This is a genomic window from Roseateles sp. L2-2, from assembly GCF_050613215.1.
Classification (GTDB): domain Bacteria; phylum Pseudomonadota; class Gammaproteobacteria; order Burkholderiales; family Burkholderiaceae_C; genus Roseateles; species Roseateles noduli.
Genome location: NZ_CP192509.1, coordinates 4734140 through 4845006, shown reverse-complemented (window position 1 = coordinate 4845006; position 110867 = coordinate 4734140). Strand labels below are relative to the sequence as shown.

106 protein-coding genes and 1 tRNA gene (1 of these 107 cut by a window edge) are annotated in these 110867 nt (G+C 68.0%); 69 read left to right on the top strand and 38 right to left on the bottom strand.

What is annotated here, in order from left to right; genetic code table 11:
- Positions 1–242, top strand: partial view of an exodeoxyribonuclease VII large subunit gene (gene xseA, locus ACQZ13_RS21575; protein ID WP_431048011.1) — the final stretch only. The gene continues 1123 nt to the left of window position 1, outside the view; the window shows 242 of its 1365 coding nt (coding positions 1124–1365); its start codon lies off the left edge, out of view; it ends in the stop codon at positions 240–242.
- A gap of 115 nt (positions 243–357) precedes the next feature.
- On the top strand, positions 358–942 hold the full coding sequence (locus ACQZ13_RS21570; protein ID WP_431048008.1) for a superoxide dismutase: 585 nt from the start codon (positions 358–360) through the stop codon (positions 940–942).
- A gap of 132 nt (positions 943–1074) precedes the next feature.
- Here ACQZ13_RS21570 and ACQZ13_RS21565 read toward each other — a convergent pair whose 3' ends face one another.
- A complete protein-coding gene (locus ACQZ13_RS21565) occupies positions 1075–1551 on the bottom strand; it encodes a DUF192 domain-containing protein (protein ID WP_431048006.1) in 477 nt (158 codons plus the stop codon).
- Between the two features lie 35 nt (positions 1552–1586).
- Here ACQZ13_RS21565 and ACQZ13_RS21560 point away from each other — a divergent pair, with 35 nt between their 5' ends.
- The 8 genes from ACQZ13_RS21560 to ACQZ13_RS21525 all read left to right on the top strand — a co-directional run bounded on the left by ACQZ13_RS21560 (position 1587) and on the right by ACQZ13_RS21525 (position 9174).
- The gene (locus ACQZ13_RS21560) at positions 1587–3917 is read left to right on the top strand and encodes a heavy metal translocating P-type ATPase (protein ID WP_431048004.1); all 2331 of its coding nucleotides are present in this window, start codon (positions 1587–1589) and stop codon (positions 3915–3917) included.
- Between the two features lie 13 nt (positions 3918–3930).
- Positions 3931–4077 carry a cbb3-type cytochrome oxidase assembly protein CcoS gene (ccoS, locus tag ACQZ13_RS21555; RefSeq protein ID WP_067269376.1) on the top strand — a complete coding sequence of 49 codons (147 nt, stop codon included), beginning with the start codon at positions 3931–3933 and terminating at the stop codon, positions 4075–4077.
- 76 nt (positions 4078–4153) lie between these two features.
- Positions 4154–5638: a cytochrome-c oxidase, cbb3-type subunit I gene (gene ccoN, locus ACQZ13_RS21550; protein WP_431048002.1), complete on the top strand. Its 1485-nt coding sequence runs from the start codon at positions 4154–4156 to the stop codon at positions 5636–5638.
- Positions 5639–5660: 22 nt separating this feature from the next.
- On the top strand, positions 5661–6287 hold the full coding sequence (gene ccoO, locus ACQZ13_RS21545) for a cytochrome-c oxidase, cbb3-type subunit II (protein WP_431047999.1): 627 nt from the start codon (positions 5661–5663) through the stop codon (positions 6285–6287).
- Between the two features lie 20 nt (positions 6288–6307).
- A complete protein-coding gene (locus ACQZ13_RS21540) occupies positions 6308–6481 on the top strand; it encodes a cbb3-type cytochrome oxidase subunit 3 (protein WP_431047997.1) in 174 nt (57 codons plus the stop codon).
- Positions 6474–7376: a cytochrome-c oxidase, cbb3-type subunit III gene (gene ccoP / locus ACQZ13_RS21535; RefSeq protein WP_431047995.1), complete on the top strand. Its 903-nt coding sequence runs from the start codon at positions 6474–6476 to the stop codon at positions 7374–7376. Before ACQZ13_RS21540 ends, ccoP begins: the two co-directional genes overlap by 8 nt.
- Positions 7377–7379: 3 nt before the next feature.
- Positions 7380–8807 carry a cytochrome c oxidase accessory protein CcoG gene (gene ccoG / locus ACQZ13_RS21530; protein WP_431047993.1) on the top strand — a complete coding sequence of 476 codons (1428 nt, stop codon included), beginning with the start codon at positions 7380–7382 and terminating at the stop codon, positions 8805–8807.
- Positions 8808–8901: 94 nt separating this feature from the next.
- On the top strand, positions 8902–9174 hold the full coding sequence (locus ACQZ13_RS21525; RefSeq protein ID WP_431047991.1) for a hypothetical protein: 273 nt from the start codon (positions 8902–8904) through the stop codon (positions 9172–9174).
- Between the two features lie 57 nt (positions 9175–9231).
- On the opposite strand, the gene ACQZ13_RS21520 is transcribed toward ACQZ13_RS21525, so the two are convergent.
- On the bottom strand, positions 9232–10035 hold the full coding sequence (locus tag ACQZ13_RS21520) for a cyclic nucleotide-binding domain-containing protein (RefSeq protein WP_431047989.1): 804 nt from the start codon (positions 10033–10035) through the stop codon (positions 9232–9234).
- 92 nt (positions 10036–10127) lie between these two features.
- On the opposite strand from ACQZ13_RS21520, the gene hemN reads away from it, so the two are divergent.
- From hemN to ACQZ13_RS21490, 6 genes are all read left to right on the top strand, one after another.
- Positions 10128–11573 carry an oxygen-independent coproporphyrinogen III oxidase gene (gene hemN / locus ACQZ13_RS21515; RefSeq protein WP_431047987.1) on the top strand — a complete coding sequence of 482 codons (1446 nt, stop codon included), beginning with the start codon at positions 10128–10130 and terminating at the stop codon, positions 11571–11573.
- Positions 11574–11592: 19 nt separating this feature from the next.
- Entirely contained in the window at positions 11593–12357 is a 765-nt protein-coding gene (locus ACQZ13_RS21510) for a sulfite exporter TauE/SafE family protein (protein ID WP_431047985.1), read from the top strand.
- A gap of 110 nt (positions 12358–12467) precedes the next feature.
- The gene (gene icd, locus ACQZ13_RS21505; protein WP_431047983.1) at positions 12468–13721 is read left to right on the top strand and encodes an NADP-dependent isocitrate dehydrogenase; all 1254 of its coding nucleotides are present in this window, start codon (positions 12468–12470) and stop codon (positions 13719–13721) included.
- A 185-nt stretch (positions 13722–13906) separates the two neighbouring features.
- Positions 13907–14440 carry a hypothetical protein gene (locus ACQZ13_RS21500; RefSeq protein ID WP_431047981.1) on the top strand — a complete coding sequence of 178 codons (534 nt, stop codon included), beginning with the start codon at positions 13907–13909 and terminating at the stop codon, positions 14438–14440.
- A 95-nt stretch (positions 14441–14535) separates the two neighbouring features.
- Positions 14536–14934, top strand: a complete 399-nt coding sequence (locus tag ACQZ13_RS21495) for a hypothetical protein (RefSeq protein ID WP_431047979.1) — start codon at positions 14536–14538, stop codon at positions 14932–14934.
- Positions 14935–14966: 32 nt separating this feature from the next.
- Positions 14967–15836 carry an OmpA family protein gene (locus ACQZ13_RS21490; RefSeq protein ID WP_431047977.1) on the top strand — a complete coding sequence of 290 codons (870 nt, stop codon included), beginning with the start codon at positions 14967–14969 and terminating at the stop codon, positions 15834–15836.
- Positions 15837–16018: 182 nt separating this feature from the next.
- On the opposite strand, the gene ACQZ13_RS21485 is transcribed toward ACQZ13_RS21490, so the two are convergent.
- Positions 16019–16336, bottom strand: coding sequence for a cold-shock protein (locus ACQZ13_RS21485; RefSeq protein ID WP_431047975.1), 318 nt, complete (start codon positions 16334–16336; stop codon positions 16019–16021).
- Positions 16337–16501: 165 nt separating this feature from the next.
- On the opposite strand from ACQZ13_RS21485, the gene clpS reads away from it, so the two are divergent.
- Positions 16502–16870 carry an ATP-dependent Clp protease adapter ClpS gene (clpS, locus tag ACQZ13_RS21480; RefSeq protein ID WP_088405224.1) on the top strand — a complete coding sequence of 123 codons (369 nt, stop codon included), beginning with the start codon at positions 16502–16504 and terminating at the stop codon, positions 16868–16870.
- Entirely contained in the window at positions 16867–19191 is a 2325-nt protein-coding gene (clpA, locus tag ACQZ13_RS21475) for an ATP-dependent Clp protease ATP-binding subunit ClpA (protein WP_088405225.1), read from the top strand. Before clpS ends, clpA begins: the two co-directional genes overlap by 4 nt.
- A 45-nt stretch (positions 19192–19236) precedes the next feature.
- Here clpA and ACQZ13_RS21470 read toward each other — a convergent pair whose 3' ends face one another.
- From ACQZ13_RS21470 to ACQZ13_RS21450, 5 genes are all read right to left on the bottom strand, one after another.
- Positions 19237–20031, bottom strand: a complete 795-nt coding sequence (locus ACQZ13_RS21470) for a zinc-dependent peptidase (protein WP_431047972.1) — start codon at positions 20029–20031, stop codon at positions 19237–19239.
- Positions 20028–20816, bottom strand: a complete 789-nt coding sequence (locus ACQZ13_RS21465; protein ID WP_431047970.1) for a UDP-2,3-diacylglucosamine diphosphatase — start codon at positions 20814–20816, stop codon at positions 20028–20030. Before ACQZ13_RS21465 ends, ACQZ13_RS21470 begins: the two co-directional genes overlap by 4 nt.
- A 38-nt stretch (positions 20817–20854) precedes the next feature.
- Positions 20855–21358 carry a peptidylprolyl isomerase gene (locus ACQZ13_RS21460; RefSeq protein ID WP_088405228.1) on the bottom strand — a complete coding sequence of 168 codons (504 nt, stop codon included), beginning with the start codon at positions 21356–21358 and terminating at the stop codon, positions 20855–20857.
- Positions 21359–21370: 12 nt separating this feature from the next.
- Positions 21371–21946 (bottom strand): peptidylprolyl isomerase, encoded by a 576-nt coding sequence (locus tag ACQZ13_RS21455; RefSeq protein ID WP_431047967.1) that lies wholly within the window; start codon positions 21944–21946, stop codon positions 21371–21373.
- Between the two features lie 89 nt (positions 21947–22035).
- Entirely contained in the window at positions 22036–22569 is a 534-nt protein-coding gene (locus ACQZ13_RS21450; protein WP_431047965.1) for a tetratricopeptide repeat protein, read from the bottom strand.
- Positions 22570–22736: 167 nt separating this feature from the next.
- On the opposite strand from ACQZ13_RS21450, the gene cysS reads away from it, so the two are divergent.
- The 7 genes from cysS (at position 22737) to ACQZ13_RS21415 (ending at position 29501) form a co-directional block, all read left to right on the top strand.
- On the top strand, positions 22737–24134 hold the full coding sequence (gene cysS / locus ACQZ13_RS21445; RefSeq protein ID WP_431047963.1) for a cysteine--tRNA ligase: 1398 nt from the start codon (positions 22737–22739) through the stop codon (positions 24132–24134).
- Entirely contained in the window at positions 24134–24787 is a 654-nt protein-coding gene (locus tag ACQZ13_RS21440) for a DNA-3-methyladenine glycosylase family protein (RefSeq protein ID WP_431047961.1), read from the top strand. Before cysS ends, ACQZ13_RS21440 begins: the two co-directional genes overlap by 1 nt.
- A gap of 2 nt (positions 24788–24789) precedes the next feature.
- Complete coding sequence (locus ACQZ13_RS21435) at positions 24790–25761, top strand: acetyl-CoA carboxylase carboxyltransferase subunit alpha (RefSeq protein ID WP_431047959.1); 972 nt, start codon at positions 24790–24792, stop codon at positions 25759–25761.
- Positions 25762–25825: 64 nt separating this feature from the next.
- On the top strand, positions 25826–27214 hold the full coding sequence (tilS, locus tag ACQZ13_RS21430; protein ID WP_431047957.1) for a tRNA lysidine(34) synthetase TilS: 1389 nt from the start codon (positions 25826–25828) through the stop codon (positions 27212–27214).
- A 37-nt stretch (positions 27215–27251) separates the two neighbouring features.
- Positions 27252–28523, top strand: coding sequence for an aspartate kinase (locus ACQZ13_RS21425; RefSeq protein WP_088405235.1), 1272 nt, complete (start codon positions 27252–27254; stop codon positions 28521–28523).
- A 109-nt stretch (positions 28524–28632) separates the two neighbouring features.
- Positions 28633–28725, top strand: a tRNA-Ser gene (locus ACQZ13_RS21420).
- 134 nt (positions 28726–28859) lie between these two features.
- On the top strand, positions 28860–29501 hold the full coding sequence (locus ACQZ13_RS21415; protein WP_431047955.1) for an FMN-binding negative transcriptional regulator: 642 nt from the start codon (positions 28860–28862) through the stop codon (positions 29499–29501).
- Between the two features lie 137 nt (positions 29502–29638).
- Here ACQZ13_RS21415 and ACQZ13_RS21410 read toward each other — a convergent pair whose 3' ends face one another.
- Complete coding sequence (locus tag ACQZ13_RS21410) at positions 29639–31321, bottom strand: 4Fe-4S dicluster domain-containing protein (protein WP_431053326.1); 1683 nt, start codon at positions 31319–31321, stop codon at positions 29639–29641.
- 267 nt (positions 31322–31588) lie between these two features.
- Here ACQZ13_RS21410 and ACQZ13_RS21405 point away from each other — a divergent pair, with 267 nt between their 5' ends.
- The 3 genes from ACQZ13_RS21405 (at position 31589) to ACQZ13_RS21395 (ending at position 33559) form a co-directional block, all read left to right on the top strand.
- On the top strand, positions 31589–31990 hold the full coding sequence (locus ACQZ13_RS21405; RefSeq protein ID WP_431047953.1) for an OsmC family protein: 402 nt from the start codon (positions 31589–31591) through the stop codon (positions 31988–31990).
- A 119-nt stretch (positions 31991–32109) separates the two neighbouring features.
- Positions 32110–32892 (top strand): SDR family oxidoreductase, encoded by a 783-nt coding sequence (locus ACQZ13_RS21400; protein ID WP_088405239.1) that lies wholly within the window; start codon positions 32110–32112, stop codon positions 32890–32892.
- Between the two features lie 16 nt (positions 32893–32908).
- Positions 32909–33559 carry a YceH family protein gene (locus tag ACQZ13_RS21395; RefSeq protein ID WP_431047950.1) on the top strand — a complete coding sequence of 217 codons (651 nt, stop codon included), beginning with the start codon at positions 32909–32911 and terminating at the stop codon, positions 33557–33559.
- Between the two features lie 214 nt (positions 33560–33773).
- Here ACQZ13_RS21395 and ACQZ13_RS21390 read toward each other — a convergent pair whose 3' ends face one another.
- The 6 genes from ACQZ13_RS21390 to ACQZ13_RS21365 form a co-directional block, all read right to left on the bottom strand.
- On the bottom strand, positions 33774–34598 hold the full coding sequence (locus ACQZ13_RS21390) for an enoyl-CoA hydratase/isomerase family protein (RefSeq protein WP_431047948.1): 825 nt from the start codon (positions 34596–34598) through the stop codon (positions 33774–33776).
- Entirely contained in the window at positions 34595–35860 is a 1266-nt protein-coding gene (locus ACQZ13_RS21385; RefSeq protein WP_431047946.1) for a CaiB/BaiF CoA transferase family protein, read from the bottom strand. Before ACQZ13_RS21385 ends, ACQZ13_RS21390 begins: the two co-directional genes overlap by 4 nt.
- An 11-nt stretch (positions 35861–35871) precedes the next feature.
- Positions 35872–36861, bottom strand: a complete 990-nt coding sequence (locus ACQZ13_RS21380; protein WP_431047944.1) for a Bug family tripartite tricarboxylate transporter substrate binding protein — start codon at positions 36859–36861, stop codon at positions 35872–35874.
- A gap of 68 nt (positions 36862–36929) precedes the next feature.
- The gene (locus tag ACQZ13_RS21375; protein ID WP_431047942.1) at positions 36930–37865 is read right to left on the bottom strand and encodes a LysR family transcriptional regulator; all 936 of its coding nucleotides are present in this window, start codon (positions 37863–37865) and stop codon (positions 36930–36932) included.
- Positions 37862–39277 carry a M20/M25/M40 family metallo-hydrolase gene (locus tag ACQZ13_RS21370; RefSeq protein WP_431047940.1) on the bottom strand — a complete coding sequence of 472 codons (1416 nt, stop codon included), beginning with the start codon at positions 39275–39277 and terminating at the stop codon, positions 37862–37864. The genes ACQZ13_RS21375 and ACQZ13_RS21370 overlap by 4 nt, the downstream gene beginning before the upstream one ends.
- A gap of 80 nt (positions 39278–39357) precedes the next feature.
- Positions 39358–42411 carry an FAD-binding and (Fe-S)-binding domain-containing protein gene (locus tag ACQZ13_RS21365; protein ID WP_431047938.1) on the bottom strand — a complete coding sequence of 1018 codons (3054 nt, stop codon included), beginning with the start codon at positions 42409–42411 and terminating at the stop codon, positions 39358–39360.
- A gap of 146 nt (positions 42412–42557) precedes the next feature.
- Here ACQZ13_RS21365 and ACQZ13_RS21360 point away from each other — a divergent pair, with 146 nt between their 5' ends.
- The 4 genes from ACQZ13_RS21360 to ACQZ13_RS21345 all read left to right on the top strand — a co-directional run bounded on the left by ACQZ13_RS21360 (position 42558) and on the right by ACQZ13_RS21345 (position 47002).
- Positions 42558–43808 carry a pyridoxal-phosphate-dependent aminotransferase family protein gene (locus ACQZ13_RS21360; protein ID WP_431047936.1) on the top strand — a complete coding sequence of 417 codons (1251 nt, stop codon included), beginning with the start codon at positions 42558–42560 and terminating at the stop codon, positions 43806–43808.
- A 122-nt stretch (positions 43809–43930) separates the two neighbouring features.
- On the top strand, positions 43931–44941 hold the full coding sequence (locus tag ACQZ13_RS21355; protein WP_431047934.1) for a Bug family tripartite tricarboxylate transporter substrate binding protein: 1011 nt from the start codon (positions 43931–43933) through the stop codon (positions 44939–44941).
- A complete protein-coding gene (locus ACQZ13_RS21350; protein ID WP_431047932.1) occupies positions 44938–45432 on the top strand; it encodes a tripartite tricarboxylate transporter TctB family protein in 495 nt (164 codons plus the stop codon). Before ACQZ13_RS21355 ends, ACQZ13_RS21350 begins: the two co-directional genes overlap by 4 nt.
- A 55-nt stretch (positions 45433–45487) precedes the next feature.
- Positions 45488–47002 (top strand): tripartite tricarboxylate transporter permease, encoded by a 1515-nt coding sequence (locus ACQZ13_RS21345; RefSeq protein ID WP_431047930.1) that lies wholly within the window; start codon positions 45488–45490, stop codon positions 47000–47002.
- 65 nt (positions 47003–47067) lie between these two features.
- Here the strand turns inward: ACQZ13_RS21345 and ACQZ13_RS21340 are convergent, their stop codons facing one another.
- On the bottom strand, positions 47068–47796 hold the full coding sequence (locus tag ACQZ13_RS21340; RefSeq protein ID WP_431047928.1) for a GntR family transcriptional regulator: 729 nt from the start codon (positions 47794–47796) through the stop codon (positions 47068–47070).
- 133 nt (positions 47797–47929) lie between these two features.
- Here ACQZ13_RS21340 and ACQZ13_RS21335 point away from each other — a divergent pair, with 133 nt between their 5' ends.
- The 3 genes from ACQZ13_RS21335 to ACQZ13_RS21325 are packed head-to-tail and all read left to right on the top strand — an operon-like array spanning position 47930 to position 50100.
- Positions 47930–49114: an epoxide hydrolase family protein gene (locus tag ACQZ13_RS21335; protein ID WP_431047926.1), complete on the top strand. Its 1185-nt coding sequence runs from the start codon at positions 47930–47932 to the stop codon at positions 49112–49114.
- Positions 49111–49668 carry an isochorismatase family protein gene (locus ACQZ13_RS21330; protein WP_431047924.1) on the top strand — a complete coding sequence of 186 codons (558 nt, stop codon included), beginning with the start codon at positions 49111–49113 and terminating at the stop codon, positions 49666–49668. Before ACQZ13_RS21335 ends, ACQZ13_RS21330 begins: the two co-directional genes overlap by 4 nt.
- Positions 49669–49680: 12 nt before the next feature.
- On the top strand, positions 49681–50100 hold the full coding sequence (locus ACQZ13_RS21325) for an acyl-CoA thioesterase (protein ID WP_431047922.1): 420 nt from the start codon (positions 49681–49683) through the stop codon (positions 50098–50100).
- A 307-nt stretch (positions 50101–50407) separates the two neighbouring features.
- Here the strand turns inward: ACQZ13_RS21325 and ACQZ13_RS21320 are convergent, their stop codons facing one another.
- A complete protein-coding gene (locus ACQZ13_RS21320; RefSeq protein WP_431047920.1) occupies positions 50408–51214 on the bottom strand; it encodes an exodeoxyribonuclease III in 807 nt (268 codons plus the stop codon).
- A gap of 40 nt (positions 51215–51254) precedes the next feature.
- Complete coding sequence (locus ACQZ13_RS21315; RefSeq protein ID WP_431047918.1) at positions 51255–51881, bottom strand: Dps family protein; 627 nt, start codon at positions 51879–51881, stop codon at positions 51255–51257.
- Positions 51882–52045: 164 nt separating this feature from the next.
- Between ACQZ13_RS21315 and ACQZ13_RS21310 the strand changes: the two genes are divergently transcribed.
- From ACQZ13_RS21310 to ACQZ13_RS21295, 4 genes are all read left to right on the top strand, one after another.
- Positions 52046–52693, top strand: a complete 648-nt coding sequence (locus tag ACQZ13_RS21310) for a TetR/AcrR family transcriptional regulator (RefSeq protein WP_431047916.1) — start codon at positions 52046–52048, stop codon at positions 52691–52693.
- Positions 52694–52701: 8 nt separating this feature from the next.
- Positions 52702–53379, top strand: coding sequence for an epimerase (locus ACQZ13_RS21305; protein WP_431047914.1), 678 nt, complete (start codon positions 52702–52704; stop codon positions 53377–53379).
- Complete coding sequence (locus tag ACQZ13_RS21300) at positions 53364–54569, top strand: MBL fold metallo-hydrolase (protein ID WP_431047912.1); 1206 nt, start codon at positions 53364–53366, stop codon at positions 54567–54569. Before ACQZ13_RS21305 ends, ACQZ13_RS21300 begins: the two co-directional genes overlap by 16 nt.
- A 301-nt stretch (positions 54570–54870) precedes the next feature.
- Positions 54871–58638, top strand: coding sequence for a hypothetical protein (locus tag ACQZ13_RS21295; protein ID WP_431047910.1), 3768 nt, complete (start codon positions 54871–54873; stop codon positions 58636–58638).
- Between the two features lie 167 nt (positions 58639–58805).
- Here ACQZ13_RS21295 and ACQZ13_RS21290 read toward each other — a convergent pair whose 3' ends face one another.
- Complete coding sequence (locus ACQZ13_RS21290) at positions 58806–59465, bottom strand: TetR/AcrR family transcriptional regulator (RefSeq protein WP_431047908.1); 660 nt, start codon at positions 59463–59465, stop codon at positions 58806–58808.
- A 341-nt stretch (positions 59466–59806) separates the two neighbouring features.
- Between ACQZ13_RS21290 and ACQZ13_RS21285 the strand changes: the two genes are divergently transcribed.
- The gene (locus ACQZ13_RS21285; protein WP_431047906.1) at positions 59807–63166 is read left to right on the top strand and encodes a di-heme oxidoredictase family protein; all 3360 of its coding nucleotides are present in this window, start codon (positions 59807–59809) and stop codon (positions 63164–63166) included.
- Between the two features lie 161 nt (positions 63167–63327).
- Positions 63328–63903, top strand: a complete 576-nt coding sequence (locus ACQZ13_RS21280) for a hypothetical protein (RefSeq protein ID WP_431047904.1) — start codon at positions 63328–63330, stop codon at positions 63901–63903.
- Positions 63904–63957: 54 nt separating this feature from the next.
- On the opposite strand, the gene ACQZ13_RS21275 is transcribed toward ACQZ13_RS21280, so the two are convergent.
- The gene (locus ACQZ13_RS21275; protein ID WP_431047902.1) at positions 63958–65118 is read right to left on the bottom strand and encodes a GGDEF domain-containing protein; all 1161 of its coding nucleotides are present in this window, start codon (positions 65116–65118) and stop codon (positions 63958–63960) included.
- Between the two features lie 154 nt (positions 65119–65272).
- Here ACQZ13_RS21275 and ACQZ13_RS21270 point away from each other — a divergent pair, with 154 nt between their 5' ends.
- Positions 65273–65596, top strand: a complete 324-nt coding sequence (locus ACQZ13_RS21270; protein WP_431047900.1) for a hypothetical protein — start codon at positions 65273–65275, stop codon at positions 65594–65596.
- Positions 65597–65685: 89 nt separating this feature from the next.
- On the opposite strand, the gene ACQZ13_RS21265 is transcribed toward ACQZ13_RS21270, so the two are convergent.
- The 13 genes from ACQZ13_RS21265 to ACQZ13_RS21205 all read right to left on the bottom strand — a co-directional run bounded on the left by ACQZ13_RS21265 (position 65686) and on the right by ACQZ13_RS21205 (position 77096).
- On the bottom strand, positions 65686–66099 hold the full coding sequence (locus tag ACQZ13_RS21265) for an energy transducer TonB (protein WP_431047898.1): 414 nt from the start codon (positions 66097–66099) through the stop codon (positions 65686–65688).
- The gene (locus ACQZ13_RS21260; protein ID WP_431047896.1) at positions 66096–66608 is read right to left on the bottom strand and encodes a cytochrome b/b6 domain-containing protein; all 513 of its coding nucleotides are present in this window, start codon (positions 66606–66608) and stop codon (positions 66096–66098) included. Before ACQZ13_RS21260 ends, ACQZ13_RS21265 begins: the two co-directional genes overlap by 4 nt.
- 47 nt (positions 66609–66655) lie before the next feature.
- Complete coding sequence (locus ACQZ13_RS21255) at positions 66656–66964, bottom strand: PepSY domain-containing protein (RefSeq protein ID WP_431047894.1); 309 nt, start codon at positions 66962–66964, stop codon at positions 66656–66658.
- A gap of 20 nt (positions 66965–66984) precedes the next feature.
- Entirely contained in the window at positions 66985–67671 is a 687-nt protein-coding gene (locus ACQZ13_RS21250; RefSeq protein ID WP_431047892.1) for a Fe2+-dependent dioxygenase, read from the bottom strand.
- 22 nt (positions 67672–67693) lie between these two features.
- The gene (locus ACQZ13_RS21245; protein WP_431047890.1) at positions 67694–70012 is read right to left on the bottom strand and encodes a TonB-dependent receptor; all 2319 of its coding nucleotides are present in this window, start codon (positions 70010–70012) and stop codon (positions 67694–67696) included.
- 63 nt (positions 70013–70075) lie between these two features.
- Complete coding sequence (locus ACQZ13_RS21240; protein ID WP_431047888.1) at positions 70076–70495, bottom strand: ExbD/TolR family protein; 420 nt, start codon at positions 70493–70495, stop codon at positions 70076–70078.
- 13 nt (positions 70496–70508) lie between these two features.
- On the bottom strand, positions 70509–71285 hold the full coding sequence (locus ACQZ13_RS21235) for a MotA/TolQ/ExbB proton channel family protein (protein ID WP_431047886.1): 777 nt from the start codon (positions 71283–71285) through the stop codon (positions 70509–70511).
- Between the two features lie 2 nt (positions 71286–71287).
- Positions 71288–71974, bottom strand: a complete 687-nt coding sequence (locus ACQZ13_RS21230; protein ID WP_431047884.1) for an energy transducer TonB — start codon at positions 71972–71974, stop codon at positions 71288–71290.
- Positions 71975–71979: 5 nt separating this feature from the next.
- On the bottom strand, positions 71980–72558 hold the full coding sequence (locus tag ACQZ13_RS21225; RefSeq protein WP_431047882.1) for a Fur family transcriptional regulator: 579 nt from the start codon (positions 72556–72558) through the stop codon (positions 71980–71982).
- 69 nt (positions 72559–72627) lie between these two features.
- Positions 72628–73035, bottom strand: coding sequence for a GtrA family protein (locus tag ACQZ13_RS21220; protein WP_431047880.1), 408 nt, complete (start codon positions 73033–73035; stop codon positions 72628–72630).
- Positions 73036–73070: 35 nt separating this feature from the next.
- The gene (locus ACQZ13_RS21215; protein ID WP_431047878.1) at positions 73071–75542 is read right to left on the bottom strand and encodes a TonB-dependent siderophore receptor; all 2472 of its coding nucleotides are present in this window, start codon (positions 75540–75542) and stop codon (positions 73071–73073) included.
- Positions 75543–75589: 47 nt separating this feature from the next.
- The gene (locus ACQZ13_RS21210; protein WP_431047876.1) at positions 75590–76606 is read right to left on the bottom strand and encodes a FecR domain-containing protein; all 1017 of its coding nucleotides are present in this window, start codon (positions 76604–76606) and stop codon (positions 75590–75592) included.
- Complete coding sequence (locus tag ACQZ13_RS21205; protein WP_431047874.1) at positions 76599–77096, bottom strand: sigma-70 family RNA polymerase sigma factor; 498 nt, start codon at positions 77094–77096, stop codon at positions 76599–76601. Before ACQZ13_RS21205 ends, ACQZ13_RS21210 begins: the two co-directional genes overlap by 8 nt.
- Before the next feature lie 176 nt (positions 77097–77272).
- Between ACQZ13_RS21205 and ACQZ13_RS21200 the strand changes: the two genes are divergently transcribed.
- The 9 genes from ACQZ13_RS21200 (at position 77273) to ACQZ13_RS21160 (ending at position 85914) form a co-directional block, all read left to right on the top strand.
- On the top strand, positions 77273–77830 hold the full coding sequence (locus ACQZ13_RS21200) for a hypothetical protein (protein ID WP_431047872.1): 558 nt from the start codon (positions 77273–77275) through the stop codon (positions 77828–77830).
- Positions 77827–78489, top strand: coding sequence for a response regulator (locus tag ACQZ13_RS21195; RefSeq protein WP_431047870.1), 663 nt, complete (start codon positions 77827–77829; stop codon positions 78487–78489). Before ACQZ13_RS21200 ends, ACQZ13_RS21195 begins: the two co-directional genes overlap by 4 nt.
- Positions 78486–79889: an ATP-binding protein gene (locus ACQZ13_RS21190; RefSeq protein ID WP_431047868.1), complete on the top strand. Its 1404-nt coding sequence runs from the start codon at positions 78486–78488 to the stop codon at positions 79887–79889. Before ACQZ13_RS21195 ends, ACQZ13_RS21190 begins: the two co-directional genes overlap by 4 nt.
- A 36-nt stretch (positions 79890–79925) precedes the next feature.
- The gene (locus ACQZ13_RS21185; RefSeq protein WP_431047866.1) at positions 79926–81005 is read left to right on the top strand and encodes a glycosyltransferase family 2 protein; all 1080 of its coding nucleotides are present in this window, start codon (positions 79926–79928) and stop codon (positions 81003–81005) included.
- On the top strand, positions 81002–82600 hold the full coding sequence (locus ACQZ13_RS21180; protein ID WP_431047864.1) for an ArnT family glycosyltransferase: 1599 nt from the start codon (positions 81002–81004) through the stop codon (positions 82598–82600). The genes ACQZ13_RS21185 and ACQZ13_RS21180 overlap by 4 nt, the downstream gene beginning before the upstream one ends.
- Before the next feature lie 9 nt (positions 82601–82609).
- On the top strand, positions 82610–83446 hold the full coding sequence (locus tag ACQZ13_RS21175; protein ID WP_431047862.1) for a ChbG/HpnK family deacetylase: 837 nt from the start codon (positions 82610–82612) through the stop codon (positions 83444–83446).
- A 28-nt stretch (positions 83447–83474) separates the two neighbouring features.
- Positions 83475–84248 (top strand): COG4280 domain-containing protein, encoded by a 774-nt coding sequence (locus ACQZ13_RS21170; protein WP_431047860.1) that lies wholly within the window; start codon positions 83475–83477, stop codon positions 84246–84248.
- On the top strand, positions 84245–84457 hold the full coding sequence (locus ACQZ13_RS21165; RefSeq protein ID WP_431047858.1) for a hypothetical protein: 213 nt from the start codon (positions 84245–84247) through the stop codon (positions 84455–84457). The genes ACQZ13_RS21170 and ACQZ13_RS21165 overlap by 4 nt, the downstream gene beginning before the upstream one ends.
- 83 nt (positions 84458–84540) lie before the next feature.
- Positions 84541–85914, top strand: a complete 1374-nt coding sequence (locus ACQZ13_RS21160) for a sensor histidine kinase (protein ID WP_431047856.1) — start codon at positions 84541–84543, stop codon at positions 85912–85914.
- A gap of 62 nt (positions 85915–85976) precedes the next feature.
- Here the strand turns inward: ACQZ13_RS21160 and ACQZ13_RS21155 are convergent, their stop codons facing one another.
- Complete coding sequence (locus ACQZ13_RS21155) at positions 85977–86558, bottom strand: hypothetical protein (protein ID WP_431047854.1); 582 nt, start codon at positions 86556–86558, stop codon at positions 85977–85979.
- 206 nt (positions 86559–86764) lie between these two features.
- Here ACQZ13_RS21155 and ACQZ13_RS21150 point away from each other — a divergent pair, with 206 nt between their 5' ends.
- The 14 genes from ACQZ13_RS21150 (at position 86765) to ACQZ13_RS21085 (ending at position 101513) form a co-directional block, all read left to right on the top strand.
- The gene (locus ACQZ13_RS21150; RefSeq protein WP_431047852.1) at positions 86765–87277 is read left to right on the top strand and encodes a sigma-70 family RNA polymerase sigma factor; all 513 of its coding nucleotides are present in this window, start codon (positions 86765–86767) and stop codon (positions 87275–87277) included.
- A 31-nt stretch (positions 87278–87308) separates the two neighbouring features.
- A complete protein-coding gene (locus tag ACQZ13_RS21145; RefSeq protein WP_431047850.1) occupies positions 87309–88286 on the top strand; it encodes a FecR domain-containing protein in 978 nt (325 codons plus the stop codon).
- Positions 88287–88445: 159 nt separating this feature from the next.
- Positions 88446–91007: a TonB-dependent siderophore receptor gene (locus ACQZ13_RS21140; RefSeq protein ID WP_431047848.1), complete on the top strand. Its 2562-nt coding sequence runs from the start codon at positions 88446–88448 to the stop codon at positions 91005–91007.
- A 1-nt stretch (position 91008) separates the two neighbouring features.
- Positions 91009–91716: a hypothetical protein gene (locus ACQZ13_RS21135; protein WP_431047846.1), complete on the top strand. Its 708-nt coding sequence runs from the start codon at positions 91009–91011 to the stop codon at positions 91714–91716.
- Positions 91717–91729: 13 nt separating this feature from the next.
- A complete protein-coding gene (locus ACQZ13_RS21130) occupies positions 91730–92941 on the top strand; it encodes a PepSY-associated TM helix domain-containing protein (RefSeq protein ID WP_431047844.1) in 1212 nt (403 codons plus the stop codon).
- 266 nt (positions 92942–93207) lie between these two features.
- Complete coding sequence (locus tag ACQZ13_RS21125) at positions 93208–93528, top strand: c-type cytochrome (RefSeq protein ID WP_431047842.1); 321 nt, start codon at positions 93208–93210, stop codon at positions 93526–93528.
- 2 nt (positions 93529–93530) lie between these two features.
- Positions 93531–94004 (top strand): (2Fe-2S)-binding protein, encoded by a 474-nt coding sequence (locus ACQZ13_RS21120; RefSeq protein ID WP_431053324.1) that lies wholly within the window; start codon positions 93531–93533, stop codon positions 94002–94004.
- Positions 94001–96259, top strand: a complete 2259-nt coding sequence (locus tag ACQZ13_RS21115) for a molybdopterin cofactor-binding domain-containing protein (protein ID WP_431047840.1) — start codon at positions 94001–94003, stop codon at positions 96257–96259. Before ACQZ13_RS21120 ends, ACQZ13_RS21115 begins: the two co-directional genes overlap by 4 nt.
- Positions 96260–96340: 81 nt before the next feature.
- The gene (locus ACQZ13_RS21110) at positions 96341–96925 is read left to right on the top strand and encodes a TetR/AcrR family transcriptional regulator (protein ID WP_431047838.1); all 585 of its coding nucleotides are present in this window, start codon (positions 96341–96343) and stop codon (positions 96923–96925) included.
- 143 nt (positions 96926–97068) lie between these two features.
- Positions 97069–97818 (top strand): SDR family NAD(P)-dependent oxidoreductase, encoded by a 750-nt coding sequence (locus ACQZ13_RS21105; protein ID WP_431047836.1) that lies wholly within the window; start codon positions 97069–97071, stop codon positions 97816–97818.
- A gap of 175 nt (positions 97819–97993) precedes the next feature.
- Positions 97994–98536, top strand: coding sequence for a hypothetical protein (locus ACQZ13_RS21100; protein WP_431047834.1), 543 nt, complete (start codon positions 97994–97996; stop codon positions 98534–98536).
- 82 nt (positions 98537–98618) lie between these two features.
- Positions 98619–99716 carry a threonine aldolase family protein gene (locus ACQZ13_RS21095; RefSeq protein ID WP_431047832.1) on the top strand — a complete coding sequence of 366 codons (1098 nt, stop codon included), beginning with the start codon at positions 98619–98621 and terminating at the stop codon, positions 99714–99716.
- A gap of 57 nt (positions 99717–99773) precedes the next feature.
- Positions 99774–100016, top strand: a complete 243-nt coding sequence (locus tag ACQZ13_RS21090) for a hypothetical protein (protein ID WP_431047830.1) — start codon at positions 99774–99776, stop codon at positions 100014–100016.
- Positions 100017–100205: 189 nt separating this feature from the next.
- Positions 100206–101513 (top strand): cyanophycinase, encoded by a 1308-nt coding sequence (locus ACQZ13_RS21085; RefSeq protein ID WP_431047828.1) that lies wholly within the window; start codon positions 100206–100208, stop codon positions 101511–101513.
- Between the two features lie 267 nt (positions 101514–101780).
- On the opposite strand, the gene ACQZ13_RS21080 is transcribed toward ACQZ13_RS21085, so the two are convergent.
- The 4 genes from ACQZ13_RS21080 to ACQZ13_RS21065 all read right to left on the bottom strand — a co-directional run bounded on the left by ACQZ13_RS21080 (position 101781) and on the right by ACQZ13_RS21065 (position 105498).
- Entirely contained in the window at positions 101781–103655 is a 1875-nt protein-coding gene (locus ACQZ13_RS21080; RefSeq protein WP_431053322.1) for a B12-binding domain-containing radical SAM protein, read from the bottom strand.
- Positions 103656–103857: 202 nt separating this feature from the next.
- The gene (locus tag ACQZ13_RS21075) at positions 103858–104220 is read right to left on the bottom strand and encodes an HU family DNA-binding protein (protein WP_067269564.1); all 363 of its coding nucleotides are present in this window, start codon (positions 104218–104220) and stop codon (positions 103858–103860) included.
- Between the two features lie 268 nt (positions 104221–104488).
- Positions 104489–105043, bottom strand: a complete 555-nt coding sequence (locus ACQZ13_RS21070) for a PAS and helix-turn-helix domain-containing protein (RefSeq protein ID WP_088405274.1) — start codon at positions 105041–105043, stop codon at positions 104489–104491.
- A 17-nt stretch (positions 105044–105060) separates the two neighbouring features.
- Positions 105061–105498 carry a PaaI family thioesterase gene (locus ACQZ13_RS21065; RefSeq protein ID WP_431047825.1) on the bottom strand — a complete coding sequence of 146 codons (438 nt, stop codon included), beginning with the start codon at positions 105496–105498 and terminating at the stop codon, positions 105061–105063.
- A 153-nt stretch (positions 105499–105651) separates the two neighbouring features.
- Between ACQZ13_RS21065 and ACQZ13_RS21060 the strand changes: the two genes are divergently transcribed.
- The 4 genes from ACQZ13_RS21060 (at position 105652) to ACQZ13_RS21045 (ending at position 110497) form a co-directional block, all read left to right on the top strand.
- Entirely contained in the window at positions 105652–106353 is a 702-nt protein-coding gene (locus ACQZ13_RS21060; protein ID WP_431047823.1) for a CoA transferase subunit A, read from the top strand.
- A 10-nt stretch (positions 106354–106363) separates the two neighbouring features.
- Positions 106364–107002 (top strand): CoA transferase subunit B, encoded by a 639-nt coding sequence (locus ACQZ13_RS21055; RefSeq protein WP_431047821.1) that lies wholly within the window; start codon positions 106364–106366, stop codon positions 107000–107002.
- 358 nt (positions 107003–107360) lie between these two features.
- Entirely contained in the window at positions 107361–109082 is a 1722-nt protein-coding gene (locus ACQZ13_RS21050) for a DUF1800 domain-containing protein (protein WP_431047819.1), read from the top strand.
- Positions 109083–109102: 20 nt separating this feature from the next.
- Positions 109103–110497, top strand: a complete 1395-nt coding sequence (locus ACQZ13_RS21045) for a DUF1501 domain-containing protein (RefSeq protein WP_431047817.1) — start codon at positions 109103–109105, stop codon at positions 110495–110497.
- Positions 110498–110867 lie beyond the last annotated feature (370 nt).

Here is a 110867-nt window from a genome sequence, read left to right as displayed (position 1 = left end):
TCGACCGCGCGCTGCCTCAGCAGGCGCAGCGCGGCGCGCACCGGCTGGACGCGCTGGAAGCCCGCCTGCAGGCGCTCGATCCGCGTCAGGTGCTGGCCCGCGGCTACGCCTGGCTGGACGACGGCCAGGGGCAGGCGCTGAGTTCGGTGGACCAACTGCGCGAGGGTCAGGACTTGCGCGCCGTCCTTGCCGACGGTGAAGCTGAAATGAAGGTCGGGCGCGTCGTTCGCCGGGACGTCTGAAGGGCGCCCTGCGCCTCCCCTGGCGCGGTATGCGTGCTCGTGACAAGGGCATGGATCCGCTGCCTACAATCCCTCGCGACATCCCGTCCCATCAACCACCGATTAGGAGTCCCTCATGGAACACGTCCTGCCCGAGCTGCCGTACGACAAGAAGGCGCTGGAGCCGCACATCAGCGCCGAGACGCTGGAGTACCACCACGGCAAGCACCACAAGGCCTACGTGGACAACCTGAACAACCTGCAGAAGGGCACCGAGTTCGAGAACAAGACGCTGGAAGAGATCGTCAAGACCTCCAGCGGCGGCATCTACAACAACGCCGCGCAGATCTGGAACCACACCTTCTTCTGGTCCTGCATGAAGCCCAACGGCGGCGGCGCGCCGACCGGCAAGCTGGCCGACGCCATCAACGCCAAGTGGGGCAGCGTCGACGCCTTCAAGGAAGCCTTCCAGAAGAGCGCCGTGGGCAACTTCGGTTCCGGCTGGACCTGGCTGGTGAAGAAGGCCGACGGCACCGTCGACATCGTCAACATGGGCGCCGCCGGCACCCCGCTGACGACCGGCGACACCGCGCTGCTGACCATCGACGTGTGGGAACACGCCTATTACATCGACTACCGCAACGCGCGTCCGAAGTTCGTGGAGACCTTCCTGAAGAGCCTGCTGAACTGGGACTTCGCCCAGGCCAACTTCGGCAACTGATCCACCGGTGCCCGCGTCAGCGGGTGCCGATGAAGGAACGGCCCGGGAATCGCTTCCCGGGCCGTTGTCATTTCAGCGGTCGACTCTCTGCAGTGTCGGTCGCGGAAGCCGGCCCGCAGGCCGGCCGCGCGATCACTTGGGCCAGGGTCCACCGCGCAGCTTCGCGCCGGCCTTCAGGCCGCGCTTGTCGAACCAGCCCTTGTTCATCTCGAGCACGTAGCGCACCGGCTTGGTCGAGCAGTGCGAGACGTCGGACAGCGGCTGCATCTCGACGATGTTGACGATGGTGCCGTCGTCGCCGACGAAGGCCGCCGACAGCGGGATCAGCGTGTTGCGCATCCAGAAGCATTGCTGCGACGGCTGCTCGAAGATGAAGATCATCCCGGCGTTCTGGGCCATCTCCTTGCGGGCCATCAGGCCGATGGCGCGCTGCTCGTCGGTGCGGGCGACCTCGGCGTGGATCAGGTGCATGCCGGCGCCGAGCTCGACGACCGGCAGGCCGGTCTGGGGAATCTGCTGCGCCGCCGCCGGGCCGGCCGCCGTCAGGGTGGCGATCGAGAGGACGGTCGAAAGAACGACGGAGGATGCCGCGTGTTTGATATTGAGCATGTTGTCACCTCAAGGTTTGGCGGATTATCACGGCCATGTTGCCCGCCCCAGCCGCCACGGTGTCCGCCGGTGCCCTGGGCGCCGATGCCCGACGCGCCAATCGCCCCGCTCCCGACGGTGCGCTGACGCGTGCGCGGTTCCGGTTGTCCGGGCTGCACTGCGCGACCTGCGCCGGTCTGGTCGAGTCCCTGCTGCACGCGCAACGGGGCGTGAAGTCGGCCGACGTCCATCCGTCGACCCAGACGCTGGTGCTGGACTGGTGGCCGGAGCGCGTGACGCTCGACGAGCTGCGGCAGGCGCTCGCGCCGGCGGGCTACGACTTCGTTCCCGACCTCGCAGGGCCGGCTCGCGACCTGCGCCGGCGCGAGCATCGTCAGGCGCTCTGGCGGCTGTTCGTCGCCGGCTTCCTGATGATGCAGGTGATGATGCTGGCGTGGCCGTCCTACGTGGCCGAACCGGGCGAACTGGCGCCTGATCAGGCTGCGTTGCTGCGCTGGGGCCAGTGGGTGCTGACGCTGCCGGTGATGCTGCTGGCTGCGGGGCCGTTCTTCCGCGCAGCGTTCACGCAATTGCGCGGGCGGCGCCTCGGCATGGACGTGCCGGTGGCGCTCGGACTCGGCGTGGCCTTCGTGGCCGGGAGCGGCGCGACGCTGGATCCCGGCGGACCGTTCGGGCACGAGGTCTATTTCGACTCGATCACGATGTTCGTGACCTTCCTGCTCGGCGCGCGGTATCTGGAGCTGCGCTCGCGGCATCGGGCCGCGGCGGCGGTCGAGCAGGCCGCGGAGGCGCTGCCCGACGAGGTCGAACGGGTGCGCGCGGATGGCGCCGTCGAACGCGTCGCGATCGAGGCGTTGGCGATCGGCGATCGGGTGCGCGTCGCGGCGGGGCAGCGCATGCCGGCCGATGCGATCGTCGAGTCCGGCGTCGGCGCCGCCGACGAGTCGCTGTTGACCGGCGAATCGCGACCGGTCTGGAAAGCGCCGGGCGATGTCGTGCTCGCGGGCAGCCTCAATCTCTCCGGTGTGCTCACGCTGTGCGTGCGACAGGTCGGCGAACAGACCCGCCTCGCGGGCATCCGGCAGTTGATGGCCCAGGCGTTCCAGGATCGGCCGACGACGCTGCGCACGGCGGACCGCGTGGCCGGCTGGTTCCTCGCCGGGGTCCTCGTGCTGGCCGGTGCGGCCGCGCTTGCCTGGCAGTTCGTCGATCCGTCGCGGGCCGTGGCCGTGGCCGTGTCGGTGCTGATCGTGACCTGCCCCTGCGCGTTGTCGCTGGCGGCGCCGGCGGCCTGGGTGGCCGCGGCGGGCGCGCTCGCGCGGCGCGGGCTGTTGCTGTCCCGGCTCGACGCGATCGAATCGCTGGCCGATGTCGACCGGATCGTCATGGACAAGACCGGCACGCTGACCGATCCCGCGCCGCGACTGCGCCCCGTGCGAGTCGACGCGCCGCAAGCGGGTGCCGATCCCTGGGATGAGGACGCGATGGCGGCGGCAGCGGTGCTGGCTGCCGGCTCGCTTCATCCATTGTCGAGAGCCCTCGCAGCGGCGTTGCCCGCCCCGCCCGGCGCCAAGGACGGGTGGACGATCGAGGAGTTCAGCGGTCGGGGCCTGGAAGGCCGCGATGCTCACGGGCGGCATTGGCGCCTCGGGTCGTCGTCTTGGGCCGCCGATTCAGGCCGCGCGACGGGCCTCGCGACGGGCCTCGCGACGGGCCGAATGAAAGGCCGCTTGGCGGGCGCGCCGCCGGACTCGTCCGACGCCCAGATCGTCCTGACTTGCGAAGGCGTCGTCCGCATTGCCTGGCACGTCGACGAGCACCTCCGCGAGGGCGCGCCTGCGGCGATCGCCGCATGGCGCGCCATGGACCTCGCCGTCGAATTGCTCTCGGGCGACGCACTCGCACGTGTCGAAGCCGCCGCGAAGGCAGCCGGCATCGCGCACTGGCACGGCGGCGCCCGACCGGAGGACAAGCTCCAGCACGTGACTGCGCTGCAGGCGCGCGGCCATCACGTGCTGATGATCGGCGACGGCATCAACGATGCGCCTGTGCTCGCGCGGGCGCAGGTGTCGGTCGCGATGGGGCAGGGCGCCGATCTCGCGAAGGCGCGCGCCGACGCGGTGCTGACCTCGGACCGCCTCGACGCGATCACGGCCGCACTGCGTCTGGCCAGACGCACACGCCGCGTCGTGCGCCAGAACCTGGCGTGGTCGGCGCTCTACAACGCCGTGTGCGTGCCGATGGCGCTGGTCGGCTGGCTGCCGCCGTGGGCCGCCGGGCTGGGCATGGCGACGAGTTCGCTGCTTGTCGTCGCCAACGCCGCGCGGCTCGGTCGTGAGGCGGTCGCGCGACCGTCGGACGCTTGAAGGACGCCGACCCATGGACATCCTCTATCTGCTGATCCCGCTGTCGGTCGTGCTGGTCCTGCTGGTGCTGGCCGTCTTCGGCTGGGCGGTGCAGGACGGCCAACTGGAGTCGCTGGACCGGGAAGGTCAACGAATCCTCGAGGACGACGCGCAAGCTTGACTTGCGTCAACACGCGCTTCGAGAGGGCGCCGAACAATTGCCGGCATCCGCGCAACAAGCGCCTCGAGGAGCCAGCATGGCAAGCCAATCAGAGTCGGAGGGAGGACGCGCCGTCACGTCCAGGGATGCGCCCCGTGATGCGCCCAGCTATGAGGACGGCGTGGTCCGCGCCTTCTCGCTGGCCGCGGTGCTGTGGGGCGTGGTGGGGATGCTGGTCGGCGTGATCATCGCCGCGCAGCTCGCCTGGCCGGAGTTGAACTTCGGCATCCCCTGGCTGAGCTACGGCCGCCTGCGGCCGCTGCACACCAACGCGGTGATCTTCGCCTTCGGCGGCTGCGTGCTGATGGCCACGGCCTTCCACGTCGTGCAGCGTACCAGCCATGTCCGGCTCTTCGCGCCGGGCCTCGCGTGGTTCACCTTCTGGGGTTGGCAGCTGGTAATCGTGCTGGCCGCGATCACGCTGCCGCTGGGCCTGACCACCGGCAAGGAATACGCCGAGCTCGAATGGCCGATCGACGTGCTCATCGCCGTCGTCTGGGTCTCCTACGCCATCGTCTTCTTCGGCACGATCGGCGTGCGGCGCGTGCGCCACATCTACGTGGCCAACTGGTTCTTCGGCGCCTTCATCATCGCCGTCGCGCTGCTGCACATCGTCAACAGCGCCGAGATCCCGGTGTCGCTGACCAAGAGCTACTCCGCCTACGCCGGCGTGCAGGACGCGATGGTCCAGTGGTGGTACGGCCACAACGCGGTCGGCTTCTTCCTGACGGCCGGATTCCTCGGGCTGATGTACTACTACATCCCCAAGCAGGCCAACCGGCCCGTCTACAGCTACCGGCTGTCCATCGTCCACTTCTGGGCTCTGATCTTCACCTACATGTGGGCGGGGCCCCATCACCTGCACTACACGGCGCTGCCCGACTGGGCGCAGAGCGTGGGCATGCTGTTCTCGCTGGTGCTGCTGGCGCCGAGCTGGGGCGGGATGATCAACGGCGTGATGACGCTGAGCGGCGCCTGGCACAAGCTGCGCGACGACCCGATCCTGAAGTTCCTGATCGTCGCGCTGTCCTTCTACGGCATGTCGACCTTCGAGGGGCCGATGATGTCGATCAAGACCGTCAACGCGCTCTCGCACTACACCGACTGGACCGTCGGCCACGTGCACAGCGGCGCGCTGGGCTGGGTGGGCTTCATCTCGATGGGCGCGCTGTACCACCTGATCCCGCGCATGTACGGCCGCGTCGAGATGTATTCGAAGCGCGCCATCGAGCTGCACTTCTGGATCGCCACGCTGGGCATCGTGCTCTACATCGCCGCGATGTGGATCGCCGGCGTGATGCAGGGCCTGATGTGGCGCGCGGTGAATCCGGACGGCACGCTCACCTGGACCTTCGCCGAGGGCGTCAAGGCGACCTATCCGTTCTACGTGGTGCGCCTGCTCGGCGGCCTGCTGTACCTGGGCGGCATGTGCCTGATGGCCTGGAACGTCGTGATGACGGTCCGCGTCGGCCGGCCCGTCCGCCATCCCATCCCCGGCGCCGCGCTCGCGGCCGCCGCCTGATCGTCCGCGAAAGGAGCACGCCATGGCCAATACCCATGCCACCGCCAGCGGCCACGAACGCATCGAGACCAGCAACTTCCTGATGATCGTGCTGGTGCTGCTGACGGTGATCGTCGGCGGCATCGTCGAGATCGTCCCGCTGTTCTTCCAGCGCTCGACCACGCAGCCGGTCGAACACCTCAAGCCCTACACCCCGCTGCAGCTCGCCGGCCGCGACGTCTACATCCGCGAAGGTTGCTACAACTGCCACTCGCAGATGATCCGGCCGCTGCGCGCGGAGACGCTGCGCTACGGGCACTACTCGGTCGCCGGCGAGTTCGTCTACGACCACCCCTTCCAGTGGGGCAGCAAGCGCACCGGGCCGGACCTGGCGCGCGTCGGCGGCAAATACAGCGACGAGTGGCACCGCCTGCACCTGAACAACCCGCGCGACCTGGTGCCGGAATCCAACATGCCCGCCTACGCGTGGCTGGCGGGCGCCGCGCTCGATCCGAACGAGCTGGCGCCCAAGATGCGCGGGTTGCGGACCGTCGGCGTGCCCTACACCGACGAGCAGATCGCCCAGGCGGGCGACGAGGTGAAGGGCCGCACCGAGATGGATGCGGTCGTGGCCTACCTGCAGGTGCTGGGCACCGCGCTGAAGCGCTGAAGCGCAGAACGGAGGCTCCCATGCCCGACATGGATCTCAATGCGCTGCGGTCCGCGGTGACCGTGGTGTCGCTGCTGGTGTTCGTCGGCATCGTCGTCTGGGCCTACGCCCGTCACAACCGCGAACGTTTCGAAGACCTGGCCGCGCTCGTCCTGACGGACGACGACGCGCCCCGAGGAGGTCGTCATGAGTGATTTCGTTTCGGACGGCTGGTCGCTGTTCGTGGCCGCGGCGACGGTGCTCGGCCTGGCGCTGTGCCTGGCGCTGCTGATCATCGCCAGCCGTCGCAAGGTGATGGCGGAGGACAACTCCACCGGCCACGTGTGGGACGAGGACATCCGCGAGCTCAACAACCCGCTGCCGCGCTGGTGGATGGTGCTGTTCGTGCTGACGGTGGTGTTCTCGGGGCTGTATCTCGCGCTGTACCCCGGCCTCGGCGCGTATGCAGGCTCGCTGAGCTGGTCCAGCACCGGCCAGTACGAGGCCGAACAGGCCCAGGCGCGCGCGGAGATGCACACGATCTACGCCCGGTTCGACGGCAAGCCGGTGGAATCGCTGGCGGCGGATCCGCAGGCCAGGGCGATCGGTGAACGGCTCTTCGCCAACAACTGCGCGACCTGCCACGGGTCGGACGCGAAGGGCTCGAAGGGATTTCCCAACCTGACGGACAACGACTGGCTGTACGGCGGCAGCGGCGACACCATCGTCCAGACCATCACGCAAGGGCGCGAGGGCACGATGCCGCCCATGGCCGCGGCGGTGGGCAGCGGCGAGGACGTGCGCAACCTCGCGCACTACGTGCTGAGCCTGTCGGGCAGCCCGCACAACTCGGTGGCGGCGGCGCTCGGCAAGTCGAAGTTCAGCGCCTGCGCGGCCTGCCACGGCATGGACGGCAGGGGCAACCAGGCGCTGGGCGCGCCCAACCTCACTGACAAGGTCTGGCTGCACGGCTGGGGCGAGTCCGCCATCGTCGCCATGGTCAACAACGGCAAGCACAGCCACATGCCCGAGCACGGCTCGCGCCTGAGCCCGGAGCAGATCCGTGTGCTGGCGGGCTACGTCTGGGGACTCTCCCACGAGCAGCCTTGAGCCATGAGCCATCCTGAAGTCCGGGCGGTCTCGCTCTACGAAGCGGAGGCCAAGATCTATCCCCGCGCCGTGCACGGCTGGTTCGCCGTGTGGCGCTGGGTGCTGGTGTGGGCCACGCAGCTGCTGTTCTACGGATTGCCGTGGTTGCAGTGGAACGGGCGTCAGGCGGTGCTCTTCGACCTGGAGGCGCGCCGTTTCCTGATCTTCGACCTGATCCTGTACCCGCAGGACTTCATCTACCTGACGGCGCTGCTGGTCGTATCGGCCTTCGGGCTGTTCTTCTTCACGGCGGTGGCGGGGCGCCTGTGGTGCGGCTACGCCTGCCCGCAGACGGTCTACACGGAGATCTTCCTCTGGATCGAGCGGCACACCGAGGGCGACCGCGCTGCGCGCATCCGGCTCGACCGGTCCGGCTGGACGGCGGAGAAGCTGCTGCGCAAGGGCGGCAAGCATGCGGCGTGGCTGGCGGTGTCGCTGTGGACCGGCTTCACCTTCGTCGGCTACTTCGAGCCCATCCGCGCGCTGGGCGCCGACGCGACCGCGTTGGCGCTCGGTGGGTGGACGCTCTTCTGGATCCTGTTCTACGGCCTGGCGACCTACGGCAACGCCGGCTACCTGCGCGAGCAGGTCTGCAAGTACATGTGCCCGTACGCGCGCTTCCAGAGCGCCATGCTCGATCGCGACACGCTGATCATCAGCTACGACACCGCGCGCGGGGACCCGCGCGGGCCGCGCTCGAAGAAGGCGGACCTGTCGACGATCGGCCTGGGGGCCTGCGTCGACTGCCACCAATGCGTCCACGTCTGCCCGACGGGCATCGACATCCGCAAGGGGCTGCAGTACGAGTGCATCGGCTGCGCCGCCTGCATCGACGTCTGCAACGACGTGATGGACAAGTTCGGCTACGAACGCGGCCTGATCCGCTACGCGACGCAGAACGGCATGACGCATCGATGGACGGCGGCGCAGCAGTGGCGTCGCGTGTTCAGACCTCGCGTGCTGGTGTACGGCGCGATCCTGATGCTGGTGTCGGGCGGCCTGGTCTGGAGTCTGGTCGTCCGGATGCCGTTCAAGGTCGACGTCGTGCGCGACCGGGCGACGTTGGCGCGCGAGGTCGAGGACGGTGTCGTCGAGAACCTCTACCGACTCCAGTTGATGAACGCCGCGGAGTCGACGCAGCGCTTCATCCTCGACGTGCAGGGCATCGAGGGCTTGCGCGTGGCATCGCCGTCGGGCGAGTTGACGCTCGGTCCTGCCGAGGCTCGTTGGGTCACGGTGGCGCTGCGTCTGCCTCCGGAGGCCGCGCGCGCGCTGGGCGCCGGCGCGCATCCGATGCACTTCGCCATCCGGCGCGTGGCGTCGTCCGTTGCGCCCGCCGGGACTGTCGAACGCGCGCTGCTCGAGAAATCCACCTTCGTCGTGCCGCGATGAGCGCGGCCGGGTCGACGCTTCAAACCTTCCTTCTCCACCAGGAGCGGACATGACGACAACGCGAATGACTGCAACGCGAACGACCGCGACGCGAATGACCGCAGCGCACTTGAGCGACGCGGATCTGCCGACCAGCGGACCCTGGTGGCGCCATCCGATGATGTGGCTGGTGATCGGCGGTCCTACCGTCGTGGTGGTGGCGTCGATGGCCACGCTGACGCTGGCGATCACGCACCCCGACCCGGTGGTGCAGTCGACCAGCGCGGTGGATCGCAGCGGTGTCGCCGCCGACGAGGTCGAGGACGCCGCGAAGACGCCCGCGATGAAGGCCCGCAACCACGCGGCGACCGGTGGTCAGGTGCGCTGACCGCGTCGGCGCGGGGGGACGGCGCCGATGTCGATGTCGATGCCGGTGTCGGTGTGGTCAAGCGGTGCGGCGGACCAGCTGCAGCAGTTGTCGCGGCTTGAGCACGCGCACTTCCCGCGCGCGCACCTCGAGCAGCCCGTCCTCCTGCATCCGCGAGAAGGTGCGGCTGACGGTCTCCAGGCTCAGGCCGAGGTAGCTGCCGATCTCGTCGCGGGTCATGCGCAGCACGACGCTCGACGACGAGAAGCCGCGCGCCCGCAGCCGTCTCATCAGGTGGATCAGGAAGGTCGCGACGCGCTGCTCGGCGCGCACCGACCCGAGCAGCGTCATCACGCCCTGATCGCGGACGATCTCGCGGCTCATCAGGCGATGGAACTGTCGGCGCAGGCGGTCGACCTCGCGGGTCATGTCCTCGATGCGCCCGTAGGGCACGACGCAGATCTGCGAGTCCTCCAGCGCCACCGCCTGGCTCGTGTACGCGCCGCTGAAGAGGCCGTCCAGGCCGAGCATCTCGCCGGCCATGTGGAACCCGATCACCTGGTCGCGGCCGTCCTCCGCCGATGCCGAGGTCTTGAAGAAGCCGGTGCGCACGAGGTAGACGGCCTCGAACGGATCGCCGGGTTTGAACAGCACGGTGTTGCGAGGGACCTGTCGTCGGTCCGAGATCATCCGTTCGAGCTGATGCACGTCGGCCACGGGCAGGCCCGCCGGCAGACAGACCTGACGCACCGAGCAGGTCGCGCAGGTGATCGGGGAGGCGTCCGGCACGACGGGCATGGCCTGCACGGCGGCGGCGAGCGAAGGCGTCGGGGGGAGAGGGGCGGTCAGGGTGGTGGCGCTCGGCATGGATTCATCGGGCATGCGAGGAAGCGGCGAATTCTTTGTCCGGCCATCGACGCCGGCAATGACATCAATCAATGACGCTTTGCCAACAAAGGGTGAGGATCCTGTCCATGAGCCCTGACCCGACCCCGTGGGATTGCAGCTTCCCCGATGCCGATCTGCTGCGCCGCTTCGACATCGCCGGACCGCGGTACACCTCGTACCCGACCGCGGACCGTTTCCATGTCGGCGTGGACGCGGAGCGCCACGGCGAACTGCTCGCGCTGCGCGCCTTCGGCCCGGCGGCGCGGCAGCCGATGTCGCTCTACGTGCACATCCCGTTCTGCGAATCGGTCTGCTACTACTGCGCCTGCAACAAGGTGGTCACGCGGCACCATGAGCGCGCAGCGGCCTATGTCGACGCGCTCGAGACCGAAATCGGGCTGGTGCATCGTCGGCTCGGCGACCGGGCGCTCGTGTCGCAGCTGCACTTCGGTGGCGGCACGCCGACCTTTCTCGCCGATCGCGAGTTGTCGATGCTGATGGCGCTGCTGCATCGCCATTTCCGGCTGACCGCGGATGCCGAGATCTCGATCGAGGTCGATCCGCGCACCATCGATGTCGCGCGCCTGCGCCACCTGCGCACGCTGGGCTTCAACCGCCTGAGCTTCGGCGTGCAGGACTTCGATCCCGACGTGCAGCGTGCCGTGCACCGCGAGCAGAGCCTGGAGAGCGTCGCGGCGCTGATCGGTGCCTCGCGCGATCTCGGCTTCAGGTCGATCAACGTCGACCTGATCTACGGCCTGCCGCTGCAGACGCCGGCGTCCTTCGCGCGCACGGTCGAGCAGGTCGCGACGCTGCGGCCGGACCGCATCGCGCTCTACGGCTATGCGCACCTGCCGCACCGCTTCAAGCCGCAGCGCCGCATCGAGCCCGCCGCACTGCCACCGACCGGCGACAAGCTGCGCATGCTGTCCGGCGCGATCGCCGGCTTCATCGCGCGCGGCTACAGCTACATCGGCATGGACCACTTCGCGCTCGCGGACGATCCGCTGGCCGTCGCGAAGCGGGAAGGGCGGCTGCATCGCAACTTCCAGGGCTACAGCTCGCAGCCTGACTGCGACCTCGTGGCGCTGGGCGTGTCGGCGATCTCCAAGCTCGGGGCTTCGTTCGCGCAGAACGTGAAGACGCTGCCCGAGTACTACGCCGCCCTGCACGAGGGCCGCCTGCCGGTCGAGCGCGGCCTGGCGCTCGACCAGGACGACCTGGTACGGCGCGATGCGATCATGGCGCTGATGTGCCAGGGGCGGCTCGACTTCGAGCCGATCGAGCGCTCCCACGGCATCGTCGTCGGCGAGTACTTCGCGGCGGAGCTCGAGCGCCTGCGTCAGATGGCGGCGGACGGGCTCGTCACGATCGAGCCGGGCGCGGTGCAGGTGACGTCGATGGGTTGGTTCTTCGTCCGGGCGGTGGCGATGGTGTTCGACCGGTACCTGAAGTCAGGCGGTGCTGCGGGCGCAACGGGCGCGACGGGCGCGACGGGCGAATCGCCTCTGCGCTTCTCGCGCGTCCTCTGACGCGACCGCGGGACGGCAGATGCTTGCGCTTGCGCTCACCGGCACGGCGTTCGTCATGGGCGCGGCCGGCAGCCTGCACTGTGCGGCGATGTGCGTCGCGCCCTGCGCGGCGGTGACGGCCGGCCGACGGCGCGGCATCGCGGCCTTCCAGATCGGAAGGATGCTGGGCTACGCGGCGGGTGGCGCGGTCGTCGCGGCCAGCGTCGGCGGTCTGCTGCGCTGGGAGTCGACCACCGGCGCCTTGCGACCGCTGTGGCTGATGGTGCATCTCGCGGCGCTGGCGATGGGGGCGTTCCTCCTCTGGCGCGCGGCGCCGCCGCGATGGGTGCTGCGGCTGTGGACGACGCGTGCGCCGGCGGCCATCGGGATTCCGGTCGCGGCGCTCGCCGCAGGCCAGGGCGCTGTCGCGCTGTCGCCGGCTCGCACGGCCGGCGCCGGCCTTGCGGGGCTGGCGTGGCTCGCCTGGCCCTGCGGGCTGCTGCAGTCCGCGTTGACGGTGGCGGCGCTCGCGGAAGGCCCGTGGCAAGGCGCGGGCGTGATGGCGGCCTTCGCGCTCGGCTCCTCCCCGGGGCTCCTCGCGGGCCCCTGGCTGCTCGCCCGTCTGGGCAGGGTGGGCAGACGAGGGAACCCCGGTGGCCCGGGCGGCGCGGGCGACGGTAGAGGCCCTGCGGGCGCTTCGGGTGTGCGAATCGCGACCCGTCTGTCGGGAGCGATGCTGGCGGCGGGGTCGCTCTGGGCGCTCGGTCACGGCCTGTGGGCGCAGATCCGCGCGTTCTGCGGCTGACGCGTCCCAGGGTCATGGCCCGGGCATCAGCCGATTGAAAGTTTCGCTGTCATAGAATCAGCGCTTCCGGTTTACCCCAAACCACCCACGCGACTCGCGGAGACGACTCCATGTACCAGCACATCAAGGTGCCCGAGGGCGGCCAGAAGATCACGGTCAACACCGACTTCTCGCTCAACGTTCCGAACAACCCGATCATTCCTTACATCGAGGGTGACGGCACCGGCTTCGACATCACCCCGGTGATGATCAAGGTGGTGGACGCGGCCGTGGCGAAGGCTTACGGCGGCGCCAAGAAGATCCACTGGATGGAGATCTACGCCGGCGAGAAGTCGACGAAGGTCTACGGCCCCGACGTGTGGCTGCCCGAAGAGACGCTGCAGGTCCTGAAGGACTACGTGGTCTCGATCAAGGGCCCGCTGACGACGCCGGTCGGCGGCGGCATCCGCTCGCTGAACGTCGCGCTGCGTCAGGAACTGGACCTGTACGTCTGCTTGCGCCCGGTGCGCTGGTTCGAAGGCGTGCCGTCGCCGGTCAAGGAACCGCACAAGACGGACATGGTCATCTTCCGCGAGAACTCGGAAGACATCTACGCCGGCATCGAATTCGAAGCCCAGAGCGACAAGGCCAAGAAGCTGATCAAGTTCCTGCAAGAGGAATTCGGCGTCAAGAAGATCCGTTTCCCGGAAACCTCGGGCATCGGCGTGAAGCCGGTGTCGAAGGAAGGCACGGAGCGTCTGGTCCGCAAGGCGATCCAGTACGCGATCGACAACGACAAGCCGAGCGTCACGATCGTCCACAAGGGCAACATCATGAAGTTCACCGAAGGTGGCTTCCGTGACTGGGCGTACGCCCTGGCCCAGAAGGAATTCGGCGCCGAGCTGATCGACGGCGGCCCGTGGTGCAAGTTCAAGAACCCGAAGACCGGCAAGGACATCGTGGTCAAGGACAGCATCGCTGATGCGTTCCTGCAGCAGATCCTGCTGCGTCCGGCCGAGTACTCGGTCGTGGCGACGCTGAACCTGAACGGCGACTACATCTCCGACGCGCTGGCGGCGCAGGTCGGCGGCATCGGCATCGCCCCGGGCGCGAACCTGAGCGACTCCGTCGCCATGTTCGAAGCCACGCACGGCACGGCGCCGAAGTACGCGGGCAAGGACTACGTGAACCCCGGTTCCGAGATCCTGTCGGCTGAAATGATGCTGCGTCACATGGGCTGGACCGAAGCGGCCGACCTGATCATCTCGTCGATCGAGAAGTCGATCCTGTCGAAGAAGGTCACGTACGACTTCGCCCGCCTGCTGGACGGCGCGACCCAAGTGTCGTGCTCGGGCTTCGGTCAGGTGATGATCGAGAACATGTGATCGACGACAGCCCGGGCTTGAACCGGGCTGCGATCAAGAACCCCAGTGCGCGAAAGCGCCCTGGGGTTTTTTCATCTTGCCCGCCAGTCTAGGGAACCCACCGTTGCGGCGGCTTGGCCTCGCGGCGAGAGTCGGCGTCGCGGCGCGCAGGGTGTGCTGCCACGTCGATTCCCAGGAGCCCGCCCTTGTCTTCTCAACCGACCCCGACGATCCCCACCACCGCCATGAAGGTCAAGGGCGTTCTGGCGTCCGTGGTCGGCGGCGTGACGGGCATCTACGCGGGCCTCGTCATCCTGGCGCCGCTCGCGTTCACCGGTGTGGCGTGGTTCATCGGCAGCAAGCTGCTGAAGCCGCGCGTTCCCACGTATCTGCCAGCGATCGCCATCCAGATCGGGCACCTGTGCTGGCTCGCGCTCGGCATGGCAATACTTGGCACCCTCGGCGCCAACTTCCTCGATGTCGTCATGCTCGGCATCGGTGTGACGTGGCTGTGGCTCCGGCCCGGGCTCTGGCCCGTGGTGCTGCTGACGGCCTTCCAGGTGCTCGGCCTGGTCGTGAACGTCATGGCGATCGCGCCCCATGCGGTCGGAAGCCTCATGCACAAGGCGCTGGTCGTCCACATCGCATGGCGACTCGCGGCGATGTCCTACATGTGGTGGGCGTACCTCGGCGCGCGCCGTCAATCCGTGCCCTCCATCGAGGAAGCTCCGGCGTCCTGACGACGCGCCAACGACGCGCTGACGATCGCCTCAGGTCCGGCGCGGGTATCGCGCTTGCCACCGCATGACCATCCATCCATTGAGAAGGAATGTTCATGCGACACCAACTCTTCCCCCGGAGTGCCCTCGTCGCGGCAGGCGTTCTCGCTGTCGCCGCGATGACCGGCTGCTCGACCAACAAGGTCGAGACCGCCTCCCAGCTCGGCGAAAGCCGCGGCGCCCTCGAAGCCGCGCAGACCAGCATCGGCACCGGCGATTCACCCGACCTCGTCGTCGCCCGCGCGCGTCTGGCTGAGGCCCAGGAAGCCCAGAAGAAGGGCGACCACGCGCTCGCACGCCGCAAGGCGGACGAGGCCGAAGCGGCCGCTGCATTGGCCCGCTCCAAGGCCGCGCGCGATCGGTCGGAGAAGGCCTCCATGGAGCTCGATCGCAGCCTCTCGACCCTGCGCGAGGAACTCAACCGAGGCCCGGCTCCTGCCGCGCCCGCCCGTTGATCCGTCAGCGACAGCCACTCTGAGGAGACACCATGAATCGATACTGGAATATCGCTGGCGGACTCACGGCCCTGGCGCTGGCCGCCTGCTCGTCGGTCCCCCTTCCGAATGCCGGCCTGGATGCCGCCAAGCGCGACTACGCGCAGGCCACCAGCGATCCGAACACCAGCCGCTACGCCTCCGCTGAACTCTCGAAGGCCAAGGAATCGCTGGACCGCGCCGACTTCGCCTGGCGGGAACGCAAGGACCCGTCCGAAGTGGACAGCGCCGCGACGGTCGCGTCGCAGCGCGCCCAGACGGCGATGAACCTGGGCGCGGCGCGCGCTGCCGACGCAAAGGTCGAGCAGGCCGGGCTGGAACGCGAGCGCCTGCGCGCGGAGGTCCGTACCCGTCAGGCCCAGGTCGCACAGGGCCAGGCGCAGACCGCTCAAGGCCAGGCCGCCGCTGCAGAAGCTGCCGCGATCGCTGCCTCCGAGCGCGCCAACCGCCTGCAGCGCGAGCTTGCGGAGATCCAGGCCAAGCCGACGCCGCAGGGCCTGGTCGTCATGCTGCAGGACGTCCTGTTCGACACCGGCAAGGCCACGCTGAAGGAGGGCGCCTTCAGCCGCCTGGACACCTTGTCCTCGGCACTGCGCAACCATCCGGAGCGCCGCATCCTGATCGAAGGCTTCACCGACAGCACCGGCGGCGCGCAGCTCAACCTCGAGTTGTCCCGCGCCCGCGCGGAGTCGGTCAGGGACGCGCTGGTGAAGCGCGGTGTCGACGCCGGCCGGATCGACGTCCGCGGCAACGGGGAAGCGCGCCCCGTGGCCTCCAACGACAACGCCGCCGGGCGCCAGCAGAACCGTCGGGTGGAGATCGTGTTCTCCGACGAACGCGGTGCCTTCCCTGGCGCACGTTGAAATCGGTAGGCGCACTGGCGGGATCGGGCGCTCCGGCGCCTGATTCCCGAAGCGAATCCTTGACCGTTTCGCGGTCAATGTTTCCTTCTGACCACAGCGCCCGAAAACAGATGCAGAAGCAGAAAGCAGAAAGCCCGCTTGCGCGGGCTTTCCTGCGTGCGAGGCAGATCAGCGGAGGGGGGTCAAGCCGCAGCCGCCTGCTGTCCCGCGTGGGTGTCCGCCAGCAGCGGCATGCCCAGCGGGGCCGTCAGGGGCGCCTCCGAGGCGTCGCTGCCGTCGCCGCCGTCCAGCGGACGGATGTTCTGCGCCAGTTGCCCCTTGGGGCCCTGCACCAGCTCGTAGCTCACCTTGCCGCCCTGCTTGAGCGTCCGGAAGCCGTCCATCTGAATGGCTGAGAAGTGCGCGAAAACGTCGCCTCCGCCTTGTTCGGGTTCAATAAAGCCAAACCCTTTGGCATCGTTGAACCACTTGACCGTGCCTGTTGCCATGTTCTTCTCCATCCCGGTGTCTTTCTCGCACCGGGGCGGATTCTCAAATCCGTGTCAAGTCAGTGTCAATTGAGGAACTCCCCGGGGTAGGAAGGCGCGAAGGTGACAAACTCGGGGCATTGACAGGCGTAAGCCTGTCCCCATGTAGGGTGCTCCCGCTGTTTATAGAATCGGTTCATGCCATTGTTTGCCCAACAGCCCCCACCCGCGGGACCACCGCCCGGCCCTCAGCCGCCGGGTCCGGAGGACGGTGGGAATTCCACCACGCTGGAGCGAGTCGCTCAGAAGACGGAGCCGCCGCGCCTCTACCAGGTGCTGATGCTCAACGATGACTTCACACCGATGGAGTTTGTGGTGATGGTCTTGCAGGAGTACTTCCGCCATGACCTGGATACGGCCACCCAGATCATGTTGAAGATCCATCACGACGGTCGCGGGGTCTGCGGTGTTTTCACCAAGGACGTCGCGGCCACCAAGGTCGAAATGGTGCTGGCGGCCGCACGGCGCGCCGGACACCCCCTGCAGTGCATTATGGAGGCCGCATGATTGCGCAAGAGCTTGAAGTCAGCCTGCACATGGCGTTTGTCGAAGCGCGCCAGCAGCGCCACGAGTTCATCACCGTGGAACACCTGCTGATGGCGCTGCTGGACAACCCGTCCGCGGCGGAGGTGCTGCGCGCATGCGCAGCGAATATCGAGGACCTGCGCAAGTCGCTTGCGCAGTTCATCAAGGAGAACACGCCGACCGTGGGGGGCACCGACGAGGTGGACACCCAGCCCACGCTCGGCTTCCAGCGCGTGATCCAGCGCGCGATCATGCACGTCCAGTCGACCGGCAACGGCAAGAAGGAAGTGACCGGCGCCAACGTGCTGGTCGCGATCTTCGGCGAGAAGGACTCCCACGCCGTCTACTACCTGCACCAGCAGGGCGTGACGCGTCTGGACGTCGTCAACTTCATCGCCCACGGCATCAAGAAGAGCGAGCCGCCCGAGCCCCCGAAGGGCCCGGAAGGCAACGGTGCCGAATCCGAGCGTGAAGAGGGCGAAGGCGGCCAGGGCCAGGGCGGCGGCAAGGGCAGCCCGCTCGAGCAGTTCACCCAGAACCTCAACCAGCTCGCCCGCGACGGCAAGATCGATCCGCTGATCGGCCGCGAGCTCGAAGTTGAGCGCGTGGTGCAGATCCTGTGCCGCCGCCGCAAGAACAACCCGCTGCTGGTCGGCGAGGCCGGCGTGGGCAAGACCGCCATCGCCGAGGGCCTGGCCTGGCGCATCACCGAAGGCCAGGTGCCCGACGTGCTGGCCGAGGCGGTGGTCTATTCGCTGGACATGGGCGCGCTGCTGGCGGGCACCAAGTACCGCGGCGACTTCGAGCAGCGCCTCAAGGCGGTGATCAAGCAGCTGAAGGACCAGCCCGGCGCGATCCTCTTCATCGACGAGATCCACACCCTGATCGGCGCCGGCGCGGCGTCGGGAGGCACGCTGGACGCGAGCAACCTGCTGAAGCCGGCCTTGTCGTCGGGTCAGCTGAAGTGCATCGGCGCGACCACCTTCAGCGAGTACCGCGGCATCTTCGAGAAGGACGCGGCCCTGTCGCGGCGCTTCCAGAAGGTGGATGTGGTCGAGCCGACCGTCGACCAGACCGTTGAGATCCTCAAGGGCCTGAAGTCGCGCTTCGAGGAGCACCACAGCGTCAAGTACGCGCTGACCGCGCTGCAGGCGGCGGCGGAGCTCTCGGCCAAGTACATCAATGACCGTCACCTGCCCGACAAGGCGATCGACGTCATCGACGAAGCGGGCGCGGCCCAGCGCGTGCTCCCCAAGAGCAAGCAGAAGAAGACCATCACCCGCGCGGAAGTCGAGGACATCGTCGCCAAGATCGCGCGCATTCCGCCCGCCTCGGTGTCGTCGGACGATCGCGGCAAGCTCAAGAGCCTGGACCGTGACCTGAAGAGCGTGGTCTTCGGCCAGGATCCGTCCATCGATGCGCTCGCTGCGGCGATCAAGATGGCGCGTTCGGGCCTGGGCAAGCCGGACAAGCCGATCGGCTCCTTCCTGTTCAGCGGCCCGACGGGCGTGGGCAAGACGGAAGTCGCCAAGCAGCTGGCCTACATCCTGGGCATCGAGCTGATCCGTTTCGACATGTCCGAGTACATGGAGCGTCATGCGGTCAGCCGCCTGATCGGCGCGCCTCCGGGCTACGTCGGTTTCGACCAGGGTGGTCTGCTGACCGAGGCGATCACGAAGAAGCCGCACGCGGTGCTGCTGCTCGACGAGATCGAGAAGGCGCATCCGGACGTCTTCAACGTGCTGCTGCAGGTCATGGACCACGGCACCTTGACGGACAACAACGGACGCAAGGCCGACTTCCGCAACGTGATCATCATCATGACCACGAACGCGGGTGCGGAGGCGATGAACAAGTCGACGATCGGTTTCACGACCAAGCGCGAGCAGGGCGACGAGATGGCCGACATCAAGCGCCTGTTCACGCCGGAGTTCCGCAACCGTCTGGACGCGATCGTCAACTTCGGTGCGCTGAACGAGGACATCATCCTGCGGGTGGTGGACAAGTTCCTGCTGCAGCTCGAAAGCCAGCTGGCCGAGAAGAAGGTCGAGGTCACCTTCAGCGACGCGCTGCGCAAGCATCTGGCCGCCAAGGGCTTCGATCCGCAGATGGGGGCGCGCCCGATGCAGCGCCTCATCCAGGACACCATCCGTCGTGCCCTGGCCGACGAACTCCTGTTCGGTCGCCTGATCGATGGGGGTCGCCTCAGCGTGGATGTCGACGACAAGGGCGAGGTTCAGTTGGACATCACGCCCAACAAGAAGGACAACAAGCCCAAGTCCGAGCCGGCGACGGCTGATTGAGCCTGGTCAACGCCTGACCCCATAAGCCCGCTGACGCGGGCTTTTTTATTGGTCGCGTGCCGGGTCTTGCCTGAAGAACCCTGCGAGCAGGCGGTACAGCCGCGGTTGCTCGGCGAGCAGCTCGCGCGGTGCGACGAAGAAGGCTTCGACGGCGACGGCGAAGAACTCTTCCGGCGCTTCCGCGCCGTAGGGATCGATGAGCGTGGCGACGCCTGCGTCGACCTGGTCGCAGAACCAGTGCCACTCGGCTTCCATCGTCGCGCCCCATTGCTGGCGCAGGGTGAGATCGTCGATGGACGGTGCGCCGTCGGGATCGCCGTTGCGCATGTCCAGCACATGCGCGAACTCGTGGATCACCACGTTGTAGACGGAGTCGTGGCCCTCGACGCGATCGACGGCTTCCGGGGCGATCTCGCTCCAGGCGAGCATCAGCGGTCCGCCTTCCATCGCTTCGCCGGCGAGCGTCTCGTCGTACTCGTGGACGATGCCGTCCTCGTCCATCGTCTCGCGCGCGGCGACGACTTCGCCCTCGTGCATGACGATGCCGACGAAGCCGTCGTACCAGTCGAGGCCGAGGCGCAGCACCGGCAGGCAGGCTTGTGCGGCGACCGCCACCGCGACCTCGTCGGTGACCTCGAAGCCGTTGACGCCGTGGAACTCCTTGGCCGACAGGAACAGCGAACACAGCCGGCGCAGCTCGGTGCGATCGGCCTCGCTGCGGCGGGCGATGAAGGGGTACTGCGTGAGCGTAAGTTCCCAGATCGGATCGGGGATCGCGAACTGGTCGAGCAGCTTGCGCTCGCGATGCGCGCGCCAGCGCTGGAGCAGGCCGCCGATCATGCGACGAGGGCGACCTCGGTCGCCGAGGTCATCGGGGCGATGCGTCGCAGGCCGTCCGCATCGAGCACCAGCACGTCGCCGCGGCCCGGGCCATGGTCGTAGTCCCAGTCGGACAGCACGGCGCGCGTGAGCCCGTTGCCGAGATCATGCATCGCCGGCCGGTGCGTGTGGCCGTGGATCAGCGTGTCGCAGCCCGACGCGCCCAGCCAGGAGCGCGCCGCGTCGTCGTCGACGTCCGCCCACGTGGACGGATCGGTCTGATGCAGGCGGCTCTTCGCGCGCAGGTGGCGCGCCAGAGCCCGTCGCGCGAACAGCGGCATCGCCCGCAATGCGGCGAGCACCTCAGGCCGGCGCACGATCGCGCGCGCCTTCAGGTAGCCCACATCGCCGAGGCAGAGTTGATCGCCATGGCTCAGCAGCCATGAACGTCCGAAGGCATCGAGCCGTGTCGGATCGTCGAGCAGCCGCATGCCGGCGTCCGCCGCCATTGCCTCGCCGAGTGCGAAGTCGCGGTTGCCGTGCATGAAGAAGAGGGGCTTGCGCGAGGCGGTCTCGCGCAGCACGTCGAGCGCGAACTGCTCGAAGGTGCCGGCCTGCCAACGCGCGTCGTCGCCGATCCAGGCCTCGAAGATGTCGCCGAGCAGGAAGACCGCGTCGGCCGGCGTTGCCGCCAGGTGGGCGCGGAACCGCGCCAGCGTCGCCGGCATGTCCGGCGACAGGTGCAGGTCGGAGAGCAGATCGATCCGCCGCCAGCCTGCCTCCGCCCGCAGCGGTGCCAGGGGCACCACCGCACGGGGCAATGGAAAGGCGGCGGACCCGGGACTCACTCGACCGCGACAGCGCGCTCGATGATGACCGGATCGACCGGCACGTCGTCATGGAAGCCCGAGCGGCTGGTCTTGACCTTCTCGATCTTGTCCACGACGTCCTGGCCGCCCACGACCTTGCCGAACACCGCGTAGCCCCAGCCCGACGGGCTTTCGCTCTTGAAGTTCAGGAAGTCGTTGTCGACCGTGTTGATGAAGAACTGCGCGCTGGCCGAATGCGGCGCGTTCGTGCGCGCCATCGCCAGCGTGTACTTGTCGTTCTTCAGGCCGTTGTTGGCCTCGTTCTGGATCGGCGCGTCGGCCGGCTTCTGCTTCATGCCTTCCTCGAAGCCGCCGCCCTGGGCCATGAAGCCCTTGATCACGCGGTGGAAGATGGTGCCGTCGTAGTGGCCCTTGGCGACGTAGGCGAGGAAGTTCTCGACGCTCTTGGGGGCCTTCGCGTCATCCAGCTCCACGGTGATCAGGCCGTGGTTGGTGTGCAGTTCAACTTTCTTGGTCATGTCTGGGACTCCTTATTTCTCGACGGTGGCCTTGTTGATCAAGACCGGGGTGTTGGGCAGGTTCTGGAACGCCGGATTCTTCGGCGACGGCGCGGTCGGCACCGCGCGGATCTTGTCGACCACTTCCATGCCCTCGCTCACATAGCCGAACACCGCGTAGCCGCGGCCGTCGGACGCGTAGCCCGGATCCAGCGCCGCGTTGTCCACGGTGTTGATGAAGAACTGCGAGGTCGCCGAATTCGGATCGTTGGTCCGCGCCATCGCGATCGAGCCGCGGATGTTCATCAGGCCGTTGCCGGCTTCCAGCGGGATGGGCGGGCGCGTCGGGCGCTGCTTCAGGTCGGCGGTATAGCCGCCGGTCTGGATCATGAAGTCGCCGATGACGCGATGGAAGATCACGCCGTTGTAGTGGCCGGCCTTCACGTAGGTCAGGAAGTTGGCGACCGTCTTGGGCGCCTTCTCGGCGTCCAGCTTGATCACGATGTCGCCGGCGGTGGTGTTCAGCCGGACCGTCTGGGCCTGGACGAACGAGGCCGCGAGGCCCAGCACGGCGGCGCCGGCGGCGAGCAGGAGTTTGGAGGTCCGCATGGTCGGGAGGTCTGTGTGGAGCGTTGGGGGAGGGCGGGACGCTGTTGACGGCGTTGCACGGCGACGCGCCGGCGGCGCGTCGACCATGATCATCGCGCCTGGACGCCCTTGGCGTTGTTGAACGCTGTGACGCGTTGCAACTTGACCTTCAGCGCGGTGTCGTCGCCGAGCGCCTGCTTGAGTGCCCGTTCGTAGGACTGCTGGGCCAGGCGCATCAGCACGTCGCCCATGTTCTCCTGGGCCTGCGCGTGGTCGGGCTGCAGGTCCAGGGCGCGGGTCAGCGACTGGCGCGCGGCTTCATATTCACCGCGCGCGGCGTGGATGACGGCCAGGTTGTTGTACGGATCGGCCAGGTCGGGGAAGTCCTCGGTCAGGCCGGTGAAGAGGGTGCGGGCGCGTTCGAGCTGCTGCTGTTCGAGCAGCATCGTGCCCAGCGCGAAGCGCAGGCGCGGATCGTCCGGCGTGGCCTTGAGGCCGGTCTCTGCGACCTGGATCGCCTGGTCGCGTTTGCCGGCGGCCCACAGCGCCTGCGCGTCTTCGAGCGGCGCGGCGTGCGTCAGGGTCGCGCCGATCATCGCCAAGGCGACGCAGCAGTGGCGGATCAGGGTGGGAAGTCTTGGCATGGGGTCGGACCGCTATACTGCCGGGCATTCTAGAGCGAGCTTTCGTGTCTCGCTCACTGTCCACTCAGCGTCCACTCGCCTCCCGGCCGGCTCCCCCGGCCCACCCGCACCGCACCGTCGAATGCGCCGATACTCGCGACCCGTCGCCGGTGCGGCGCGAGTACCGTATGTCCTCCTTGCGCATCTACAACACGCTGGACCGCCAGCTCCAGGATTTCCAACCGATCGAGCCGGGCAAGGTCCGCATGTACGTCTGCGGCATCACGGTCTACGACCTGTGCCACATGGGCCATGCGCGCATGAACATCGCGTTCGACGTCGTCTACCGGTGGCTGAAGGCCAGCGGGTTCGACGTGACCTACGTGCGCAACATCACCGACATCGACGACAAGATCATCCGTCGTGCGCTGGAGCGCGGCATCACCATCGGCCAGCTCACCAGCGACACCATCGCCGCGATGCACCGCGACTTCGACGCGCTGGGCATCGCCAAGCCGACGCATGAGCCGCGCGCCACCGAGTACGTCCCGCAGATGCTGGACATCATCGGCAAGCTCGAGACCAAGGGCCTGGCCTACCAGGCCGACGGTGGCGGCGACGTGAACTACGCGGTGCGCAAGTTCGACGGCTACGGCAAGCTCAGCGGCAAGTCCCCGGACCAGCTGCGCGCCGGCGAGCGCGTCGCGGTCGACGACGGCAAGCGCGATCCGCTGGACTTCGTGCTGTGGAAGTCGGCCAAGGCCGACGAGCCGGTCGAGGCCAAGTGGGCCAGCCCCTGGGGCGAAGGCCGCCCGGGCTGGCACATCGAGTGCTCGGCCATGAGCTGCGCGCTGCTGGGCGAACGCTTCGACATCCACGGCGGCGGCATGGACCTGCAGTTCCCGCACCACGAGAACGAGATCGCGCAGAGCGAAGGCGCCTTCGGCCACTTCGTCAACTACTGGCTGCACAACGGTTTCCTGAACATCGACGGCGAGAAGATGTCCAAGAGCCTGGGCAACTTCTTCACCATCCAGGAAGTGCTGGAGAAGTTCGACGGTGAGTCGATCCGCTTCTTCATGCTGCGCACGCAGTACCGCAGCCCGTTCAACTTCAGCGACGTCAGCCTGGACGATGCGCGTACCGCGCTGCGCCGGCTCTATACGGCGCTGGACGCGGTCGCGCCGGCGGACGTGACGATCGATTGGGCGCAAGGCCCGGCCGCCGCGTTCAAGGCCGCGATGGACGACGACTTCAACACGCCGGGGGCGCTGGCCGTGCTGTTCGAACTCGCGAACCAGGTCAACCGCGACCGGTCCGCGCAGGACGCCGGCCTGCTGAAGGCGCTGGGCGGCGTGCTGGGCGTGCTGCAGCAGGCGCCCAAGTCCTTCCTGCAAGCGGGCGCGGGTCTGGACGAGGCCGCGATCGAGGCCCAGATCGCCGCGCGCGCCGCCGCCAAGGCCGGCCGCGATTTCGCCGAGGCCGACCGCATCCGCAAGTCGCTCGCCGAACAGGGCATCGAGCTGAAGGATTCGCCGACCGGCACGACCTGGGTCCGCACCGCCAAGCTGGGAGAGCAGGCCTGATGGCGCGTGTGGCGACCGCCGGGGTGACCCCGGACTATTGGGACGAGGCTTGCAGACATCTGGTCAAACGCGACCGGGTGATGAAGAAGCTGATCCCGCAATTCGGCGAGGCGCGGCTGCAGAGCCGCGGCGACGCGTTCACCACGCTGGCGCGTTCGATCGTCGGACAGCAGATCTCGGTGAAGGCGGCGCAGAGCGTGTGGGACAAGTTCGCCGAGCTCACCTCGGGGCCGTCCAACCGCATCAAGCCGACCGAGGTGCTGAGCCTGGACAAGACCGCGCTGCGGGCCGTGGGCCTGTCGCTGCGCAAGGTCGAGTACCTCAGCGACCTGGCGCAGCATTTTGAAACCGGTCAGGTCCATGTGCGCCAATGGGCGCAGATGGAAGACGAAGCCATCATCGACGAGCTGGTCGCCATCCGCGGCATCGCCCGCTGGACGGCGGAGATGTTCCTGATCTTCCACCTGATGCGGCCCAACGTGCTGCCGCTGGATGATGCGGGACTGCTGAAAGGCATCAGCCAGCATTACTTCAGCGACGAGCCGGTGTCGCGCGCGGAGGCCCGAGAGCTGGGCGAGGGCTGGGCCCCGTATCGCTCGGTGGCCACATGGTACATTTGGCGGAGCCTCGATCCGCTACCCGTGGATTACTGAGAATGAGCAAGAAACACTTCCTCGAATTCGAGCAGCCGATCGCCGAGCTCGAAACCAAGATCGACGAGCTCCGCTACGTGCAGAGCGAGTCCGCGGTGGACATCTCGGAAGAGATCGACCGCCTCGGCAAGAAGAGCCTGCAGCTCACGAAGGACATCTATTCGAATGTCCTGCCGTGGCAGGTCTATCAGGTCGCGCGCCATCCGCAACGTCCGCAGACGCTGGACTACTGCGCCGAAGTCTTCACCGAGTTCGAAGAACTGCACGGCGACCGCCACTTCGCGGACGACGCCGCGATCGTCGGCGGCCTCGCGCGCTTCAACGGCCAGGCCTGCATGGTCATCGGCCATCAGCGCGGTTCGGACGCGAAGGAGCGCACGCTGCGCAACTTCGGCATGCCGCGCCCCGAGGGCTACCGCAAGGCGCTGCGCCTGCTGAAGCTGGCCGAGAAGTTCGGCCTGCCGGTGTTCACCTTCATCGACACGATGGGCGCGTACCCCGGCATCGGCGCCGAGGAGCGCAGCCAGTCGGAAGCCATCGGCCGCAACATCTTCGAGATGGCGCAGCTGGAAGTGCCCATCATCGCGACGGTGATCGGCGAAGGCGGCTCCGGCGGCGCGCTGGCCATCGGCGTGGCCGACCAGGTGCTGATGCTGCAGTTCTCGGCCTATTCGGTGATCTCGCCGGAAGGCTGCGCCTCCATCCTGTGGAAGACGGCGGCCCGTGCGCCCGAAGCCGCCGAGGCGCTGGGCATCACCGCGCATCGCCTGAAGGCGCTGGGCCTGATCGACAAGATCGTCAGCGAGCCCGTGGGCGGCGCGCATCGCGATCCGAAGCAGATGGCGTCCAGCCTGAAGCGCGCGCTCGGCGACGCGCTCCGCCAGGTCTCCGACCTGAAGACCAAGGAACTGCTGGACCGCCGCTATGAGCGTCTCCAGGCCTATGGTCGATTCGGCGACACCAAGAGCCGCTGATCTGCGCTCCGACACCGGCGCCGATGCCGGTGCGCCAACCGGCTCTGACGACTCCCTCCGCCGCGTGATTGCGGTCGCCACCAGTGGCGGCCGCGATTCGACGGCGCTCCTCCACGCCACCGCGGTTGCCGCCCGTCCGCTCGGGCTGCACGTCGTGGCGTTGCACATCCATCATGGACTGAGCGAGCACGCCGACGCGTGGCTGGCGCACCTGCAGACGCAGATGGCAGGCTGGGCGGCGGAAGGCCTGCCGGTGTCGCTCGTGCATGAGCGCCTGGACGGCGCGCCCGGCCCGGGCGACAGCATCGAGGCCTGGGCCCGCGCCGGACGACACAAGGCCCTGCAACGCCTGACCCTTGCCGCTGGCGCCGACCTGCTGCTGCTGGCGCACCACCGGCGCGATCAGGCGGAGACCTTCCTGCTGCAGGCCCTGCGCGGCGCCGGCGTGGCGGGCCTGTCCGCGATGCCGCGCACGCAATGGCGCGACGGCGTGTGCTGGTCGCGTCCGTGGCTGGATCGTCGACGCGAGTCCATCGAGGCCTATGTCGCCGAACACGGCTTGAGCTTCATCGACGACGACAGCAACGGCAACGCGCGTTTCGCGCGCAACCGGCTTCGCCTGGAGGCGTGGCCCGCTCTGACCGCGGAGGCCCCTGGCGCGGAAGCCGCGCTGGCGCAGGCCGCCGCGTGGGCGCAGGAGGCTGCGGAACTTCAACGCGAGATCGCCGAGGAAGACCTCGCTCGCTGGTCCGATGACGACGGCTTGTCGCAGGCGATGCTGGGAGAACTCAGCGCGGCGCGCGCGTCGAACGCGCTGCGTGCGTGGCTGAACCGCGCGACGGGCCGGACCGCGCCGGCGACGCTGATCCGGCGCGTCATGGCGGAAGGACCCGCCGCGACCGTGGCGCGCTGGCCGCTGGGCGATATCGAGTTGCACCTCTATCGCGGCCGGTTCTTCGTGCAGGCGCCGCCGCTGGTGCGACGTGCCGCGCCATCGGAAGTGCTGCCCGCTTCGCTGCTGGGGCTCGGCATCGCCGCAGCGTCTTCCGGCGCCGAGTCGACGCTCCGGATCGATCTCTCGCGACCCGGACGCCACCCGGTGGCCGCCTGGGGTGGTGCTTTCCATGTCGAACCCGTGACCACGGGGGGCGTTGCGCTTTCTGCGCTCAGCAATGTCGAGTTGCGCCCGCGCGAAGGCGGCGAGCAGTTCCAGGCGCACGCCAAAGGCATGGCGCGCGCGCTCCGCAAATGCTGGCAGACGGCCGGAATCCCCGCTGTCCAGAGGGAAGGCCCGCTGATCCACGTCGACGGACGGCTGCTGTTCGCGCCCGGTCTGGGCATCGACGCGCGCTGGATCGCACCGGAAGGTGAAGCACAAATGGCGCTGCGATGGGTGTCGGATGCATGCGGATCCCGCATGGGCAGCGACGTTGCGGGCAAGGGCGCGTCTTAGAATCGCCGATCCACCCGCAGCCCCCTCTGACATTCCCATGGCATTGATCGTTCACAAGTACGGCGGCACCTCGATGGGGTCGACCGACCGCATCCGCAACGTGGCCAAGCGTGTCGCCAAATGGGCGCGGGCGGGTCACCAGATGGTGGTGGTCCCCTCGGCGATGAGCGGCGAGACCAACCGTCTGCTCGGCCTGGCCAAGGAGCTGTCGCCCGGCAGCTCGTCGCCGTCGCTGATGCGCGAGCTCGACATGATCGCCTCCACCGGCGAGCAGGTCTCCGTCGGCCTGCTGGCGATCGCGCTGCAGGCCGAGGGCATGGACGCCGTCAGCTACACCGGCTGGCAGGTCGGCGTGTCGACCGACAACTCCTACACCAAGGCCCGCATCGAGAGCATCGACGATGCCAAGGTCAAGGCCGACCTCGACGCCGGCCGCGTGGTCGTCATCACCGGTTTCCAGGGCGTGGACGAGGACCGCAACATCACCACGCTGGGACGCGGCGGCTCGGACACCTCGGCGGTGGCGATCGCCGCGGCGATCAAGGCCGACGAGTGCCTGATCTACACCGACGTCGACGGCGTCTACACGACCGATCCGCGCGTCGTGCCCGAGGCGCGCCGCATGAGCACCATCAGCTTCGAGGAGATGCTGGAGATGGCCTCGCTCGGCTCCAAGGTGCTGCAGATCCGCTCGGTGGAATTCGCGGGCAAGTACCGCGTCCCGATGCGCGTGCTGAGCAGCTTCACGCCCTGGGACATCGACATCGACGAAGAAGCCAAGTCCGGCACCCTGATCACTTTTGAAGAGGACGAACAAATGGAACAAGCCGTCGTCTCCGGCATTGCCTTCAACCGCGACGAGGCCAAGGTGACGCTGCTCGGCGTGCCGGACAAGCCGGGCATCGCGTTCCAGATCCTGGGACCGGTGGCGGACGCCAACATCGACGTCGACGTGATCATCCAGAACGTGTCGCAGGACGGGAAGACCGACTTCTCGTTCACGGTGCACCGCAACGACTACCAGCGCGCGATGGAGCTGCTGGAGAAGGTCGTGGGACCGGCGGTGCAGGCCGCCAAGGTGAGCGGCGACCAGCGCATCTGCAAGGTGTCCATCGTGGGCATCGGCATGCGCTCGCACGTGGGCGTGGCGTCGAAGATGTTCCGCTCGCTGTCGGAAGAGGGCATCAACATCCAGATGATCACGACCAGCGAGATCAAGACCTCCGTCGTCATCGACGAGAAGTACATGGAGCTGGCGGTGCGCGCGCTGCATCGCGCGTTCGATCTGGACCAGGACATCGAGGCCTGAGCTTCGGAGAGCAATCCGGAGCGCGACTGTCGCGCGGCGAGAGATCGAATCGACGGGAGTTTTGGTCGAGGGGTCAAAAAGCCATGCTATAGTCGCTGCTTCTCCGGTTGGAGACGTGACCGAGTGGCCGAAGGTGCTCCCCTGCTAAGGGAGTATGTGGGCAAAACCTGCATCGAGGGTTCGAATCCCTCCGTCTCCGCCAACCAGATGTGAAACCCCCGCAGCGCAAGTTGCGGGGGTTTTTGCATTTCCGGGTCAGGAGATGCATTCCAGACTGCTGCAGTGGGTCAGGAAAACTTTCAGCGGCCTCTCGGCGATGTGTCCTAAAGTCATCGCATGTACACGCCCAAGCATTTCGATCTGCCGGACCTGTCGCATGCCCGGCTGATGATCCAGGAGCATCCGCTGGCCACGCTGATGCTGATCGATCCGACGCATGGCCTGTCGGCGACGCCGGTGCCGATGATCTGGGGTGCGCCGACCGATGCGGCGGACGGCTCGGGCTGGTGGCTCGAAGGCCACCTGGCGCGCGCGAACCCGCATGTGGCCGCGTTGAAGTCGGAGGAACTGGGCGAGGTGCTCGTGCAGTTCAACGGTCCGGGCGCCTACATCTCGCCGAGCCACTACGACACGCCGTTGTCGGTGCCGACGTGGAACTACCTGACCCTGCAGGTGCATGGCCGCGTGCAGATCATCGACGAGGAACACGCGAAGGACGCGCTGCTCAAGCGCCTGATCGCGACGCAGGAACCCGACTACGCTGCGACGTGGCGTGGTTTGCCGGAAGACTTCCAACGCAAGATGCTGGGCGCGATCGTCGGCTTCCGCGTGCCGGTCGAGCGCTGGACCATGAAGGCCAAGATTAGCCAGAACCGCAGCCCCGCGGAGCGTGAACGCATCCTGGCGCATCAGGAGCATCACGGCTCGCTGGAGGAGCAGATCCTCGCGAGATGGGTGCGCGAACTCGCGCCGCGCTGAGCGGCCGACCTCGCCAGGGGGCAGGTCTTGCCGCTCCCTGACACGACGTCGACCAGAACGTCGACCACAAGCAAGAAGGCCCGCTGCAAGCGGGCCTTTTCTTTGTGGGGCGAGGGCGGCGTTGCAGCCGCCGCTGATCACATGCTCACGTAGTTCGGACCGCCGCCGCCTTCCGGCGTGACCCAGACGATGTTCTGCGTCGGGTCCTTGATGTCGCAGGTCTTGCAGTGCACGCAGTTCTGCGCGTTGATCTGCAGCCGCTGCGATCCCGCATCGCCGACGAACTCGTAGACGCCGGCCGGGCAGTAGCGGGCCTCGGGACCCGCGTACTTCGCCAGGTTGACCTGCACCGGCACGCCGTCGTTCTTCAGCGTCAGGTGGGCCGGCTGGTTCTCTTCATGGTTCGTGTTGGACACGAACACCGACGAGAGCCGGTCGAAGGTCAGCTTGCCGTCGGGCTTCGGATATTCGATCTTGGGCATCTCCGACGCGGGACGCAGGAAGACGTGATCGGGCTTGTCGCGGTGCAGCGTCCACGGCGGCGTCTTGAGGCCGAGCTTGGGCAGCAGCCACTGCTCGATGCCCGTCATCAGCGAGCCGACGATCGTGCCCTTCTTGAACCAGGCCTTGAAGTTGCGCGATTGATCCAGCTCCTCGCGCAGCCAGCTCTTCTCGAAGGCCGCCGGGTAGGCGCTCAGCTCGTCGTGCGAGCGGCCCGCGGCCAGCGCCTCGGCGATCGCGTCGGCGCACATCATCCCGGACTTGATCGCGGCATGGCTGCCCTTGATGCGCGCGGCGTTCAGGTAGCCGGCGTCGTCGCCGACCAGCGCGCCGCCCGGGAAGACCTGCTTGGGCAGGCTCAGCAGCCCGCCGGCGGTGATCGCGCGCGCGCCGTAGCCCAGGCGCTTGCCGCCCTCGATGTGCTTGCGGATCGAGGGATGCGTCTTCCAGCGCTGCATTTCCTCGAACGGCGACATCCACGGGTTCTGATAGTCGAGGCCGACCACGAAGCCCAGCGTCACCTTGTTGCCTTCCAGGTGGTACAGGAAGCCGCCGCCGTAGGTCGCGTTGTCCAGCGGCCAGCCGGCGGTGTGCACCACCAGGCCGGGCTTGGCCTTGTCGGCCGGCACTTCCCACAGCTCCTTGATGCCGATGCCGTAGGTCTGCGGATCCTTGCCGGCGTCGAGCTGGAACTTCGCGATCAGCTGCTTGCCCAGGTGGCCGCGCGCGCCTTCCGCGAAGATCGTGTACTTGCCGTGCAGCTCCATGCCGAGCTGGAAGCCCTCATGCGGCTCGCCGTCCTTGCCCACGCCCACGTTACCCGTGGCGACGCCCTTCACGCGGCCTTGCTCGTCGTAGACGATCTCGGCGGCGGCGAAGCCGGCGAAGATCTCCACGCCCAGCGCCTCGGCCTGCTGCGCCAGCCACTTCGTGACGTTGCCCAGCGAGATCACGTAGTTGCCGTGGTTGTGGAAGCAGCGCGGGATCAGCGCCTGCGGCGTGTCGGTCTGGCCGGACTCGCTCAGGAACAGCACCTGGTCCGCGGTCACGGCCTGGCTCAGCGGCGCGCCGAGTTCCTTCCAGTTCGGGAACAGCTCCGTGATCGCGCGCGGATCCATGACCGCGCCGGACAGGATGTGCGCGCCGGCCTCCGAGCCCTTCTCGAGCACCACCACCGAGATCTCCTGGCCCTTCTCCGCGGCGATCTGCTTGAGGCGGATCGCGGTCGACAGGCCGGCGGGACCGCCGCCGACGACGACCACGTCGTAGTCCATGCTGTCGCGCGGACCGTACTGGGCGATGAGTTCTTCGGAGGTCATGGTCATCCTTGCTCGTTCTAGTCGGAGTCCTGGCCGTGCACCGGCGAGGCGGCGGGGCCGGCTCGCTGTCTGGCTGGGGCGGTTTGCGGCGCATTCTAGCCGCGTGATCGGAAAAAAGAACGGTCGTGCTATTTATGAAATAGAGAGGGGTGTCGATAGCGCGAGCTTCATCCGGGACGACCCGAATGGGGCTCCTTCGCCAGGGGCACGCGCCGTACCATGGCCGCGAAGCGATTCATCATTCAAGCCTTAGAACCGAGGACCCTCATGAGCATTCACGTTCAACGCGACAAGACCGGGCCGATGCGCCAGACGGTGAGCATCCGCCAGCACGTGCTGACGGCCGACCAGCCGGTCGACGGCGGCGGCGAGGACGCCGGCCCCGACGCGCACGAGCTCTACGACGCCGCGCTGGCGTCGTGCAAGGCGCTGACGGTGCTCTGGTACGCGCGCCGCAAGGGCATGGCGCTGGAGGACGTGCTGGTGGACGTCGAGAGCGACCGCTCGCAGGAGCGCCAGGGGCTCTATAAGCTGAAGGCGTCGCTGACCTTCGTGGGCACGCTGAGCGACGAGGAACGCCAGCAGCTGCTGGCGGTGGCGGACAAGTGTCCGGTGCACAAGCTGATGACGCAGGTGAAGATGGAGATCGAGACGGTGATGGCCGGGTGATGGCCGGGTGATGGGCGGCTGACGCCGGCTGACGTCGGCGTCATCGCGGGGCGGGTCTTGCGTGCTATCGTGACCGGCACCTGTCCGGTCACACGAGAAGTTTTGCGAGAGACCTTGCCATGAGCTACAGCATCGATCTGGAGGGCCGCGTGGCCCTCGTCACGGGCGCGTCCAGCGGATTGGGCGCGCAGTTCGCCAGGACATTGGCGAAGTCGGGCGCCTGCGTGGTGCTGGCGGCCAGACGCGTGGACCGCCTGAAGGACCTGCGTGCGGAGATCGAGGCCGGCGGCGGCGACGCGCACGTGGTGCAGATGGACGTCACCGACCTCGAGAGCATCGCCGCGGCGGTGGCGCGGGCGGAGACGGAAGTCGGCACGCTGGACATCCTGATCAACAACTCCGGCGTCAGCACGACGCAGCGTCTGGTGGACGTGTCGCCGGAGGATTTCGACTACGTGATGGACACGAACGTGCGCGGCGCGTTCTTCGTCGCGCAGGAAGTGGGCAAGCGCATGCTGGCGCGGGCGCGCGGCGCGGCGCCGGGCACGTACACGGGCGGCCGCATCGTCAACATCGCGTCGATGGCGGGGTTGCGGGTGCTGTCGCAGATCGGCGTCTATGCGATGAGCAAGGCGGCGGTCATCCACATGACCAAGGCGATGGCGCTGGAGTGGGGCAAGTTCGACATCAACGTCAACGCGATCTGCCCCGGCTACATCGACACGGAGATCAACCACCACCACTGGCAGACCGATCAGGGACGCAAGTTGGTGGAGCTGCTGCCGCGCAAGCGCGTGGGCACGCCGCAGGACCTGGACACGACCTTGCTGATGCTGTGCGCGAAGGAAAGCCGCTTCATCAACGGCGCGATCATCCAGGCGGACGACGGATTCGGAGTTTGAGGAAAAAAGCGAGCCGATGGCTGTGAGAGAACTGAGCGCGCTGGAAGCGCGCGTGCTGGCGGTGCTGGTGGAGAAGGAGTCCACGGTGCCGGACAGCTACCCGATGTCGCTGAACAGCCTGACCCTGGGCGTGAACCAGAAGACCGCGCGCGATCCGGTGATGAACGCGAGCGAGTCGGATGTGGCCGCGGTGCTGGACGAGCTGAAGGCGATGAGCCTGGTCAACAGCGTGAGCGGCAGCCGCGTGGCGCGCTTCGAGCACAACATGAAGCGGGTGCTGGGGGTGCCGGGGCAGGCGGAAGCGCTGCTGGCGGTGCTGATGCTGCGCGGGCCGCAGACGTCGGCGGAGTTGCGGCTGAACTGCGAGCGGCTGCACCGCTTCGCGGATGTGTCGTCGGTGGAGGGATTCCTCGAAGAGCTTGCGGCGCGCGAGCCCGCGCTGGCGGTGAAGCTGGCGAAGGCGCCCGGCGCGCGCGAGGCGCGATGGGCGCATCTGCTGAGCGGTGAGCCGGCCGTGCCCGTGTACGTGGCATCGGCGTCGTCGTCGAGCGCCAACTCGTCATCGAACAGCGCGCGCGACGAAGAGATCGCCGCGCTGCGCGCCGAACTCGATCAACTGAAGGCGGTGGTGGCGAAGATCCAGGCGGAGCTCGGCATTTCCGACTGACTGCTCAGGCTGCTGGCCCTCACCCCCGCCCTCTCCCGCAAGCGGGAGAGGGAGTGAGAATGCACCGAGCTGACCTCCCGATGGCGCCACCTTTCTTACTCCCTCTCCCGCTTGCGGGAGAGGGCAGGGGTGAGGGCCAGCGGCCGTGGAAGTGCTTCATCCTTCTTGCCCCCTCTCCCGCACCGCGGGAGAGGGCAGGGGTGAGGGTCGGGGTCTAAGCACCCCGCCACACCGGCTTCCTGCGCTCCGTGAACGCCGCAACACCTTCCCGGAAGTCCTCGCTGCCGTAGCACTGGCGGATCAGGTCGTCGACGTCGGGCAGGTTGCTCGACGTGAGGCGGCGCAGGATTTCCTTGCTGACCGCTTGCGTCACCGGTGCGAGCGGGCTCAGCTTGTCGCAGAGCGCGTCCCGCGTCGCGTCCAGTTCCTCGGCGGCGCAGACCGCATGCAGATAGCCGCACGCGAGCGCTTCATCCGCGAGCATCGATTCGGCGAGCAGCAGCATGCGCCGCACGCGCTGTGTTCCCCACGCGGCCTGCAGCCGCGCGATGTTGGCCGCCGACAAGGTATTCCCCAGCGTGCGCGCGATGGGCACCGCGAACTTCGCATCCGTCGTCGCAATGCGGAAGTCGCAGGCCGTGGCGATCGCGAGCCCGCCGCCGACCGCCCAGCCTTCGATCACTGCGACGGTGGGCATCGGCAGCTGCTCGACGAGCTCGATGCCGCTGTCGATGCGCTGCTCATAGGCGACGCCATCCTCGCCGCCGAGCTCGCCGTCGCGGAAGGCGAGGAACTGCGCGATATCGGTGCCCGCGACGAACGCCTGACCGCCCGCGCCGCGGAACACCACCACGCGGATCTCCCGATCGCGCGCGAGCGCTTCGCAATGCGCGGCGAGCTGGCCGTACATCTCCCACGTCATCGCATTGCGCGCCTCGGGCCGATCGAAGGTGATCGTCGCGATCGCGCCCTCGCGGCTCAGACGCGTGGTGCCTTGGCTCGCGCTCTCGCCAGGCGTGTTGTTCGAGCCTTCGCTCATGCGCTCGCCTTCGCGCGCTTCTCCCCGAACGCGCCGGCCTCCGCCAGCGCGCGCAGCTCCGCCGCGCCGATGCCGTACTCCGCCATCACCTCGTCGATGTGCTGCCCGAGCAGCGGCGGCGGATGCCGCACTTCCTGCGGCGTGCCCAGCAGCTTCACCGCGAAGCCGATGTTGGGCACGCTGCCTTCGATCGGATGCTCGATCTCGATGCGCATCTGGCGATGCCGTCCATGCTCGCTGTTGAACGCCTGCGGATACGTCAGGATCGGTCCTGCCGGAATGCCTGCGGCCAGCATGCGTTCGATCCAATGCTCCGTGGTGTCCTCACCGAAGCTGCGCTCCAGCGACTCGATCAGCGCCTCGCGATTCGCGAGCCGCAACGCGACGGAGGCGAAGCGCTCTTCCGCCAGCAGGTCGGGCCGTTCCAGCAGCGTGCAGAGCTTCTGCCACAGCTTCTGGTTGGTCGCGCCCATCACGAAGTAGCCGTCCGACGCCTTCACCGCCTGGTACGGCGCGCTCATGCGGTTGGAGGTCCCCAGCGGCGTCGGCTCGCGGCCGGTTCCCCAGTACTCGCTGGTGTCCCAGATCGAGAAGGCCAACGCCGAGTCGAACAACGACGCATCCACGTACTGCCCGCGCCCGGTGGCCTTCGCGCCGATGTAGGCGGACAGCGCGCCGTAGACCGCGAACAGCGCGCAGCCGATGTCGGCCACCGGCACGCCGGCCTTCACCGGCGGGCCGTCGGCATAACCGGTCACGCTCATCACGCCCGACATCGCCTGCGCCATCAGGTCGAAGCCCGGCCGCTCCGACCACGGTCCCGACTGGCCGAAGCCCGAGATGCTCACGTACACCAGCGCGGGGTTGATGGCGCTGAGCGTCTCGTAGTCCATCCCCAGCCGCTTCATCGCGCCGGGGCGGTAGTTCTCCAGCACGATGTCGGCGTCCTTGACCATGCGGCGCAGCACCTCCTTGCCGGCCTCGGACTTCAGGTCCAGCGTCACGCTGCGCTTGTTGCGGTTCATGTTCAGGAAGCCCATGCTGTCGGGCCCCTTCATCTTGAAACCCATCGCGCCGCGGGTCTGATCGCCTTCGGGCGGCTCGATCTTCACGACGTCGGCGCCGAGGTCGGCCAGCAGCATGCAGGCATACGGGCCGGCCATCACCTGGGTGATGTCGAGGACGCGGACGCCCTTGAGCGGCAACGGCCGGGTGGATTCAGTCGTTCCAGTCGATGCGGTCGATTCAGTGGATGCGGTCATCGGTACTTCCTTCAGGCTTCGACACGGACGTTCGCGTCCTTCACGACCTTCGCCCACTTCGTGCATTCGGCCTGGATGTAGGCGCCGAACTTCTCGCTGCTGCCGCCGGCGTCTTCCGCGCCGAATTCATCGAGCTTCGCGGCGATCTCGGGCAGGGCGAGGATCTTGTTCACGTCCTGGTTCATGCGCTGGACCATCTCGGCGGGCATCCCCTTCGGACCGACCAGCCCGTACCACGACGCGGCGTCCAGACCGGGGCAGCCGGACTCCGCCAGCGTCGGCACGTTGGGATAGCTCTTCGCGCGCTTGACCCGCGTCTGCGCGATCGCGGTGACCTTGCCCTGCTTGATGAAGGGCGTGGCCGCGGTCATCGTGTCGAAGGCGAAATCGATCTGCCCGCCCATCAGGTCGACCAGCAACGCGGACGAGCCCTTGTACGGCACGTGCGTGGCCTTGACCTTGGTGGCGAGCATGAACATCTCCAGCGCCAGATGCTGCGCCGAGCCGATGCCCGAGGAGCCGAAGGACACCTGTCCGGGCTTGCTGCGGCAGAGCTCGACGATCTCCGGCACGGTGCGCACCTTCTGCGTGTCCACGCAGGTGAGCACGTTGGGCGTGACGCCGACCATGACGATGGGCGAGAAGTCGCGGCGCGGGTCGTACTTGACGTTGGGCATCAGCGCCGGCGCGATCGCATTGCTGTTGACGTGGGCCATCAGCAGGGTGGTGCCGTCGGCGGGCTGCTTGGCGACGTAGTCGGCGGCGATGACGCCGGTGGCGCCGGGCTTGTTCTCGACCAGCACCTGCGTGCCCCACATGACGCTGAGCTTTTGCGCGAGCACGCGCGCCAGCACGTCGGTGCCGCCGCCGGCGGCGAAGCCGACGATGATCCGCACCGGCGTGGTGGGCAGCGGGGCCGCGCGCAGCAGGCCGGGCGTGAGCGTGAGCGCGGGCAGCGCGAGGGCGCCTAGGCCGGCACTGGTGAAGGTTCTGCGGCGCATCGTTGTCTCCGTCGTTGTCGTTGGTCTGTGGGGGCGACTATTGAGCAACGAGGGGGCGCCGGCCATCGCTAATTCGGCGGATCAGGTTTCGCGAAATTCGTACGCGCGAAGACTTCGGCGACGCTGACGGCCGCCGGCGACAGGCTGGCCGCGGGCCGGCAGCACAGGACGAACTGGCGCTGCGCCCAGGGCTCAGTGATCTCCACGCGCAGGAAGCGCGTGCCGCCCGCGACGGCCTTGGCGACCGCCTTGGGCATCACGCCGACGCCGAGTCCCTGCGCGATCAGCGCCGCGATGCTGTCGAAGCCGCCGACCCGCATGCGCATGCGCAGCAGGCGTCCCGACTCGTTGGCGAGCTTCTCCAGCAGGGCGGAGATGGCGGAGCCCTCGCCGAGCCCGATGACGTCGCAGGCGAGGATGTTGTCGAGCGTCGCCGGCGCGTGGGAGAACAGCGCATGACCGCGCGGCGCGACCAGCACGAGTTCATCGCCGCGATACGGCATCGTCGGCAGGTCGACGGCGCCGAGCGAGGCCTCGAAGATGCCGATGTCGGCGGTGCCGCGCGTGAGCGCCTGCTGGACGTTGAGGCTGTTCATCTCCTGCAGGTCGATGCTCACGCCGGGGCAGGCGGCGGCGCAGCGCTCGATGTCGGCGGGGACGAACTGCAGCACGGCCGACTTCGGCGCGGCCAGCCGGACGACGCCCTGAGCGCCGCCGACGAAGGACGCGGCGTCGTCCTGCATGCGCAGCACGGTGTGGATGATGTTGCGGGCGTGGGCCAGCATGGCGCGGCCCGCGTCGGTCAGCGCCATGCCGTGCGGACGGCGCAGGAAGAGCGGCAGGCCGAACTGCGCCTCCAGCTCAGCGATGCGCCGCGACGCCGCGGCCGGCGCGATGTGCAGGCGCTCCGCCGCGCGCGTCACGCTGCCGAGCTCGGCGGTGGCGATGAACAGGTGCACCGTCGTGAGATCGAAATGCGGACGGGCGGGGAGCTTCAGCGTCATGACGACAGTTTCTTCCCCAGCCGGTACATGAATTCCTGGAAGTCGTTCAGCGATTTCACGCGGATGTGTTCGTTGAGCCCGTGCACGCCGCTCGGCTCCGGGCCTGAGAAAGTGCCGACGCCGTAGGTCCAGATGCCGGCGTTGTTGAGGAAGCGGCCGTCGGTGGTTGCGACCAGCATGGTGGGGATCACCGGCACGCCGGGCCAGAACTCCGCGGCGGTGCTTTCGACTGCCTGGATCACCAGCGGCGACATCGGCGGCTGCGGCGAGGCCAGCGCCTCGTTGGTGGCGCGAACGGTGATGCGCTCGTCGGCCATCACCTTCACGAGCGTCTTCTGCACTTCCTCGGCCGACTGGCCCGGCAGGATGCGGCAGTTCACCGTCGCGCGGGCGCGTTGCGGCAGCGCGTTCGTCGCGTGGCCGGCGTCGACCATCGTCGCCACGCAGGTCGTGCGCACGCTCGAGTTGTAGACCGGCGACTTGGCCCACAAGCGCTCCAGCGCCGCGGTGTCGGTGGGCTTCGCCAGCAGCCCGCGCAGGTCCGCGGCGATGTCCTTGTTGGCATCGAGCTTGGCGACGCGTTCGAAGTAGGCGCGGGTCGTGTCGTTGAACTGGATGGGGAAGTCGAACTTCGCCAGTCGCGTCAGACCTTCGGCGAGCCGGTAGATCGCGTTGTCCCGCACGGGCACGGCGCTGTGGCCGCCGGGGTTCGTCGCTTCGAGCTCGTAGCCGACGAACACCTTCTCGCCGATCTGCAGGCTGTAGGAGACCGGCCGCTCGTCTTTGTCAAGCGTTCCGCCGCCGCCCTCGTTGAGCGCGAGCTCCGCATCGATCAGCGGGCGGTGGTGTTTGAGCAGGTAATCCAGGCCGTCCCACTTCGACGGGATGATCTCCTCGTCGCAGGTGAGCGCCATGATGATGTCGCGCTTCGGGACGAGCTTCTCCTCCTTGTAGCGCAGCATGTTGCTCACATGCGTGGCGACCTGCGACTTGTCGTCGGAGGTGCCGCGACCGTAGTAGACGCCGTTCTCCTCGATGAGCTTGAACGGGTCCCGGGTCCAGTCCTCGCGTTTGGCCTCGACGACGTCGAGATGCGCGACCAGCAGCAGCGGTCGCTTCTCGCCGCTTCCCTTGAGGCGCAGGACGAGGTTGCCCTTCGTCGGCGCGTCCGGCGGGACGATCACCTGCATGTCGCCATCCGCGTAGCCGGCCTGCTTGAGGCGCCTGGCCATCGCCTCGGCGGCGACGGTGCAACTGCCCGAGGAGTTCGTCGTGTTGGTCTCGACGAGCTCCTTGAAGATCTCGTGGAAGCGGCGCAGCTCGCGCGGCGGCGTGGCGTCGGCGGCGAGCGCCGACGAGTGCGGGATCAGGATCGAAAGCGCGACGGCGAGCGTCGACCAGGTGCGGGTCATGGCGGCCTCCCTGTGTGCGTGGGCCGGCGCTGGCCGAGCGCGGCGTCGGGGGATGCTCCTACGAATGCCGGGGAGGGGTGCTAGCGGCAAACCCTGATCAGCAACGAATCCAGCAGCCGCGCCACATGCAGCGCCTCGCGCTGCGCGCCGTCGTGGATCTGATGCCGGCAGCTCGTGCCGTCGGCGACGACGATCGCGTCGGGGTGCTTGCGCACCGCCGGCAGCAGCGTGGCCTCGGCCATCTGCATGGACACCTCGTAGTGGCCGGCCTCGTAGCCGAAGCTGCCCGCCATCCCGCAGCAGGAACTCTCGATCAGCTCGGGCTGCGCTTCGGGGATCAGCCGGAGCACCTGCAGGATGGGCGCGACCGCGCCGAAGGCCTTCTGATGGCAGTGGCCGTGCAGCAGGATGGGCCGTCCCGCCGGCCTCAGGTCCAGCGCGAAGTGGCCGGCGTCCATCTCCCGGGCGATGAACTCCTCGAACAGCAGGGCGACGCCCGCCACCGTTCGCGCCGGCTCGCCCAGGCCCATCACCAGGGTCTCGTCGCGCAAGGTCAGCAGACACGACGGCTCGAGGCCCACCACCGGGATGCCCGCCTGCGCGAAGGGCAGCAGCGCCTCGATCAGAGCGCCGGCCTTGGCCTTGGCCTGCGCCACCATGCCCGTCGCGAGGAAGGTGCGCCCGCAGCAGTGATGACCGTCGTCCTTGGTCACGGCATGCAGCGCGTAGCCCGCGGCCTTCAGCACGCGCACGGCCGCCAGGGCGTTCTCGGTCTCGAAGCTGCCGTTGAAGGTGTCGACGAAGAGGACCGCCGCCTTGCCGCCCGCAGCCGCGTGTCGCAGCAGCTCCTCCCCGGTTGAGAACGGCAGGTCCGCCCGCCAGAAGGTGTCCGACCGCCACTTCGGCAGCGTCCGCCTGGCCGACAGGCCCAACCATCGCTCGCTCATCCGCGCGGCCCCGGGCCAGCGATCGCGCAGGTTGGCCAGCCACGGCAGCCGGCTGGCCAGGCGCGCGTAGTCCGGCAGGTGCGCGACGAGTCGGTCCCGGAGGCTGTGGCCGTTGCGCGCCTTGTAGTGCGAGAGGAACTCGATCTTCATCCGGGCCATGTCCACGCCGGTCGGGCAGTCGCGCTTGCATCCCTTGCAACCGACGCACAGGTCCATGGTCTCGCGCATCGCCTCGCCGGTGAAGGCATCGGGCCCCAGCTGTCCGGAAACCGCCAGGCGCAGCGTGTTGGCCCGTCCGCGCGTGAGGTGCTGCTCGTCGCGGGTGACCCGGTAGCTCGGGCACATGGTGCCGGCGTCGAACTTGCGGCAGTGGCCGTTGTTGTTGCACATCTCGACGGCCTTCGCGAAGCCGCCCGTGACGTCGCCGCCGGTGCCCGGCGCGGTGGTCACCTCCGTCACGGGATCGGCCTGCACGTCCCACGCGGACCAGTCCAGCGCGGGCGTGATGGGGATGCGCCGGTAGGGGCGGGGCGATTCCGGCGGCGCGAAGCGGAACAGCGCGCCGTCGTCCATCCGCGGCGGGTCGATGATCTTGCCCGGGTTGAACAGGTCGCCCGGATCGAAGGCCTGCTTGATCGCGCGGAAGGCGGTGTTGATCGCGGGACCGAACTGCCATTCGATCCACTCGCCGCGGCAGATGCCGTCGCCGTGCTCGCCGCTGAAGGCGCCCTTGTAGCGGCGCACGAGCGCGCCGGCCTCTTCGGCGATCGCGCGCATCTTCTGCGCGCCGTCGACCCGCATGTCGAGGATGGGCCGCACGTGCAGCGTGCCCACCGACGCATGCGCGTACCAGGTGCCGCGACTGCCATGCCGGGCGAAGACCTCGGTCAGGCCGTCGGTGTACTCGGCCAGGTGTTCCAGCGGGACGGCGCAGTCCTCGATGAAGCTGACCGGTTTGCCGTCGCCCTTGAGGCTCATCATGATGTTGAGCCCCGCCTTGCGCACCTCCCACAGGTTCTTCTGCGGTCCGTCCTCCGCCATGCGGACCACCGCGCCCGGCAGTCCGAGGTCGCCGATCAGCTCGTCGAGCGCCTTCAGCTTCGGCAGCAGCGCGCCCTTGTCCGCGCCCGAGAACTCGACCAGCAGGATCGCGGCGGGCCGGCCGATGAGCGCCGTCTCAATCGTCGGCCGGAAGGCCGGGTTCTGGAGGCTCAGCTCGATCATCGTGCGGTCGACGAGTTCGACCGCCGTCGGCCCCAGCTTGACGATGTGCTGGGCCGCGTCCATCGCCGCGTGGAAGGTCGGGAAGTTGACGACGCCCAGCACCTTGGCGCGCGGCAGTTCGCTCAGCTTCAGCGTGAGGGAACGGGTGTAGGCCAGCGTGCCCTCCGAGCCGATCAGCAGGTGGGCGAGGTTGACGCTGCCGTCGTCGGTGTAGGGGCGCTCGTTCTGGTTTCGGAAGATGTCCAGGTTGTAGCCGGCCACGCGACGAAGCACCTTGGGCCAGCGTTCGTCGATCTCGGCGGCGTGGGTCGCGGCCAGGTCCCGCACGAACCCGGCGAGCCGGACCGCCCGGCCCGTGGCCTGCGCGACCGGACCGAAGTCCACCAGTTCGCCGTCGGCCATCCAGGCGCTCGCGCCGAGCACGTTGTGCACCATGTTCCCGTACGCGATGGAGCGCGACCCGCAGGAGTTGTTGCCCGCCATGCCGCCCAGCGTCGCCTGGGCGCTGGTCGAGACGTCCACGGGATACCAGAGGCCGTGCGGCTTCAGGGCGGCGTTCAGGTGATCGAGCACGATGCCCGGCTCGACGACCGCGGTGCGCGCCGCCACGTCGACATGGAGCAGCCCGCGAAAGTGCTTGGTGTTGTCGATGACCAGCGCGGCGCCCGTGGTCTGGCCGCATTGGCTCGTGCCGCCGCCGCGCGGCAGCACCGGCACGCCGAGCTCGCCCGCGATCTGGATCGCCGCGACGATGTCCTCGGCCGTGCGCGGCACCAGGATCCCGACCGGCGTGATCTGGTAGATCGACGCGTCCGTGGCGTAGCGCCCGCGGGATGCGGCATCGAACAGCACCTCGCCCTGCGTCCCGGCGCGCAGCCGCCGGCCCAGGGCCTCCGAGATCTCGTTGGACACAGGGGCCGAGCCCTTCGGAGGGGCCAGGTGCCGGGGTGGTTCGATCCGCATGGAGTAGTCCGGAAGTGGCGTCTTGAATGCATTTTGAATGCAATATTGGCGCACTATACGAAGCATGCTGTCCTGCTATGTGCGGGTAAACGCGCTCTGGTGGTTTTGTTTTGCATGCAAAACTTGATTCAGAAAGGACGACGTCCATGCTGAAGCTCGACATGCACCCCACGGGTCGCCACTTCCTGCAGATCCCCGGTCCCAGCCCGGTCCCGGACCGGATCCTGCGGGCCATGAGTCTGCCGACCATCGATCACCGCGGACCGGAGTTCGGCCAGCTCGGGCGCAAGGTGCTCGCGGGGCTGCAGCAGGTCTTCAAGACCCGGCACCCGGTGGTCGTCTATCCCGCCTCCGGCACGGGGGCGTGGGAAGCAGCGCTGTGCAACACGCTGAGCGCGGGCGACCGGGTGCTCATGTACGAGACCGGCCACTTCGCCTCGCTGTGGCACAAGATGGCGCTGCGGCTGGGGCTGGCGCCGGAGTTCCTGACCCTGTCTCCGGCCGGAACGCAGGACGATCAACTGCCGCAGGCGCCGGGCTGGCGCCGGGGCGTGCAGGCGGACCTGATCGAGGCGCGTCTGCGCCAGGATGCGCGCCACGAGATCAAGGCGGTCTGCGTGGTCCACAACGAGACCTCGACCGGGGTCACCTCCGACATCGCCGCGGTGCGACGGGCCATCGACGCGGCGGGACATCCCGCCTTGCTGCTGGTGGACACCATCTCGGGGCTGGCCAGCGCCGACTACCGCCACGACGAGTGGGGCGTGGACGTCACCGTGAGCGGCTCCCAGAAGGGCCTGATGCTGCCGCCCGGCATCAGCTTCAACGCGGTGTCGCCCAAGGCGCTGGCGGCCATGAAGACGGCGACGCTGCCGCGTGCCTTCTGGGCCTGGGACGAGATCGTCGAGATGAACAAGGACGGCTACTGGCCCTACACGCCCAACACCAACCTGCTCTACGGCCTGTCCGAGGCGCTGGACATGATCCTGGGCGAGGGCCTGGACCACGTCTTCGCGCGGCACCAGCGCTGGGCCGCGGGCGTGCGGGCCGCCGTCAATGCCTGGGGCCTGCCCATCCAGTGCGCCGATCCGGCGGTCTATTCGCCGGTGCTGACCGGCGTCATCACGCCGGAAGGCGTCGACGCGGACCGCGTGCGCCGGCTCGTCCACGACCGCTTCGACCTGTCGCTCGGCACCGGCCTGGGCAAGCTGAAGGGGCGCATGTTCCGCATGGGGCATCTGGGCGACAGCAACGACCTGACCCTGGTCGCCATGGTGGCCGGCGTGGAGATGGGTCTGAAGCTGTCCGGTGTCGCGCTCGCCGGCAGCGGCGTGCATGCCACGATGGACCACTTCTCCAGTCACCCGGCACGCGTCGCCTTGCGCGAGGCGGCCTGAATCGACGCGCACCGACGTGCGCCGTTGCACACCGGTGCGATCCGGTGTGCTCCGTCAGGGACCGCCTTGAAGCGGCCCGGCGGGGACCGACGACTCAGTCAGAACAACAGCAGGAGACCGTCATGAAGATTCACCGCTTCGCCCTGGCCGCGTCCGCGGCCGGCACCCTGGCCTGCCTCGTGACCACGCCCGCCTGGGCGCAATGGAAACCGACCAAGGCCGTCGAGCTGGTCGTGCCGTTCTCGCCGGGCGGCGCGTCGGACCAGATGGCGCGCGTCATCCAGGCCATCGCGACCAAGTACAAGCTGATCGAGCAGCCCATCGTGATCCAGAACAAGGCGGGGGCGTCGGGCGCCGAAGGGATCATGGACGTCAAGTCCTCCGCGCGGGATCCCCACAAGCTGCTGGTCGGATCGACGGCGATCTTCACGGTGCCCCTGGCGACGGCGCTGCCCTTCAGCTGGCGAGACCTGACCCCGGTGGCAATGGTCGCGCAGGACGAGTTCGTCCTCTGGGTCAATGCCGACACGCCGTACAAGACGCCCAAGGAGTACCTGGACGCGGTGAAGGCCAAGCCGGACACCTTCAAGATGGGCGGCACCTCGTCGAAGCGCGAGGACCAGGTCATCACCGCCAACATCGAGCAGAACGCCGGGGTGAAGTTCACCTACATCCCGTACAAGGGCGGCGGCGAAGCCAGCACCCAGCTGGTCGGCAAGCACATCGATTCCAACGTGAACAACCCGAGCGAGTCGATCGCGCAATGGCGGGCCCACCAGGTCCGCGCGCTGTGCGTGTTCGACAGCAGCCGGATCGAATTCAAGGCGAAGGTGACGGAGCAGCAGGGCTGGTCCGACATCCCGACCTGCAAGGAGATGGGCCTGGACGTGCAGTACACGATGCTGCGCGGGTTCTTCCTGCCCGGCGGCGTCGGCAAGGAGCAGGCGGCCTTCTACGGCGAGGTGCTGAAGAAGATCGTGGAGACGCCGGACTGGAAGGAGTACCTGGAGCGCAATGCGCTCAAGCCGGAGTTCTCGGTCGGCAAGCCTTTCGTCGATTTCCTCGAGCAGGACGAGACCCGCCACCGGGAGATCATGAAGAAGGCCGGCTTCCTGTCGGCGGCGGCGAAGTGAACGAGGTCCTGGAGGAGGGCGGGCCGACCCGCCGCGCGGTGGAACTGGGCTCCGCGGCGGTGCTGCTGGCCCTGGCGGTCCTCGTCGTCTGGGACAACCTGCGCATCGGCGCGGGCTGGTCGGGCAGCGGTCCCGAGGCCGGCTATTTCCCGCTGCGCATCGGCGTCGCGCTGGGCGCCTGCGCCGTGGCCGTCTTCGTGCAGGCCTTGCGAACGCCGGACGCGGCGCGCTTCGCCACGTGGTCGCAGCTCAAGCGCGTGGCGCAGGTGCTGGTGCCGCTGACGATCTACGTCGCGCTGATCGTGCCGCTGGGCCTGTACGTCGCCTCCGCGCTCTTCATCGCGGTCTTCATGGTCTTCGTGGGGCGGTACCCGGCCTGGAAGGCCCTGCTGATGGGCGTCGCCCTGAACGCGGCGATGTTCTACGTCTTCGAGATCCAGTTCAAGGTGCCGTTGCCCAAGGGGCCGCTGGAGGCCTGGCTGGGCTACTGAGGCGCTTGCCAGGGCCCTGCATGGCGCCTGCGAGGCGCGACCGAGGAGCGTATCCATGGATGAACTCAACGCCTTGATGCACGGCTTCAGCGTCGCCGCGTCCTGGGGCAATGCGTGGCTGATGCTGGTGGGGATCCTGCTGGGCATCGTGGTGGGGGTGCTGCCGGGGCTGGGCGGTCCCAACGGCGTGGCCATCCTGCTGCCGCTGACCTTCGGCATGCCGCCGACCTCGGCCATCATCCTGCTGAGCTGCATCTACTGGGGCGCGCTGTTCGGCGGCGCGATCACCTCGGTGCTGTTCAACATCCCGGGCGAGGCCTGGTCGGTGGCGACCACCTTCGACGGCTATCCGATGGCGCGCCAGGGGCACGCCGGCGCGGCGTTGACGACCGCGTTCACGGGGTCCTTCATCGGGGCCATGTCGGGCGTGCTGCTGATCACCTTCCTCGCGCCGGTGGTGGCGGGATTCGCGTTGCGTTTCGGTCCGCCGGAGTTCTTCGCCGTCTTCTTCCTCACCTTCTGCTCCTTCATCGGCATGGGCAAGGAGCCCAAGGCCAAGATCGTCGCGGCGATGGCCGTCGGCCTGCTGCTGGCCGCGGTCGGCATGGACACCATTTCGGGCGAGCTGCGCATGACCTTCGGCAGCAGCGAGCTGCTGCGGGGCTTCGACTTCCTCGTCGTGGTCATCGGCCTGTTCGGCATCAGCGAAATCCTCATGACGCTGGAGGAGGGCCTGGCCTTCAAGGGCAAGAAGGCCGACATCGACCTGAAGGTGGTGCTGCGCACCTGGGCGACGCTGCCGCGCTACTGGGTGACGACGCTGCGCTCCTGCCTGGTGGGCTGCTGGATGGGGGTCACGCCGGGCGGCGCGGTCGCCGCGAGCTTCATGGGCTACGGCCTGGCCAAGAAGTTCGCCCGCGACCCGGACAGCTTCGGCAAGGGCAATCCGGAGGGCGTGCTCGCGCCGGAGACGGCCGCGCATGCGGCCGGCACCTCGGCGCTGCTGCCCATGCTGGCGCTGGGCATTCCGGGGTCCGCGACCGCGGCGGTGCTGCTCGGCGGTCTGATGATCTGGGGGTTGCAGCCGGGGCCGCTGCTGTTCACCGAGCAGAAGGAATTCGTCTGGAGCCTGATCGCCAGCATGTATCTGGGCAACGTGGCCGGCCTGGTGATCGTGATGGCGACGGTGCCGCTGTTCGCGGCCATCCTGCGGATCCCGTTCTCCATCATCGCGCCGACCATCCTGACGGTGTGCGCGGTGGGCGCGTTCACCGTCCACGGCGCGACGGCCGACATCTGGATGATGCTGATCTTCGGCGTGGTGGGCTACGTCTTCAAGAAGCTGGACTACCCGCTGGCGCCCATGGTGCTGGCGATCGTGCTCGGCGACCGGATGGAGGACGCCTTCCGCCAGAGCATGCTGGCGAGCAAGGGCAGCCTGGGGATCTTCTGGGCCAACGGCCTGAGCGGCACCATCACGACGCTGGCCCTGGTGATGCTGGTCTGGCCGCTGGTCGGCCGGCTGCGCCGGGCTGTCGCCGGGCGCCGGCCTCTGGCCCCGGCAGCATGAGGCGGGCGTCCTGACGCCTGGGGCCTGGGACCTGGGACCTGGGGACTGACGCGGCGCGGGATGTGTCAGCCGCCGGCGTCCTTGGCGGCGCGTCGACGCTTGGGCGGCTGCTCGGGGGATCCGGTCTGGATCTGGCCCGATCGCATGAGCGCGAGCACGGTGTCGCGCTTGTGGTTCAGGTGCTCGATCATGATGCGGCGCATCGCGTCGGCGTCGCGCGCTTCGAGGGCGGCGATCATCTGCTCGTGCTCCTTGACCGCCTGCTTCCATTTGGCGCCGTCCTGGTTGGTGCGGAAGCGCAGGTTCTGCACGCGGGCGTTGATGGAGTGGTAGGTCTTGGTCAGCAGCGGGTTCTTGGCGGCTTCGTTGATGAGGTCGTGGATGCGGGCGTTGAGGCGGTAATAGCCGGAGAGATCGCCGCGCGAGAAGCAGGCCATCATCTCGTAGTGCAGCGCGCGCAGTTCCGCGAGCTCGGCGTCCTCGATGCGGCGGGCCGCGAGCTCGCCGGAGAGTCCTTCCAGCCCGGCGAGCACCTCGAACGCGGCCATGATGTCGTCCTCGGTGAGGCGGACGGCGACCGCGCCGCGATTGGGCAGCAGGTCGACCAGGCCTTCGGCTGCGAGCAGCTTGATGGCTTCGCGCAAGGGGGTGCGGGAGACGTTGAGGAGCTCGCAGAGCTCGCGTTCGTTGAGCTTGGCGCCGGGGCTGATCCGTCCTTCGACGAGCATGGCGCGAAGCCGGGCGACGACCTGGTCATGCAATCCCACGCGGGAGATTTCGATCACTTCCGCCATCGCCTGCGCCCCCCAACGGCGCGTACTGAGTTCTGTGTGCAAGCGCATTCTAGGTGGCGTGGGTGCGGCGCGGCCCTCGGGGAGATCACAATCGGCGTCGCCATTTGCTGGCGTTGTGGTTGGCGGAGATCCCATGCGCGTTGTTCCTTTCAGGATCCAGATTCCCGAAGAGCGTTTGATCGACTTGCGCGAGCGCTTGTCGAGGGTGCGTTGGCCCGCGTCGCTCGACGAGGCCGGCTGGGCGGACGGCACCTCGCTCGCCTTCATGCAGCGTCTCGTGGCCCATTGGCGGGATCGCTTCGATTGGCGCGAGCAGGAAGCGCGGCTGAACAAGCTCAGCCACTTCATGGCGACCGTCGACGGCGCCGACGTCCACTTCATCCATCAGAAGAGCGCGGCGCCGAAAGCATTCCCGCTGGTGCTGACGCACGGCTGGCCGGGCTCGGTCGTGGAGATGACGCACATCATCGGTCTGCTCACGGATCCGGCTGCGCACGGCGGAGATCCCGCCGATGCCTTCGACGTGGTCGTGCCTTCTCTGCCGGGATACGGCTTCTCTCCTGCGCCAAAGACGACGGGCGTGGGCTCTCGCGAGATCGCGGGTCTGTGGCACGGCCTGATGCAGGGTCTCGGCTACCAGCGCTTCGGCGCGCAGGGCGGCGACATCGGCGCGGGCGTGTCGATGTGGCTCGCGCGACGCTTCCCGCAGGACGTCGTCGGCATCCATCTCAACTACATCCCGGGCGGCTTCCGACCGCATGTCGACGAGCAGAGCGCGCCCGTCACGGACGAGGAGCGCGCCTTCCAGACGACGGCGGCCGGCTGGTACGCGGAGGAGGGCGCCTATGCCGCGCTGCAGGGCACCAAGCCGCAGACCTTGGCGTATTCGCTGGCGGACTCGCCGGTGGGCTTGGCGGCGTGGATCGCCGAGAAGTTCCGCTCGTGGAGCGACTGCGGCGGCGACCTCGAGAGCGTCGTGGCGATGGACGAGCTGCTCACCGACATCTCGCTGTACTGGTTCAATGACAGCATCACCGCGTCGCTGCGGCTCTACAAGGAGAACCGCGCCCGCCCGCATGTCTTCGAGCCCGGCGAGCGCGTGACGCCGCCCATGGGCATGGCGCTGTTCCCGAAGGAATTGCCGACGCCGCCGCGCTCGTGGGTGGAACGCGCCTACGACGTCCGACGATGGGAAGTGATGCCGCGCGGCGGACACTTCGCGGCGTTGGAGCAGCCCGAGCTGCTGGCGGCGGAGATCCGTGCGTTCTTCCGACCGCTGCGCGGAATGCTGCCATTTCGTCCTGGAGAAAACCGATGATTGAACTCTCAGCCAAGACCACCGCGTTGGTCCTTGTCGATCTGCAGCGAGGCATCCTGGGCCTGTCGTTGGCACCGTGGACTGGCCAGCAGGTCTTTGATCGAAGCCTTCAGTTGGCATCGCGACTCCGCTCCGCCGGGGGCCAGGTCGTGCGCGTCAAAGTCGACTTCGGCGACAACGGCAAGCTCTCACCGTCGGGACTCGTGGACCAGCCGTCGTCGTCAGCGCGTCCGGCCGACTTCTCGCAGTTTCCCGACGAGCCTCTGCCGGCGGAGGACGTCGTCGTGACCAAGCGCCATTGGGGGAGCTTCCACGGCACGACCCTCGATCTGGAACTGCGGCGACGCGGCATCAAGACGGTGGTGGTGGCCGGCATCGCCACGAACATGGGCGTGGAGTCGACGGTCCGGAGCGCTCACGAGCACGGCTACGACGTCGTCGTGGTCTCCGACGCGACGACGACCTTCTCCGCCGCGATGAACACTTTCGCTTTCGAGCACATCTTCCCGCGCATCAGCCGCGTGGCGGCTTGCGACGAAATCACCTTCCTCTGAACGGTCAGCCGCATGCGATTCGAATTGCCCGACGACAAGAAGCTTGTCCACGAGACCCGCATCCAGATCCGCTGGGGTGACATGGATGCGATGGGACATGTGAACAACACGGTCTACTTCCGCTACCTAGAAATCGTGCGTGTGGAGTGGCTGGACAGCCTCGGCCACCCGCCTAGCCCCGATGGACAGGGGCCGGTGATCGTCAACGCGTTCTGCAACTTCCACAGGCAGCTCGCATATCCGGGCGAGATCCTGGCGAAGCACTACGTGTCGAATCCGGGGCGCTCCAGCTTCGACACGTGGATCACGTTGGAGAGGGTCGATGAGCCGGGCGTTGTCTATGCCTCGGGCGGGGCGACGACGGTGTGGCAGGACGCGACGGTTCAGAAGTCGGTGCCGTTGCCGGAGTGGTTGCGCCAACAGATTGATTGACGGCCCGCTTACGTCTCTAGCGCTTGGAACCGGGCGCTGCGTTGCCTCGGTCCCCGCCTGACGGCTGGCCGGTGGTACTTGGCCAGTTGCCGCCTGGACCGGGATGGCTCGAGCTTCTGCCTGGAGACGACGACCCGGGTGCTTGCTGCTTGCCGCCGCCTTGGCTTGGGGCCAATGAAGATGACTTTGCCATGAGAGTCTCCGAAGTGGTGCTCTCATGTTGCATGCTCGTGAGGCCGCGTCCAGCGATGCCGCTGACAGCCATGACGGGACTGTGGATGAATGAGGTGACCGGGCAGGTGGTGGATCAAGCGCGCCTGGTGCTTCTCTTTTTCGCCGACCAGGAGGCCACCACCAACTCAGCCCACACGGGCGCATGGTCGCTCGGGCTGTCCTTCCCTCGCTCTTCCAGGTCGACACCGGCGGCAACAACCTTGAATCCGCCGCTCACCAGGATGTGGTCGATCCTCAGCCCCGCATTGCGTTCCCACCTCTTGCGGCGGTAGTCCCAGAACGTGAAAGGCGTGTCCTTCGGATGCGCCGTCTTCAACGCATCGGTCCAGCCTTGCTTTAGCAGCGCCGCGAACGCATCCCGCGCTTCGGGTTGAAGCAGCGCGTTGTCTCGCCAGGTATCCGGCTTGTAGATGTCGGCGTCCGTGGGGACGACATTCCAGTCGCCCAGCAACACGGTTGGGTGGCCTGCCGTCCACAGGGCCTCGGCCCGCTGGCGCATGCGCTCGAACCACGCCAGCTTGTAGTCGAACTTCGGGCCGGGAACGGGGTTGCCGTTGGGCAGGTAAATCGCGGCCACCAGCACACCATTGACGGCGGCTTCAACGTAGCGGGACTGCCGGTCCTTGGCGTCGCCGGGCAGCGCCTTCAACACCGGCAGCGGCGTGTGCACGCGGGAGAGTAGAGCGACACCGTTCCACGTCTTCTGCCCGACCACGATCGATTCGTAGCCGGCCTCACGGAGAGCTTCCTCCGGGAAGTCCTCCGTGGGCGTCTTCAACTCCTGCAGCGCGACGACGTCGGGCTGGCGACGCGCCAGCCAGTCGAGCAACGCGTCGAGCCGCTTCAGGACGTTGTTGACGTTCCAGGTCGCGACGATCACGGCGTCACCGCTTCGGACCGCCCGACCGTCTCTCGTCGCCTCAGATCGGCGACGCCGCCACCAGATGTTCCGACAGGAACCACACCTGCAGCTCGTTGGTCCGCACGATGTCGCTGACCAGCAGGTCTTCCGTCCCCGAATCGCCGGCGTCGCTGGCTTTCTCGGCGTGCTCTCGCGCATACGTGAGGATCATCGTGTGCGCCTCGATCAGCCGGCTGAGCTGCACGGTCGCCGGTTCGCGGCCGCGCGGCGGGCGCGGGATGCGCGTCTCTTCCGCGATGTCCGCGGCCATCGCCAGCGACACGCCGCCCAGCACCTGGATGCGCTCGGCCACCAGGTCGACCAGCTCGACCTGTTCCTCGAAGTGCTTGTCGAACAGCAGATGCAGCTGGTTGAAGGTCGGACCGACCACCTGCCAGTGATGCTTCTTGTACATGTCGCGCAGCGTGATGGTGTCGGCCAGCACCTGGTTCAGCGAGGCCACGCTCTTCTTGACGACCGACTCGGCCAGGCCGTGCGGCATCTTCACGACCTCGCCGTAGCGCTGCGTCTCCTGTGACTGGGTCTTCACGGACTTGTCGATCGTCGGCGTCGTCGCGGCGTGCGCGGCGTCGACGCGAGCGGACTTCGCGGGGGACTTCGGGGCGGACTTCTTCTTGGTAGCCATGCGGAACTCCAATGCAGTGGGACAGATCCCCTCCCTGGAGGCAAGCGCCGATCCCGTCATTCCGGAAACCCGCCGATTTGCGCCAGTCAATAAACGGAGATACAGTCTCCGTTTATGAATTGCAGTCATTGGAGGCGTCCGAGCCTCCTCGGTGGAGACGCCGCATGAAGAAGACCGAGCCGCCCAAGCGCCTGCGCAGCGACGCCGCAGAAAACCGCGAGCGCCTGCTGGCCGCCGCGCATGTGGTGTTCGCCGAACGCGGCCTGTCCGCCACGCTCGACGACGTGGCCCGTCATGCGGGCGTGGGCGTCGGCACCGCCTACCGGCATTTCCCGAACAAGCAGGCGCTGGCCTCCGAAGTGCTGGAGGGCGCCATGCAGCGGCTGGCCGACGATGCCGAGGCGGCGCTCGCCGTCGCGGATCCGTGGCAGGGCTTCGTCGGATTCTTCGAGACCGTCGTGGCCTCGCAGGCCCGGCATCGCGGGCTGCACCACCTGTCGGCCAGCGACGGCATCGCCAGCGCCGAGGTGCAACGGCGTTTCGAGTCCGCGGTCGTGCAGCTGTTCCAGCGCGGGCAGAAGGCCGGCGTGATCCGCCCGGATGCCGCGCCCACCGACGTCGGTCCGATGCTCGTGATGCTGCGCACCGTCATCGATCTCAGCCCGCCGGGCAAGCCGGAACTGTGGCGTCGCTACCTGGCCGTGATGCTGGACGGCCTGCGTGCGGACGAGCGTCGTCCGATCCTTTCCGACGGTCTCACCACGGACGAGTTCGACGCGTTCATCGCGGCGAAGAAGCGGTCGGTCAAATGACAAGCCCGATGACACGCGGACAACACGCGCGCACGCCCATGAAGATCGTGCTGACCGGCGCCACCGGCTTCGCCGGCGGCGAGGTGCTCCGACAGGCGCTCCTGGATCCCACGATCTCGCAGGTCACCGTGCTGACGCGGCGCTCGCTCGGCGTCGTCCACGCGAAGCTGAAAGAGGTCGTGATGCGCGACTTCCTCGACTACTCGGCACTGGATCTGTCCGATCACGCGGCCTGCATCTGGTGCCTGGGCGCATCGCAGGTCGGCATCGGCGAGCAGGACTACGTCCGCATCACGCTCGACTATCCGCTGGCCGCCGCTCGCGCGCTGCAGGCGATGAACCCGCATCTGCGCTTCTGCTTCGTCAGCGGTCGCAGCGCCGATCCCACCGAGCAACGGCGCTCGCTGTTCGCGCGGATCAAGGGGAGGGCGGAACGCCAGCTCGCCGAGACGGGGCTGCCGGTCTTCGTCTTCCGTCCCGGCTACATCCGACCGACCGCCGTCAGCGGCGCGCGCAAGGACTTCGCCCGCTTCCTGGCGCCGGTGGGCTCGCTGCTGTCGCTGTTCAGCGCGGACTACGCCGTCGACTGCGATCAACTGGCGCGCGCCTTGCTCGACGTCGCCAGGCGCGGGACCGACCACCCCTTGATCCTCAACAGCGAGTTGCGCGCATGGCCCGCTCGTTGAAGACGCGGGTGATCCGCGTGGCCATCGTTGCAACGCTCGTGTTGATGAGCGCGATCGGCGTCCTGCTGGCCGCCACCGACACCTCGGGGCTCGGCGACACGCCGACCGGCGACCGGCTGCTGCGCACGCAGCAGTCGCCTCAATGGCACGACGATCACTTCGAGAACCGCCAGCCGATCTGGGCCGACGGCTTCGGCGCGTGGAAGAACTTCCTGCTCGGCGAGGCCTCGCCGGACAGCGTGCCGCAATCTCCCGTGCCGGTGGTCCGGCCGGATCCGAAGGCCTACCTGACGCCGCCGGATTCGGGGCTGCGCATGACCTGGCTCGGGCACGCGACGACCTTGCTCGAAGTCGACGGCGCGGTGCTGCTGATCGACCCGTTGTGGAGCGATCGCGCATCGCCGGTGTCGTGGGCCGGACCGCGTCGCTGGTACCCGCCGCTCATCGCGCTGTCCGATCTGCCGCGCGTGGACGCGGTGTTGATCTCGCACGATCACGTCGACCATCTGGACATGCGGACCATCGTCGCGATGCGCGACTGGTCGACGGTGTTCGTCGTGCCGCTGGGCATAGGCGCGCACCTGGAGCGCTGGGGCATTCCCGCCGCGCGCATCCGCGAACTGGATTGGTGGCAGTCGACGCGGCTCGGGCCGGTCGAGCTGGTGGCGACACCGGCGCGCCACGCTTCCGGACGCCTGTGGAGCAAGACCAACAAGACGCTGTGGGCGGGTTGGGCCGTCGCCGGTCCGGCGCACCGCGTCTGGTACTCGGGCGATACCGGCTTCCACACGGACCTGGCCGCGATCGGCGAGCGCCTCGGTCCGTTCGATCTCACGCTGATCGAGTCAGGCCAGTACGACACGCATTGGCCCGATACCCACCTCGGTCCGGAGCAGGCCGTCGAGGCGCACCGCCTGGTCCGCGGCAAGGTGATGGTGCCGGTGCATTGGGGACTGATCCAGCAGGCGCCGCACGCGTGGACGGAGCCCATCGAGCGCGTGATGGCTGCCGCGCGCTGTCATGAGGTCCCTGTGGTGGCGCCTCGTCCGGGCGAGATCGTCGAGCCGCTGCAGGCGTCGATCGCGCCCTGGTGGCCGCAGCTGCCCTGGCGCACGGCGGCGCAGTCCGCCGTCGAGGCGACGGTGAGCGGCGATCCCGCGGATCGCGCGCACGTGCCCGCCTGCCGGTAGCCGCAGCCTCTGTCGCTCTCTACGTGCCCTCGCCATAGCGCTGGGACTCTAGCGGTCCGTTCTCATCGACTTGCTGCTCGGTAACTGCACAGTCGGTGTTGATGCCGCTGGTTCCGGCGTCATTGGAGAGAAACATGTGGGACGGCCCGAAGTTGATGATTCGCGTCGGCGTTCGACGGCGATGACGACTGACCTCCCGTCGGGGACGAGCCTTAGGGTAAAAATGCGGTGCACGTTTCGACGATCAGGTGTCACTGGCCGGGACGACAAGCAAAGCAACAAGCCCAGGGGAGGGCATCAAATGAAATGGATCACCGCGAGCCAACTTGAGGCATGGGCGGACACTGCCGCATCCGAACTTCTCCTGCCTCTTCTTCTGCGAGACCTCATCACGGCTTCGGCAAGAAACATCAGCGACATACGCTTTCCGAGCGGAGATGTGGGCCGGATCCCTGGATTCGACGGCACGCTCAAGTCGGATGGCGCGCCGCTGTTTGTTCCTGAGGGCTCTGCTGTCTGGGAGCTAGGTACCGGGAACAAGCCGGTTGAAAAGGCGAATGGAGACTATGGGACCCGCACCGCATCGACTAGCGATGAAGAGCGCGGCAAGACCACATTCGTGTTCGTGACGCCCAGAACCCTGCGTGGCACTATTACGCCGCACACATGGGTAGAAGTGCGAAGAAAAGAGGGCGGCTGGAAGGATGTCCGCTTCATCGACGGCGTAACGCTTGAGGAGTGGCTATCCCGTGCGCCTGCAGTTGCCTCGCATTGGGCTAAGACCCATCTCAACTTGGTTCCTCCTAGGGGAGCGAAGAGCTCCGACGAATTCTGGAATCATTTCTCGCTGGCTTATGAACACGGGCTTCGCGAGGAGGTTGTTCTGGCTGGTCGAGAGGAGCAAGGTGCGGCGCTGGTTCGAAAATTGATCGCTGGTGAGCGCCGGATCTCCTTTACTGCCGACTCTCCTGATGAAGTGATTGCCTTCGTCGTTGCGGCCATCCGAAAGGCCTCCCCCGTAGAGAGACTGTTCCTTGAGAACCGGACCATGGTGGTGGAATCTGAAGACGCGGCGCAGCACTTTTCCAACATTGAAGGACTCATCTTTTTGCCGCGGGACAAAGCGGCTTCGTACAGTCATCTGCTTTTGCCTCGCGGGCCTACGGTCCTCGCGAATGGCCCCGGTCCGCAGCGCAACGACGCGGTTCGCCTCGCCAGACCAACGACCGCCGAATTCGCAGCGGCCTTACGCCTGATGGGTTTTGAAGAGGCCAAAGCGCTTGAGCATGCGCGCGGGTGCAACCGAACGCTTTCTGTGCTTGCTCGACGAATCCCAAGCGGAAACATCGTGCCTCCGGCGTGGATGCTCCATGGGCCAGCCCTCGTTCCTGCGATGCTTGCGGGCGGATGGCGAAGCTCGAACACTGCCGATGTGCAGGTTCTTCCGTCTCTCGCCGCTGTCGCCAATTACGAAGCTTGGGAAGGGCCGCTTCGTTCACTCACGGAGTTGACAGACCCGCCTATCGATCGGCTCGAAGATCTTTGGATGATGCGATCGCAGTTGGATGCGTTCATGCTCCTTGGGCATAGACTTGGCGCCGAGCACTTCGAGCGGCTGAAGGCTGTGTTCTCCACCGTATTTGTAGCGCCTGCAGACGTACCGCAAGCAGATCAGCCCTATCGACCCTGGCTACAGCCCAACGATTCCTATAGCGAGGAGTTACGTCGCGGCCTCTTGGGTACCTTACTGAACTTCGCGTTCCATCACCAAACCGCAAGGCTCGTGATCCCTGGAACGACGCCGGACCACTGGGTCCGTGAGCTGGTGAGTCAGCTTCCTGGCCTGAACACAGATCCAAATTTCATGGCGAGCTTCCGGGAAGAGCTACCGATGCTCGCGGAGGCTGCGGCAGGCCCTTTTCTTGATGCCCTCGAGCGCATGCTCGAGGGCGACCCCTCGACCATGTCTGCCATCTTCGCCCGAGGTAATTCCACCTTTGGCAGCACAAGTGCGCACGTCTATTTTCTATGGTCGCTTGAGAGGTTGGCTTGGGCCGAGAACTTGCTGCCGCGGGTGGCGCTCATCTTGGCCAAGTTAGCGGCGATCGAGCCGGAGGGGCTAACCGGAAACCGACCGCTCGATAGCCTCAGGTCGATCCTCCTTTCCTGGAGCCCCAATACTCATGCATCTGGCGCTACGCGGGACGCAGTCCTACGTCGCGTGGTCGCGCTGGTACCGTCTATCGCGTGGCCGCTACTTGCAAAGCTTCTTCCCCAGCATCACGACAGCAACAACGTCCATGAGAAACCGCTGTACCTTGAGACGGTTGAAGCGCCTGAGACCCTAACCTTTGGTGTTGTCTGGAAGAGCCAGGACACGGTCATCGAGTTGGCACTGGAACGAGTCAGCGGAATCGCTGATCGTTGGGGATCAATTATTGGAACGATCGGGCACTACCGCGAAAATTCCTTTAAGGCGGCGCTTCGCCAACTCGATGCATATCTGCTGAATGCTGACCCCGAAGACCACGAGAAGGTCTGGGGGATGTTGCGAGCAGAGGCTCGTCGTCATCAGTCTTTTCCAGACGCGCCACTTGCGGGTGGGCACGACGCACTCAATGCGATGACGAAGCTCGTCGAGCAACATTCGCCAAAGGAGAAGCCGTTCGCACTCACTTGGCTGTTCGACGACTGGGTACCAGATATCGAGCGAAGTGGCTCCCAAGCCCCGACGATGGAGCTCATTGAAGCCGAACGCAGTAAGGCTGTCGAAGCCATCATGGGATCCAGCTCGGAAGGTGATGGCATTGCAGGATTGCTCACCATCGCTGCGCGTGCGAAGGTCCCCCATCTTCTTGGTCCTGCCTTGGTTCGTCTCGCACTCACGAGAGAGCAAATTGCTGGGTTAATGGGTGGGCTTGATCTCAAGCGCGAGGACCACCGGTCATTGGCGTCTCAACTTGTGTCGGACAGCCTTTCGAGGCTCGGAGAACTGCCGCCTACGTTGAAGCAGGTCCTCGTTGACAACGGACTGGTGCAGGAGCAAGCAGCCCAGCTGTTCTTCGGAATTCGGGATTCAGAGGAAGCATGGGCCACGGTTGAAGAGTTCGACAAAGATGTCGCCGCTGCGTACTGGAAGTCCAAACACGCCTTCATCGTTGAAGGCTCTCTGGAACTTTCATTGAAGGCCGCGATTCGCTACCTCGAAGCCGGAAGGCCAATGTCGGCCATTGAAGTGCTTCATATGCGCCGAGAAGAGGTGCCCTCTGACTTCTTGCTCGCGTTGTTGTTTGAGGTGGCGAAGCAGCTGGACCTGGTTGTTCCAAAAGTTGGCCACACCATGGTTGAGTACTACCTCATGTCTGTGTTCGAGGTGTTGGAGAGCCGGCCAGATTTGGATGAAGAGCATCTGGCAAAGCTGCAGTACGTGCTTTTCCCATTGTTCTCACACCGCGAGAAGGCGCTTACTCTGCATCGCGTGCTGATGAAGAAGCCGGAGCTGTTCATGGAGCTTGTCCGGGGGGCTTACCTTGGCTCCACCCAATCGCCAGAGGACGTCACTGAGGCCCAGCGATCCGCAGCGCTTGCTGCCTACCGCATCCTTGGCGACATTTACGTCATTCCCGGTCAGAGCGAATCTGGTCTAGATGCGGCGGCTCTGAATGCTTGGTGCGATGACGTTCGTCGTTTGTCCGCCGAGTCAGGCTTGGAAGAGTCAGGTGAATATCGGATTGGAACCATCGCGGCGCATGCCCCTATCGATCCGATTGATGCTGCTTGGCCACACGCCGCAGTTCGAGATCTCATCGAGAGGTATTCCTCCGAGCGTGTTGAGAGCGGCATACGCGTTGAGCGATACAACATGCGGGGCGCCTATTGGAAGGCCATTGGCGAAGGCGGGAAACAGGAGCGCGACCTCCAGTCGCAGTATGCGGACTGGGCTAAGGCTTGCAGGGCTTGGCCCAGAACGTCTCAACTACTGAGGGAGATTGCTCAAAGCTATGGGAGGGAAGCGGATCGGGCTGACCTTGAGGCGGAGCAGGAGCGCATGTCCGGCCGATTGGGCTGAGCCGGATGATCTCTAAACTGGCAGCCTGCAGTTGGATGGCGCTGTGCGTGGTCAAGTACTGTTGGTGCGCTGACGAGCCCGCTCAATAGGCCGTTGCCGGGGCACTGACCGAGTTCGAGTCGGCTCGACTGTTGGAGCCGCTGAGTGGGAAGTCAAGCCAATCTGACTTAGTCCACTTGGCCGGCCCGACTGAACAGCAGCGCATCCATCACCTTCATGTAGCCCTTGGCCGTCTTCGCGTCCGTGGCCTGCACGCCGGTGGTGGCCGCGATGTCCGGCCCCATCACCGACAGCGTGTTGGCCAGCGAGACCATCGCGTAGTACAGCAGCACCGGTTCCCCCTTCGGCAGGTCCCCGGCCTTCTGCGCCGCCTTGATCAGCGGCCGGGCCAGGTCGAAGTGCGGCCGCAGGAAGTGCTGCGCCAGCCACTCCTGGCGGTCCTCGCTGTGCGTGCCTTCGCGCCGCTGCATCATGAAGCGGTGCAGGTGCGGCTGGTCCAGCGTGAACTGGAAGTACGCGATGAACTCCTGCCGCAGCTGCTCGATCGCGGTCGCCGGCTTCGCCTGCCTGATCAATCCTTCGCGTGCCCGGGCGAGTTCCTCATAGACCAGCGTCGCCACCGCCTGCCACAGTACCTCTTTCGATTGGAAGTGGTAGGTGATCAGCTGATGCGTCAGCCCGCTCTGCTCCGCGATCGCGCGCATGCTCGCCGCCTCGAAGCCGCGCTCGGCGAATTCCTTCAGCGCGGTCTTCAGGATCGCCTGCTTCGTGTCGGCCGACCGCTGCTGCTCGCGTCGGCGGGGCGTGGAAGTATCCGGAGTGCTCATGCCCGACATCATGCCTTCGTCACCGACTGTTCCTACCTCGCCGGAGGTATCGGATGCCCTGGTATTCCGGCTGCGTATCGCCCATGTTTCCCTAGATGGTGCGTTGGTATCGATACCGCCGCATCCGGCCCCGATGGGGCATCAATTCGACACACATTAAAACTTGCCGCATGGCAAAACAAACGCGGACACTCGCGCCGCTTGCCCCTCTCAGGAGGGACATGCGGTGTGACGTGTCGATGGGCGGCGCGTTCACCGGACCAAGCCAGGTCCACCGAAGCGGTCGCGGGCACCACCCCCCGCGACACCAATCGCACCCACAGGCACGGGAGGGAACCACCATGGAGTTCAAGCAACTCGGCATCATGATGGGCAGGGCATTTGTCCCTGCCCTGCTGGGTAGTGCGCTGCTCGCCGCATGCGGCGGCGGCAACGGTCAGCAGGACGGCGGCGTCCAGATCGCGTCCGACGACAACGGCGGCAGCGCCGATGCCGCGGCACGCGCCAAGCGCATGGCCGGCGACAGCGGCACCGAGACGGCGCTCACGCCCGTCTCCGCCACCGGCAGCTCGATGGAGCGCGGCGATCTGAACGGCGCCAAGGCCATCGACAAGGACGACAACAGCCGTTGGGGCTCGGCGTTCACCGACAACGAGTGGCTGACGCTGGACTACGGCAGCAGCGTCACGATCACGCGGGTCCGCATCAACTGGGAAAACGCCCACGCGAAGAAGTACCTGCTGCAGACGTCCGAAGACAACAAGACCTGGACCACGATCAAGACGATCGAGAACAGCCCGGGCGGTGTCGAAGACATCAAGAACCTCGGCGGCCAGGGCCGCTATCTGCGCGTGCAGGGCGTGACCCGCTCGACGCAGTACGGCTACTCGATCTTCGAGATCCAGGCCTTCACCGGCACCGCGGTCCCGCCGACCAACCCGACGGACCCGACCACGCCGACGAATCCGACGGATCCGACGACGCCGACCAACCCCACCACCCCGACCGATCCGACGACGCCCACGCAGCCGACGGACCCCGTGGGCGACACGAGCAAGCCGGGCGTGGCCATCAAGCCGGTGCTGGCGATCTCGTCGGCTCCGGAGAACGACGGCCTGTCGGCGAAGAACTCGATCGACGGCAACCTGGCCACGCGCTGGGCCTCCAAGCCTGAAGACGGCGCCTGGATCCAGTACGACTTCGGCACGGCGCAACCGCTGGGCTACATGAAGCTCGTCTGGGAGAACGCGTACGGCAAGGCCTACGAGATCCAGATCTCGGACGACGGCAAGACCTGGACCCGTCTGCGCAACCAGCCGGCCGGCAAGGGCGGCACCGAGGAGTACTTCAACCTCGGCGTGAAGACGCGTTTCGTCCGTATCCAGGGCGTGACCCGTGCAACCAACTACGGCTATTCGTTGTTCGAGGTCGAATTCAAGACCGTCGGCAGCGACAACAGCATCCCGACCACGACGACCACCCCGTTCTCCTTCCCGGTGAACGGCGCGGGCGCGGGTCCGCTGTTCCAGCCGCAGGCGCCGATCGAGCAGATCCAGTTCACGCTGCCGGACGGCACGCTGGTGACGCGTTTCGGTCAGCGCGGCGTCGGCCGCCACGGCCGCGAGCGCGGCGAGGACTGGAACGAGATCGGCTTCGGACCCAATGACACCGTGGATGCCAACGGCAATCCGCAGGACAAGGGTCCGGGCAACTACATGAACTTCGTCGCGAACTACTTCAAGAATCGCACGTGGGGCGTGGAGTTCATCGACAACTCGAACGTGGCCGGCGTCACCAAGCCGCGTCTGATCGTCAACCAGTACTTCCCGCAGGCGCAGCGCGGCGGCGGTCATTCCTTCTTCCGCCGCATCGACGACGTGGGCGTCACCGGCTACGGCTGGATGTCGCCGGGTCAGCTGCTGGATCCGACCACCTACACGGACGGGTTCGTCGACAAGACGTCCTGCCCGGTGGTGCCCAAGCCGCCGCAGAACGCCCTGGCCAAGCCCAACACGGGCTACAACGGCATCATCGGCGCGAACGACGGCTGCTCCGTGGTGCTGGACAACATGCCGGGTCACCAGGACCTGTCCCCGAACGCGAACGGCGTGCTGGTGCCCAACGGCGTCAACATCCCGGCCAGCCCGCTGAAGGTGGGTCAGGCGATCGAGTTCACGGGCTCGTTCTTCTCCAGCCGTGCGGCGATGGATGCGATCGGTGACAAGGGCGACATCCGCTACTACACCAGCGAAGTCATCTACGTCATGGGTGCCGGTCTGCGTCCGTGGTACGGCGTCCAGCCGCGCCTGAACAGCGTGCCGCTGCCGGATGCGGTGCTGTCGGGCGGTCTGGGTTCCGTCTCGTACAACTACTCGGACGAAGGCTGGCGCATGTTCCAGCAGCCGTTCAACAACATCGGCATGCAGAACCTGCAGCGATTCGTTGAAGGCCGCCGTGCGGTGCACAGCAGCTTCGTGACCGGGCAGCACATCGAGCCGGGCAACGATCCGATGACCTCGATCCAGAACCTGGCGGGTACCCGTTTCAACGCCACGGCCTGCGTGCAGTGCCACACCAACAACGGTCGCAGCCCTGCGCCGTTCACGGTGGACCAGCGTCTGGACAAGATGGCCTTCCACGTTGCGGTGAAGGCGGCTGACGGTTCGATCCGTCCGGACCCGCGCTACGGCTCGGCGATCCAGATGAACTCGACCTCGGCCACCGGTGCGCCGCAGGATTGGGGCAACGCGGTGAAGGTCGCGGGCTTCGAGACCAGCAGCGTCACGCTGGCGGACGGTTCCAAGGTCGAGCTGCGCAAGCCGAAGTTCGCCTTCGACGGTCCCACGCCGCAACTGTGGTCGGCTCGCGCCGCACTGCCGCTGCTGGGCGTCGGTCTGCTGGAAGCGGTGCCTGAGGCGGACATCCTGGCCCGTGCGCGCACGACGCCGGACGCTGACGGTGTGGTGGGCAAGGCCAACTTCACGTTCGATCCGGAAACCGGCGCCACGCGTCTGGGCCGCTTCGGCTGGAAGGCGTCCAAGGCCAGCATCCGTCACCAGGTGGCCAACGCGCTGCTGAACGACATGTCGGTGACGTCGCCGGTGTACCCGAACCGCAGCTGCGCGACCGACCCGCAGGGTTGCCGCACGGCGCCGGCGCAGAAGGGCATCCAGGAAGCCGATCTGACCGCGCTGACGCAGTACATGCAGCTGCTGGCCGTGCCGGCCCAACGGAGCATCCCGAGCGGATTCCCGAAGGGTGTGGCGCCGACGGACGAGCATCGCGTGGATGCGGTCCAGGTGGCCAACGGCCGCAAGGTGTTCGACGCGCTGAAGTGCGCGGCGTGCCACACGGCGGAGATGAAGACGGGCAAGAACCATCCGTTCGCGGAACTGCGCGACCAGACGATCCGTCCGTTCACCGACCTGCTGCTGCACGACATGGGCCCGGCCCTGGCGGACAACTTGCCGGAAGGCCAGGCGCAAGGTGCGATGTGGCGTACGACGGCTCTGTGGGGCATCGGCTACACGGAGAAGGTCGCCCAGGGTCAGCCGGTCGGCTACCTGCATGACGGCCGCGCCCGCAACCTGACCGAAGCCATCCTGTGGCACGGCGGCGAAGGCGAGAAGTCGCGTCAGCGCTTCGAGCAGCTGTCCAAGGCGGACCGCGACTCGCTGCTGGCTTGGCTGAAGACGCTGTAAGGAAACCTTGAAGGAACGGCGCCTCGCGCGCCGGTTCATCAAGCAGAAGGCCGTGGCTCATGCCACGGCCTTTTTTCGTTCCGGGGTCGAGTTGGCGGCCCGTGGCAGACTGGGGCGGATCAGCGCTGGCGGTCTTCGCCGGCCATCCGTTGGTGGAGACCATGAAGAACCTAGCCATCTGTGGAACCCTCGCCGCCGCCTTGTTCGGCTTGCCCAGTGTGGGTCGCTGCGCGGAGATCGTGCTTGAGCAGTCCGCGGTGCAGTCGCTGCTGATCGAAGGGCTGTTCAAGGAAGAAGGGAAGCTCTATCTGCAGAAGGGCGCCTGCTACGCCTATCTCGAGGACCCCAAGGTGACGCTCCAGAACGGGCGCGTGATCATCCGGGCGCACCTCAGCAGCCGGCTGGGTGTTCCCTCGGGGCGGGACTGCCTCGGCGTCGCGCTGGCGAGCTGGGCCACGATGTCGGCGACGCCCGTCGCGCAGGGTCACGTCGTGCGCTTGACCGAGATCCGCGTGGACGAGGTGGAGGATCCCAACACGCGCAACCTGCTGAATCTGGGCCTTGCGCCGGCGGTGCCCGGGGCCGTTGAATTCGATGTGAAGAAGGCGGTCGAGGAAATGCTCAAGGGCTCAGGGAGCAAGCTGCAAGGGGAAGTGCAGGCGCTCAAGATCGACTCGGTGAAGGCGGGGGACAACAAGCTGTCGATCAACTTCGACTTCAAGCTGGTGGGGCGGTGACCGGGCGTCGGGAGGCGCCTAGGGTTCAAGCGGTTCGCCCACGACGAGGCGACATCACGCAGGTCCACGCACCAGCGCGACCAACTCCATCCGATCCCGCCCCTTGCGCTTCGATGCGTAGAGGGCCTCATCGGCCTGCTTGAGCCAGTGCGACAGCTCCTCGTCGGGCTGATCGGACAAGGTCGCGCCGATGCTCAAGGAGACCGGCTCCGGCGTCTCGAACATCGCGCGCGCCTGCTCCGCGAATGCCTCGCGCAGCTCCTGGCTCAGCGCCTGCACCGTGGCGTCGGAGACGCCGCTCAGCAGGATCACGAACTCGTCCCCGCCCAGACGCGCAGCCTGCGCACCGTCGGGCAGCGCGCCGCGGATGAGCTCGCTCAGCACCACCAGCAGTCGGTCCCCGGCGTCGTGACCGTGCAGGTCATTGACCTGCTTGAAGTGGTCGATGTCGATCAGCAGGAGGGCGCTGGGGCGGTCGCGGGAGGACTGCGCCAGTAGCGCCGGTGCGCGCTGATAGAGCGCGCGGCGGTTATCCAGGCCTGTGAGCGGGTCGCGTGCGGCGATCTTCGCAATGCGTTCCTCGCGGCGATGACGCTCGGTGCCGGTCATCGAGATGGCGAGCAGCATGATCGCCATCGCGCCCTCCACCAGCGAGACCAGGATCACCGCGCCGCGGAAGCCGGCCAGATTGACGAAGGCCTCCGGCAGCAGGGTCGACCCGGCCTTGGCGAGGTAGAACAGGCCGTGGGCCAGCAGGACGAAGCGCAACTGCGCCGCCCCCAGGCTCAGCACGCCGCCATGCGGGCGTAGCAGCAGACCGGCGCGCAGGGTGATCACGGCGATCAGCAGCGACTGGATGCCCAGCATCACCTTGGACCACCACGGCCCATCGGGCACAAACAGCATCGCCAGCCAGACAACGGCCAGCAGCCACCAGGCGCGAGGCAACCGGGTGCGCGTGAATCCTGCGACGCCGGCCAGGAACAACCAGTGGGCGACGATCAGCAAGCCATTGGGGAACCAGATGCCGAGCAGCACATGGCCGCTGGAGCGCAGCAGGGCCAGCGCGCTGCCCACGGCGATGATGGTGAAACCGGTGCTCCAGAGCAGCAGCGAGCGTTCGCGCACGCTGCGCCATTCCGCGGCCAGGCACAGCGCCGAGGCGGCGGCCATGGCGGCGGTGAGGACGAGCAGGGTGAAGGGGTCGAGAACCATGGGCGATGGATGTATCAGTCCAGCGAAGTCTGACGCCGTTGGAGACTCGCAACCGGGCAAAGCATGTGCACACGGCGGATTGTCAATGAGGCGTCAGCGCCCGGCCGCGGAGTCCGACGGCCGGTCTCAGCCCTCAAACTTGTAGACTGAGCTCATGGGACTTGACGCACAGGTGATCGCGATCGGGCCGTTCTCGCAGGAGATCGCCAATTCTCTTGAGTACGCTGCGCAGCGCTATGCAGGGGTGCCGGTCGGGGCGACTGTCATCACGACGATCTTCCTGGCTCCCACAAGTTCCGACAGCCATGCGCTGGCGGAGGCGTTCGGGGTCGGCGCTTTTGAGATGGGCAAGCACCATCTCGACGCAGACAAGGTCGACTTGGCGCAACTGAGAGACTTGTGTAGCGAGCGGGAAACGGCAGACTTCTTGAACCTGAGAGCGCACGGCTTCCAGTTCTACTACCTTCCGAACGGCTAGAGGGTCGTCGCAGCGCGCGGCCAGCGATGGTGTCCGCGCTTACAGCGCATGCGAGGTTCTGTTCTCACGCATGCGGAAGGGCACCGCTTTTACCGCGGAAACGGCGCCGCCTTCTGCGCCGGCACGCTGAAGCGCGCCTGCACCGTCGCCTCGACCGGCTTGCCGTCGACGAGGTGCGGATTGAAACGCGCTGAGCGCAGCGCCATCACCGCCGCCTGATCGAACTCGCGCCGACCGCTCGTGTCGATGATCTCGACGGCTCCGACAGAGCCATCCGTCAACAGACGCCCGCGCAGCGACACACTGCCCGACGGACGTCCGTCCCCGGACATCCAATTCATTTGCAGCTTGACCGGCGTCAGTGGACGGAGTTGCTCCAACTGGACCGTCTCGCGCGGCCATTCCGCGGGCGCTGTCGCGCAGCCTGTGGTGAACGCCGAAACGGCCACCACGGCGGCCGCCATCAAGGCGATTCCAGCTCGCCGGAACTCCGTGTTCATCATGGTTCTCTCCCTTCCTGCTTGCGCCCAGTCACCATCGACCACGCCAGATTCCTACGCTCGCGCAGCGACATCACGATCACGCCGATCAGGTGTCCTGCGACCAGCGTCGCGAGCAGCCACGCCAGCGCCGCATGCGTCTGCTCCAGCCAGCCGTATCCCCAGAAGGCATCGGTGGTGTAGAGCCATCCGGTGAAGCTCGTGAGCCCGACGGTCGTCAGCAGCGCGAGGATCATCCAGCCGCCCAACGGGTTGTGGCCGAGGTGATCGGGCTCTTCGCCGCGCAGCAGCGACGCGGCATATCGCCAGGTGTTCGACGGGCTTCGGACGAAGTCGCCGAAGCGCGCATGGCGCGCGCCGACGAAGCCCCACACGATGCGCAGCAGCACGATGCCGGCGGCCGCGTAGCCCAGCGCGTGGTGCAGCGGGTGGAACCAGTGACCGGTGCTCCACACCGCGATCACGGTGGACGCGAGCGACCAGTGGGCGATCCGCACCAGCGGATCCCACACCGCGACACTGCTGTTGCGAGCGTCGTTGCGGCCGCCGCGATTCCCGATCACTTCTTGGGCGAAGGCGCCGTCTCAGCGCTCGGCTGGATGCGCTCGAAGGTCTTCGGATTGAAGAACGCCTCGACGCGTTCGCCCTTGTCGTCGAAGCCGTAGACCTCGTAGCAGGTGCTGAAGGTCTTGACCTGGCGCACGCGCCAGCCCTTGTCGACGAGCTGGCGCTGCAGCTCCATCTGCGGGCGCCATTCCGCCTTCGGCTCGTTGGGACATGCCACGTCGCCGTGCGCGAACGCGGCCGTGGAGGAGAGGAGGGCAGCGCCCAGGGCGCCGATCGACAGGAGTCGGGAAGTCAGTTTCATCATCGACCTTTCTTGCAGGCTCAGAAGTCCAGCCACATGCGCAGCAGGTTGTGATACGTCGCCGTCAGTCCGATGACCGACGGATCCGCCTCGCCGTTGCGGCTGCGCAGGCTCATCAGGTGCTGGTCCATGTCGAACAGCAGGCGGCGCTGCTCGTCGCTGCGCACCATGCTGTGGATCCAGAAATAGCTCGCGAGCCGGAAGCCCCGCGTCACCGGCTCCACGCGGTGCACGCTGTGCCCCGGGTAGAGCACCATGTCGCCGGCGGGCAGCTTCACGCGGTGCTGGCCGAAGGTGTCCTCCACCATCAGCTCGCCGCCGTCGTACTCGTCCGGATCGGCGAAGAACACCGTGCACGAGATGTCCGTGCGCACGCGCCCCGTGCCGTCGCGCAGGTAGCGCACCGCGCTGTCCACGTGATTGCCGAAGCTGTTGGCCTCGCCGCCGTAACGGTTGAACAGCGGCGGCGAGATCTGCTTGGGCAGCGCCGCCGAGAAGAACAGCTGGTGCCGCGCGAGCCCGTCCAGCACCAGCTTCTGCAAGGCCAGCGTCTCTTCGCAGGTCTCGGGCAGCTGCGTGTTGTTCTTGGCCACGGCCGACTGCGAGCCGGCGGTCATGCGACCGTCGGCCCACGGCGCCCGGGCCAGGATCTCGCGCGCCTGACGGAGCTCGTCGGCGGAGAGGACGTTGCGGACGTGCAGCAGCATGGTGCGGACTTCCTCTCGATGCTCAGAAGCGCAGGCCCAGCGTGGCCTTGACCGTGCGCGCCTCACCCGGCGTGTAGAAGCCCGGGTAGAGCTGGTCGCCGTAGACCTTGTCGGTCAGGTTGTTGGCGTTCAACTGCACGTACATGTCCTGGCTGATCGTGTACTCGACCATCGCGTCGTAGGCCACGTAGCCCGGCGCGCGCGCCGTCAGCGACGCCGCCGCCGTGCCGCCCTGCAGCGGACGGTTGGTCGACGCGCCCCGCGCGCCGCCGGCCACGCGCCACTTCGGCGAAAGCTGGTAGCTCAGCCACGCCGCACCGGTGTGCTTGGGGCTCAGGCCGACCTCGTTCGTCGTCAGCGTCACCGCCGTGCCCACCTTGTCGATCCACGCGTGATGGATCCACGAGTAGGACAGGTAGACCTCCAGCGCATCGGTGACGCGGCCGGTCACGTCGAACTCCGCGCCCTGCGAGTGCCGCTTGCCCGACAGCACCGGGAACTGGCCGGCGAAGTCGGAGTCGGTGGTCCGCTCGTTGTACTTCTCGGTACGGAACAGCGCCGCACGCGTCGACAGCGCACCGTTGAACCAGTCCAGCTTGGCGCCGACCTCGATGTTGCGGCTCTTCTCCGCGCCCACGTCGGCCGTCTGCTGGTTGGTGTACTGGTAGGTGTCGGCCGAGGTGTTGAACGAGGTGCCGTAGGACACGTGGTACGACTGCGACGGCGTCGGCTGGTACAGCACGCCGAAGCGGCGGCTCCACAGGCCCGGATAGGACAGGCGCGACTCCGTGATGCCGCTGGGCGACGTGGCCGTCGTGGTGTTGGCGTAGGCCAGGCTGTGCATCGTCGACTTGACCTTGTCGTAGCGCAGGCCGGCCAGCAGCTTCCACTGTTCGGTGACCGAGATCAGGTCCTGCACGTAGGCGCCGAAGGCGCGACCCGAGTAGTCGCTGCCCTTGCGGTAGGTCGGCACGGCCGGCGTCACGCGGCCGTCGTTGGGCGTGCCCACCGAGGTGCCGCCCTTGTTGTAGTTGGTGCCGACGGTGCCGTAGGCGGTGAAGCGGTCCGCCTTCTCCTTGGACGCATCGATGCCGGTCAGCACGTCGTGGCGCATGCCGAACCAGCTGAAACGGTTGCTGTAGTCGCTCTGCAGGTAGGTGCCGTCGATGTCGTCCTTGCGCGGCGACAGGCCGCTGCGCGTCATCGCGGTGCCGTCGTTCAGCGTGGCCGAGGTCACCGCCGGCGAACCCGCCGGGCAGGCGCCCGCCGCGTTGAGCGCGGCGCCGCAGTAGCCGCCCGTCGTGCCCCAGCTGTCGCGCTTGTAGTTGCCGGTGCGGAACTGCGTGCGCAGCTCGCCGCCGTCGTTGAAGCGGTGCGTCCAGATGCCCGACGCGTACATGGCCTCGCCCAGCAGGTAGTCGCTCGAGGTGCCGTAGAAATTCTTCGCCGGGATGTTGGCCGCGACGCTGCCGCTCAGGTAGCGCAGGCTGGACATCGGCACGTTGTGCGAGTTCAGGTAGAAGCCGCCCAGCGTGAACTCGTCGCGGCTGCCGATGCCCCAGCTGATCGTCGGGGCGACGCCTTGCTTGTCGATACGCGCGCCGTGGTTGTCGGCGCTCTGGCCCATCGCGTTGATGCGGATCGCCGCGTCCTCGCCGATGCGCTTGTTGAAGTCGCCCGTGACGCGGAAGTTGTCGCCCGTGCCCACCGTCGTGATCAGCTCGTTCATGTCGGCCAGCACCGGCTTCTTCGTGACCTGGTTGATCACGCCGCCGGTGGAGCCGCGGCCGAACAGCATCGACGCCGCGCCGCGCATCACCTCGATGCGGTCGTAGTTGAAGCTGTCGCGGTCGTACTGCGACGGATCCTTCATGCCGTCGATCAGCAGGTCGCCCGTCGTCGCCACCGGGAAGCCGCGCAGGCGGATGTCCTGGTCGGTGCCGTTCTCGGTTGCGGCGAAGGTGATGCCCGCCGTGTAGTGCAGCGCCTGCTTCAGCGTGTCGAGCTTGACGTCGTCGATCAGCTTCTCGGTCATGACCGTGATCGACTGCGGAATGTCGCGGATGTCCTGCTTGCCCTTGCCGATCATCGTCTTGGTGGCCTGCAGCGTCTCCTTGGCGGACTCCTCGGCGGCGGCCTTGACCTTCACCTCGGGCAGCATCGCTTCGGACGGGGCCGAGGCGGGCGGCGCGGGCGGCACCGGCACCTTGGGCGCGGTCGACTGCGCCATCGCGGAACCCGCGACGAGCATCACGCCGAAACCGGCGGCGAGTGCGCCCAGCGGCAGCACGGCGGGAGCGCTCTCCTGAGCGCGGACCTGTTTCTTGATCTTCTTGGACATGGGGATCTCCGGGACGTGTTCTGAATCGTTATGAATGGGAGGAGGGCTGGCTGAAGGCGACGCTCAGGGCGCCTCGGGCTCGCTGACGAAACCGACCTTGCTCAGGCCGGCGTTGGAGGCGTCGCCCAGCACCTGCGCGACGTAGCGGTAGGGCGTGTCCTGGTCGGCGCGCAGATGCACCTCGGGCTGCGGGTCGAGGCGACCCGCTTCGGCGAAGCGGCGGCGCGTCTCCGCGCGGTCGACGGGTTCGCCGTTCCAGAACCACTGGCCGGCCGGATCGATCGCGAACTCGATCTTCTCGGCCTTGGCCACGTTGGCCGCGGCGTCGACCTTGGGCAGCTGCAGCTTGACCGCGTTGGTCAGCAGCGGCGCCGTGACGATGAAGATCACCAGCAGCACCAGCATCACGTCGATGAGCGGCACCATGTTGATCTCGGCGGTGGGCGCGTTGCCGCGCCGGGAGTCGAAGCTGGCGAAGGCCATGGCCGGCTCCCGATCAGGCTCGCGCGGCGCTGATCGCCACCGGCTTGGCGGCCGACGCCGTCGGGGATCCGGCCGATCCAGTGCCAGTGCTTGCTCCGGCGCCGGCCAGCGTCTGACCCATCGCCACGAAGGTGTGGATCTCGTACGCGAAGGCGTCCAGGCGCGACAGGATCACGCGGTTGGCGCGGGTCAGCCAGTTGTAGGCGACGACGGCGGGGATCGCGACGGCCAGGCCGACGCCGGTCATGATCAGCGCTTCGCCGACCGGGCCGGCGACCTTGTCCAGCGTGCCCGAGCCGCTCATGCCGATGGCCACCAGCGCGTGATACACGCCCCACACGGTGCCGAACAGACCGACGAAGGGGGCGGTCGCGCCCACGGTGGCGAGCACCGTCAGGCCGTTCTCCAGCCGCGTGGTCTCCTCGTCCAGCACCTTCTTGATGGTGCGGGTCACGAATTCCCCCGAGCTGCCGGCTTCCTCCAGCTTGGCCGCGCCGTAACGCGCGTGATGCGCCTGCGCATGCATCGCATGGCTGGCCAGGTGCGAGAAGGGATCGCGCGCGCCGTGCGTGGCGATCTCGTGCGCGACCGCGTCCAGCGACGTGGCGTTCCAGAAGAAGTCCAGGAAGCGCGTGCTGCGGCGCTTGCTCAACTGCAGGACGATGCCCTTGATGAAGATGATGGACCACGAGGCCACCGACATCAGCACCAGGATCACCAGCAGCGTCTTGCCGACCACATCGCTCTGCGCGATGAAGTGGCCGAAGCCGAGGGAGGCGTCATTGTTCACGTTCAGTTCTCCAGATCGAAACTCAAGGGGATGAAGGCCCAGCCCGCGGTGGGCTGGCCGTTCTCGGTATAGGGACGGAAGCGCGCCTTGCGGACCGCGGCGAGCGCGGCCTCGTCCAGCATCGGGTGGCCCGTGGAGCGGCTCAGCTGCACGGCCTGCGGCAGGCCGGCCTCGTCGATGTAGACGCGCACCAGCGCCTTGCCGGTCTCGCGCAGGCGGCGCGAGGCGCGCGGGTACTCCAGCTGCGGCGCCACGAGGTACTGCACGGCCGAGGCCGGGATGGTCTTGGGCGGCGCCGGCGGCGCAGGCGGTGCGGGAGGAGCCGGCGGCGCGGGAGGCGCGGGCGGCGCCATCACGGGCAGCGGCGGTGCGGGCTCGGCGACGAAGACCGGCGCGGCGACCTGCGGCGTCGGCGCGGCCGCGATCAGCGGCGCCTTCGGCGGCGGTGTCTTCGGCACCGGCGTGGGCGGCGGCGGGGGAGGAGGCGGCGTCGGCGCGGGCGGCGCCACGATGTTGACGAACACCGGCGCGGCCTCGATCACGGACTGGCGCACGGCGTCGATCTGCAGCAGGCCCCAGCCGGCGAGCACGTGCGCGCCCAGCGCGCCGGCGACGACGCCGCGCCATTGCAGCGGGGTCAGGATGGAGGGCGCCTGCGGCGGTCGCCGCGGAGTGGAGGAGGTGGACATGAGGTTCAGGAAAGGCGCGAGGACGTCGACATCGACGCCGGCAGCGGCGCGCAGGAGGCGCAGGAGGCACACGTGACGCAGCGTCCGCGCAGGACCACGGTGGGCTCCGTCATCGCGAAGCCGTTGTCCCGCGCCAGGGTGTCGAGCTGCAGCTGCAGCGCGCTGGTGTGCAGGCCCCGCACCTGGCCGCAGTCGGCGCAGATCAGCAGGGCCACGAAGCGCTGGTCGCGCCGCGGCGAGAACAGCGCCGGCCCTTCACCGAGGCGGTAGCGCTCGATGAGGTCCATGTCCGCGAGCAGCGACAGGACGTTGTAGATCGTGGCCAGGACGATGCGCTCGCCGCGCAGCAGCACGGCGCGGAAGATGTCCTCGGCGGAGATCAGTCCGTTGGCGGGCGTGCGTTCGCGCAGGGTCTCCAGGACCTGCACGCGCACGCGCGTCGGCTTGATGCGGTGCGCGGCGAGGAAGGCGGCCGCCGCCTGTCCCGCGGCCGACAGGGGCTGCGCGACGTCGGAGACCGACGCGGCGCCGGCGTCGTTGGCGACGCGGGCGCGGGAGAAGGCGGAGGTGGTCGAGCGGGGCACGGTGACGGGAAGCGCGTTTCTTTCCCTGTCTGCCGCGCGAACCCCGGAAAGGGGAACTCGGAATGAAAACTATTCTTGCGAGCGTGCGATGAACGCCCAGCGGCTGCTGAGCAGATAGGTCAGCACGGCGACCCCGAGCAGCACGATCACCAGGCTCACCTGGTAGGACTGGTCGGTCCAGCGGAGCATCGCGGCGTACGCGAGCTCATTGATGACGAAGCCGCCCGCCGAGATCGCGGAGAAGCGTGACGCCGAGCGCCACAGCGGCACGCCGTGGCCTTCGAAGGTCATCCGGTGGTGGCCGAAGAAGGACACCTGCAGCGCGACGATCCAGCCCAGCACGTTGGCGACCAGCGGATGCCAGTGCACGGTCTGGACGATGGCGGTCACCACGCCCCAGTGCACCAGCGCCGCGGCGGCGCCGACGGCGATGAAGCGGGGGATGCGGCGGGTGTGGCCGGAGCCGGCGTCGGTCATGAAGGAAGGCGAGGGCGAGGGCGGCGTGCGAGACGTCAGAACTTGAGGTGGACGCCCAACCGGATGTCGCGCGGGGAGCCCGGGGTGATGTTGTTGTTGCTGTGCGCGAAGGCGTAGTAGCGGCGGTCGAGCAGGTTCTCGATGTTCAGCTGCAGGCGCCAGGACGCGTCGGGAGTGAAGAATAGCGCGGCGTCGAGACGCCCGTACCCGGGCAGGCGCACGGTGTTGTCGGTGCTCGTGAACACGGCGCTGCGCATCTGCACGCCCAGGCCCGCCGACCACGCGGGCGTCAGGGCCCAGCGGTTCCACACCGAGAGGCTGTGCCGCGGCACATGCGGCATCCAGGCGCCGGCGGGTGCGAGCGTCGACAGCGATTCGCGCACGACGCTGCGTTGCAGCGTGTAGGCCGCGGTGACCTGCCAGTCCGGCGTCACCTGCCCGGTGAGGCTGAGTTCCAGCCCGCGGGTCCGCTGGCCGTCCACGAGCAGCAGCGCCTGCGTGGGTGCGCTTGGGTCCACGACGGCCACGTGCCGGCGGTCGAGCTGGTAGGCGGCCAGGCTCAGCTCCAGCGCGCGGTTCGGCAACCACTTCGCGCCGGCCTCGATGTTGTCGAAGCGCTCGGGGGACAGGTCTTGCGAAGCCGGCGTCAGCACGTTGAGCTGGTCGCCCGCGCGCAGCGCGTAGCCGAGGCTGTAGTTCACGTACAGCGACAGCGGCGGCGTCGGCTTGAAGATCACGCCGGCGCGCGGCGACCACAGCGGGTCCCGGCTGTGCAGGCGCTGGCCCAGCGTGTGGTCGTCGACGTCCAGCCGGATGTCGTCGTGCCGCAGGCCGAGCGTGGCCTGCCACGCGGGGCTCAGCGTGATCTGGTCCTGCAGGTAGAGCGCGCCGAGGTGGAGCTCGCTGGCGTTGTCGGGGTCGCTGGCGCGGTGGAGGAAGGTCAGCGGCACCCGGGAGACGGACGCGTCGATCGGCACCCAGATCGCCGTGGTGGGCGCTGCGCCCGTCGACGAAGCGGCGAAGTAGCCCGTCTCGCGCCGGTTGTCGCCCTGCTGGTGACCGAGCTCGGCGCCGGCGAGCCAGCGATGCTCGATGCCGCCCCACTGCGTCGTCCACGGCACGTCGACCTGATGGAACACGTTCTGGCGCCGCATGCGGCTGTTGTGCGCCAGCAGCGAGACCTGCAACGGGCCCGTGGCGGCGTCGCGGCGCACGGAACCGGGGAAGGCGTTCTGGAAGAACTTGTCGTAGTCGGCCAGGCGGGCCTTGTACTGCAGCGTGACGCCCGGGGTCAGTTCGGTGTCGAGCTGGACTGTCGCGGCGTTGAGCCGGATCCAGGTCGTGCTGACGTCCGGATTGCCGAAGAAGCGCGAGGCCTCCACATGCAGCGGCCGCCCTTGCCAGGACGGGATGCCGCGGTCCGCCGTGCGATGGTCCTGGAAGTGCTCGAAGGACACCGTCGCCAAGGTGCGCGAGGTCGGCCGCCACGCCAGTGCGGGACTGATCCCCGTGCGCCGGAGGTGGAAGTGGTCGCGGTAGCCGTCCGAGTCTTCGCTCAGCGCGTTCAGGCGCAGGGCCAGCGTGGGCGAGAGCACGTGTTCCAGATCGACGGTGCCGCGCTGGTGGTCCCAGGTGCCGACTTCCACGGACGCCTCCGCGGCGTCGCGCCAGCGCGGGACCTTGCTCACTCGGTTGATCAGCCCGCCGACGGCGCCGTGTCCCACGGTGCTCGCGCTGGGCCCGCGCAGGACCTCGACGCGGTCGATGTTGTAGAGGTCGCGGTAGTACTGGACGTCGTCGCGCAGACCGTCGAGCAGGAAGTCCGAGGTCGACAGGTTGCCTCGGAAGACCGGCGTGTCGCGGTTGCCTTCGCCCTGGGCGGCGCCCAGCCCCGGGACGTAGCGCAGCAGGTCCGCCATGCTCTGCGGCGCCTGGTCGCGGATCAGGTCCGCGGACAGCACGCTCACGGCCTGCGGCAGGTCCTCCAGCGGCGTGTCGCCGCGCGTCGCCTGCGTGGCGCTGCCGACCCGGTACCGCGGCTCGCCGCCGCTGCGCGCGCGGATGCGCACTTCGGGCAGCGTCATGGCTGCGCGGTCGCCGTCCCGGTAGGCGGCCTGCGTCGACCCCGGCCGGCGCTCCAGCGTGAAGACGTCGCCGTCCAGAATCAGGTGCAGCTCGGTGCCGGCCAGCAGGCGGCCGAACGCCTCGCGTGCGGTCATGCGTCCGCGCAGGCCGGGCTGGCGCTCGTCGGCGACCGTCGCCAGGTCCACCGAGAAGATCAGCCCTGCGTCCGCCGCGATGCGGGTCAGCGCCATCGCGAGCGGACCCGCCGGCAGGTCGACAGTCTGGACGGTGTCCAGCGCGCGCAGAGGCGCCGTCGATGCCGACGTCGCGATGCCCGGCCGGCTCGGCGAGTCAGGCGATGCCTGCGGCTGAGCTTGCGCGACGGCGGCGATCAGCAGCAGGCCGGCGAGACAACGCGGCGAGGAAAGACGGACAGGGAACATCAACCCTTTGCCGCACGAGAACAGAAAAAGGGAACCGCGCGCAACCTTCAAGCGGCTTCGATGCGGGTCCACCAGGGCAGCGGCGAGCTCACCTTGATGGGCAGGGCGCGCGTCAGGGCGCGCCACAGCTGCGGGTCGTCGTCGAGCGGGAAGGTGCCCACCACGCGCAGCGCGGCCACGCGCTCGTCGCAGGTGATCAGGCCGCGGCGATGGCGGGCCAGGTCCCGGCTCACCTCCGCGAGAGAGAGCCCTTCCGCCACGTACAGGCCGCGCACCCAGGCGGACAGCGTGGCCGGCGCCGTGCGGACCTCGCCCACGGCAGATCGATCGAAACGGGCCTGCTGCCCGGCGGCGACCACGCGTTGCGCGCCGGTCCCGGCGCAGCGCACGGCCACCTCGCCGTCGAACACGGCCAGGCGGCAGTCCGCGTCGTCGCGCCAGACGCTGAAGCGCGTGCCGCGGGCTTCCAACGTGCCTTCGGCCGTCGTCAGGCGCCACGGTCGGCCGGCGGCGTCGGGGCCGGTCTTGACCAGCACCTCGCCCCGCAGCAGCTCGACGCGGCGTTCATCGGTCCCATACGCGACCTGGACCGCCGTGTCCGTGTTGAGGTGCAGGATCGTGCCGTCCGGCAGCCGGAATTCGCGCCGCTCGCCGACGCCGGTGTGGGCGTCCGCGATCAGGTCCTGCCAGGGCGCCGCGCGCCAGGTCAGCACGCCGACGGAGCAGGACAGGCCCAGCACGCCCAGCAGCTTCAGGCTGCGGCGGCGGCTGGCGCCCGCGCTGCGCACCGTGTCGATCGCCGAGGCGGCGGCCCGGCGGTCGACCTGACCCGCCAGGCTCAGGAAACGGGAGTTGATGGCCTCGACGCGCTGCCACGCCGCGGCATGGGCCGGATCGGCGTCGCGCCAGGCCCGCCAGGCGCGGTGGTCCTCGTCGCTGGCGGAATCCTGCAGCACGGCGAACCACTCGGCCGCCTGGGTCAGGTGTTGCTGGTTGCGGTCGCGGTCGACATCGTGGTCGATATCGCGGTCGGGTGTGCCGCGGGCCGGGCTCGCCTCAGCCATGGAGCTGGAGCAGCCTGGCCATGGTCTGAGCCATGTACTTCTTGACCATGCGCTCGGAGACGCCGAGCTGATCGGCGATCTCCTGGTAGGTCAGCCCTTCCAGCTGGGCGAGCACGAAGGCGCGCGCCGCCTTGGGCGGCAGTTCCGCCATCATCTCGTCGATCTGCGCCAGCGCCTCGACGGCCTGCGCACGGTCCTCGGGCGAGGCCGCGTACGGCACGCCCTGGGCCTGCAGCGCCTCCAGGTAGGCGTGCTCCAGATCCTGCCGGCGCCACAGCGACACGACCAGGCCGTGCGCGACCGTGGTCAGGAAGGCGCGCGGTTCCTGCAGCGCCTGGACCGCCTTGCTGGCCCACACCTTGACGAAGGTGTCGTGAGTCAGGTCCTCCGCCTTGTGGCGGCAGCCCAGCTTCCTGCTCAGCAGGCCGCGCAGCCAACCATGGTGGTCGGCGTAGAGCGTGCTGAAGGCTTGGGCGGGATCGGATCGCATGGCGATGCAGGAGCGGTGGAAAGGGCTGCGCAGGAGCGCGGCTGCAAAGGTCGCAAATGATAACAATTTGCATTGGCGCTGTACGAGTGCCGCGTCGGCGCTCGCCAAGCCGGCCAAAAAACAACGCAGTTAAGGCGTAGTTAAGCGGGGCCGTCCGAGCATCGACGGCTCAGCCCATGCTCAACCACCACCTCTTCTCGCTCATCAATGCACCGCCCGGACTGACGCCGGCTCAGCTGTTCCTGCCCATGACGCTGGCGCGCTGGAGCGTGCATGGCGCGGCCCTGGTGCTGGTCGTGGGCTGGCTGGTCGCGGAGCGCGAAGTCAAGGCGGAGTTGGTGCGCTTCGCGATGTGCGCGACGATCGCGCTGCTGTTCGCCTGCGCGGCGGCACTGGCGGTGCAGACGCTCGATCTGCACGCCGCCGACCGGGAGGTGATCGCGGGCACGCGTTACCTGGCGCGGGGATGGCTGCCCGATGTGCCGTCACGCTCCGTGGCGATGCTCTGGGCCGCGGCGTTCACCGCCTTCGGGCACGGGCGCCTGTCCGTGGCCGGTCCTTTCCTGCTGACGCTGGGTCTGGTCGTAGGATGGTCCCGCATCTACCTGGGCGCGAGCCTGCCCGGCGACGTGCTGGCAGCCCTGCCGGTGGCGGCTGCGGCGGCCGCCGTCACGTGGTGGGCGCGGGCGCCCATCTACCGGCTGGCGCTGCGTCTGGAAGGGACACACGCATGAGACTGCTGCTCATCGAAGACGACGACATGATCGGCCGTGCCGTCCGGCAGGGCCTGGCGTCCGCGGGATTCGCGGTGGACTGGGTGCAGGACGCGCGCGCGGCGCAGCTGTCCCTGTCCACGGGCGTGTACGACCTGGCCATCCTGGACTTGGGCCTGCCGCGCGGCGACGGGATGGAGCTGCTGAAGGACCTGCGCAAGGCCGGCGATTCGATGCCGGTGCTGATCGCGTCGGCGCGCGACACCGTCAAGGACCGCATCGCCGGGCTGGAGGCCGGCGCGGACGACTACGTCCTCAAGCCCTTCGACCTGGACGAACTGGTCGCGCGCGTGCGGGCGCTGATGCGCCGCCATGCGGGCAGCGGCAGTCCGGTGATGCGGCACGGCGATCTGATGCTGGATCCCGTGCGCAAGGAGGTCACCCTCGCCGAGAAGGCGGTGGACCTCTCGGCGCGCGAGTTCGCCGTGCTGGAGGCCCTGATGCAGAAACCCGGCGCCGTTCTCTCGCGCGAGCGGCTGGAGGAAGCGGTGTACGGGTGGGGGCAGGAAGTGGCCAGCAATTCCATCGAGGTCCACCTGCACAACCTGCGCAAGAAGCTGGGCAGCGAGACCATCAAGAACGTGCGCGGCGTCGGCTACCGGATCGGCAACGCGCCATGATGCGGTCGATCGAGCGCGAGCTGCTCGCGTGGATCGTCGGCACCCTGCTGCTGGGATCGGCGCTGGTGGCGATGACGACCTACGTCGTTACGCTCGACGAGATGAACGAGGTCTTCGACAACGACCTCAGGAACGTCGCCGTCGGCGTGGCGACCTATCACCGCAGCAACGCGCCGCACGAGCAGGCCCACGCGCCGGTGCTGATCCCGCGCGACGACGAGCCGCAGGACAGCGAGATCGCCACCTTCGCCTGGGATGCATCGGGGACCTTGATCTACTCGTCGGATCCGCGCGTCCCGATCCGCTACGTCGCGAAGGAAGGGCTGTCGCACCCGCGCATTGGCAACGAGGACTGGATCGTCTACACGGCCGTCCATGACCGCGGCATCGTGCAGGCCGCGCAGCGGCGCGCGTCGCGCCGCGAGATGGCCGGCGAATCGGCGGCCAAGATCCTGCCCTTCCTGCTCGCGATGGCGGTGGTCGTGGCGGGCCTGCTGATCTACGGGCTGCGCCGCGGGCTGCGGCCGCTCGATGCGGCGGCGCGGGACGTGGCCGGCCGCAGCGCGCGCTCACTCGAAGCGATCGATACCTCCGCGGTGCCCGCCGAGCTGCTGCCGATGGTGCGCGCCATCAACAGCCTGATGGCCAAGCTCGACCAGTCCTTCAGCGCGCAGCGCACCTTCCTCGCAGATGCGGCCCATGAGTTGCGCACGCCGATCGCCGCGCTGCGCCTGCAGCTCACGCTGCTGGAGCGCAGCGCCGACGAGCTGGAACGCTCCGCGGCGACGGCGTCGCTCAAGCTGGGCGTCATGCGGGCGCAGCGTCTGATCGGACAACTGCTCGCGGTCGCGCGCACGGACCCGGCGGGCAGCCTCGACCCGCTGCAGCGCGTCGATCTGGACGACCTGGTCCGCACGGTACTGGAGCCGTTCGCGTCGGCGGCCGAGGCGGCCGGCATCGATCTGGGCGCCGAGCTCCAAGGTCCCGCGCCGGTGCTCGGCGACACCGGGCAGCTGGCGATGCTGCTCGACAACCTGATCGAGAACGCCTTGCGTCACACGCCTGCGGGCGGCGTGGTCGATGTCGGAACGGCCATGGACGACGGTCGACCCGTCCTGTTCGTTCGCGACTCGGGGCCGGGCATTCCCGCTGCGGACAGAGAGCGCGTGTTCGGGCGTTTCGTCCGTCGCGACGTCAACGGCAACGGCAACGGCGGCGGCGGCGGCGATGTCGGCAGCGGCCTGGGCCTGACGATCGTGAAGGCGATCGCGGAACGTCACGGGGCGACGGTTCGGTTGATGGATCGTGCGCAGGGGCCTGGACTGGAAGTGCGTGTTCGTTTTCCGGTCGCAGCACCCGCATCCGGAGCGAACGCCGCCGCGTTGCGTCAGGATTCTTAAGGACGCGATAAGCGACGCTTTTTGATACTGACGGACATGTCTGATGTTCGTCCCCTCGCGTCCCGCTGGTCCGACGCCCGACCGGCTGCCGTGCCCAAGAGGGCGGCGTCGCCGGCCTTGCCTGCGACCGCCGTCGCATTGCACGATCCCGGCGCTCCGCTGCGGGACCACCGCCCCCGCGTGTCCTGCGTGGTGCCTTGCTACAACGAGGCCACCAACCTGCGGGAGCTGCTGCCGCGTCTGTCCTCGGTGCTGGGGCAGTGCAGCGACGACTGGGAGGTCATCCTGGTCGACGACGGCAGCGCCGACGACACTGTCCAGCTGCTGCGCCAATGGGCTTCCCGCCCGGGCTTCGTGGCCCTGCAGCTGTCGCGCAACTTCGGCAAGGAAGCGGCGCTGACGGCGGGGATCGCACGCGCCAGCGGTGACGTCGTGGTGATGCTCGACGCGGACCAGCAGCACGACCCGCGACTGATTCCCCAGTTCGTCATGCATTGGCGTCACGGTGCCGACATGGTCTACGCCGTGCGCATGACGCGCGACGACGAGCCCTGGCACAAGCGCCTCGGCACCCGCCTGTTCTACGGCCTGCTCAACCGTTCGGGGCGCTTCGAGGTGCCTGCGGGCGCGGGGGATTTCCGCCTCATGGACCGTTCCGTCGTGGACGCCCTGATGGCCATGCCAGAGCGCAACCGCTTCATGAAGGGCCTGTACGCGTGGGTCGGCTATCAGACCGTGGCCGTGCCCTATCAGCCCGAGGCCCGCGCGCACGGCAGGACCCATTTCAATCCGCTGCGTCTGGCGCACCTCGCGCTGGACGGGCTCACGTCCTTCACGACCTGGCCCCTGCGCGCGGCGAGCGCGCTGGGCGTGCTGCTCGCGCTCGCGGCCTTCATGTACGGCACCTACCTCACGCTCGTGTATTTCCTCTACGGGCACACGGTGAGCGGATGGACCACGATCGTCGTGGGGCTGATGTTCTTCTCCGGCCTGCAGCTGCTCTTCCTCGGCGTGGTCGGCGAGTACGTCGGCCGCATCTTCGAAGAGGTCAAGGGCCGACCGCTCTACGTCATCAAGAACGCTTGGGGAACCGGGCTCTCCAACGCCAGAAAATGAATCGTCCTGAGTCCTTGCTCTCCCCGGGTGCCTCGATCGCTTCGGGTCGCCCTGTCTCCTCGCTCCGTCGCGACGGGCTGATCGCCTTCGCCCTGAGCTTCGTCTGGCTCTGGATCACGGCCTGGGCCCGTCCGCTGTCCCTGCCCGACGAGGGGCGCTACGTCGGCGTCGCGTGGGAAGGCCTGCAGCACGGCGACTGGCTGGTGCCGACGCTCAACGGACTGCCGTTCTTCCACAAGCCGCCGCTGTTCTACTGGATCACGGAAGCCTCGCTCGCGATCTTCGGTCCCGGCGTGTGGGCCGCGCGCGCGGCGCCGCTGATCGGCGGGCTGATCGGGGCGATGAGCCTGTTCCTGCTGCTGAGGCGGTGGATGACGCCCGCGCATGCCTGGGCCGCGCTGCTGACGCTGCTGGCGATGCCGCTGTACTTCGTCGGCTCGCAGTTCGCCAACCTCGACATGCTGGTCGCCGGGCTGATCACCGCCACGATCGCTGCGGGCGCGGATGCCGCGCTGCGCGCGAACGCGGGCCTGCCGCATCGACGCATGCTGGCGGCGGCGTATGCGCTCGCCGGACTTGGCATCCTCGCCAAGGGGCTGATCGGCATCGTGCTGCCGGGCGCGGTGCTGCTGCTCTGGCTCGGCCTCTCGGCGCAGTGGCGCACGATCCGTACGCTGCTGTGGATCCCGGGCATCGCGCTGATGCTGCTGGTCTGCGCGCCGTGGTTCGTCGCCATGCAGCTGCGCTTCCCCGGTTTCCTGCACTACTTCTTCGTCGTCCAGCACGTGCAGCGCTTCGCCGGCGGTGGCTTCAACAACGTGCAGCCGCTGTGGTTCTATCCGGTGGTGCTGTTCGCGGCGACGCTGCCGGCGCTGCCTTGGCTCGTCAAGGGCTGGAAGGGCGAGCTGTGGCGGCCCGCGCAGGGGCCGCAGGGACTGCACTGGCTGCTGCTGGTCTGGTTCGCGGTGATCCTGCTGTTCTTCTCGATCCCGCAGTCCAAGCTGGTGGGCTACATCCTGCCGACCCTGCCGCCGCTGGCCGGACTCATCGCCGTGGCCTGGCACCGCGTGGTGACGATCGCTCCCCGCTGGACGCGTTGGGGCCATGCCTCGATCGCCGTCGGCGCGTTCATCGGCATCGCGGCCGTGGCGGCCTACAGCCTGGGCGCGGGCAAGTCGAACCGGTTGCTGGCCAAGGAACTGGCGGCGCTGCGTCAGCCGCATGACGGCGTCGTCATGCTGGAACGCTTCGAGTACGACGTGCCTTTCTATGCACGTCTGCGGGATCCGATGGTGGTGGTGGAGAACTGGGACGACGCCGACCTGATGGCGCGCGACAGCTGGCGCAAGGAGCTGTGGGACACCCGCGCCTTCGCCGACCGCGGACGCGACACGTCCGCGTTCCAGACCTGGGACTCGATCAAGACCCTGGCCTGCGACAGGAAGGTGGTGTGGGCCATCGGCGACATCGAGCTGGCCAAGGCGCATCCCTGGCTCGAGAAGGCGGACCTCATCGGCACCGAGAAGCACACGGCGCTCTGGCGGCTGCGCGCCGCGGCGCTGGACTGCGGCGCCAGTGGCGCCAGAGGCGGCTGAGGCGGCGGCATGAACGGACTGCGCTCCATCTGCCTGTGCATCGACGACTTCGGCCTGCACGAGGGCGTCAACGAGGCGGCGCTGGCCTTGCGCAAGGACGGGCGCGTGCATGCGCTGTCGTGCATGGTCGGCGCGCCGGCATGGACCTCGGGCGCCGCCGCGCTGAGGCGCGACACGGGCGGGCCGACCGACCTGGGCCTGCACCTGGACCTGACCCAGTACCCGCTGACGCTGCCGCCGGAGTCCTGGTCCTCGCTCTGGATGCGGGGAACGCTGGATCGTCTGTCGCCGGCCGACCTGCGCGACGAGATCGATGCGCAGCTCGACCTGTTCGAACAGAACATCGGACGTCGCCCCGATTTCATCGACGGCCACCAGCATGTGCATCAGTTCCCCCAGGTCCGCGACGCGCTGGTCGACGTGCTGCTGCGGCGGTATCCGTATCAGAAGCCGTGGCTGCGGTCGACACGGTCCGCGAGCTGGCAGCTCAAGCCGATGGTGATCAGCCGCCTGGGCAATCGTGCGCTGACGGCGGAGGCGGATGTGCTGGCGTTCGCGCACAACCGGCGCCTGCTCGGCGTCTACGACTTCACCGGCGGACCGGAACGCTACGAGTCCCTGCTGAGCCGCTGGCTGCACCTGGCCCGGCAGGGCGATCTGCTCATGTGCCATCCGAGCACGCAGCGGGTCCCCGGCGATGCCATCGCGCAGGCGCGCCTGGACGAGTTCCAGGTCTTGTCCGACAAGCGCTTCGACTGGCATGTCCGCTCGAACTTCGTGCGGCTGGAGGCGATGTCGCGCATCCTCGATGACGAGCGGTTCGCCGGTGCGCGACGCGCGATGTGAACCAGCGGCCCGCACCGGGAAATCCACGATGACGCTTTTGTCCACCGCCTGGCCCGCCGTCGGCGCGGCGTTCGCCGCCTCGCTCGTCGAAGTGGTCGAAGCCTTCACCATCGTGCTGGCCGTCGGCAGCACCCGCGGCTGGCGCGCCGCCTGGATCGGCACGCTGGCCGCGCTGGCGCTGCTGGCCGCGACCGTCGCGCTCGTCGGACCGGCGCTGCTGCGCGTGCCCATCCATCTGCTGCAGTTGATCGTCGGCGTCCTGCTGCTGCTGTTCGGATTGGGCTGGTTACGCAAGGCGATCCTGCGATCGGGCGGCGTCCTGGCGTTGCGGGATGAAAGCGCGCTCTACGAGAAAGCGACACGCGAGCTCGGCAGCGACGGGGATCGCGACGGGGCCGGCGGCTCCTCCGCGAGCGCCCGCGACTGGATCGGCGTCATCACGGTGTTCAAGGCCGTGCTGCTCGAAGGCATGGAAGTGGCCTTCACCGTGCTGGCCATCGGCGCGGGGCACGACCTGATCCTCGAGGCCTCGCTGGGCGCGGCCGCGGCGTGCGTGCTCGTCCTCGCCATCGGCATGATCCTGCGCCAGCCGCTCGCGCGGGTGCCGGAGAACGGCCTCAAGTTCGGCGTCGGCATCCTGCTCACGGCCTTCGGCGTGTTCTGGACCGGCGAAGGGCTGGGTCTGACCTGGCCGGGCGCGGAGCTGGCCTTGCTCGCCCTGGTCGCCCTGTTCGCCGTCATCGGCCTGAGCACCGCGCGCCTGCTGCGTGCGCGCGGCGCGGACACCGGGAGATTCGCATGAGCCTGCTGCTGGAAGTCATCCAGGAACTCTTCGGCATGTTCTGGGCCGACGCCGGCCTGTGCCTGGGCGCGCTGGGCGTGGTGCTCGGCGTCGGCGCGGCGCTGCGGCTGGGATGGCTCGATGCGCCGTGGGCGCTCGCGGCGCTGGTCGTGGGCATCGTCCTGACCCTGCTCCTGAATGTCTGGGCTGCTGCGTCGAGACGGCGTTGAAGGTTTTCCTGTGAGCACGCACTCGCGAGGCGGGGCGCGAGGCTGCTATCTTCCCCGGCAGGACCATGACAACGACAAGACCCATGTCCGAGCCCGCGACGCGCGTGCCCTCCATCGCCGGACGACTCGGTCGGCAGGTGCTGCTCATCTCCCTGTGCTGGGCGTTCCTGGCCGGCGTGCTGGTGTGGGCGGTCGTCCAGGAAGAGGTCGACGAACTGCTGGACGAGACAATGCAGGCGTCGTCGCAGGTGCTGGGGCAGTTGCTGCGCGATCGGCCGCCGGAGGGCGGCGCGGCGGCCGATGAGGACGACCTGTCGACGCACTTCTCCTGGCAACTGGTACGCGGCGACGGGAGCTTGCTGTTCCGTTCCCCGTTGGCGCCTTCGTCGCCGTGGCAATTGCCGGTCGGATTCAGCGACTGGAACGGCGACGCCGCCTCGTCGCCGCCGCATGCCGCGTTGGGGGAACGGAGCGAACACGGCGCCCATGACGGCGACTGGCGCGTGCTGGTGCGCCCCTTCAAGACGAGCTACATCGACGGCTGGCTGATCGTGGCGCAGACCAGCGCCGAGCGGCGCGAAGTGCGCGACCGGGTCGGCATGGCGAGCGCGCTGTCGGCGCTGCTGGTCGGCGGGTTCTGCATGGTCTGGCTGAACCGGCGAGCGAGGCGGGAACTCGAACCGCTGTCGGACATGACGCGCGCGCTGGCGCAGTACGACCCGCTGGACAGCCGGCAGTCGCTGCCCGAGCAGCACAGGCAGGAGCTCGCCGCGATCCGCGCCGCCGTGCTTGACCTGGGATACCGGTTGGCGCAGCGAGTGGCGAATGAGCGGGCCTTCAGCGCGCATGCGGCGCATGCGCTGCGCACGCCGCTGGCGGGCATGGAGGCGCAGTTGGCCGTGGCGCTGCGCGAGGCGCCCGAAGGCCAGCGCGCGCGACTGCAGCGCACGCGGGAGGCGACCGATCGGCTGCGTCGCGTCGTCACGGCGCTGCTGACGCTGTTCCGCACGGGGATGAGCCTGCAGTGGCAGCCCTTGGATGTGACCGAGCTGCTGGACCATCTGCCGTTGCCCGACGGACTGGTCCTGGATCTCCCGGACGACGGGCGGGTTCAGGCCGACCCGGATCTGCTGGCCGCGGCGTTGATCAATCTGCTCGACAACGCCTGCCGGCATCGCGCGACCCGCGTGACGCTGCGGATCCGGCCGAGCGAAGACGGTGGATGTGAGCTGGCGCTGGAGGACGACGGGGAGGGCGTCGCCGCGGACAAGCGCGACGCGCTGAACGCCGCCCTGGCCGCGCAGCAGTACGAAGGGCGCATGGGGCTGGGGCTCATGATGGCGCATCTCGTGGCGCGGGCGCATGGCGGCGATCTAATGCTGCTTCGGACCAAGCGGGGATTTGCCGTCTCGATGCGGTTGGGGCCGCCGCCGGCGGGCAATGAGGCTATCGTCTGATCTGAGACTGCGGGAGATGATCCGCCGCGGCGCATATCGCCAGGTGAAACGAGGTCTGAGGGCTACGCAAACACGAGCGATTCGAGAATGGCTTGCACAGCTTCACGGTCAGAGGGCACCACAAGCACAGGCACTGTCGCCACTCCCTTCGCACGGGCGACTGCCAACCGGTGATTTCCTCCTGGAAGCGTAATCTGCCCTGAGAATGACTTCACGAGCGGAGGCGTGATCTGCATCCCTTCCGACCATCTGACGACGAGCTTGGCGGCCTTGCGATCATTGCCGACGCCCCATACTTCAGCGGCTGTCCGATACGAGTGTGGCGTCAACTTGGCGTCCAGATCCGCGAGGTTGACGTGTGCAACGAGCAAGCCCGTCGGATGTGACTGAGCGAACTCACTGGAACTTACACCGTCATACACGTGGTGTTGCGACTCCAGCCTGAGGTCCCAGGCAAGATCAAAGTCTGGCCATTCACCTACGGGCAAACCGATTAGCGGAGTGGCCAGATCCCAAACCCTCTGATTGTCAGCAGCCGTCTTCGGGCTCAATCCAATAGCGTCCTCCAGCATGGCATCTCTCTCAGCTTGTGAAAGCTCTGCATAGCCCGCAAGGAAGGCGCGGATAGATTCTTCAGAGGTCATACATGTTGAATATGCCGTTGGGGCCGGCATTAGATCGGACTCGTTGACGTTGCGGCTTACCCTCCCGCTCACCAATCGCCCTGGACCTTTCCCGCACATTTGCCGTTGATAATGGTTCGCATTTATCATCTGCGACTTCGCGTGCCTGAACGCGTTCCGCGGCGAACGGTCGCCGCGATCGAACCTTCCGCCTCCCGTCCCGGTCCATGTCCGCTACGTCCGCGCCGTCCGTGTCGTTGCAGCTGGTGGGCTCGCTGTATGTCGAGCATCACAGCTGGTTGCAGTCCCTGTTGCGCAAGCAGCTGGGCTGCGCCGTCGACGCCGCCGACCTGGCGCAGGACACCTTCGAGCGTCTGCTGACCCGCCGGGAACCCGGCAAGTGGCGCGAGCCCCGCGCCTTCCTCACGACCATCGCGCGCGGCCTCGTCGTCGATCTGTACCGACGCCGCGACCTGGAGCGCGCGCTGCTCGAAGCGATGGCCGCACGACCCGACGCCTGGGCGATGAGCCCCGAGGACCGCACCGTCCTGCTCGAAACGCTGCAGGCGATCGACGACATGCTGGACGGCCTGGCCCGCCCGGTGCGCGAGGCCTTCCTGCTGTCGCAGCTCGACGGCCTGACCTACCGCGAGATCGCCCAGTCGCTCGGCGTCAGCGAACGCACCATCGCGACCTACATGGCGACCGCGATGTCCCGTTGCATCGAGCTCGCCTCGTGACGCCGCCTTCGTGCGCGCGAGGCGCTCCCCCGTGAGCGAGTCGGACGCACGCACCCGCGCCGTCGAGTGGTTCGTGCTGCTCGCCTCCGGCAACGCGACGCCGCAGGACCGGCGCGACTGGGCCGCGTGGCATGCGGCCGACCCCGCACATCAGAGGGAATGGGACCGCGTCGAACGCGTGCAGCGGATGATGTCCGGCGTTCCCGCGGACCTGGCCTCGTCGGCGCTGCGTCGCCCCGCGCCGCGGCGTCGACAACTGCTGAAGTCGGCCGCGATCGCCGGCACGGCGGGCGTGCTGGGCTACGGCCTCTGGCGGGAAACCGGAGGCGACTTCGGCTCCGCCTGGTTCGCCGATCACCGCACCGCCACCGGCGAGCAGCATCGGCTGGCCCTCGACGACGGCAGCGTCGTCGTGATGAACACCGCGACCGCGCTGGATGTCCGATTCGATCGGCAGTGGCGTGCGTTGCGCCTGCATGAGGGCGAGGTGTTCATCGAGACCGCGCACGCCCTGGGCGTGGACGTCGGCGCCCGCGGCGCGCGCGATCCGCGGCCGCTCATCGTGGAGACGCGCTTCGGCCGCGTGCGCGCGCTCGGCACGCGCTTCCTGCTGCGCATCGAGGACCGCCGCCTGAACGTCGCCGTCATGGACAGCGCCGTGGAGGTCCGCAGCACGCAGGGCGCCGTGCGGCGGCTCGACGCGGGGCAGCAGGTCGACGTCGACGACGTGAGCATCGGTCGCGTCGAGCTCATCGCCGCCGACATCTCGGCCTGGACCGGCGGCAGCCTCATCGTCGACAACGCGCGGCTGGCCGACGTGATCGCCGAGCTCGACCGCTATCGCCGCGGCCGCCTCGGCTGCGATCCCCGCGTGTCGGAGCTGCGCGTGTCCGGCGCGTTCCCTGTCCTCGACGTCGATCGCGCGCTCGCCGCACTGGAAGCGACGCTGCCGGTCCGCGTGGATCGCGCGAACGCGTACTGGGCGACTGTGCGTCCGCGCGGCGCATAGCGATCACGGCGCGCTCGACGCGCTCGGCATGTGCGGCGCGCATAGCGCACACCGCTACGTCCGTGCGCTTCATGTTTTTCCGGCTCGTCCGGCAACAGGGAAGAGAGCTTCGAGAACCTGTCGAAACCGCTCCGCACCTTCCCTGGAAAGACCGACTCCATGACGTCCCGTTCGACCCATCGTCCGCTGCCCATGTCCGCGCTCCGCGCTCACCGTCCCACGCCTGTCGGGCTGGCGGTGTCCTTGCTGCTGTGCGCAGGCGCTGCGATGCCGCTGACCGTGACCGCGCAGACCGCGTCGTCGGCGACACCCGCCGCGACCGCGACCGCGACCGCCGGCGAGCGCGACTACAGGATCGAACCCGGCGCGCTGTCGACCACGCTAGGCCGCTTCGCCGCCGCCAGCGGCGTGACGCTGGCCTTCGACCCGGCGCTGACGAAGGACATCGCCTCGCGCGGCCTGCAAGGGCGCCACACGGTCGGCACCGGCTTCGCCGCGCTGCTGAGCGGCACCGGCCTGCAAGCCGTGGCGAACGCGCAAGGCGTCTACACGCTGCGCAAGGACGCGGCGTCGATCAGCGCCACCGACGTGACAGCCACGGTCACGGCGGGCGCCGCGCCCGAAGCCGACATCACGCTCCCGCAGGTGCGTGTCGTCGCGCGCGCCGCGCCGGCGCCCGAAGAGGCCGACCGCCGCTACCAGCCGACCCCCGACGCCTCGACCTTGCGCACGACCGACTCGATGCTGGACATCCCGCAGGTGGTCAACGTCGTCTCCGCGCAGGTGATCCGCGACCAGCGTCCGCGCTACCTCGACGACGCGCTCTACAACGTCAGCGGCATCACGCAGGGCAACACGCTCGCGAGCACGCAGGACACCATCATGAAGCGCGGCTTCGGCGGCAACCGCGACGGCTCGGTGATGCACAACGGCATGCCGCTGGTGCAGGGCCGCGGCATGAACGCCGCCGCCGAGAGCGTCGAGGTGCTCAAGGGCCCGTCCTCGCTGCTGTACGGGATCATGGACCCGGGCGGCGTGATCAACGTCGTCAGCAAGAAGCCGCGCCTGAACGCCCGCACCAGCGTGTCCATCGTGGGTTCCGGCTACGCGGGCGGCCGCACCGGCGTCGGCGGGACGCTCGACACCACCGGTCCGATCGGCAGCGTCGATCCCGCCGACAAGACCGGCCTGGCCTACCGCCTCGTCGTCGACCAGGTCAACGAGGACTACTGGCGCAACTTCGGCACCCACCGCGAGACCCTGATCGCGCCCTCGATCGCCTGGTACGGACGCGACACGCAGGCGGTGCTCTGGTACGAGTACCGCAACTACCTGACGCCTTTCGACCGCGGCACCGCGCTCGATCCCGCCACTAAGCAGCCGCTGCCGATCCCGAAGACGCGACGGCTGGACGAGCCCTTCAACCAGATGGACGGCGAGACGCATCTGGCGCAGCTCTCGGTGGACCACAAGCTGGTCGGCGGCTGGGCGGCGCACGTCAACGCGAGCTACAACCGCGAGACCTACGACGCCAACCAGCTGCGCGTGAACGGCGTGAACACGAAGACGGGCACGCTCACGCGCAGCAACGACGGCACCCAGGGCGCGCTCAGCACCGACAGCTACGGCACCGCCTATGTCGACGGCAAGTTCACGACCGGCGGCGTCACGCACGACGTGCAGCTCGGTGCGGACGCCGAGTACCGGCTGATCTACCGCCGCGACCTGCTGCGCCAGGCGACGAAGACGACCTTCAGCTACCTCGACCCCGTCTACGGCACCGAGCAGCCGTCGCAGACCGTCTCCGCCAGCGACAGCGACCAGACCGACAAGCTGCACAACCAGTCGGTGTTCCTGCAGGACGCGCTGCGCCTGGGCGAGCGCTGGACCGTCGTCGGCGGCCTTCGCTACCAGCACTGGACGCAGGAGGCCGGCCGCGGCCGCCCGTTCAAGGCCAACACCGCCACCAGCGGCGACAAGTGGCTGCCGCGCGTCGGGTTGATCTACAACCTGACCGACTCGGTCTCGCTGTACAGCAACTACTCGACCTCGCTGAAGCCGCAGTCGACGATCGCGCCGCTGTCGTCGGGCGTGGTGATCGACTCGTCGGTGAATCCGGAAGAGGGCAAGTCCTGGGAGGCCGGCGTGAAGCTGGACCTGCCGGGCCGCGTCACCAGCACGCTCGCCGTGTACGAGATCAGGAAGCGCAACGTGCTGGTCTCTCAGTTCAACGACGTCACCAAGCTCACCGACTGGCGCACCAACGGTGCGGCGCGCTCGCGCGGCGTCGAATTCGACATCGCCGGCGAGTTCGCCCGCCACTGGCAGGGCATCGCCGCGCTGGCCTACACGGACGCGAAGACGACCGAGGATCCGCAGTTCGCCGGCCTGTGGCTGTGGAACGTGGCGCGGGCAACCGGCTCGCTGTCGGTGGTCCACGACTTCGGGCAGATCGGCCCCGGCACGCTGCGGCTGGGCGGCGGCGTGCGCTACATCGGCCGTCGCCCCGGCGATTCCGCCAACAGCTTCGTGCTGCCGGCCTACAGCGTCGCGGACGCGTTCGCGACCTACGAGATGAAGGCCGGCGGCCGTCCGCTGAAGCTGCAGCTCAACGTCAAGAACCTGTTCGACCGCACCTACTACTCGTCCAGCGTCAACACCTACTTCGTGTCCGTCGGCGACGCGCGTCAGGTGTTGCTGTCGGCGTCGATGGAGTTCTGAGATGAGCGCACGCCGGACATTCCTGGGAAGCCTGAGAAGCGCCGCGATGCTCGTGGCCATCGGACTCGGCGCGCCTTCGATCGCCTTCGCCGCCGGCGAGCGTGTCGTGCTCGTCGTGCAGAAGAGCGGCCCCAACCGCGCGGTCGACGACGCGGTGGCCAAGCGTCTGGGCGAACGCGGCTTCATCGTGCAGCTCGAGGATCAGAAGGCGTCGCCCACCGTGGCCGCGGAAGCGGCGCTGGTGGTGATCTCGTCGACGGTGTCGAGCAAGGACGTCGATCCGGCCTGGCGGCAGCTGCGCGTGCCGCTGCTGACCTGGGAGAACGACGTCCTCGACGACCTCGCCATGACGGGCAAGAAGCACGATGTGGACTTCGGCGCGGAGACGAAAGAGCGCTACCTGTGGATCGTCAACGCGCCGCATCCGATGGCGGGCGGCCTGCCGGCGGGCATCGCCAACGTCTACGTGAAGCAGGCCGGCATGGGCTGGGGCCGGCCGGGCCCGGGTGCGACGACGATCGCGACGATCTACGGCGAGCCGGGCAAGGCGGCGATCTTCGGCTACGAGCAGGGCGCGACCATGGATTACGAGTCCCTCGCGCCGGCGCGCCGCGTCATGGTGTTCCTCGACAATGACACCTTCACCAATCTCTCGGCCAGCGGGCTTGCGCTGTTCGACGCCGCCGTCGACTGGGCGGCAGGAAGATGACCCAAGGAAGGCGATGACCGCGCGCAAGTTCTGGACCCAGCTGCATTGGCTGCTAGGCATCACGGCGGGCTCGATCCTGCTGCTCATCGGGCTGACGGGCGCGACGCTCGCGTTCCGGCAGGAGATCACCGAGCTCATCAATCCCGGCGTGCTGAGGATAGAAGCGCCCGCGTACCGCCCCGCGACGCCGGACACCTTGCTGCAGGGCTTCGCGGCGGCGGAGCCTGAGCGACGCATCGCGACGCTCACGCTGTATGCGGAACCCGGTCGGACGCCGAAGGCGATCCTGGAGCCCGCGCCCGGCGAGCGGCGCGGCGACGTGATCTATCTGAACCCCGTCACCGGCGCGCCGCTGGCGGACGTGAAGGGCGCAGTGTTCTTCGAGGTCGCCGAGTCGCTGCACCGCTGGCTGCTGCTGCCGCGCGAGCCGGGGCGTGTCGTCACCGGCGTGTTGGCGATCGGGCTGCTGGTGCTGGCGCTGTCCGGGCTCTACCTGCGCTGGCCGCGCGACTGGAAGAGCGTCTCGGACTGGTGGCGCATCGACCGCAAGACGCGCGGTCGTGCCTTGCTGCGGCGGCTGCATCTGGTCGTCGGCACAGCGTGCCTGGCGGCTTATGTGCCGGTGACGTTGACGGGGATCTTCTGGGCCTTCGACGGCGTGCGGGATCCGGTGAGCGCGTGGCTCGGCGAGCCGCGGCCGCCGCGCGCACCGGCCAAGCCGATGGGCGAGAAGATGGCTGAGAAGAAGGCCGAGAAGCCTTCGGACGGCGCGCCCGTCGTCGCCATCGACACGGCGTGGCAGGCCTTCCAGCGCGCCGCGGTGCCGGGCGGCTGGAGCGAGGTGATCGTCCGCGTCCCGACGGGCGCGAAGGCGCCCATCCTTTTCACCTGGCTGGACACCTCGCCCGCGCATGAGCGCGCGCGCAACCGCACGACGATCAAGGCGCAGGGCGGCGAGATCGTCAAGGATGAGCGCTACAACGCCAAGCCCGCGGGTGGCCGCGCGCTCGCGGCGATCTATCCGTTGCACATGGGCACGCTGCTCGGCCTTCCCGGGCGCATCGCGATGTTCCTCGCGGCGCTGATGCTGCCGGCCTTCACCATCACCGGCTGGTGGCTGTACCTGGGCCGCAAGCGGCTGGAGCGGGAGGCGGCGATGAAGCGGCTGAGGAAGGCCGCGGGCGCTCACGTCCCGGTCGCCCCGGTGGTCTCGGCAGGCGACTAGCCCTGCCTGCGGCTCCGCGGCCGGCTCGGGACGCGCGTCCGATTGGCAAGCCTCGCTTGTCAATCCTTCAAGGCCGCGACGACTATCGGCTTTCCAATCGCTCTCCTAGAGTGCACCCCGGCGGCAGCGGCCTGCCGGGCGGTGCGGGGTGCGGGGCGCCCGCCGCCCAAAGCAGGCTTTCGCGCATTGTGGGCGGCTCCCGCCGCGCCTAGAGTGCCTGCACGGCGCGTACGCCGCTTCGAAAAGCCACTCCGGAGAAGCCATTCATGAGGAAGCTGTCTGCACTCGCGTGCTGCGCGTTGCTGGTCGCCGTGCCGGGTCTTGCCCTGGCCAATCCTGCGCTCGCGCAGAAGAAGAACTGCATGGCCTGCCACGCCGTCGACAAGCGGCTCGTGGGTCCCTCGTTCAAGGACATCGGGTCCAAGTACGCGAAGCAGGACGGCGCCGCGGCGGACCTCGCCACGCGCATCGTCAAGGGCAGCTCGGGCCGCTGGGGTCCCGTGCCCATGCCCGCCAATCCGCAGGTGAGCGCCGAGGACGCCCAGGCGCTCTCCGCCTGGATCCTGGAACAGGGAGGCAAGCCATGACCATGACCGAGTTGAACGTCAACAACCGCCAGTTGCGCGCGGAGGTCGACGGCGACACGCCGCTGCTGTGGGTGCTGCGCGAAGAGCTGCAGCTCACCGGCACGAAGTACGGCTGCGGCGTCGCGCAGTGCGGCGCCTGCACGGTGCACATGGACGGCGCGGCGCTGCGCTCGTGCGTGATGCCGGCCAGCGCGGTGCCGGCCACCGCGAAGATCGTGACGATCGAGGGTCTGGGGCAGACGCGGCTCAAGGTCGTTCAGGAAGCCTGGGCCGAACTGGACGTCGCGCAGTGCGGCTACTGTCAGCCCGGGATGATCATGGCCGCCGCCGCCCTGATCGCCCAGACGCCCGATCCCAGCGATGAAGACATCCGCACGGGCATCACCAACATCTGCCGCTGCGGGACCTACCCGCGCGTGCTGGCCGCGACCAAGCTGGCCGCCCAACGCCTGCGCGGCGCGGGAGCGCAGCGATGAGCGCCGCAAACACCCAGGCCGCCGCAACCGCCGACGCCACCGCGACGGGCGCGACGGGCGCGACCCGACGCCATTTCCTGAAAGCAACCGGCCTCGCGGCGGGTGGCCTCGCCCTCGAATTCACGCTGCCCATGTCCAGTGCGGTGGCGCAGACGCAAGCGCAGGCACCGACGCCGGGCGTTGCGCCGACGGGCGCAGCACCGGCCGGCGAAGTAACGGCGTGGCTGCTGATTCATCCCGATGAGTCCGTCATCATCCGCATCGCGCGGGCAGAGATGGGGCAGGGCACCTTGACCGGGCTCGCGCAGCTCGTGGCCGAGGAGCTCGAATGCAACTGGGCCAACGTCCGCTTCGAGCTGGTGAAGCCGGGCGCGAACCGGGCGCGTGCGCGCGTGTGGCGCGACATGGGCACGGGCGGCTCGCGCGGCATCCGCGGCTCGCAGGACTACGTGCGCAAGGCCGGCGCGGCCGCGCGGGCGATGCTGGTCAGCGCGGCCGCCCAGCAATGGGCCGTGGCCGTCGCCGAATGCACCGTGGACAGCGGCACCATCCGCCATGCGGCCTCCAAGCGCCAGACCACCTTCGGCGCCGTCGCCGCAGCGGCGAACAAGCTGCCGATCCCTGAGGACGTCGTCCTCAAGGATCCGTCGCAGTGGCGCATCGCCGGCAAGCCGCTGAAGCGGCTCGACACCGCCGACAAGCTCAACGGCTCGCTGGTCTACGGCATGGACCTGCGCCTGCCCGGGATGATCGTCGCGCTGCCCAAGGCCTGCCCGGTCCACGGCGGCACGCTGGTGAGCTTCGACAGGCAGGCCGTGCTGAAGATGCCCGGCGTGCGCGACGTGATCAAGGTCGACGACGCCACGATCGCCGTGCTCGCGGACCGCTTCTGGCAGGCCAAGCGCGCGCTCGACGCCTTGCCCGTCGTCTGGGACAAGGGACCGAACGCGTCGGTCAGCAGTGCCTCCATCGCCGCGATGATCAGCGAGGGCCTGCAAGGCGACACGCCCTTCGTCGGCAACCGGCAGGGCGATGCGAAGGCGCAGCTGCAGGGCGCGTCCCGCGTGATCGAGGCCGACTACGGCACGCCGTTCCAGAACCACGCGCCGATGGAGCCCCTGTCCGCGACGGTGCAATGGACCGCGCAGCGCTGCGACGTCTGGGCGCCGACGCAGGTCGCGGAGGCGGCGCTCGCGACGGTGGCCGATGCGGCGGGGCTCGACATCACCGCTTGCGAAGTCCATCCGATGCGCATCGGCGGGAGCTTCGGGCGGCGCCTCGCGACCGACTATCTGGCGATGGCGGTGCGCATCGCCAAGCAGCGCCCGGGCGTGCCGGTGAAGATGATGTGGACGCGTGAGGAGGACATGCTCCAGGGCCGCTTCCATCCGGTCACGCAGTGCCGCCTGCGCGCGACGCTCGACGGCCAGGGCCGCATCGGTGCGCTGCACATGCGCATCGCCGGTCAGTCGATCACGTCCTTCGTCAATCCGAAGGCGATCACCGCCAACGGCGACGCGACCGTCTTCCAGGGGCTGCTGGCCGACTCGCCCGAGGGGCACTTCGGCTACGAGGTGCCGCATCTGCTGATCGACCACGCGATGCGCAACCCGCATGTGCGTCCGGGCTACTGGCGCGGTGTGAACACCAACCAGAACGCGATCTACAGCGAGTGCTTCATCGACGAGCTCGCGCACGCCGCCGGCAAGGATCCCTTCGAGTTCCGCAAGCTGCACATGGCCAGGCGCCCGAAGCACCTCGCGGTGCTGGAGGCCGTGGCCGATCGCGCCGGCTGGAGCAAGCCCGCGCCCAAGGGCGTGTTCCGCGGCATCGCCCAGTACATGGGCTTCGGCAGCTATACGGCCGCCGTCGCGGAGGTTTCCGTCAAGGACGGGCAACTGAAGGTGCTGCGCATCGTCGCGGCCACCGACCCCGGTCATGTCGTCAATCCGCAGCAGGTGGAAGCGCAGGTGGCGGGCTCGTTCGTGTACGGGCTGGGTGCGGCGCTCTTCGGCGGCAACACCGTCAAGGACGGCGCCATCGCGGAGACCAACTTCGACACCTACGGCGTCCTGCGCCTGTACGACATGCCGGCGGTGGAGGTCATCGTCATGCCCTCGGGCGGCTTCTGGGGCGGCGTCGGTGAGCCCACCATCGCGGTGGCCGCGCCGGCCGTGCTCAACGCGGTGTTCGCGGCCACCGGCAAGCGGATCCGGCAACTGCCGCTGAAGGACAACGACCTGTCGAAGGCGTGATCCCCAACGCGCGGGGCGGGGAGACCGGATGAAAATTGCGGCTATTGACCGATCGGTCAAATACGCCGTAGCATCCGTCCCATGCCCCGCGAACGCCGCTTTTCCGAATCCGAAGTCCTGGAGCGTCTGACCGACGTCTTCGCCACGCACGGCTATGCGAGCACCAGCCTGGCGCTCCTGCAGGAGGCGACCGGGCTGGGCAAGCAGAGCCTGTACAACACCTTCGGCGACAAGCAGGCGATGTACCTGCAGGCGATCGACTGCGCGGTGCAGCGCGCCGCGAACACCGTCGCCGCCGTGCAGGCGGCCGAGACGGGCCGGGCGGCCATCGAGGTGTACTACGACGCGATGGTCGCGAGCTGCACCAGCGAGAACCCCGTCGAGAAGCATTGCATCGTCACCAGCGGCCTGCTGGAAGGGTTGTCCGACGCGCCGCTCGCCTGGGCGCTGACCAGCCGTTGGCAGGCCACGCACGAGCTGTTGCGCACCGCGGTCGAACGCGGCCAGCGCGACGGTTCCATCGTCAGTCCCACGCCCTCGGCGGAACTCGCCGAATTCCTGATCGCGCTGACCAGCGGGCTCCGCGTCGCCGCGCAGGCGGGGCGAAGTCGCGCGCAGATGGAGCGCTCCGTGGCGCTCGCGTTGGCGGTGCTCGATATGAGCTGACCGTCTCTTTCGCAGTCCTTGTCCCCGATGTCGCGCTGATGCCTCGCTGAGGCACGGCGGAGCCGTTCCCGATTCCCCCACCGGCCGCACGAGCGGCTTTTCTTTCCCCTTATTTTGACCGATCGGTCTATTTGGAGCCCATGATGAGCAAGTCCCTGGTTGGAAAAATCGCCCTGGTCACCGGCGCGTCGCGCGGCATCGGCGCCGCCATCGCGCAGCGTCTCGCCGCCGACGGCGCGGAGGTTGTGCTGCATTACGGCAGCGGGCGCGACGAAGTGGAAACGCTGGCCGCGGCCGTGCGTGCCGCCGGCGGTACCGCGCATGTGGTGCAGGCGGATCTGTCGGCCGTCGACGGCGGTCAGCAGCTGGTCCAACGCGTGACCGCGCTGGGGTTGCCGCGCATCGACATCCTGGTCAACAACGCCGGCATCGCCGTCTTCGCCGGACTCCTCGACACCAGCGTCGAAGACTTCGAGCGCCTCGTCAGCGTCAACATGCGCAGCCTGTTCCACGTCACCCAGGGCGTGGTGCCGGTCATGCCCGATGGCGGCCGCGTCATCAACATCGGCACGGCGGCGACGCGCATCGCCTTCCCGGGCATCACGGCCTATTCGGCGAGCAAGGGCTTCGTGGACGCGTTGAGCTTGCAGCTGGCGGCTGAACTCGGCCCGCGCAACATCACGGTCAACGTCGTCGCGCCCGGCGCCATCGACACCCGCATGAGCGCGTGGATCAACGAGCCGGGCGGCAAGGAGACGCTGGCGCAGGTGCAGGCGCTGCCGGGCGTCGGCAAGCCCGAGTTCATCGCGGGCGTGGTCGCGTTCCTGGCAGGGCCGGACGGTGCGTGGACCACCGGACAGATCGTGGACGCGAGCGGCGGCACGAAGCTGTAAACGACACCGCCTCCTTGCGCCGCGCGCATGGCAGCGTTGCGGCGCCAGCGCTTGTCCGAGGGCGGGCAGGTCCTGACACTGCGGATGCGCCGATGTCCCCTGGCATCGGCGCATTCGCCATTACTCGATCTCTCGATCTCTCGATCTCTCGACCACTGGAAGACTCATGCCCGGAATGAACAAGCCCTGGGACGCGTTGCGTCTGATCGCAGCGAGCCTCGCCTTGGCGAGCCTGCCGTTCGCGGCCGACGCTGCGCCGGCGGGCAGCGCATCGGTGGCGTCGAGCCAGCCCCTCAAGGACACCACCACCGTGAACGCCCCATCGACCGAAGACCTTGCCCTGATCCAGCAACTGCTGACGCAATACACCGGCAGCGTGACCGACGGCGATGCCCGTCGTTTCGAATCCCAGCTGCTGGACCTGAACATCCCGTTCTCCGGCGTCTCAAAGGACTTCGGCGCGTCCGCCGGTCTGGCGAACGTCCAGAACTACCAGGGCTTCAGGCAGGCGATCTTCGGCTCGGGCAGGCGCTACAAGCAGCGCTTCTCGAACGTGAAGATCGAGCAGGTCGGCCTGCTGGCGCAGGTCTCTCTGGACTACGAGACCGCGCTGCAGGAAGAGGACTACAGCGGCAAGGGCTGGAAGGTCCTCCACCTGCTGAAGGTGGGCGGTCACTGGAAGATCGCCAGCGAGTTCTACGTCGGCTATCCCAAGTGACACTGTCGCGCGACGGGGAGCTCGTGATTCAATCGCCACCCGATCGATCCTGATCGTTCCCCATCGCCACAAGCGACACACGATGACGCCAGCCGAGACTCAAGCCCTGAAGAACCGCTGTATCCGCTGGGTGTCGGGCTTCGCGCCGCGATCGTTCGCCGACGACCTGGAGTCCGTCGCGGCCTGGGCGCGGTCGAACGCGGTGTCCGCCGATGTCTACGGCGATGGCGGCGCGGTCGAACTGCTGGAGCAGCGCGTCGCCGGTCTGCTCGGGAAACCCGCTGCGGTGTTCATGCCCAGCGGCGTCATGGCGCAGTTGATCGCGTTGCGTCTGCACGCGGACGACAAGCGGCTGCCGCGCTTCGGCATGCATGCGACCTGCCATCTGGCGACGGAAGAGGAGCAGGCGTTCTCCCATGTGATGGGGCTGCATGCGACCTTCCTCGGACAGGCGCATCGGACGCTGAACCGGCGCGATCTGGAGCAGCCCGCGGAGGCCTTGTCGTCGGTGGTGCTCGAACTCCCGGCGCGCGTGATCGGTGGGCAGTCGCCCAGTTGGGACGAGCTGGGTGCGATCAAGGACTGGGCCGCCGAGACGGGCACGCGATTGCATCTCGACGGCGCGCGCCTGTGGGAGGCCGCGGCCTGGTACGGGAAGACCTACGCTGAAATCGCGGCCGGCGCCGGCACTGTCTATGTCTCGACCTACAAGGGCCTGGGCGGCTTTTCCGGCGCGCTGCTCGCGGGCGACGAGCGCGCCATGGCGCAGGCGCGCGTGTGGCGCCGACGCATGGGGGGGACGATCTTCCAACTGGCACCGCTAGCAGCGTCCGCGGCCTATCGCCTGGACGAGCGCCTGGCGCTGATGCCACGTCTGTTCGAGCGCACCGTCGCGGTGGTCGAGGCCTTGAGTCGGGTGAGCGGCATTCGCATCAATCCTGCTGCCCCGCACGCCAACATGTTCCACGTGCACATGGACGGCGAAGTGCAACGCCTCATCGACGCAAGGAACGCGATCGCGGAGAGCGACGGCCTCTGGCTGTTCAACGCGGCGCGGGCGACGGGCTCTCCTGGTCGTGCCGTGGCGGAAATCTACGTCGGCGACAACCTGCTCGCGATGAGCGACGAGGGGGTCGCCGAAGCGTTCGCGCGGTTGATCGCGTTCGCGAATCAGGAATGAGCGTCCTCGCCTGATCGATCCGATTGGGCCGCGAGACCGCGTAGCATCGCGGTCTCCATGAAACGCACTCTTTTCGGCCTCGCGCTCTCCGCGCTGGTCACACTCTTCTTCATCTGGCTCATCACCTTCGGCTTCGGCCAGCTGATGTCCTCCCTGCGCGGCTTGACGCAGCCCGGCGGCAAGGGCGGCAGCGCCGTGTCCATGCTGGTCGTCGGCCTGGCGGTCTTCGTGCCGCTGCTGATCTACCGCATTCGCAAGGCGCGGCAGAAGCAGCGCAAGAACAAAGCCGACCGCGCCTGATGCGCGCCTGATCCGCGTTTGATGCCGCCGAAGTCGGCTCGGCACCGTCGTGGTGAGACTACCGTGCGCTGTCCGCCCCGGTCGGCAGGCGGGCTTTCAGGGGAGGGCGCGTCAGATTCCCCATCCGCATCCCCAGGTTGAAGGCAGACCCTGCTTCACTTCTGGCACGCGATATGCAAGATAGGCGGCATGGACGCCTTCCGCCTGATCTCGTTCCGGATCCGCGCGCTGCTCGCCTTGGCGGCGCTGCTCGGTTCCGGCGCCGCCTCGGCCCAGACCGCCATCGTCATCGGTGGCGCCCTGCGCATGGACAACGATCCCGTCTGGACGCGCATCGTCCAGGAAGCCGGCGGACCCGGCAAGGCGCACTTCGCCGTGCTGGCCACGGCCGCGGCCAATCCTGAACTCTCCGCCAAGCTCATCATCGACGCGCTCAAGAAGCACGGCGCGCAGGCCGAGCACATCCCCGTCGCGCCGCGCCTCGAAGGCGCCGACCTGCAGAAGAACCTCAACGACCCCGAACTGATCGCGAAGGTCCGCGCGTCCAACGCGGTGTTCTTCTCCGGCGGCGCGCAGGGATTCATCGTCGATACGCTGCAGCCCGATGGAAAGCGCACCGCGATGCTCGATGCCATCTGGGATGTCTACCGCCGCGGCGGCGTCGTCGCGGGCACCAGTGCCGGCGCGGCCATCATGAGCCGAGTGATGTTCCGCGATGCGCTCAACGTCATGGAGGTCATGCGCGGCACGCTGCGCGAAGGCCAGGAGATCGACCGCGGCCTGGGCTTCGTCGGCGACGAGCTGTTCGTCGACCAGCACTTCCTCAAGCGCGGTCGCATCGGGCGCATGCTGCCGCTGATGATGGCCAAGGGGTATCGCTTCGGGCTCGGCGTCGAGGAGAACAGCGCCGCCGTCGTGCATGGCGATCGCATCGACGTCATCGGCGGGCGCGGGGCATTGTTCGTCGATCTGCGCGATGCGCGCAGCGATCCGTCGCTGGGCATGTTCAATGTCCGCGGCGCGCGGATCAGCTACCTCGACAACGGCGATCGTCATGATCTGCGGTCCGGCGTCACGATGCCGGCGCCGAGGAAGACCGCGGCCGGCGCGGCGGTGCCGGTCCTCGCCTCGACGCAGGGCGGGGCGGGGACTTCGCGCGGGCCGGTGGACAGCTTCCAGCCGGACATCCTCGGCGACAACCGCATTGTTCAGGCGATGACGGAGCTGCTGAGCTCACCCGCCGCCGAGGTGCGGGCGATGGCGGCGAGGATCCGGCCCGATGCCAAGGGCGATCGCGACCGCACGGGCTTCGTCTTCAGGCTCTATCGCGGTGCGGACACGCAGGGATGGATCGATGCCGACGGCGATGGACAGGACGTCACGCTGCTCGACGTGCGGCTGGACATCCGGCCGGTGAGGCTGCCTGATCCGGGCGCGGGGCCGACGACGAACGCGGTCCCGGCCGCCGGGATGATTGCCCCGGCGGGTCTGCGCTAGGCCACGGCCGCTGGCCCTCACCCCCGCCCTCTCCCGCAAGCGGGAGAGGGAGTGAGAATGCACCGAGCTGACCTGGAGAGTCCGTCGTTCCTCTTACTCCCTCTCCCGCTTGCGGGAGAGGGCAGGGGTGAGGGCCAGCAGCCTCTCGCAGTCAGCGGGTCCGGGGTCAGCGAGTGACGGTGGGGCCGGAATGGTGCTTGGGGTTCCCGGAGGGAGGCCCCATGCACCGTGGAGAGCCCGCGCTCATCCTCCCGGATGAAAGCGGCCTCACGCGTCCAGCGCTTCCGCGATGAAGTGCTTGGCCACCTTCGGCTTCGGCACCCGCACGCTGAACCAGCGTCGCACGTCCTGCTCCACGCCGATGCCGTGCATGAAGTTGTAGAGCGCCTTCTTGAGCGCGTCCCCCATGGCGTCGTGGTCCGTGCCGGTCGGGTCCACGAACCCGACGTCGTTCTTCGCGAACGGTGAGGGCGGCAGCGGCAGCAGTTCCACGCCGAACGCCTTCGGATCCTGTCCCACCGGCGAGTGCACCGTGCACGCGAATCGGTGGAAGAAGCCGCTCTGGATGCAGCCGTTCTCGAACAGCTGCCGCACGTATTCGAGCGCGTCGACCGTGTCCTGCACCGTCTGCGTCGGGAAGCCGTACATCAGGTAGGCGTGCACCAGGATGCCGGACTCGGTGAACGCACGCGTCACGCGCGCCACCTGCTCGACCGACACGCCTTTCTGCATCAGCTTCAACAGGCGATCCGACGCGACCTCCAGGCCGCCGCTGATCGCGATGCAGCCGCTGTCGGCCAGCAACTGGCAGAGCTCCGGGGTGAAGGTCTTCTCGAAGCGCACGTTGCCCCACCAGCTGATGGACACGCCGCGATCGATCAGCTCCTGCGCCAGCGCCTTCAGCACCTTGGGCGGCGCTGCTTCGTCGACGAAGTGGAAGCCGGTCTGGCCCGTCTCCGCCACGATCGCTTCGATGCGGTCCACCAGCGTCTTCGCCGACGCCGCCTCGTAGCGCGAGATGTAGTCCAGCGTGATGTCGCAGAAGCTGCACTTCTTCCAGTAGCACCCGTGCGCGATCGTCAGCTTGTTCCAGCGGCCGTCGCTCCACAGCCGGTTCATCGGGTTCAGCATGTCCAGCAGCGACAGGTAGTCGTGCAGCGGCAGGCCGTCCCAGGTCGGCGTGCCGACGTCCTCGAAGGGCACGTCGGGTTCGACGAAGTTGATGTAGCGGACCTGGCCGCTTTGTTCCCCTTCGTCCTCGCGGATGAAGCAGCGCACCAGCCGTTGTCGGCTGCGCTTGCCCGCGATGTGGTCGAGCAGCGCGAGCAGCGGACGTTCGCCCGCGTCCAGCGTCACGAAGTCCACGTAGTCGAACAGGCGCGGCTCGTTGAGCTCGCGCAGCTCGGTGTTCACGAAGCCGCCGCCGAACAGGATCCTGATGTGCGGCCGCTCGCGCTTGATCGTCTGGCCGATCCGCAGCGCCGCGTAGACCGCGCCGGGGAAGGGTGCCGACAGCAGCACCACGTCCGGTTGCTCCGCGTCGATCGCGGCGAGCGTGAGCTCGCGCAGCAGGTCGTCGACGAGGTTGGGCGGCGCGTTCAGCGCGTCGTGCAGCGGGTCGAAGGTCGGCTGGCTTGTCGCCAGTTGCTCGGCGTAGCGGACGAACTCGAAGCGCGGATCGACCGATTCGCGCAGCACGTCGGCCAGATCGTTCAGGTAGAGCGTCGCCAGGTGCCGCGCGCGGTCCTGCAGACCCAGCGCGCCGAAGGCCCAGGCCAGCGGATCCTCGCCTTCCTCGGCGACGTAGACCTCCAGGGTCTGGAAGCGCGCGCCCTCGGGCAGGAAGGTCCGCGTGTTGATGCGGTGCGCCAGTGTCGGGTCGCGCCCTTGCAGGAACGCGATCGCCGGCGTGATCGTGGCGAAGTAGCGGTCGAAGGACTCGTCGAAATGGCGCGACGCGATACCGCGGTCCGGCAACGGGATCGCCTGCACGGCGGCGCGCACGCGCTTCAGCCCGTCGCGGGAAAACAGCTTCAGCACCAGGCCCAGCGCCAGATCGCGCTGCGCCGCCTGGAATCCGCGCGAGCGCAGGAAACCCGTCAGGTAGGCCGTGGACGGGTAGGGCGTGTTGAGCTGCGTCATCGGGGGGATGAGCGACAGCACACGCAGGCTGGGCGCCGGGGAGATCGCAGCGGCAGGCGTGGCGATGGACGCGGCGGTGGGCGCGGGGGCGGACATAGCGGAACTGTAGGAGCAAAAAAACAAACCCGGCAGAAGCCGGGTTTGTTCGGGACCGCCGGGATCGCGCAAGCGACCCAGGCGATCGGCGTTTGCCAGAAGTGGATTACTTCTTGGCGGCCTTCTTGGCGGGCTTGGCAGCGGCGGCCTTGGGGGCCTTGGCCGGCTTGGCGGCAGCCTTGCGAGCGGCAGCCTTCGGGTCCACGGCGGCCTTGAAGCCGGCGCCCGGGGTGAACTTCGGCAGCTTGGCGGCGGCGATCTTGATCTTGTCGCCGGTGCTCGGGTTCACGCCGGTGCGGGCAGCACGGGCGTGTTGCTTGAAGGCACCGAAGCCAGGGATGGACACAGCGCCACCCTTCTTCACCGTGGACACCACCGCGTCCAGCAGCGTTTCCAGGATGCGGCCAGCTTCGGCCTTGGTCAGTTCGTGCTTGGAAGCCAGGTGTTCGATCAGTTCGGTCTTGTTCATTCGTTTGACTCTGCGGTTAGGGCCCGACTAACGCCGGACGGCGCGTATTGTGCGTGAGAAATCACCTGCGCGTCCCCGGGTTGCCCCGCAAATCATCGATGAAATCGCCTATCCGGGGTCACGTCTTGCGCGATTGCCCTATCCATCGGTCCTTCTGAGGATCTTGTGAGCGCTTGCAACGAGGTTTCCGCGATGTTGCCAAGGGGGCATTCCAGGTGATTTCCCGACCACGTCGGGCCTCGCCCGGGAATACGTCACGCAACAAAACTCATGACACGAGCAGACGGTGGACAAGGTCCGGCGTGCTCGCCGCGCCGTACTTCTTCATCAGCCGTGCGCGGTACACATCCACCGTGCGCGGACTCACGCCGAGCTTGCGACCGATCAGCTTGCTGGTGAGACCTTCGATGAGCAGCGCGGCGATCTCGCGCTCACGCGGCGTCAGGTCGGCCTTCAGTTGTCGCGTCGCGGACAGGTCCTCGAAACTCCAGATGCCGCTCGCATGCGGTTGCGACGGGTCCAGCGCGCGACCCGACACGTGGCACCAGAACAGCTCGCCCGCCCGCGCGCCGCCGACGCGCTTCATCACCCGCTCGTCCGCGTAATAGCCGGCGGCATCGAGGCTCGCGACGATGCGCTCGCCGGTGCGCTCGAACTCCACCGGGCTCGGATACAGCAGCGCGAAGCTGTGGCCGATCAGCTGCTCGCGCTCCGCGCCGAAGATCTCCAGCACCAGCCGGTTGCAGTCCTTGATCAGGCGGTGTTCGGAAATCACCAGCCCGATCGGGGCCTGGTCGAAAGCGATGCGGTAGTCGAGGCTCATGGGAGTCGCAGTCGGCGTCACAGCAGCGCGTAGGTCGTCGTCGACTGCACTGCGAGCCGACCCTGTTCGTCGAACAGGTCGATCTGCCCGAACGCCAGGTTCTTGCCGCGGCGCAGCAGGCGCGCCTCGATCGTGCAGCTTGTCCCCGAGACCGGGCGCAGGAAGGTCGACTGCAGCTGGACGGTCGTCATCGGGCGGAACTCGCCCAGCTCGCGCATCATCATCAGAACCATGGCCGTGTCGGCCGCGGCCATCGAGGCCTGACCGCACATCACGCCGCCGACGTGGACCAGGTCCGCCGCCACCGGCATCGTCAATCGCAGCAGCCCGTCTTCAGCGTGGACGGGATCCAGGCCGAGTGCGACGATCCAAGGCGCGAAGATCTTCGGGATCTGCGCGCGCAGTTCGTCCAGGGACATCGCGTCCGGGGACTTCGCGTCCAGGGGCTGGGTCATCGGGCTTCCTTCGGGTGGCTCGGTGGCGGGATGGCTGCGCAGCAGCGGCGATGCTTAATCAATTCTACGTACGGCTTACGTAATGCCTTACGTAGTAGATTGGCCGACCAAGTTCTGGAAACCCGTGATTCAACGGCAAGCAGGAGACATCGGATGAACAAGCTTTTCCCCAGCGCCCAGGCGGCGCTGGACGGCATCGTGGCGGACGGCCAGTTGCTGGCGGTCGGCGGCTTCGGCCTGTGCGGCATCCCGGAGGCGCTGATCGCGGCGTTGCGGGACAGCGGCGCCAAGGGCCTGACCGTCATCAGCAACAACGCGGGCGTGGACGGCTTCGGCCTGGGCCAGCTGCTCGAGACGCGGCAGATCAGGAAGATGATCTCCAGCTACGTCGGCGAGAACAAGGAGTTCGAGCGCCAGTACCTGGCCAACGAGCTTGAACTCGAATTCACGCCGCAGGGCACGCTGGCCGAGAAGCTGCGCGCCGGCGGTGCCGGCATCCCGGCCTTCTTCACGCGCACCGGGGTCGGCACGCTGGTGGCCGAGGGCAAGGAGATCCGCGAGTTCGACGGTCAGCAGTACGTGATGGAGCGCGCGCTCAATCCGGACGTCGCGCTGGTCAAGGCGCACCTCGCCGACAAGAGCGGCAACCTGATCTTCCGGCGCACCGCGCGCAACTTCAATCCGGCCTGCGCGATGGCCGGCAAGGTCACGGTGGTGGAGGTGGAGCAGGTCGTCGAGGTCGGAGAGCTCGATCCCGACAGCATCCATCTGCCCGGGATCTACGTGCACCGCATCGTGCACAACCCGAATCCCGAGAAGCGCATCGAGAAGCGCACCATCCGCCCCGCTGCCTGAGGAGAGAGACATGCCCTGGACCCAAGACCAGATGGCGGCACGCGCCGCGCAGGAGCTCGAAGACGGCTTCTATGTGAATCTCGGCATCGGCATTCCGACGCTGGTGGCGAACTTCGTCCCGGCCGACAAGGAAGTGTGGCTGCAGAGCGAGAACGGCATGCTCGGCATCGGCCCGTTCCCGACGGACGACGAGGTCGACGCCGACCTGATCAACGCCGGCAAGCAGACGGTGACGACCATTCCCGGCTCGTCGATCTTCGGCAGCCATGACAGCTTCGCGATGATCCGCGGCGGCAAGATCAACCTCAGCATCCTGGGCGCGATGCAGGTCAGCGAAAGAGGCGACCTCGCCAACTGGATGATCCCCGGCAAGATGGTGAAGGGGATGGGCGGTGCGATGGACCTGGTCGCCGGCGTCAAGCGCGTGATCGTGCTGATGGAGCACGTCGCCCGCAAGAAGGATGGCACCGAGGACCTGAAGATCATCCCGTCCTGCACCTTGCCGCTGACGGGTGTCGGCGTCGTCAACCGCATCATCACGGACCTGGCGGTGATGGATGTGACGCCTGAAGGACTGAAGCTCGTCGAGCTCGCCCCCGAAGTCACCCGCGAGTTCGTCCAGAGCAAGACCGGCGTCACGCTGGTCTGAGCAAGACCTGGCCCCGCGCGTGGCAAGACCTGCCACTCGTACTCCCCAGGCCCTGGGGCAGCGAGCGTGGGTGGGGCCGGAATGGTGCTGGGGGTTCCCGGAGGGATGCCCCCTGCACCGTGGAGTGCCCGCGCCTGGCCTCACGCCAGGTGTGCCCCCGGGCACCCCACCTGCCAACGCGCGGGCGATTGTTTCCAGATCGTTTCCCGCGCTTATCCGACCCCGACAACTTCCGCGCGTGAATAAGTCACGCCGCAACGGCCTGTTGCCGCGCCTTTCACAAGTTGTACGAATGACGGTGTCTTAACGGCCGGTCCTCGCCACCATCCCGCATCCGCTGCTACGAGCCGATGCTGAGATGACTGCTGCCGCCAACACCCACTTTGCACCGCCCGCACTGCCCGACGACGAACGCGTCGCCGGTGACACCACGTCCATCGGCGCGCCTGCCGCGCTGGCGGCTGCCGCTGCGGCGGCGCTGCTGGCGGCCTGCGGCGGCGGTGGGGGTGACAGCGCCTCCGGCGGCCCGGACAGCGATCCCCAGAACACCGTCCCGCCGACCGAGCCTGAAGCTGCGCGCTTCCTCGGCCAGGCCGGATTCGCCGCCACGGCGACGGACTTCGCCAGCGTCAAGTCGGTCGGTTACTCGCGCTGGCTGGAGCAGCAGTTCGACGCCCCGCGCACGCAGAGCCATTACGACTGGCTCGTGGCCAAGGGCAAGGGCGCCGAGGCCAACCGCTACAGCCTGGACGGTACCGACGCCACGCTGTGGCGCAAGCTGATCAGCTCGCCCGACCAGCTGCGCCAGCGCGTCGTGCTCGCGCTGTCGGAGATCTTCGTCGTCTCCATGAACGGCCTGCCCATCGCGTGGCCGCAGTTCGCCACCGCGGGTTACGTCGACATGCTGGAGGAGCGCTGCTTCGGCACCTTCCGCGAGCTGATCGAAGGCGTGACGCTGTCCCCGGCGATGGGCGTCTACCTGGCCATGCGCGGCAACCGCAAGGAAGACGCCAAGACCGGCCGCCAGCCCGACGAGAACTACGCCCGCGAGGTGATGCAGCTGTTCACCATCGGCCTGAACCAGCTCAACCCCGACGGCACGCCGAAGATGGTCAACGGCAAGACCGTCGACACCTACACGCTGCAGCAGATCACCGACCTGGCGCGCGTGTTCACCGGCTGGGACTTCGACATCGACTCCGCCGACGTGAACGGCCTGGACTTCAGCTACATGAAGCGTCCGATGCGTCAGAACGCTTCGCGCTTCTCCACCGGCGAGAAGAAGGTGCTGGACACCGTCGTCCCCGCGACCGCCGACGGCGCCGCCGCCATGAAGGTGGCGCTGGACACGCTGAGCGCGCATCCCAACGTCGGCCCGTTCATCGGCCGCCAACTGATCCAGCGCCTGGTGGCCTCGAATCCGAGCCCCGCCTACGTGCAGCGCGTCGCCGCCGTCTTCGACAACAACGGCAAGGGCGTGCGCGGCGACATGCGCGCCGTGATCAAGGCCATCCTGCTCGACAGCGAAGCCCGCCAGCGCTCGACCGCCCCCAGCGGCGGCAAGCTGCGCGAGCCGCTGCAGCGCATGATCCAGTGGGTGCGCACCGTCGGCATGACGTCGCCCGGCGACCTCTGGGCCATCGGCGACACGAGCAACCCGTCCTCGCGCCTGGGCCAGAGCCCGCTGCGCAGCGGCTCGGTCTTCAACTTCTTCCGGCCCGGCTACGTGCCGCCCAACTCGCAGCTGGGTACCAACAACGTCACCGCGCCCGAGTTCCAGCTCTGCAACGAGAGCACCGTCGCCGGCTACCTGAACTTCATGCAGAGCCTGGTCGGCAACGGCATCGGCGACATGAAGCCCGACTACACCGCCGACCTCGCGCTGGCCGCCGACGCCCCCGCGCTGGTGCGTCGTCACGCGCAGCTGATGGCCGGCGGCGATATCTCGGAAACGACGATCACCACGATCGCCACCGCCGTCGCCACCATCAAGTCCGACACCGACGCCAACAAGCTGAACCGCGTCAAGGCCTCCTGGCTGATGGTGCTGGCAGCGCCCGAATACCAGGTCCAGAAATAACCAGCCGAGCGGAGCCGAACATGACCCACATCTCCAAGCTTCCCGCGCTGCGCCGTCGCGAGTTCCTCAAGCGCGCCTCGGCGGTGTCCATCGCCGGCACGGCCGCGCCCTGGGCGCTGCAACTGGCCGCCATCGGCGAGGCCGCCGCGGCCGCCGCGCCCGGCGACTACAAGGCCATCGTCTGCCTGTTCATGTACGGCGGCAACGACTACGGCAACACCGTCATTCCCTACGACACGGCCAACTACCAGGCCTACGCCAACATCCGCCAGGCGCTCGCGATCCCGCGCGACCAGCTCGCCGCCACGGCGCTGACGCCCTCGCTCGCGCTGCCGGACGGCCGGCAGATGGCGCTGGCGCCGACGATGAACCGGCTCAAGACGGTCTTCGACGCCGGCCGCCTGGGCGTGATGCTCAACATCGGCCCGCTGATGCAGCCCACCACGCTGGCGCAGTACAAGGCCGCCAACGTGCCGCTGCCGCCCAAGCTGTTCTCGCACAACGACCAGTCCAGCCTCTGGCAGTCGTCGCGGCCGGAAGGCGCGACCTCGGGCTGGGGCGGTCGTCTGGCCGACCAGTTCCTGTCGAGCAACGGCAACGCCACCTTCAGCTGCATCAACGTGTCCGGCAACGCCGTGTTCATGTCGGGCGGCCAGGCGGTCCAGTATCAGATGAGCGCCGGCGGCGCCGTCGCCATCAACGGCGCGAACCGCTCGCTGTTCGGCTCCGCGGCCTGCGCGGAAGCGCTGCGCGGCATGATCACCGGCGAGCGCCAGCACTGGATGGAGCAGGAACTGAACCGCGTCACCGCGCGCTCGGTCAACGCGCAGGGCACCATCACCACGGCGCTGTCCACCTCGACGCTGCAGACGCCGTTCGAGACCAACGGCAACGGCCTGGCCTCCCAGCTGCAGACGGTGGCCCGCCTGATCGGCGCCCGCGCTTCGCTGGGGGTGCAGCGGCAGGTGTACTTCGTCTCCATCGGCGGCTTCGACCTGCACGACAACCTGATGTCGCAGCAGCCGGTGCTTCTGGGCAACGTCGCCAGCGCGATGGCCAGCTTCGACGCGGCGCTGGTCGAGCTGGGCGTGGCGCAGAACGTCACCACCTTCACCGCCTCGGACTTCGGCCGCACGCTGAGCTCCAACGGCGACGGCTCCGACCACGGCTGGGGCAGCCACCACCTGGTGATGGGCGGCGCGGTCAAGGGCGGGCGCTTCTACGGCGCGGCGCCGACGGTGGCCGTCAACGGTCCCGACGACGTCGGCCAGGGTCGGTTGTTGCCGACCACCTCGGTCGACCAGTTGGCCGCGACGCTCGCGTTGTGGATGGGCGTTCCGATGGCCGACCTGCCGGGGATCCTTCCGGGGATCGTGAACTTCACCCAGAAAGACCTCGGGCTCTTCACGGCCTGATTTCGAACACTTCGCCGGCGATCGTCGGGATTGGCTGGTTTGTTCCGGCCAATTACATCGGGTGAGCTCGGCGAGGGGGCCGGGTAGGGTGGAGAAAGGACGCGTCTCGAACGCGTCGGCGCGATCGGGGTGTCGCGCCGTGAGATGTCGCACGAGGCGTTCGACGACACCGGCAGGAATACCGGTCGGTCGACGCGAGTGCCGATGATCACGAGTCAAACGGGCGACTGTCGAGGTCGAAAGGCACGGTAACCGAATGCGTTTCCGGGCCTTTCCGCTGTTGCGGATTGGATGCTGATTTCGAGTGCGGGACTCTCTAGAGTCGCGGCCGTCAGCAGTACCGACGCACACCCACCATGTTCCGTTTCCC

Bases quoted from the DNA above. Each gene is read 5' to 3' on its own strand.
- ACQZ13_RS21570 (WP_431048008.1), top strand. From the start codon at position 358: ATGGAACACGTCCTGCCCGAGCTGCCGTACGACAAGAAGGCGCTGGAG.
- ACQZ13_RS21565 (WP_431048006.1), bottom strand. From the start codon at position 1,551: ATGCTCAATATCAAACACGCGGCATCCTCCGTCGTTCTTTCGACCGTC.
- ACQZ13_RS21560 (WP_431048004.1), top strand. From the start codon at position 1,587: ATGTTGCCCGCCCCAGCCGCCACGGTGTCCGCCGGTGCCCTGGGCGCC.
- ccoS (WP_067269376.1), top strand. From the start codon at position 3,931: ATGGACATCCTCTATCTGCTGATCCCGCTGTCGGTCGTGCTGGTCCTG.
- ccoN (WP_431048002.1), top strand. From the start codon at position 4,154: ATGGCAAGCCAATCAGAGTCGGAGGGAGGACGCGCCGTCACGTCCAGG.
- ccoO (WP_431047999.1), top strand. From the start codon at position 5,661: ATGGCCAATACCCATGCCACCGCCAGCGGCCACGAACGCATCGAGACC.
- ACQZ13_RS21540 (WP_431047997.1), top strand. From the start codon at position 6,308: ATGCCCGACATGGATCTCAATGCGCTGCGGTCCGCGGTGACCGTGGTG.
- ccoP (WP_431047995.1), top strand. From the start codon at position 6,474: ATGAGTGATTTCGTTTCGGACGGCTGGTCGCTGTTCGTGGCCGCGGCG.
- ccoG (WP_431047993.1), top strand. From the start codon at position 7,380: ATGAGCCATCCTGAAGTCCGGGCGGTCTCGCTCTACGAAGCGGAGGCC.
- ACQZ13_RS21525 (WP_431047991.1), top strand. From the start codon at position 8,902: ATGACCGCAGCGCACTTGAGCGACGCGGATCTGCCGACCAGCGGACCC.
- ACQZ13_RS21520 (WP_431047989.1), bottom strand. From the start codon at position 10,035: ATGCCCGATGAATCCATGCCGAGCGCCACCACCCTGACCGCCCCTCTC.
- hemN (WP_431047987.1), top strand. From the start codon at position 10,128: ATGAGCCCTGACCCGACCCCGTGGGATTGCAGCTTCCCCGATGCCGAT.
- ACQZ13_RS21510 (WP_431047985.1), top strand. From the start codon at position 11,593: ATGCTTGCGCTTGCGCTCACCGGCACGGCGTTCGTCATGGGCGCGGCC.
- icd (WP_431047983.1), top strand. From the start codon at position 12,468: ATGTACCAGCACATCAAGGTGCCCGAGGGCGGCCAGAAGATCACGGTC.
- ACQZ13_RS21495 (WP_431047979.1), top strand. From the start codon at position 14,536: ATGCGACACCAACTCTTCCCCCGGAGTGCCCTCGTCGCGGCAGGCGTT.
- ACQZ13_RS21490 (WP_431047977.1), top strand. From the start codon at position 14,967: ATGAATCGATACTGGAATATCGCTGGCGGACTCACGGCCCTGGCGCTG.
- ACQZ13_RS21485 (WP_431047975.1), bottom strand. From the start codon at position 16,336: ATGGAGAAGAACATGGCAACAGGCACGGTCAAGTGGTTCAACGATGCC.
- clpS (WP_088405224.1), top strand. From the start codon at position 16,502: ATGCCATTGTTTGCCCAACAGCCCCCACCCGCGGGACCACCGCCCGGC.
- clpA (WP_088405225.1), top strand. From the start codon at position 16,867: ATGATTGCGCAAGAGCTTGAAGTCAGCCTGCACATGGCGTTTGTCGAA.
- ACQZ13_RS21470 (WP_431047972.1), bottom strand. From the start codon at position 20,031: ATGATCGGCGGCCTGCTCCAGCGCTGGCGCGCGCATCGCGAGCGCAAG.
- ACQZ13_RS21460 (WP_088405228.1), bottom strand. From the start codon at position 21,358: ATGACCAAGAAAGTTGAACTGCACACCAACCACGGCCTGATCACCGTG.
- ACQZ13_RS21455 (WP_431047967.1), bottom strand. From the start codon at position 21,946: ATGCGGACCTCCAAACTCCTGCTCGCCGCCGGCGCCGCCGTGCTGGGC.
- ACQZ13_RS21450 (WP_431047965.1), bottom strand. From the start codon at position 22,569: ATGCCAAGACTTCCCACCCTGATCCGCCACTGCTGCGTCGCCTTGGCG.
- cysS (WP_431047963.1), top strand. From the start codon at position 22,737: ATGTCCTCCTTGCGCATCTACAACACGCTGGACCGCCAGCTCCAGGAT.
- ACQZ13_RS21440 (WP_431047961.1), top strand. From the start codon at position 24,134: ATGGCGCGTGTGGCGACCGCCGGGGTGACCCCGGACTATTGGGACGAG.
- ACQZ13_RS21435 (WP_431047959.1), top strand. From the start codon at position 24,790: ATGAGCAAGAAACACTTCCTCGAATTCGAGCAGCCGATCGCCGAGCTC.
- ACQZ13_RS21425 (WP_088405235.1), top strand. From the start codon at position 27,252: ATGGCATTGATCGTTCACAAGTACGGCGGCACCTCGATGGGGTCGACC.
- ACQZ13_RS21415 (WP_431047955.1), top strand. From the start codon at position 28,860: ATGTACACGCCCAAGCATTTCGATCTGCCGGACCTGTCGCATGCCCGG.
- ACQZ13_RS21410 (WP_431053326.1), bottom strand. From the start codon at position 31,321: ATGACCTCCGAAGAACTCATCGCCCAGTACGGTCCGCGCGACAGCATG.
- ACQZ13_RS21405 (WP_431047953.1), top strand. From the start codon at position 31,589: ATGAGCATTCACGTTCAACGCGACAAGACCGGGCCGATGCGCCAGACG.
- ACQZ13_RS21400 (WP_088405239.1), top strand. From the start codon at position 32,110: ATGAGCTACAGCATCGATCTGGAGGGCCGCGTGGCCCTCGTCACGGGC.
- ACQZ13_RS21395 (WP_431047950.1), top strand. From the start codon at position 32,909: ATGGCTGTGAGAGAACTGAGCGCGCTGGAAGCGCGCGTGCTGGCGGTG.
- ACQZ13_RS21390 (WP_431047948.1), bottom strand. From the start codon at position 34,598: ATGAGCGAAGGCTCGAACAACACGCCTGGCGAGAGCGCGAGCCAAGGC.
- ACQZ13_RS21385 (WP_431047946.1), bottom strand. From the start codon at position 35,860: ATGACCGCATCCACTGAATCGACCGCATCGACTGGAACGACTGAATCC.
- ACQZ13_RS21380 (WP_431047944.1), bottom strand. From the start codon at position 36,861: ATGCGCCGCAGAACCTTCACCAGTGCCGGCCTAGGCGCCCTCGCGCTG.
- ACQZ13_RS21375 (WP_431047942.1), bottom strand. From the start codon at position 37,865: ATGACGCTGAAGCTCCCCGCCCGTCCGCATTTCGATCTCACGACGGTG.
- ACQZ13_RS21370 (WP_431047940.1), bottom strand. From the start codon at position 39,277: ATGACCCGCACCTGGTCGACGCTCGCCGTCGCGCTTTCGATCCTGATC.
- ACQZ13_RS21365 (WP_431047938.1), bottom strand. From the start codon at position 42,411: ATGCGGATCGAACCACCCCGGCACCTGGCCCCTCCGAAGGGCTCGGCC.
- ACQZ13_RS21360 (WP_431047936.1), top strand. From the start codon at position 42,558: ATGCTGAAGCTCGACATGCACCCCACGGGTCGCCACTTCCTGCAGATC.
- ACQZ13_RS21355 (WP_431047934.1), top strand. From the start codon at position 43,931: ATGAAGATTCACCGCTTCGCCCTGGCCGCGTCCGCGGCCGGCACCCTG.
- ACQZ13_RS21345 (WP_431047930.1), top strand. From the start codon at position 45,488: ATGGATGAACTCAACGCCTTGATGCACGGCTTCAGCGTCGCCGCGTCC.
- ACQZ13_RS21340 (WP_431047928.1), bottom strand. From the start codon at position 47,796: ATGGCGGAAGTGATCGAAATCTCCCGCGTGGGATTGCATGACCAGGTC.
- ACQZ13_RS21335 (WP_431047926.1), top strand. From the start codon at position 47,930: ATGCGCGTTGTTCCTTTCAGGATCCAGATTCCCGAAGAGCGTTTGATC.
- ACQZ13_RS21330 (WP_431047924.1), top strand. From the start codon at position 49,111: ATGATTGAACTCTCAGCCAAGACCACCGCGTTGGTCCTTGTCGATCTG.
- ACQZ13_RS21325 (WP_431047922.1), top strand. From the start codon at position 49,681: ATGCGATTCGAATTGCCCGACGACAAGAAGCTTGTCCACGAGACCCGC.
- ACQZ13_RS21315 (WP_431047918.1), bottom strand. From the start codon at position 51,881: ATGGCTACCAAGAAGAAGTCCGCCCCGAAGTCCCCCGCGAAGTCCGCT.
- ACQZ13_RS21310 (WP_431047916.1), top strand. From the start codon at position 52,046: ATGAAGAAGACCGAGCCGCCCAAGCGCCTGCGCAGCGACGCCGCAGAA.
- ACQZ13_RS21305 (WP_431047914.1), top strand. From the start codon at position 52,702: ATGACACGCGGACAACACGCGCGCACGCCCATGAAGATCGTGCTGACC.
- ACQZ13_RS21300 (WP_431047912.1), top strand. From the start codon at position 53,364: ATGGCCCGCTCGTTGAAGACGCGGGTGATCCGCGTGGCCATCGTTGCA.
- ACQZ13_RS21295 (WP_431047910.1), top strand. From the start codon at position 54,871: ATGAAATGGATCACCGCGAGCCAACTTGAGGCATGGGCGGACACTGCC.
- ACQZ13_RS21290 (WP_431047908.1), bottom strand. From the start codon at position 59,465: ATGAGCACTCCGGATACTTCCACGCCCCGCCGACGCGAGCAGCAGCGG.
- ACQZ13_RS21285 (WP_431047906.1), top strand. From the start codon at position 59,807: ATGGAGTTCAAGCAACTCGGCATCATGATGGGCAGGGCATTTGTCCCT.
- ACQZ13_RS21280 (WP_431047904.1), top strand. From the start codon at position 63,328: ATGAAGAACCTAGCCATCTGTGGAACCCTCGCCGCCGCCTTGTTCGGC.
- ACQZ13_RS21275 (WP_431047902.1), bottom strand. From the start codon at position 65,118: ATGGTTCTCGACCCCTTCACCCTGCTCGTCCTCACCGCCGCCATGGCC.
- ACQZ13_RS21270 (WP_431047900.1), top strand. From the start codon at position 65,273: ATGGGACTTGACGCACAGGTGATCGCGATCGGGCCGTTCTCGCAGGAG.
- ACQZ13_RS21265 (WP_431047898.1), bottom strand. From the start codon at position 66,099: ATGATGAACACGGAGTTCCGGCGAGCTGGAATCGCCTTGATGGCGGCC.
- ACQZ13_RS21255 (WP_431047894.1), bottom strand. From the start codon at position 66,964: ATGAAACTGACTTCCCGACTCCTGTCGATCGGCGCCCTGGGCGCTGCC.
- ACQZ13_RS21250 (WP_431047892.1), bottom strand. From the start codon at position 67,671: ATGCTGCTGCACGTCCGCAACGTCCTCTCCGCCGACGAGCTCCGTCAG.
- ACQZ13_RS21245 (WP_431047890.1), bottom strand. From the start codon at position 70,012: ATGTCCAAGAAGATCAAGAAACAGGTCCGCGCTCAGGAGAGCGCTCCC.
- ACQZ13_RS21240 (WP_431047888.1), bottom strand. From the start codon at position 70,495: ATGGCCTTCGCCAGCTTCGACTCCCGGCGCGGCAACGCGCCCACCGCC.
- ACQZ13_RS21230 (WP_431047884.1), bottom strand. From the start codon at position 71,974: ATGTCCACCTCCTCCACTCCGCGGCGACCGCCGCAGGCGCCCTCCATC.
- ACQZ13_RS21220 (WP_431047880.1), bottom strand. From the start codon at position 73,035: ATGACCGACGCCGGCTCCGGCCACACCCGCCGCATCCCCCGCTTCATC.
- ACQZ13_RS21215 (WP_431047878.1), bottom strand. From the start codon at position 75,542: ATGTTCCCTGTCCGTCTTTCCTCGCCGCGTTGTCTCGCCGGCCTGCTG.
- ACQZ13_RS21210 (WP_431047876.1), bottom strand. From the start codon at position 76,606: ATGGCTGAGGCGAGCCCGGCCCGCGGCACACCCGACCGCGATATCGAC.
- ACQZ13_RS21205 (WP_431047874.1), bottom strand. From the start codon at position 77,096: ATGCGATCCGATCCCGCCCAAGCCTTCAGCACGCTCTACGCCGACCAC.
- ACQZ13_RS21200 (WP_431047872.1), top strand. From the start codon at position 77,273: ATGCTCAACCACCACCTCTTCTCGCTCATCAATGCACCGCCCGGACTG.
- ACQZ13_RS21195 (WP_431047870.1), top strand. From the start codon at position 77,827: ATGAGACTGCTGCTCATCGAAGACGACGACATGATCGGCCGTGCCGTC.
- ACQZ13_RS21190 (WP_431047868.1), top strand. From the start codon at position 78,486: ATGATGCGGTCGATCGAGCGCGAGCTGCTCGCGTGGATCGTCGGCACC.
- ACQZ13_RS21185 (WP_431047866.1), top strand. From the start codon at position 79,926: ATGTCTGATGTTCGTCCCCTCGCGTCCCGCTGGTCCGACGCCCGACCG.
- ACQZ13_RS21180 (WP_431047864.1), top strand. From the start codon at position 81,002: ATGAATCGTCCTGAGTCCTTGCTCTCCCCGGGTGCCTCGATCGCTTCG.
- ACQZ13_RS21175 (WP_431047862.1), top strand. From the start codon at position 82,610: ATGAACGGACTGCGCTCCATCTGCCTGTGCATCGACGACTTCGGCCTG.
- ACQZ13_RS21170 (WP_431047860.1), top strand. From the start codon at position 83,475: ATGACGCTTTTGTCCACCGCCTGGCCCGCCGTCGGCGCGGCGTTCGCC.
- ACQZ13_RS21165 (WP_431047858.1), top strand. From the start codon at position 84,245: ATGAGCCTGCTGCTGGAAGTCATCCAGGAACTCTTCGGCATGTTCTGG.
- ACQZ13_RS21160 (WP_431047856.1), top strand. From the start codon at position 84,541: ATGTCCGAGCCCGCGACGCGCGTGCCCTCCATCGCCGGACGACTCGGT.
- ACQZ13_RS21155 (WP_431047854.1), bottom strand. From the start codon at position 86,558: ATGACCTCTGAAGAATCTATCCGCGCCTTCCTTGCGGGCTATGCAGAG.
- ACQZ13_RS21150 (WP_431047852.1), top strand. From the start codon at position 86,765: ATGTCCGCTACGTCCGCGCCGTCCGTGTCGTTGCAGCTGGTGGGCTCG.
- ACQZ13_RS21140 (WP_431047848.1), top strand. From the start codon at position 88,446: ATGACGTCCCGTTCGACCCATCGTCCGCTGCCCATGTCCGCGCTCCGC.
- ACQZ13_RS21135 (WP_431047846.1), top strand. From the start codon at position 91,009: ATGAGCGCACGCCGGACATTCCTGGGAAGCCTGAGAAGCGCCGCGATG.
- ACQZ13_RS21130 (WP_431047844.1), top strand. From the start codon at position 91,730: ATGACCGCGCGCAAGTTCTGGACCCAGCTGCATTGGCTGCTAGGCATC.
- ACQZ13_RS21125 (WP_431047842.1), top strand. From the start codon at position 93,208: ATGAGGAAGCTGTCTGCACTCGCGTGCTGCGCGTTGCTGGTCGCCGTG.
- ACQZ13_RS21120 (WP_431053324.1), top strand. From the start codon at position 93,531: ATGACCGAGTTGAACGTCAACAACCGCCAGTTGCGCGCGGAGGTCGAC.
- ACQZ13_RS21115 (WP_431047840.1), top strand. From the start codon at position 94,001: ATGAGCGCCGCAAACACCCAGGCCGCCGCAACCGCCGACGCCACCGCG.
- ACQZ13_RS21110 (WP_431047838.1), top strand. From the start codon at position 96,341: ATGCCCCGCGAACGCCGCTTTTCCGAATCCGAAGTCCTGGAGCGTCTG.
- ACQZ13_RS21105 (WP_431047836.1), top strand. From the start codon at position 97,069: ATGAGCAAGTCCCTGGTTGGAAAAATCGCCCTGGTCACCGGCGCGTCG.
- ACQZ13_RS21100 (WP_431047834.1), top strand. From the start codon at position 97,994: ATGAACAAGCCCTGGGACGCGTTGCGTCTGATCGCAGCGAGCCTCGCC.
- ACQZ13_RS21095 (WP_431047832.1), top strand. From the start codon at position 98,619: ATGACGCCAGCCGAGACTCAAGCCCTGAAGAACCGCTGTATCCGCTGG.
- ACQZ13_RS21090 (WP_431047830.1), top strand. From the start codon at position 99,774: ATGAAACGCACTCTTTTCGGCCTCGCGCTCTCCGCGCTGGTCACACTC.
- ACQZ13_RS21085 (WP_431047828.1), top strand. From the start codon at position 100,206: ATGGACGCCTTCCGCCTGATCTCGTTCCGGATCCGCGCGCTGCTCGCC.
- ACQZ13_RS21080 (WP_431053322.1), bottom strand. From the start codon at position 103,655: ATGACGCAGCTCAACACGCCCTACCCGTCCACGGCCTACCTGACGGGT.
- ACQZ13_RS21075 (WP_067269564.1), bottom strand. From the start codon at position 104,220: ATGAACAAGACCGAACTGATCGAACACCTGGCTTCCAAGCACGAACTG.
- ACQZ13_RS21070 (WP_088405274.1), bottom strand. From the start codon at position 105,043: ATGAGCCTCGACTACCGCATCGCTTTCGACCAGGCCCCGATCGGGCTG.
- ACQZ13_RS21065 (WP_431047825.1), bottom strand. From the start codon at position 105,498: ATGACCCAGCCCCTGGACGCGAAGTCCCCGGACGCGATGTCCCTGGAC.
- ACQZ13_RS21060 (WP_431047823.1), top strand. From the start codon at position 105,652: ATGAACAAGCTTTTCCCCAGCGCCCAGGCGGCGCTGGACGGCATCGTG.
- ACQZ13_RS21055 (WP_431047821.1), top strand. From the start codon at position 106,364: ATGCCCTGGACCCAAGACCAGATGGCGGCACGCGCCGCGCAGGAGCTC.
- ACQZ13_RS21050 (WP_431047819.1), top strand. From the start codon at position 107,361: ATGACTGCTGCCGCCAACACCCACTTTGCACCGCCCGCACTGCCCGAC.
- ACQZ13_RS21045 (WP_431047817.1), top strand. From the start codon at position 109,103: ATGACCCACATCTCCAAGCTTCCCGCGCTGCGCCGTCGCGAGTTCCTC.